Annotated in this window: 98 protein-coding genes and 2 tRNA genes (2 of these 100 cut by a window edge); 36 read left to right on the top strand and 64 right to left on the bottom strand. The window is 73.6% G+C overall.

The features are described 5' to 3' along the window. From QRT05_RS10160 to QRT05_RS10175, 4 genes are all read right to left on the bottom strand, one after another. Positions 1 to 854: the 5' portion of a DUF6297 family protein gene (locus QRT05_RS10160; RefSeq protein ID WP_289447106.1), read on the bottom strand. The gene continues 769 nt to the left of window position 1, outside the view; 854 of the gene's 1623 nt are visible here — the first part of the coding sequence; its start codon is at positions 852 to 854; its stop codon lies beyond the left edge, outside the window. A 38-nt stretch (positions 855 to 892) separates the two neighbouring features. Next, positions 893 to 1582, bottom strand: coding sequence for an ABC transporter ATP-binding protein (locus QRT05_RS10165; protein WP_289447108.1), 690 nt, complete (start codon positions 1580 to 1582; stop codon positions 893 to 895). A gap of 88 nt (positions 1583 to 1670) precedes the next feature. Beyond that, on the bottom strand, positions 1671 to 3842 hold the full coding sequence (locus QRT05_RS10170) for an ATP-dependent DNA helicase RecG (RefSeq protein WP_289447403.1): 2172 nt from the start codon (positions 3840 to 3842) through the stop codon (positions 1671 to 1673). Between the two features lie 91 nt (positions 3843 to 3933). Then, on the bottom strand, positions 3934 to 5478 hold the full coding sequence (locus QRT05_RS10175) for a DAK2 domain-containing protein (protein WP_289447110.1): 1545 nt from the start codon (positions 5476 to 5478) through the stop codon (positions 3934 to 3936). Positions 5479 to 5708: 230 nt separating this feature from the next. Here QRT05_RS10175 and rpmB point away from each other — a divergent pair, with 230 nt between their 5' ends. Further along, positions 5709 to 5900 (top strand): 50S ribosomal protein L28, encoded by a 192-nt coding sequence (rpmB, locus tag QRT05_RS10180; RefSeq protein WP_289447112.1) that lies wholly within the window; start codon positions 5709 to 5711, stop codon positions 5898 to 5900. 94 nt (positions 5901 to 5994) lie between these two features. Then, positions 5995 to 6519 (top strand): GNAT family N-acetyltransferase, encoded by a 525-nt coding sequence (locus QRT05_RS10185; RefSeq protein WP_289447113.1) that lies wholly within the window; start codon positions 5995 to 5997, stop codon positions 6517 to 6519. Positions 6520 to 6524: 5 nt separating this feature from the next. Here the strand turns inward: QRT05_RS10185 and QRT05_RS10190 are convergent, their stop codons facing one another. Then, positions 6525 to 7508: a thiamine-phosphate kinase gene (locus tag QRT05_RS10190; protein WP_289447115.1), complete on the bottom strand. Its 984-nt coding sequence runs from the start codon at positions 7506 to 7508 to the stop codon at positions 6525 to 6527. A gap of 82 nt (positions 7509 to 7590) precedes the next feature. Here QRT05_RS10190 and QRT05_RS10195 point away from each other — a divergent pair, with 82 nt between their 5' ends. Beyond that, the gene (locus tag QRT05_RS10195; RefSeq protein ID WP_289447117.1) at positions 7591 to 8070 is read left to right on the top strand and encodes a DUF3515 domain-containing protein; all 480 of its coding nucleotides are present in this window, start codon (positions 7591 to 7593) and stop codon (positions 8068 to 8070) included. On the opposite strand, the gene QRT05_RS10200 is transcribed toward QRT05_RS10195, so the two are convergent. Then, the gene (locus QRT05_RS10200; RefSeq protein ID WP_289447118.1) at positions 8071 to 9246 is read right to left on the bottom strand and encodes a D-alanine--D-alanine ligase family protein; all 1176 of its coding nucleotides are present in this window, start codon (positions 9244 to 9246) and stop codon (positions 8071 to 8073) included. A gap of 65 nt (positions 9247 to 9311) precedes the next feature. Here QRT05_RS10200 and QRT05_RS10205 point away from each other — a divergent pair, with 65 nt between their 5' ends. Continuing rightward, a complete protein-coding gene (locus QRT05_RS10205) occupies positions 9312 to 10460 on the top strand; it encodes a trans-sulfuration enzyme family protein (protein ID WP_289447119.1) in 1149 nt (382 codons plus the stop codon). On the opposite strand, the gene QRT05_RS10210 is transcribed toward QRT05_RS10205, so the two are convergent. From QRT05_RS10210 to leuC, 6 genes are all read right to left on the bottom strand, one after another. Then, the gene (locus tag QRT05_RS10210; protein WP_289447120.1) at positions 10457 to 11497 is read right to left on the bottom strand and encodes an NAD(P)H-dependent glycerol-3-phosphate dehydrogenase; all 1041 of its coding nucleotides are present in this window, start codon (positions 11495 to 11497) and stop codon (positions 10457 to 10459) included. The genes QRT05_RS10205 and QRT05_RS10210 overlap by 4 nt on opposite strands. After that, the gene (locus QRT05_RS10215) at positions 11494 to 12273 is read right to left on the bottom strand and encodes a lysophospholipid acyltransferase family protein (RefSeq protein WP_289447121.1); all 780 of its coding nucleotides are present in this window, start codon (positions 12271 to 12273) and stop codon (positions 11494 to 11496) included. Before QRT05_RS10215 ends, QRT05_RS10210 begins: the two co-directional genes overlap by 4 nt. Positions 12274 to 12335: 62 nt before the next feature. Further along, positions 12336 to 13652, bottom strand: coding sequence for a UDP-N-acetylglucosamine 1-carboxyvinyltransferase (murA, locus tag QRT05_RS10220; RefSeq protein ID WP_289447122.1), 1317 nt, complete (start codon positions 13650 to 13652; stop codon positions 12336 to 12338). Positions 13653 to 13764: 112 nt separating this feature from the next. Continuing rightward, the gene (locus QRT05_RS10225; protein ID WP_289447124.1) at positions 13765 to 13956 is read right to left on the bottom strand and encodes a hypothetical protein; all 192 of its coding nucleotides are present in this window, start codon (positions 13954 to 13956) and stop codon (positions 13765 to 13767) included. Positions 13957 to 14182: 226 nt separating this feature from the next. Continuing rightward, positions 14183 to 14848, bottom strand: a complete 666-nt coding sequence (gene leuD, locus QRT05_RS10230; RefSeq protein ID WP_289447125.1) for a 3-isopropylmalate dehydratase small subunit — start codon at positions 14846 to 14848, stop codon at positions 14183 to 14185. 21 nt (positions 14849 to 14869) lie between these two features. Beyond that, on the bottom strand, positions 14870 to 16324 hold the full coding sequence (leuC, locus tag QRT05_RS10235) for a 3-isopropylmalate dehydratase large subunit (protein WP_289447126.1): 1455 nt from the start codon (positions 16322 to 16324) through the stop codon (positions 14870 to 14872). Positions 16325 to 16397: 73 nt separating this feature from the next. Here leuC and QRT05_RS10240 point away from each other — a divergent pair, with 73 nt between their 5' ends. Both QRT05_RS10240 and QRT05_RS10245 read left to right on the top strand, forming a co-directional pair. Further along, positions 16398 to 17117: an IclR family transcriptional regulator gene (locus QRT05_RS10240; RefSeq protein ID WP_118767660.1), complete on the top strand. Its 720-nt coding sequence runs from the start codon at positions 16398 to 16400 to the stop codon at positions 17115 to 17117. Continuing rightward, complete coding sequence (locus QRT05_RS10245) at positions 17117 to 17347, top strand: hypothetical protein (RefSeq protein WP_289447128.1); 231 nt, start codon at positions 17117 to 17119, stop codon at positions 17345 to 17347. Before QRT05_RS10240 ends, QRT05_RS10245 begins: the two co-directional genes overlap by 1 nt. 91 nt (positions 17348 to 17438) lie before the next feature. Here QRT05_RS10245 and QRT05_RS10250 read toward each other — a convergent pair. From QRT05_RS10250 to QRT05_RS10270, 5 genes are all read right to left on the bottom strand, one after another. Next, positions 17439 to 17511 (bottom strand) — tRNA-Glu (locus QRT05_RS10250). A 94-nt stretch (positions 17512 to 17605) separates the two neighbouring features. Continuing rightward, positions 17606 to 17677 (bottom strand) — tRNA-Gln (locus tag QRT05_RS10255). 155 nt (positions 17678 to 17832) lie between these two features. Beyond that, positions 17833 to 18285 carry a DUF6912 family protein gene (locus QRT05_RS10260; protein WP_289447129.1) on the bottom strand — a complete coding sequence of 151 codons (453 nt, stop codon included), beginning with the start codon at positions 18283 to 18285 and terminating at the stop codon, positions 17833 to 17835. Between the two features lie 19 nt (positions 18286 to 18304). Beyond that, entirely contained in the window at positions 18305 to 19579 is a 1275-nt protein-coding gene (locus QRT05_RS10265) for an AAA family ATPase (RefSeq protein ID WP_289447130.1), read from the bottom strand. A 1-nt stretch (position 19580) separates the two neighbouring features. Continuing rightward, positions 19581 to 20243, bottom strand: a complete 663-nt coding sequence (locus tag QRT05_RS10270) for a hypothetical protein (RefSeq protein WP_289447132.1) — start codon at positions 20241 to 20243, stop codon at positions 19581 to 19583. Between the two features lie 136 nt (positions 20244 to 20379). Between QRT05_RS10270 and QRT05_RS10275 the strand changes: the two genes are divergently transcribed. Continuing rightward, complete coding sequence (locus tag QRT05_RS10275) at positions 20380 to 20610, top strand: helix-turn-helix domain-containing protein (protein ID WP_289447133.1); 231 nt, start codon at positions 20380 to 20382, stop codon at positions 20608 to 20610. Between the two features lie 11 nt (positions 20611 to 20621). On the opposite strand, the gene QRT05_RS10280 is transcribed toward QRT05_RS10275, so the two are convergent. Next, on the bottom strand, positions 20622 to 21146 hold the full coding sequence (locus QRT05_RS10280; protein WP_289447134.1) for a hypothetical protein: 525 nt from the start codon (positions 21144 to 21146) through the stop codon (positions 20622 to 20624). A 134-nt stretch (positions 21147 to 21280) separates the two neighbouring features. On the opposite strand from QRT05_RS10280, the gene QRT05_RS10285 reads away from it, so the two are divergent. Both QRT05_RS10285 and QRT05_RS10290 read left to right on the top strand, forming a co-directional pair. Beyond that, positions 21281 to 22291, top strand: coding sequence for a LysM peptidoglycan-binding domain-containing protein (locus QRT05_RS10285; RefSeq protein ID WP_289447136.1), 1011 nt, complete (start codon positions 21281 to 21283; stop codon positions 22289 to 22291). Continuing rightward, positions 22288 to 22920, top strand: a complete 633-nt coding sequence (locus QRT05_RS10290; protein ID WP_289447137.1) for an Rv3235 family protein — start codon at positions 22288 to 22290, stop codon at positions 22918 to 22920. Before QRT05_RS10285 ends, QRT05_RS10290 begins: the two co-directional genes overlap by 4 nt. 68 nt (positions 22921 to 22988) lie before the next feature. Here QRT05_RS10290 and secA read toward each other — a convergent pair whose 3' ends face one another. The 7 genes from secA to mtrA form a co-directional block, all read right to left on the bottom strand. Beyond that, positions 22989 to 25757: a preprotein translocase subunit SecA gene (gene secA, locus QRT05_RS10295; RefSeq protein ID WP_289447138.1), complete on the bottom strand. Its 2769-nt coding sequence runs from the start codon at positions 25755 to 25757 to the stop codon at positions 22989 to 22991. A 158-nt stretch (positions 25758 to 25915) separates the two neighbouring features. Beyond that, entirely contained in the window at positions 25916 to 27205 is a 1290-nt protein-coding gene (locus QRT05_RS10300; protein ID WP_289447141.1) for a winged helix-turn-helix domain-containing protein, read from the bottom strand. Between the two features lie 106 nt (positions 27206 to 27311). Continuing rightward, positions 27312 to 27950: a ribosome hibernation-promoting factor, HPF/YfiA family gene (hpf, locus tag QRT05_RS10305; protein WP_289447143.1), complete on the bottom strand. Its 639-nt coding sequence runs from the start codon at positions 27948 to 27950 to the stop codon at positions 27312 to 27314. Between the two features lie 222 nt (positions 27951 to 28172). Further along, entirely contained in the window at positions 28173 to 28886 is a 714-nt protein-coding gene (locus QRT05_RS10310) for a ComF family protein (protein WP_289447144.1), read from the bottom strand. 98 nt (positions 28887 to 28984) lie between these two features. Beyond that, positions 28985 to 30640: an LpqB family beta-propeller domain-containing protein gene (locus QRT05_RS10315; RefSeq protein ID WP_289447145.1), complete on the bottom strand. Its 1656-nt coding sequence runs from the start codon at positions 30638 to 30640 to the stop codon at positions 28985 to 28987. Continuing rightward, positions 30637 to 32322: an MtrAB system histidine kinase MtrB gene (gene mtrB, locus QRT05_RS10320; RefSeq protein WP_289447404.1), complete on the bottom strand. Its 1686-nt coding sequence runs from the start codon at positions 32320 to 32322 to the stop codon at positions 30637 to 30639. Before mtrB ends, QRT05_RS10315 begins: the two co-directional genes overlap by 4 nt. Continuing rightward, complete coding sequence (mtrA, locus tag QRT05_RS10325) at positions 32322 to 33005, bottom strand: MtrAB system response regulator MtrA (RefSeq protein ID WP_289447147.1); 684 nt, start codon at positions 33003 to 33005, stop codon at positions 32322 to 32324. The genes mtrB and mtrA overlap by 1 nt, the downstream gene beginning before the upstream one ends. A gap of 171 nt (positions 33006 to 33176) precedes the next feature. Here mtrA and QRT05_RS10330 point away from each other — a divergent pair, with 171 nt between their 5' ends. Genes QRT05_RS10330 through QRT05_RS10350 form a run of 5 tightly spaced genes read left to right on the top strand, consistent with a single transcriptional unit; the run spans position 33177 to position 38562 of the window. Next, complete coding sequence (locus tag QRT05_RS10330; RefSeq protein WP_289447149.1) at positions 33177 to 34379, top strand: glycerophosphoryl diester phosphodiesterase membrane domain-containing protein; 1203 nt, start codon at positions 33177 to 33179, stop codon at positions 34377 to 34379. Continuing rightward, the gene (locus QRT05_RS10335; RefSeq protein WP_289447150.1) at positions 34376 to 35050 is read left to right on the top strand and encodes a DUF4129 domain-containing protein; all 675 of its coding nucleotides are present in this window, start codon (positions 34376 to 34378) and stop codon (positions 35048 to 35050) included. The genes QRT05_RS10330 and QRT05_RS10335 overlap by 4 nt, the downstream gene beginning before the upstream one ends. Then, the gene (locus QRT05_RS10340; RefSeq protein ID WP_289447151.1) at positions 35047 to 36264 is read left to right on the top strand and encodes a DUF4350 domain-containing protein; all 1218 of its coding nucleotides are present in this window, start codon (positions 35047 to 35049) and stop codon (positions 36262 to 36264) included. Before QRT05_RS10335 ends, QRT05_RS10340 begins: the two co-directional genes overlap by 4 nt. Beyond that, the gene (locus QRT05_RS10345; RefSeq protein WP_289447152.1) at positions 36261 to 37262 is read left to right on the top strand and encodes an AAA family ATPase; all 1002 of its coding nucleotides are present in this window, start codon (positions 36261 to 36263) and stop codon (positions 37260 to 37262) included. The genes QRT05_RS10340 and QRT05_RS10345 overlap by 4 nt, the downstream gene beginning before the upstream one ends. Positions 37263 to 37269: 7 nt before the next feature. Continuing rightward, positions 37270 to 38562 carry a DUF58 domain-containing protein gene (locus QRT05_RS10350; protein WP_289447153.1) on the top strand — a complete coding sequence of 431 codons (1293 nt, stop codon included), beginning with the start codon at positions 37270 to 37272 and terminating at the stop codon, positions 38560 to 38562. Positions 38563 to 38579: 17 nt separating this feature from the next. Here QRT05_RS10350 and QRT05_RS10355 read toward each other — a convergent pair whose 3' ends face one another. Continuing rightward, a complete protein-coding gene (locus tag QRT05_RS10355) occupies positions 38580 to 39764 on the bottom strand; it encodes an MFS transporter (RefSeq protein WP_289447154.1) in 1185 nt (394 codons plus the stop codon). Between the two features lie 383 nt (positions 39765 to 40147). Between QRT05_RS10355 and QRT05_RS10360 the strand changes: the two genes are divergently transcribed. Next, the gene (locus QRT05_RS10360) at positions 40148 to 41320 is read left to right on the top strand and encodes a winged helix DNA-binding domain-containing protein (RefSeq protein WP_289447155.1); all 1173 of its coding nucleotides are present in this window, start codon (positions 40148 to 40150) and stop codon (positions 41318 to 41320) included. 10 nt (positions 41321 to 41330) lie between these two features. Here QRT05_RS10360 and QRT05_RS10365 read toward each other — a convergent pair whose 3' ends face one another. Beyond that, on the bottom strand, positions 41331 to 42320 hold the full coding sequence (locus QRT05_RS10365) for a stage II sporulation protein M (RefSeq protein WP_289447156.1): 990 nt from the start codon (positions 42318 to 42320) through the stop codon (positions 41331 to 41333). A gap of 79 nt (positions 42321 to 42399) precedes the next feature. Here QRT05_RS10365 and QRT05_RS10370 point away from each other — a divergent pair, with 79 nt between their 5' ends. Next, positions 42400 to 43218, top strand: coding sequence for an RDD family protein (locus QRT05_RS10370; RefSeq protein WP_289447157.1), 819 nt, complete (start codon positions 42400 to 42402; stop codon positions 43216 to 43218). A gap of 2 nt (positions 43219 to 43220) precedes the next feature. Here QRT05_RS10370 and QRT05_RS10375 read toward each other — a convergent pair whose 3' ends face one another. Genes QRT05_RS10375 through QRT05_RS10395 form a run of 5 tightly spaced genes read right to left on the bottom strand, consistent with a single transcriptional unit; the run spans position 43221 to position 46534 of the window. Beyond that, a complete protein-coding gene (locus QRT05_RS10375) occupies positions 43221 to 44132 on the bottom strand; it encodes a cation diffusion facilitator family transporter (RefSeq protein WP_289447158.1) in 912 nt (303 codons plus the stop codon). Between the two features lies 1 nt (position 44133). Next, on the bottom strand, positions 44134 to 44364 hold the full coding sequence (locus QRT05_RS10380) for a Trm112 family protein (RefSeq protein ID WP_289447159.1): 231 nt from the start codon (positions 44362 to 44364) through the stop codon (positions 44134 to 44136). Continuing rightward, a complete protein-coding gene (locus QRT05_RS10385; RefSeq protein WP_289447160.1) occupies positions 44361 to 45845 on the bottom strand; it encodes a phosphomannomutase/phosphoglucomutase in 1485 nt (494 codons plus the stop codon). Before QRT05_RS10385 ends, QRT05_RS10380 begins: the two co-directional genes overlap by 4 nt. A gap of 51 nt (positions 45846 to 45896) precedes the next feature. After that, a complete protein-coding gene (locus QRT05_RS10390; RefSeq protein WP_289447161.1) occupies positions 45897 to 46157 on the bottom strand; it encodes a hypothetical protein in 261 nt (86 codons plus the stop codon). Continuing rightward, a complete protein-coding gene (locus QRT05_RS10395; protein WP_289447162.1) occupies positions 46157 to 46534 on the bottom strand; it encodes a DUF3499 domain-containing protein in 378 nt (125 codons plus the stop codon). The genes QRT05_RS10390 and QRT05_RS10395 overlap by 1 nt, the downstream gene beginning before the upstream one ends. 88 nt (positions 46535 to 46622) lie before the next feature. Here QRT05_RS10395 and QRT05_RS10400 point away from each other — a divergent pair, with 88 nt between their 5' ends. Then, positions 46623 to 47105: a metallopeptidase family protein gene (locus QRT05_RS10400; protein ID WP_289447163.1), complete on the top strand. Its 483-nt coding sequence runs from the start codon at positions 46623 to 46625 to the stop codon at positions 47103 to 47105. 4 nt (positions 47106 to 47109) lie between these two features. Here QRT05_RS10400 and QRT05_RS10405 read toward each other — a convergent pair whose 3' ends face one another. The 3 genes from QRT05_RS10405 to QRT05_RS10415 form a co-directional block, all read right to left on the bottom strand. Beyond that, positions 47110 to 48675, bottom strand: a complete 1566-nt coding sequence (locus tag QRT05_RS10405; RefSeq protein ID WP_289447164.1) for a DUF5719 family protein — start codon at positions 48673 to 48675, stop codon at positions 47110 to 47112. Further along, the gene (locus QRT05_RS10410) at positions 48672 to 52142 is read right to left on the bottom strand and encodes a glycosyltransferase (protein WP_289447165.1); all 3471 of its coding nucleotides are present in this window, start codon (positions 52140 to 52142) and stop codon (positions 48672 to 48674) included. The genes QRT05_RS10405 and QRT05_RS10410 overlap by 4 nt, the downstream gene beginning before the upstream one ends. 72 nt (positions 52143 to 52214) lie before the next feature. Continuing rightward, on the bottom strand, positions 52215 to 52544 hold the full coding sequence (locus QRT05_RS10415; protein WP_289447166.1) for a WhiB family transcriptional regulator: 330 nt from the start codon (positions 52542 to 52544) through the stop codon (positions 52215 to 52217). A gap of 214 nt (positions 52545 to 52758) precedes the next feature. On the opposite strand from QRT05_RS10415, the gene QRT05_RS10420 reads away from it, so the two are divergent. Further along, positions 52759 to 53727 (top strand): TIGR03089 family protein, encoded by a 969-nt coding sequence (locus QRT05_RS10420; RefSeq protein WP_326522644.1) that lies wholly within the window; start codon positions 52759 to 52761, stop codon positions 53725 to 53727. A 946-nt stretch (positions 53728 to 54673) separates the two neighbouring features. Continuing rightward, positions 54674 to 55543: a glucose-1-phosphate thymidylyltransferase RfbA gene (rfbA, locus tag QRT05_RS10425; RefSeq protein WP_289447167.1), complete on the top strand. Its 870-nt coding sequence runs from the start codon at positions 54674 to 54676 to the stop codon at positions 55541 to 55543. A 16-nt stretch (positions 55544 to 55559) separates the two neighbouring features. Here the strand turns inward: rfbA and QRT05_RS10430 are convergent, their stop codons facing one another. From QRT05_RS10430 to rfbD, 3 genes are all read right to left on the bottom strand, one after another. Continuing rightward, entirely contained in the window at positions 55560 to 56351 is a 792-nt protein-coding gene (locus QRT05_RS10430) for a polysaccharide pyruvyl transferase family protein (protein ID WP_289447168.1), read from the bottom strand. After that, positions 56344 to 57252, bottom strand: a complete 909-nt coding sequence (locus QRT05_RS10435) for a hypothetical protein (protein ID WP_289447169.1) — start codon at positions 57250 to 57252, stop codon at positions 56344 to 56346. The genes QRT05_RS10430 and QRT05_RS10435 overlap by 8 nt, the downstream gene beginning before the upstream one ends. A gap of 146 nt (positions 57253 to 57398) precedes the next feature. Continuing rightward, positions 57399 to 58238 (bottom strand): dTDP-4-dehydrorhamnose reductase, encoded by an 840-nt coding sequence (gene rfbD / locus QRT05_RS10440; RefSeq protein WP_289447170.1) that lies wholly within the window; start codon positions 58236 to 58238, stop codon positions 57399 to 57401. A gap of 99 nt (positions 58239 to 58337) precedes the next feature. Between rfbD and QRT05_RS10445 the strand changes: the two genes are divergently transcribed. Then, positions 58338 to 58964 (top strand): dTDP-4-dehydrorhamnose 3,5-epimerase family protein, encoded by a 627-nt coding sequence (locus QRT05_RS10445; protein WP_289447171.1) that lies wholly within the window; start codon positions 58338 to 58340, stop codon positions 58962 to 58964. Here QRT05_RS10445 and QRT05_RS10450 read toward each other — a convergent pair. From QRT05_RS10450 to QRT05_RS10470, 5 genes are all read right to left on the bottom strand, one after another. After that, on the bottom strand, positions 58961 to 60265 hold the full coding sequence (locus QRT05_RS10450) for a glycosyltransferase family 2 protein (protein WP_289447172.1): 1305 nt from the start codon (positions 60263 to 60265) through the stop codon (positions 58961 to 58963). The two genes, QRT05_RS10445 and QRT05_RS10450, sit on opposite strands and share 4 nt — an antisense overlap. A gap of 138 nt (positions 60266 to 60403) precedes the next feature. Further along, positions 60404 to 63796, bottom strand: a complete 3393-nt coding sequence (locus tag QRT05_RS10455; RefSeq protein ID WP_289447173.1) for a CDP-glycerol glycerophosphotransferase family protein — start codon at positions 63794 to 63796, stop codon at positions 60404 to 60406. 57 nt (positions 63797 to 63853) lie between these two features. Then, positions 63854 to 64711, bottom strand: coding sequence for an ABC transporter ATP-binding protein (locus QRT05_RS10460; RefSeq protein ID WP_289447174.1), 858 nt, complete (start codon positions 64709 to 64711; stop codon positions 63854 to 63856). Then, positions 64711 to 65736, bottom strand: coding sequence for an ABC transporter permease (locus QRT05_RS10465; protein ID WP_289447175.1), 1026 nt, complete (start codon positions 65734 to 65736; stop codon positions 64711 to 64713). Before QRT05_RS10465 ends, QRT05_RS10460 begins: the two co-directional genes overlap by 1 nt. Positions 65737 to 65894: 158 nt before the next feature. Next, complete coding sequence (locus tag QRT05_RS10470) at positions 65895 to 68540, bottom strand: N-acetylmuramoyl-L-alanine amidase (protein WP_289447176.1); 2646 nt, start codon at positions 68538 to 68540, stop codon at positions 65895 to 65897. 137 nt (positions 68541 to 68677) lie between these two features. Between QRT05_RS10470 and rfbB the strand changes: the two genes are divergently transcribed. Continuing rightward, entirely contained in the window at positions 68678 to 69673 is a 996-nt protein-coding gene (rfbB, locus tag QRT05_RS10475) for a dTDP-glucose 4,6-dehydratase (protein WP_289447177.1), read from the top strand. Positions 69674 to 69754: 81 nt separating this feature from the next. On the opposite strand, the gene QRT05_RS10480 is transcribed toward rfbB, so the two are convergent. Beyond that, the gene (locus QRT05_RS10480) at positions 69755 to 71866 is read right to left on the bottom strand and encodes a SpoIID/LytB domain-containing protein (RefSeq protein ID WP_289447178.1); all 2112 of its coding nucleotides are present in this window, start codon (positions 71864 to 71866) and stop codon (positions 69755 to 69757) included. Positions 71867 to 72127: 261 nt separating this feature from the next. Between QRT05_RS10480 and QRT05_RS10485 the strand changes: the two genes are divergently transcribed. Then, on the top strand, positions 72128 to 73489 hold the full coding sequence (locus QRT05_RS10485) for an SGNH hydrolase domain-containing protein (protein ID WP_289447179.1): 1362 nt from the start codon (positions 72128 to 72130) through the stop codon (positions 73487 to 73489). Between the two features lie 15 nt (positions 73490 to 73504). Here QRT05_RS10485 and QRT05_RS10490 read toward each other — a convergent pair whose 3' ends face one another. The 9 genes from QRT05_RS10490 to QRT05_RS10530 form a co-directional block, all read right to left on the bottom strand. Then, on the bottom strand, positions 73505 to 74380 hold the full coding sequence (locus QRT05_RS10490; protein ID WP_289447180.1) for a glycosyltransferase family 2 protein: 876 nt from the start codon (positions 74378 to 74380) through the stop codon (positions 73505 to 73507). Further along, on the bottom strand, positions 74377 to 75183 hold the full coding sequence (locus QRT05_RS10495; protein WP_289447181.1) for a CDP-alcohol phosphatidyltransferase family protein: 807 nt from the start codon (positions 75181 to 75183) through the stop codon (positions 74377 to 74379). The genes QRT05_RS10490 and QRT05_RS10495 overlap by 4 nt, the downstream gene beginning before the upstream one ends. Further along, positions 75180 to 76424, bottom strand: coding sequence for a CDP-glycerol glycerophosphotransferase family protein (locus QRT05_RS10500; RefSeq protein WP_289447182.1), 1245 nt, complete (start codon positions 76422 to 76424; stop codon positions 75180 to 75182). Before QRT05_RS10500 ends, QRT05_RS10495 begins: the two co-directional genes overlap by 4 nt. Before the next feature lie 5 nt (positions 76425 to 76429). Next, entirely contained in the window at positions 76430 to 77119 is a 690-nt protein-coding gene (locus QRT05_RS10505) for a phosphocholine cytidylyltransferase family protein (protein WP_289447183.1), read from the bottom strand. 71 nt (positions 77120 to 77190) lie between these two features. Then, complete coding sequence (locus QRT05_RS10510; protein ID WP_289447184.1) at positions 77191 to 79320, bottom strand: acyltransferase family protein; 2130 nt, start codon at positions 79318 to 79320, stop codon at positions 77191 to 77193. Further along, a complete protein-coding gene (locus tag QRT05_RS10515; protein ID WP_289447185.1) occupies positions 79320 to 80531 on the bottom strand; it encodes a CDP-glycerol glycerophosphotransferase family protein in 1212 nt (403 codons plus the stop codon). Before QRT05_RS10515 ends, QRT05_RS10510 begins: the two co-directional genes overlap by 1 nt. A 53-nt stretch (positions 80532 to 80584) precedes the next feature. Next, positions 80585 to 81799: an LGFP repeat-containing protein gene (locus QRT05_RS10520; protein ID WP_289447186.1), complete on the bottom strand. Its 1215-nt coding sequence runs from the start codon at positions 81797 to 81799 to the stop codon at positions 80585 to 80587. After that, the gene (locus tag QRT05_RS10525) at positions 81799 to 82968 is read right to left on the bottom strand and encodes a CHAP domain-containing protein (protein ID WP_289447187.1); all 1170 of its coding nucleotides are present in this window, start codon (positions 82966 to 82968) and stop codon (positions 81799 to 81801) included. The genes QRT05_RS10520 and QRT05_RS10525 overlap by 1 nt, the downstream gene beginning before the upstream one ends. A 44-nt stretch (positions 82969 to 83012) precedes the next feature. Further along, positions 83013 to 86393 (bottom strand): CDP-glycerol glycerophosphotransferase family protein, encoded by a 3381-nt coding sequence (locus QRT05_RS10530; protein WP_289447188.1) that lies wholly within the window; start codon positions 86391 to 86393, stop codon positions 83013 to 83015. 113 nt (positions 86394 to 86506) lie between these two features. Between QRT05_RS10530 and QRT05_RS10535 the strand changes: the two genes are divergently transcribed. Further along, positions 86507 to 87544, top strand: a complete 1038-nt coding sequence (locus QRT05_RS10535) for an acyltransferase family protein (RefSeq protein WP_289447189.1) — start codon at positions 86507 to 86509, stop codon at positions 87542 to 87544. Positions 87545 to 87554: 10 nt separating this feature from the next. Here QRT05_RS10535 and QRT05_RS10540 read toward each other — a convergent pair whose 3' ends face one another. Beyond that, complete coding sequence (locus tag QRT05_RS10540) at positions 87555 to 88559, bottom strand: glycosyltransferase (protein WP_289447190.1); 1005 nt, start codon at positions 88557 to 88559, stop codon at positions 87555 to 87557. 56 nt (positions 88560 to 88615) lie between these two features. Further along, positions 88616 to 89617: a UDP-glucose 4-epimerase GalE gene (galE, locus tag QRT05_RS10545; protein WP_289447191.1), complete on the bottom strand. Its 1002-nt coding sequence runs from the start codon at positions 89615 to 89617 to the stop codon at positions 88616 to 88618. Positions 89618 to 89796: 179 nt separating this feature from the next. On the opposite strand from galE, the gene QRT05_RS10550 reads away from it, so the two are divergent. Next, on the top strand, positions 89797 to 91050 hold the full coding sequence (locus QRT05_RS10550; protein WP_289447192.1) for an LCP family protein: 1254 nt from the start codon (positions 89797 to 89799) through the stop codon (positions 91048 to 91050). Positions 91051 to 91588: 538 nt separating this feature from the next. Continuing rightward, positions 91589 to 92575: an LCP family protein gene (locus QRT05_RS10555; protein WP_289447193.1), complete on the top strand. Its 987-nt coding sequence runs from the start codon at positions 91589 to 91591 to the stop codon at positions 92573 to 92575. Between the two features lie 19 nt (positions 92576 to 92594). Here QRT05_RS10555 and purE read toward each other — a convergent pair whose 3' ends face one another. Further along, positions 92595 to 93134: a 5-(carboxyamino)imidazole ribonucleotide mutase gene (gene purE, locus QRT05_RS10560; RefSeq protein WP_289447194.1), complete on the bottom strand. Its 540-nt coding sequence runs from the start codon at positions 93132 to 93134 to the stop codon at positions 92595 to 92597. A 68-nt stretch (positions 93135 to 93202) separates the two neighbouring features. After that, positions 93203 to 94345, bottom strand: coding sequence for a 5-(carboxyamino)imidazole ribonucleotide synthase (locus QRT05_RS10565; RefSeq protein ID WP_289447195.1), 1143 nt, complete (start codon positions 94343 to 94345; stop codon positions 93203 to 93205). 95 nt (positions 94346 to 94440) lie between these two features. Between QRT05_RS10565 and QRT05_RS10570 the strand changes: the two genes are divergently transcribed. Continuing rightward, entirely contained in the window at positions 94441 to 94938 is a 498-nt protein-coding gene (locus QRT05_RS10570) for a GtrA family protein (protein WP_289447196.1), read from the top strand. Positions 94939 to 95587: 649 nt separating this feature from the next. On the opposite strand, the gene manA is transcribed toward QRT05_RS10570, so the two are convergent. The 3 genes from manA to QRT05_RS10585 all read right to left on the bottom strand — a co-directional run bounded on the left by manA (position 95588) and on the right by QRT05_RS10585 (position 99011). Further along, positions 95588 to 96775 carry a mannose-6-phosphate isomerase, class I gene (gene manA, locus QRT05_RS10575; protein WP_289447197.1) on the bottom strand — a complete coding sequence of 396 codons (1188 nt, stop codon included), beginning with the start codon at positions 96773 to 96775 and terminating at the stop codon, positions 95588 to 95590. Between the two features lie 193 nt (positions 96776 to 96968). Then, positions 96969 to 98300: an ATP-binding protein gene (locus tag QRT05_RS10580; protein ID WP_289447198.1), complete on the bottom strand. Its 1332-nt coding sequence runs from the start codon at positions 98298 to 98300 to the stop codon at positions 96969 to 96971. A gap of 3 nt (positions 98301 to 98303) precedes the next feature. Continuing rightward, complete coding sequence (locus QRT05_RS10585) at positions 98304 to 99011, bottom strand: response regulator transcription factor (protein WP_289447199.1); 708 nt, start codon at positions 99009 to 99011, stop codon at positions 98304 to 98306. Between the two features lie 130 nt (positions 99012 to 99141). On the opposite strand from QRT05_RS10585, the gene QRT05_RS10590 reads away from it, so the two are divergent. The 4 genes from QRT05_RS10590 (at position 99142) to QRT05_RS10605 (ending at position 104498) form a co-directional block, all read left to right on the top strand. Then, on the top strand, positions 99142 to 100458 hold the full coding sequence (locus QRT05_RS10590; protein WP_289447200.1) for a sensor histidine kinase: 1317 nt from the start codon (positions 99142 to 99144) through the stop codon (positions 100456 to 100458). Next, complete coding sequence (locus QRT05_RS10595; protein WP_289447201.1) at positions 100455 to 101165, top strand: response regulator; 711 nt, start codon at positions 100455 to 100457, stop codon at positions 101163 to 101165. The genes QRT05_RS10590 and QRT05_RS10595 overlap by 4 nt, the downstream gene beginning before the upstream one ends. Before the next feature lie 85 nt (positions 101166 to 101250). Beyond that, complete coding sequence (locus QRT05_RS10600; RefSeq protein WP_289447202.1) at positions 101251 to 102033, top strand: ABC transporter ATP-binding protein; 783 nt, start codon at positions 101251 to 101253, stop codon at positions 102031 to 102033. Beyond that, positions 102033 to 104498 carry an ABC transporter permease gene (locus tag QRT05_RS10605; protein WP_289447203.1) on the top strand — a complete coding sequence of 822 codons (2466 nt, stop codon included), beginning with the start codon at positions 102033 to 102035 and terminating at the stop codon, positions 104496 to 104498. Before QRT05_RS10600 ends, QRT05_RS10605 begins: the two co-directional genes overlap by 1 nt. Here QRT05_RS10605 and QRT05_RS10610 read toward each other — a convergent pair. Together QRT05_RS10610 and QRT05_RS10615 are read right to left on the bottom strand one after the other, a co-directional pair. Then, positions 104469 to 106955: an excinuclease ABC subunit UvrA gene (locus QRT05_RS10610; RefSeq protein ID WP_289447204.1), complete on the bottom strand. Its 2487-nt coding sequence runs from the start codon at positions 106953 to 106955 to the stop codon at positions 104469 to 104471. The two genes, QRT05_RS10605 and QRT05_RS10610, sit on opposite strands and share 30 nt — an antisense overlap. A gap of 109 nt (positions 106956 to 107064) precedes the next feature. Continuing rightward, a complete protein-coding gene (locus QRT05_RS10615; protein ID WP_289447205.1) occupies positions 107065 to 107541 on the bottom strand; it encodes a hypothetical protein in 477 nt (158 codons plus the stop codon). Between the two features lie 258 nt (positions 107542 to 107799). Here QRT05_RS10615 and QRT05_RS10620 point away from each other — a divergent pair, with 258 nt between their 5' ends. Then, positions 107800 to 108048 (top strand): WhiB family transcriptional regulator, encoded by a 249-nt coding sequence (locus QRT05_RS10620; RefSeq protein WP_055912771.1) that lies wholly within the window; start codon positions 107800 to 107802, stop codon positions 108046 to 108048. 199 nt (positions 108049 to 108247) lie between these two features. Here QRT05_RS10620 and QRT05_RS10625 read toward each other — a convergent pair whose 3' ends face one another. Continuing rightward, the gene (locus QRT05_RS10625) at positions 108248 to 109729 is read right to left on the bottom strand and encodes a sensor histidine kinase (RefSeq protein ID WP_289447206.1); all 1482 of its coding nucleotides are present in this window, start codon (positions 109727 to 109729) and stop codon (positions 108248 to 108250) included. A 111-nt stretch (positions 109730 to 109840) separates the two neighbouring features. Between QRT05_RS10625 and QRT05_RS10630 the strand changes: the two genes are divergently transcribed. The 5 genes from QRT05_RS10630 to QRT05_RS10650 all read left to right on the top strand — a co-directional run bounded on the left by QRT05_RS10630 (position 109841) and on the right by QRT05_RS10650 (position 115244). After that, entirely contained in the window at positions 109841 to 110359 is a 519-nt protein-coding gene (locus QRT05_RS10630; protein WP_289447207.1) for a DUF2505 domain-containing protein, read from the top strand. A gap of 317 nt (positions 110360 to 110676) precedes the next feature. After that, entirely contained in the window at positions 110677 to 111999 is a 1323-nt protein-coding gene (locus tag QRT05_RS10635) for an ABC transporter substrate-binding protein (RefSeq protein ID WP_289447208.1), read from the top strand. A 95-nt stretch (positions 112000 to 112094) separates the two neighbouring features. After that, positions 112095 to 113105 carry a carbohydrate ABC transporter permease gene (locus tag QRT05_RS10640; protein WP_289447209.1) on the top strand — a complete coding sequence of 337 codons (1011 nt, stop codon included), beginning with the start codon at positions 112095 to 112097 and terminating at the stop codon, positions 113103 to 113105. Continuing rightward, a complete protein-coding gene (locus tag QRT05_RS10645; RefSeq protein ID WP_289447210.1) occupies positions 113102 to 114025 on the top strand; it encodes a carbohydrate ABC transporter permease in 924 nt (307 codons plus the stop codon). Before QRT05_RS10640 ends, QRT05_RS10645 begins: the two co-directional genes overlap by 4 nt. Before the next feature lie 181 nt (positions 114026 to 114206). Then, complete coding sequence (locus QRT05_RS10650; protein WP_289447211.1) at positions 114207 to 115244, top strand: LacI family DNA-binding transcriptional regulator; 1038 nt, start codon at positions 114207 to 114209, stop codon at positions 115242 to 115244. 1 nt (position 115245) lies between these two features. Here QRT05_RS10650 and QRT05_RS10655 read toward each other — a convergent pair whose 3' ends face one another. Then, positions 115246 to 115343: the 3' portion of a bifunctional proline dehydrogenase/L-glutamate gamma-semialdehyde dehydrogenase gene (locus tag QRT05_RS10655; RefSeq protein ID WP_289447212.1), read on the bottom strand. It continues 3184 nt past the right edge of the window; 98 of the gene's 3282 nt are visible here — the last part of the coding sequence; the start codon falls outside the window, past its right edge — the gene reads right to left on this strand; it ends in the stop codon at positions 115246 to 115248.

A 115343-nucleotide genomic window follows, 5' to 3' on the forward strand; every position in this document is an offset into this window, starting at 1 on the left:
CCCAGCTCGCGCGAGTCGAGCGAGACGGCCGCCCCCACGGCCTGCGTGGCGACCGACCCGCTCTCGCGCAGGGAGCGCGTCGGGATGCGGTGCAGGCGCCGGTCGACGAGCACCGCGACCGCCGCGAGCAGCAGCGCCGCGAGCGCCGCGCCGAACCATGGCAGCGTGGGCACCTCGTCGACCGACCAGTCGGCCAGCGCGAGACCGACGGCCGCGACCGGCGCCGCCGCGAGGATCAGGTCACCCGCGAGGGCGGTGGCGGAGCGGCTCACGCCCGCCGACTGCGCGAGCGCTGCCAGCAGCACGATGCCGGCGCCGACGAGCGCCGACGTGATGATCACGTGCGCCACGCGCGGACCGACGTCGTCGAGCAACCCCGCGTCGAGCAGTCCCACGAGGATCGCCAGGACCAGGGCGGCCACGAGCGGGAGGCGGCGCGCCGCGGGCCGCAGCAGCCCGCGCCGGTCCACGGGCAGCGGCAGCCACCACGCCGCCTCGGCACCGCCGGCGCCGACGGGACCGAGCCGGCCGGCGAGCGAGACGAGCACGCCCACCAGCGCGACGACGATCACGACGACGAGCGTCGCCAGGCTCAGGTTGGCGGGTGCCTCGACGTCGGGCTCGGGCGGCAGCGCGACGCGCATCGCCTGCGTGAACCCGAGCGCCATGCCGATCGCGATGCCGAGCGAGATGACCGCGTAGTAGACGCTGGCCAGCAGCGAGCCGATGCTCGCCCCGCCGCGCGCGTTGGCGGCCTGCGCGGTGAACCGCCGGATGTCGCGAGCCGCCGGGATCTCGCCCGGCCGGCCCGGCAGGACCACCGGGTCGAGCGCCTCGCCCGCCGCCTCGCTCACGGGTTCTCCCGGCTGACTCACGGGTTCTCCCGGCTGACTCACGGGTTCTCCCGGCTGATGAGCGCGGCGGCCTCCGCGGGGGCGAGCACGCGCGTCACGTCGTCGGCGACGTGCACGGCCCGGTCGGCCACGGCCGTGACCAGGTCGGGGTCGTGCGTCGCGAGCAGCACCGAGCCACCCGCGCGCTTCTCCGCCACCAGCCGCGCGGCGAGCCGGTCGCGCATCGCCCGGTCCAGGCGCTGCTCGGGCTCGTCGAGCACCAGCAACGAGCGCGGTCGGACGAACCCCGCGGCGAGCAGCAGCCGGCGGCGCTGGCCGGAGGAGAGCGCGACGGGCAGCGAGCGCGCGTGCTCCGTGAGCCCGAACTCCTCCAGGAGCTCGCCCACCAGGGCGTCCGCGCCGAGCACGCCGTGGCCGCGCGCGGTCAGGTAGAGGTGCTCGTGGACCGTCAGGGCCGGGAAGTAGGCGTCGTCGTCGAGCACGCTCGCCACCTGGCGGCGGAACGAGACGTCGCGCTCGTCCACCTCGTCGCCCAGCACCTGCAGCTTGCCGCTGGTGGGCTCGAGCAGGCCGATGACCGCGCGCAGCACGGTCGACTTGCCCGACCCGTTGGCGCCGACGAGGGCGACCGCCTTGCCGGGCCCGAGGGTGAAGGTCACGGGCGCGCACACCGGTGCGCCGCCGTATCCGACGAGCAGGTCCTGGGCGCGCACGGCGGGCTTCGACACGAGCGTCAGGGTAGCCGTGCCAGCCGTGCGGCCGGCGCGGCGGGTCGCGGGCGGTGCGCCCGGGACGACGACGGCGTCCGCGGCCCGCTCAGGCGCGGTCGAGGAACTCGTCGCGGCGGTCGGCGAGGCGCGCGTCGATCGCCGCCTGCAGCGCGGGCCACGCGGACAGCTCGGCGTCCTGCTCGACGAGCGCCCGCGCGTCCGACCGGGCCTGGTCGATGAGCTCGCCGTCGCGCGTGACCCGCAGCAGCCGCAGCGACGTCGCGGCCCCCCACTGGGACGCGCCCAGGACGTCGCCCTCGCCGCGCTGCTCGAGGTCGAAGCCGGCGAGGGCGAAGCCGTCCCGCGTGCCGGCCACGGTCTGCACCCGCTCGCCCGCCGCCGAGTCGGCCGGCGCCGAGCTGACCAGCAGGCACACGCCGGGTGCCGAGCCGCGCCCGATGCGCCCGCGCAGCTGGTGCAGCTGCGACACGCCGAACCGGTCGGCGTCGAGGATCACCATAACGGTGGCCTCCGGCACGTCGACGCCCACCTCGACCACGGTCGTCGAGACCAGCACGGGCACCGCGCCCGACGCGAAGTCCGCGAGCGCACGCTCCTTGTCCTCCGGGGCCATCCGGCCGTGCAGGACGCCCACGCCGATGCCCGCGAGGTCGGGCAGCCGTCCGAGCTCCTCGGCCACCTCCGTCACCGCGCGCAGCGGCCGGCGGGGCGCGGCGGCAGCGTCGGCGAGCGTCACCGGCTCGTCGGCCACCAGCTCCGCCCCGTCGTCGTCGTCGCCGTCGATCCGGGCGCACACCACGTACGCGCGGCCGCCGGAGTCGACCTCCTCGCGCACGCGCTTCCACGTCCGCGCCACCCACGCGGCGTTGTCCGCCGGGACGACGTGCGTGCTCACCCCGCTGCGCCCAGCCGGGACCTCGGTCAGCACGGACGTCTCGAGGTCGCCGAACACCGTCATCGCGACCGTCCGCGGGATGGGCGTGGCGGTCATGACCAGCAGGTGCGGGCTGACCGCGGCCTTCGCGCGCAGGGTGTCACGCTGCTCGACGCCGAACTTGTGCTGCTCGTCCACCACCACGAGGCCCAGCTCGGCGAACTGCACGTTCTTGGACAGCAGCGCGTGCGTCCCCACCACGATGCCCGCGGCACCGCTGGCCGCGTCCAGCAGCGCGTCGCGCCGGGCCGCGGTCGACAGCGACCCCGTGAGCAGCGCCACGCGTGTCCCGACGTCGGCGCCGCCGAGCATCCCGCCCTCGGCGAGATCCCCCAGCAGCGCGCGCAGCGACCGTGCGTGCTGCGACGCCAGCACCTCGGTGGGGGCGAGCAGCGCCGCCTGGCCGCCCGCGTCGACCACCTGCAGCATCGCGCGCAGCGCCACGACCGTCTTGCCGGACCCGACCTCGCCCTGGAGGAGCCGCTGCATGGGCACCGACTGCGCGAGCTCGGCGGCCAGTTCGGCACCGACCGCCCGCTGGCCCTCCGTGAGGCTGAACGGCAGCCGCGCGTCGAACGCGTCCAGCAGTCCGCCCTCGACGCGCGGGCGGGCGGTCGCCGGCTCGGCCGCGGCGCGGGCCCGACGCCTCGCCAGCTCGGCCTGGAGCACGAACGCCTCCTCGTAGCGCAGCCGGTGCCGCGCGCGCTTCCAGTCCTGGTCGGTGCGCGGCACGTGGACGTCGTACAAGGCCTGGCGCAGAGGGCCCAGGGCCCGGGCCTCGCGCACCTGCGCGGGTACCGGGTCGCTGATCTCGTCGTCGCGCAGCGGCTCGACCACGAGACGGGCCACCGCGCGGATCTTGCCCGACTCGAGTTTGGCGCTCGCCGGGTAGATGGGGGTGGGCCAGCCCGCCTCCTCGCGGGCGCGCTGCTCCTGCTCGTCGTCGTCACCGTCGAACCAGTCGGCCTTGGGGTTGGTGAGCTGAGCCTGGTCCATGAACACCGAGACCTTGCCCGTGAACAGGCCGCGCCGCCCGCGACGCATCGACTCGACCATGTGCTGGGCCATGCCCGGCCGCTTGGTGAAGAACGTGGCCCGCAGCGAGCGGGTGCCGTCGGTGATCTCGAGCTCGACGCGCGGCGCGCCGTCCTTGCGGGCGTACTTGATGGTCGCGTGCTTGACCGCGGCGACGATCGAGACGGTTTCCCCGACCACCAGGCCCGAGATGTCGGTCAGCGTCGACGGGTCGGCGTACCGGCGCGGGTAGTAGCGCAGCACGTCGCCCGCCGTGCGCACGCCGAGCGCCTCGAACGCCTTGCCCATGCGCGGCGCGAGCGAGCCGATGGGCTTGTCCAGCACACCGGCCGATCCGACGCGATCCTCGTACCCGACGTCACGACGAGTCGCCACGGCGTCAGTCCAGCCCCGCCGCGAGCAGCGGACCGTGCCCCGTGGGGCCGACGAACGTCACCTCGAACGCCGGGCCCGCGCGTTCGATCCGCGCGCGGGCGTCGTCCTCGAGCGGCTCCCGGTGCAGCACCGTGAGGTTCTCGCCGGGCCCCTCGAGACCGCCGACGAGCGCCTCGAACGACGCGGCGTCGTCGGCGACGGCGACCTGCAGCCGCGCGAGCGCGGCGGTGGCCGACTCCTCGGCCGTCCCGTCGGCGGCGACGAACGCCAGGGCAGCGACCGCGGCGCGCAGCTCGTCGGCCGCGTCGAGCACCACGAGGCCGTCGCCGTGGCTCCGCGCGAGGGCGGAGACCTGGTCGGCCTCGAGCCCGCCGCCGGGGAGCAGCACCACGCGGCCCGCCCCCGTGTCGGTGACGGCGCGCGTGACGTGCTCGGCGGTGACCACGGCCTCGGGGCAGCGCACGACCGTGACCGCACCGGCGGCGGCGAACCAGGGCGCGAGCGCGGTGGAGGCGGTGCACACCACGAGCCCGGGCGCCCCCGCGGTGACCGTGTGGGAGGACTCGAGCTGCCGCACCACCACCTGCTCGCGGACGCCCACCTCGCACAGGGCGATCGCCGCGGCGGGGTCGTCCGTGTGCACGTGCACGTGCCACCACCCGTCCGCACCCACCACCGCGACCGAGTCGCCGACGGTGCCCAGCGACGTGCGCAGCTCGGCTCCGAGGTCGCGCGGTCCTCCGCGCACGAGAGCCATCACCTCGTACGCGCCTCCCGCGGGGCCGGCCTCGGCGGCATCGCCGCCCAGCGCGCGCGCGGCGGGCAGCCAGTCGAGGTCGGGCACCGGGTCGGGCGCACCGGCGGCCACCCTGGCGAGCGCGCCGAGCACCACGAGCAGCGCGCACGCGCCCGCGTCCAGCACGTGCGCGCGGCGCAGCACGGGGTGGGCGGCGCTGATGGTGGCCAGCGCCCGGTGCGCGTCGTCGACGACCTCGGCGAGCATCGTCGGCAGGTCCGCGCCCGCGTCGGCGGCGATGATCGCGCCCTGAGCCACCTCGTCGGCGACCGTGAGGACCGTGCCCTCCTGGGGGTCGGCGAGCGCCTGACGGGCCGAGCGTGCGGCACCAGCGAGGGCCGCGGACGCCTCGCGCGCGTCGGGGGCAGCGCCGAGCCCCCGCGCGAGGCCGGCCAGGTACTGGCTCAGGATCACGCCCGAGTTGCCGCGTGCCGCCACCATCGCGCCCCGGGCGAACGCCGCCGCCACCTGGTGCGCGTCGGCGTCGTCGGGTGCCAGCTCCACGGCGTCCGCTCCGCCCACCACGGTGAGCAGCACGTTGGTGCCCGTGTCGGAGTCGGCCACCGGGAACACGTTGACGGCGTCGATCCGCTCGCGTGCGCGCTCGAGACCGGTGCGGGCCGCGCGCGCCCAGGCGCGCACCGCCCCGCCGTCGAGCCTGTCCGTCGTCACGTCCGCCTGCGTCCCCTCGTCCACGCGCGTCGATCCCGCCGTGCCGCGCCCCTGCGCGACCCGCCCCACACCCTGCCCCATCCCGGCGACATTTGGGCGCCGCCCGGGCATGGGCTAGTCTTGACCGGTTGCCCGAAGGACTTCGGGCACCTGAGGCGCGCGGACTTCGTCTGCACGGCCCGCATCCGCATCCCGGAGACGGTCCACAGTCGTTGCGTGCGCCCGGCACAAGCTTCGCCGCTCTCGCGGCGTGACCGCACACCATCGGGTCCGATCGCTTCGGCCCGGAACCGAGAACACAGGAGAAGATCGTGGCTGCCAACTGCGACGTCTGCGCCAAGGGCCCGAGCTTCGGGCACAGCATCTCGCACTCGCACATCCGCAACAAGCGCCGCTGGAACCCGAACATCCAGCGCGTGCGCGCCGTGGTCGCGGGTACGCCCAAGCGCCTCAACGTGTGCACCTCGTGCCTCAAGGCCGGCAAGGTCCAGCGCGCCGTCTGACGTCTCGGCGTCGACCGGACGCCCGCGCGAAGGCCCGCACCGTTCATCGGTGCGGGCCTTCGCCATGCTCGCGGCTTGTGGCAGGGTGACACCCATGACGGAGCAGCTCGACGAGGTGACCATCCGCATCGCCCAGCCGGACGACGCGCTGGCCCTGGCCCAGGTGCACGTCCGCTCCTGGCAGGAGGCGTACGCCGACATCGTCCCCGCTGCCTACCTCGCGTCGCTGGACCCGGTGGCGCGCGCCGAGCAGTGGGCGACCGACCTGCGGCGCGGTCCGCAGGACGGCGTGACCACCTGGGTCGCGGTCGCGGGAGAGCGGCACGTGGGCTTCGTCTCCCTGGGTCCGGCCCGCGACGAGGATGCGAGCCGCGGGGACCGCGAGATCTACTCGATCTACCTCGATCCCGGCACCTGGGGCCACGGTGTCGCGCGCGAGCTCATGCGCACCGTGATCGGCGAGACCGGCGAGCGCACCCGCATCCTGCTGTGGGTGCTGGCCGCGAACGAGCGGGCGCGGCACTTCTACCGTCGGCACGGCTTCCACGCCGACGGGGTCGAGCGGTACGAGAACGTCGGCGGCGCCGACCTGCTCGAGGTCCGCTACCGCCGCAACTGAGCGGGTCAGCGCTCGAAGTGGTCCCAGCCGCCGGTGCCGGACCACGGCTCGCCCTGCACGAGCACGCCCGGCGCACCCGACACGACGCGCCCGACTGCGGCGAACCCGACCGGGAGCGTGGCGGACGCCGGGAACGTCGCCAGCAGGCCGTGGTCCTCTCCCCCGGTCATGACCCAGTCGCCCGCGTCGGCGGCCAGCTCGCGCGCGGCCGGCTCGAGCGCGGCGAGGTCGGCGGCAAAGGCGCTCGGTCCCTCGAGGTCGAGCGCGACCCCGCTGGCCCGGGCGATGCGGCCCGCATCACGCAGCAGCCCGTCCGAGACGTCGAGCATCGCGCTGGCCCCGGCCCGCGCCGCGGCGACCCCGGACGCGAGCGGCGAGGACGGCCGCAGATACGCGTCCACGAGGCCGGGGTGCGCGGCACCTCGGCCGGCTTCGAGCAGCGCCCAGCCGGCGGCCGAGCGTCCCCGCACACCGGCGTGCGCGACCACGTCGCCGGCGCGCGCGCCGCTGCGCAGCACGGGATCGCGCCCTTCGAGATCCCCGTGGGCCGTCACCGAGACGACGACGACGGGCCCCCCGGACAGGTCACCACCGACCACGCCCACGTCGAGCGGACCGCACACCGCCGCGAACCCCCGCGCGAGGTCCTCGACCCACTGCGCCGGGAGGTCGCCGGGGACGACGAGCGAGACCACCAGGCTGGTCGGGTGCGCACCCATCGCGGCGACGTCGGCGAGGTTCTGCACCGCGGCTCGCTGCCCCACGTCGGACCCGTCTGACCAGCGGCGCCGAAAGTGGTGGTCCTCGACCAGCACGTCCGTGGTGACCACGAACCGCCCGTCGGGTGCCGCGACGACGGCCGCGTCGTCGCCGGGAGGCACGAGGGTGGCCGCACCGCGCGGCAGCTGCGGGAGGATGCGCGCCAGCAGGGCGTCCTCGTCGAGCTCACCGACGAGGGGGCCGTCGGCGGGCGAGGAGGGGCTGTTCACGGGGGCCACGCTAGACGAGCGTGCGGCACGGATCACAGCCGCCCGTGCCGGTTGCGCTGCGCGGGGCGGCTAGCGTGGCGGGGTGCGTAGACGACCACCGGCCCTGCTGGCCTTCGCGGGCGTCGTCCTCGTGGCCGGCTGCTCGGCGACGATCCCCACCACGGTCGCCCCGCACGCCACCGACCCCGTCTGCGCGGACGTGGTGCTGTCCACGCCTGACGAGCTGTCCGGCCTGGAGCGGCGAGACACGAACGCGCAGGCGACGACCGCCTGGGGAGATCCCGAGGGGGCGATCGTCCTGCGCTGCGGCGTCGAGCCGCTGGGTCCGACCACGGACCGGTGCGTCACCGTGGAGTCCCCCGACGGCACGAGCGTCGACTGGGTCGTCACGCAGGGCGACTCCGAGGACGACGACGGCGCCGCGACGTTCGTCACCTACGGGCGGGTGCCGGCCGTCGAGGTCCGGGTTCCTGCGTCGGTCCGCGCGCAGCACTCGACGTCCCTGCTGATCGACCTCGGCGCCGCGGTGTCACGCACCGAGAAGCAGCGGGCCTGCCTGTAGCTAGCGCAGGCCCGTGGGACGGTGCAGCGCCAGCTGGACCAGCTCGTCGACCAGCTGGGGGTACTCGACGCCCGAGGCCTGCCACATCCGCGGGTACATGGAGAACGGCGTGAAGCCGGGCATGGTGTTGATCTCGTTCACCACCACCTCGCCGTCGGGCGTGACGAACACGTCGACGCGGGCCAGGCCCTCGCAGCCCACCGCCTCGAACGAGCGCACCGCGACGTCCTGGACCTTGGCGACGACGTCGTCCGGCAGGTCGGCGGGGCACGCGAGGGTGACTCCGCCCTCGTCGAGGTACTTCGCCTCGAAGTCGTAGAAGGCGTGGCGGTCGTCGGTCACGATGATCTCGCCGGGCAGGGACGCGCGGGCGCGCTCGCCGTCGTGACCACCGAGCACGCCGCACTCGATCTCGCGGCCGACGATGCCGGACTCGACGACGATCTTCGGGTCGTGCTGCGCGGCCGCCTCGATCGCGGCGGGCAGGTCGGCCAGGTCGTCGACGCGGGAGATGCCGAGGCTGGACCCGGCCCGCGCCGGCTTGACGAACAGCGGGAGCCCCAGCGGCTCCACTCGGGCCGTCGCCGCCGCGGGGTCGCGGTTGAACTCTCCGGGCGCGAGCACCACGAAGGGCCCCACGGGCAGGCCGTGCCCGGCGAGCACGACCTTCATCATGTGCTTGTCCATGCCGACGGCCGACGCCAGCACACCGGCGCCGACGTAGCGCACGTCGGCGAGCTCGAGCAGGCCCTGGAGCGTGCCGTCCTCCCCGAACGGGCCGTGCAGGAGCGGGAACACCACGTCGACGCCACCCAGCGCGCGGGGCAGCTCCCCCGGCTCGAGCACCTGCACGTCGCGGTCGTCGACCGCCTGGGGCAGCAGCACGTGCGACGCGGTGTCGTCGACCTGCGGCAGGCGACCGTCGGTGATGGCCCAGCGCTCCGGGTCGTCGTCCGCGAGCACCCAGCGGCCCGTGGGGGTGATGCCGACCGCGAGCACGTCGTACTGCTCGCGGTCCAGGGCGCGCAGGACGCCGCCCGCGGTGGCGCAGCTGATCGCGTGCTCGCCGGACCGGCCGCCGAACAGCACCATCACGCGGGGTCGGCGTTCGGCCAGCACCCACTGCGCGGACTCGTCGGTGGCGGGCAGGGCCTCGGGGTCGGGCGTCGCGTTCATCGGCCCCGACCCTACCCGTCCGCACGGACGGCGCTTGCGCGCCCGAGCGCCGTACCCTGCTCTGCGTGAACCACGACGCGTCCCTCGCACCCGCCACCGTCACGGTCGCCGCCGGCCGGCCCGACCGCGCCCAGGGTGCGGCCGTCAACCCGCCGGTGGTCCTGTCCTCGACGTTCGTGTCGCAGGGCGTCCCGGGGTCGGGCGAGCTGCTCTACGGCCGCATCGACGCCGACTCCTGGCACCCCTTCGAGCAGGTCCTCGGCGAGCTCGAGCAGTCGGCGCATCCCGCGCTCGTGTTCGGCTCGGGGATGGCGGCGATCGCCGCGGCGCTCTCCCTCGTGCCCCCGGGCGGCCGCCTCGTCCTTCCCCGGCACTGCTACCAGGTCACGCTCGGCTTCGCCGCCGACCTCGCCGCGCGCCAGGGCGTCGACGTCGTGCTCGTCGACATCGACGACACGGCCGCCGTGGTGGCAGCGGTGCAGGGTGCGTCGATGCTGTGGGTCGAGTCCCCCACCAACCCCATGCTCGAGGTCGCCGACCTGCCCGCTCTGGTCGAGGCCGCGCACGCCGCGGGCGCCCTGGTGGGGGTCGACAACACGTTCGCCACCCCCCTCGTGCAGCGCCCCCTGAGGCAGGGCGCGGACGTCGTGGTGCACTCGGTCACCAAGTACCTCGCGGGCCACAGCGACGTGGTGCTGGGCGCGGCGCTGGCCGACGACGACGACCTGCACGCCCGCCTGCACGCGTACCGCACCCTGCACGGCTCGATCGCCGGTCCGTTCGAGACCTGGCTCGCGCTGCGCGGCCTGCGCACCCTCGCGCTGCGGGTCGAGCGCGCCCAGGCCAACGCGGCCGAGCTGGCGCGCCGGCTCTCGACGCATCGCGCGGTGCTCTCCGTGCGGCACCCGAGCCTGCCCGGCGACCCGGGCCACGAGCGCGCGGCGCGGCTCATGGACGGCTTCGGCTCGATCATCGGGCTCCGCCCGCGAGGCGGGGTCGCGGCCGCCGACGCCGTGGTCGCCGCGCTGTCGCTGTGGGTCCCGGCCACGAGCCTGGGCGGGGTCGAGTCGAGCCTCGAGCGGCGGCGCCGCTTCGCCACCGAGTCGCCGACCGTGCCCGAGGACCTCCTGCGGCTCTCGGTGGGCATCGAGGACGTCGAGGACCTCTGGGCGGACCTGTCCGCCGCGCTGGACGGCCTGGAGGGCGAGGGCTAGACGCCCTCGGCCTTGTGCGGCCGGGCCAGGAGCAGCGCCGCCAGGTCGTCCACCGGCAGTCCCTCGTGCAGCACGCGCACCACGGCGTGCGTGATGGGCATCTCCACGCCCAGCGAGTCTGCGAGCTCGAGCACCGACCGGCTCGACTTCACGCCCTCGGCGGTTCCGCCGGTGGCGGCGATGGCCTCCTCGAGCGTCATGCCGCGCCCGATGTGGTTGCCCAGCGTGTGGTTGCGCGAGTCGGGGGACGCGCACGTCGCCATCAGGTCGCCCATGCCGGCCAGGCCCGGGAAGGTCTCCGCGTCGGCGCCCAGCGCGAGCCCGAGGCGGGTGATCTCGACGAGCCCGCGCGTGATGACCGTCGCCATCGTGTTGTAGCCGAGCCCGCGGCCCTGCGAGATGCCGACGGCGAGCGCGATGACGTTCTTGACCGCGCCGCACAGCTCCACGCCCACCACGTCGGGGTTGGTGTACGGGCGGAAGTACGACGACGCGCACGCCTTCGCGACGAGCTGCGCGGTCTCCTCGCTCGTCGAGGCCACGACCGTGGCGGTGGGCTGGCGGTGCGCGATCTCCTTGGCCAGGTTGGGCCCCGAGACCACGGCGATCCGCTCGGGCCCGATGCCGAGCGACTCGGCGACGACCTGGCTCATCCGGCGGTCGGTGCCGAGCTCGACGCCCTTCATGAGCGAGACGGCGACCGCGTCGGGCTCGATCACGTCGCGCAGGGTCTCCAGCGTGGCGCGCGCGCTCTGCGAGGGGATCGCGATGACGACCAGGTCGGCGCCGCGCACGGCCGCGCGGGCGTCGGTGGTCGCCGTGATGCCCGCGGGCAGGTCGACACCGGGCACGTACCGCTCGTTGCGGTGCTCCTCGGTGATCGTGCGGCAGACCTTCTCGTCGCGGCCCCAGATGGTCACCTCGCACCCCGCGTCGGCCATCACCGCCGCGAAGGTGGTGCCCCAGCTCCCGGCGCCCAGCACGGCCGCGCGCAACGCGTGGGGCTGGGCCAGGGGCACGTCACGATCGGCGGTCACGGCAGCTCCTGCGTCGTCGCGTCGTCCCCGCCGGGCCGCTCCTGCCCGGGTCGCTCCTTGTCGGAGGACGGGCTCTTGCGCATGTCGTAGCGGACGGCGGGCGCCTTCGCGCCGCGCACACCCTCGAGCAGCTCCGTGATGGCGTCCATGACGCGCTCGGTCGCCTCCCGCAGCGTGGCCGCGTCGAGCGGCCGCCCGTAGAGGTCGGTGAGGTCGACGGGCGGGCCCGCGACGACGGTGACCTTCTTGGGCGGCACGGGCTTGAGCCACTTCGAGTAGCGGCCCATGAGGTCCTGCGCGCCCCACTGGGCGACGGGAACGACCGGGGCCTGCGTCATCAGGGCCAGCCGCGCGACGCCCGTCTTGCCGGCCATCGGCCACAGGTCCGGCTCACGCGTGAGCGTGCCCTCGGGGAACACCGCCACGCACTCGCCCGCGCCGATCGCCGCCACGCCGGCCGCGAGCGAGTCCGCCGCGGCGACGGTGTTCCGGTACACCGGGATCTGGCCGGTGGCACGCAGGACGCCGCCCACCACGGGCACCTTGAACAGCGAGGACTTGGCCAGGATCTTGGGCGCGAAGCCGTTGTCCCACAGGAAGTGCGCGAACGTCAGCGGGTCGACGTTGGTCATGTGGTTCGAGGCCACGATGAAGCCCGTGTCCTGGGGCAGGTGCTCGACGCCGTGCCAGTCGCGCCGGGTCACCGCCATGAGGACGGGACGCAGGATGCGCGCGACGTTGCGGTAGGCGCGGTTGGATCGGGACGGCGAATGCACGGGAGCCGATGCTACCCGGTGGTCATCGACGGCCGAGCCCTCGGCGCTTGCCGCCGCGACGCTCAATCCCGGCCGAACTCGGCGCCCAGGGCGTCGAGCTTGTCCATGAAGTGCTCGTAGCCGCGGTCGATGAGGCTGATGCCCCGCACGGCCGACGTCCCCTTGGCCGTGAGCGCCGCGATGAGGTGGCTGAACCCGCCGCGCAGGTCGGGGACCTCGATGTCGGCGGCGGCCAGGGGCGTCGGACCGCTGATGACGGCCGAGTGGTAGAAGTTGCGCTGGCCGAAGCGGCAGGGGCGCCCGCCCAGGCACTCCTTGTAGACCTGGATGGTCGCGCCCATGCCGACGAGCGCGTCGGTGAACCCGAAGCGGTTCTCGTACACCGTCTCGTGGACGATCGACAGGCCCTTGGCCTGCGTGAGCGCGACGACGAGCGGCTGCTGCCAGTCGGTCATGAAGCCGGGGTGCACGTCGGTCTCCAGCTGGATGGAGCGCAGGTCGCCGCCGGGGTGCCAGAACCGGATGCCCTCGTCGTCGACCTTGAACTCCCCGCCCACCTTGCGGAAGGTGTTGAGGAACGTCGTCATCTCGGGCTGGGTGGCCCCGCGCACGTAGATGTCGCCGCCCGTGGCCAGCGCGGCCGACGCCCAGGACGCCGCCTCGATGCGGTCCGCGAGCGACGTGTGCTGGAAGCCCTCGAGGCGGTCGACGCCCTCGATGCGGATGACGCGGTCGGTGTCGACCGAGATGATCGCGCCCATCTTCTGCAGCACGTTGATGAGATCCATGATCTCGGGCTCGATCGCCGCGCCCGCCAGCTCGGTGATGCCCTCGGCGCGCACGGCCGTCAGCAGCAGCTGCTCGGTGGCGCCCACGCTCGGGTACGGCAGCGCGATCTTGGTGCCCTGGAGCCGCCGCGGCGCGCGGATGTGGATGCCGTTGTGGGTCTTGTCCACCACCGCACCGAACTGGCGCAGGATGTCGAGGTGGTAGTTGATCGGCCGGTCGCCGATGCGGCAGCCACCCAGGTCGGGGATGAACGCCTCGCCCAGCCGGTGCAGCAGCGGGCCGCAGAACAGGATCGGGATGCGGCTCGAGCCCGCGTGCGCGTCGATGTCGGCGACGTGCGCCGACTCCACGTTGGTGGGGTCCAGGTGCAGCGTGCCGGCCTTGGCGTCGGCGACGACGCTCACGCCGTGCAGCTCGAGCAGGCCGGTCACCACGGCGACGTCGCGGATCTGCGGCACGTTGCGCAGCACGCTCGGGGTCTCTCCGAGCAGTGCGGCCACCATCGCCTTCGAGACGAAGTTCTTGGCGCCCCGAACGGTGATCTCACCGGACAGGGGCGTGCCACCGTTGACGTAGAGAAGATCGTTCACGGGCCCCATACTCGCCTACCTGTCGTCGTGGCTCCTACCGCACGGCCCCGCGAGTCGCCGTCCCCGCGAAACCTTCACAGGGAGGACCCGCCGGCACCATGTCGGCTGCGTCTCAGGACGCCTTGTTCCCGTTCTCCGCGGATCCCGCGGCAGCCTCGGCCGTCGCCTTCTCCCCCGGCCCTTCGCCGCCGGACGGCGTCGTCGCGCCCGCGGCGGCGTCCGCGTCGCGCGGCCTCACCCGGACCTCGTCGGCACCCTTGGCCCGGTGGATCGTGTCGGTGGTGCTGGTGGGCTCCTCGCTCACAGCGGCCCCCTCGCCGGCACGCAGCTGATCGGGTCGCGCACCGCGTCCACCGCGGCGGCAGCTGCCGCCCGGCACCAGCCGAGAGCGGCAGTCTGCGTCATGTCCGCCATGCTCGTCCCCTCCGCCGGCGCATGCTGCGCGCGGCCGCGGATCACGGTAGCAACCCCACCGGCGGCGCGCCGGTGGGACGTCCCGGTCGGTACGTCCCACCGGCCCCACGGGTGGGTCAGGGGCGGCGGCCGATCTCGACCGGCACCCCGGCCGGCCGGGCGGCCTTGATCTCGACCGGCGGCAGGTGCTTGGCCGGCAGGGTGGCGGGGCGCCAGGCCTCGCGCGACGCCTCGAACGTGGCGATCTCGTCGGCGTGCTCGAGCGTGAGCCCGATGTCGTCCAGACCCTCCATGAGCCGCCAGCGGGTGTAGTCGTCCACCTGGAACGGCACCACCACGTCGTCGCACGTGATGGTGCGCGCCTCGAGGTCGACCGTGATCTCCGTGCCGGGACGGGTCTCGAGGATCTTCCAGATCAGCTCGATGTCCTCGGCCGACGCCACGGCCGCGAGCAGGCCCTGCTTGCCGGAGTTGCCGCGGAAGATGTCCGCGAACCGGGTCGAGATGACGACGCGGAAGCCGTAGTCCTTGAGCGCCCACACGGCGTGCTCGCGCGAGGAGCCGGTGCCGAAGTCGGGACCGGCGACCAGCACCGAGCCGCTCGCATAGGCCTCCTGGTTGAGCACGAACGTCGGGTCACCACGCCAGGCCGCGAACAGCGCGTCCTCGAAGCCCGTGCGCGTCACGCGCTTGAGGTAGACGGCGGGGATGATCTGGTCGGTGTCGACGTTGCTGCGGCGCAGCGGCACGCCCACGCCCGTGTGCTGGGTGAACTTCTCCATGGTGATCGTCCTTGTCTTCCGTCAGACCGTGCGGAGGTCGCTGAGCGGCGTGCCGTCGGGGGCGGGGGTGCCGGTGCCGAGGTCGGAGTACGACGAGAGCGTGCCGCGGATCGCGGTCGCGGCAGCCACCAGCGGCGAGACCAGGTGCGTGCGACCGCCCTTGCCCTGCCGGCCCTCGAAGTTGCGGTTCGAGGTGGACGCCGAGCGCTCGCCGGGGGCCAGCTGGTCGGGGTTCATCCCGAGGCACATCGAGCAGCCCGCGTTGCGCCACTCGGCACCGAAGTCGAGGAAGATCTTGTCCAGGCCCTCGGCCTCGGCCTGCAGGCGGACGCGCGCCGAGGCCGGGACCACGAGGACGCGGACGTCGTCGGCCTTGTGCTTGCCCTGGACGACCTTGGCCACCGAGCGCAGGTCCTCGATGCGGCCGTTGGTGCACGAGCCGATGAACACCGTGTCGACCTTGATGTCGCGCAGCGGCTGGCCGGGGACCAGGCCCATGTACTCGATCGCGCGCTCGGCGGTGACCCGCTCGTTCTCGTCGGCGATCTCGGCCGGGACCGGCACCGAGCCGCTCAGCGGCAGACCCTGGCCGGGGTTGGTGCCCCACGTGACGAAGGGCTCCAGGTCCTCGGCCTCCAGCACGACCTCGACGTCGAACGTGGCGTCCTCGTCGGACCGCAGGGTCTTCCAGTACTCGACCGCCGCGTCCCAGTCCGCGCCCTCGGGCGCGTGCGGCCGGCCCTGCAGGTAGTCGAACGTGGTCTGGTCGGGCGCGATCATGCCGGCGCGCGCGCCGGCCTCGATCGACATGTTGCAGATGGTCATGCGCGCTTCCATCGACAGCGCGGTGATCGCCTCGCCGCGGTACTCCAGGACGTAGCCCTGGCCGCCGCCAGTGCCGATCTTGGCGATGATCGCCAGGATGATGTCCTTGCTGGTCGCGCCCTCGGGCAGGCGCCCGTTGACCGTGATCGCCATCGTCTTGAACGGCGCGAGCGGCAGCGTCTGGGTGGCCAGCACGTGCTCGACCTCGCTGGTGCCGATGCCGAACGCGAGCGCGCCGAACGCGCCGTGGGTCGAGGTGTGCGAGTCGCCGCAGACGACTGTCAGGCCCGGCTGCGTGAGCCCGAGCTGCGGGCCCACCTGGTGGACGATGCCCTGGTCGGCGTCCCCGAGCGAGTGGATGCGCACGCCGAACTCGGCCGCGTTGTTGCGCAGGGTCTGGATCTGCGTGCGGCTCGTCTCGTCGGCGATGGGCCGGTCGATGTCGAGCGTCGGGGTGTTGTGGTCCTCCGTCGCGAGGGTCAGGTCCGGGCGTCGCACCGGGCGCCCGGCGAGCCGCAGACCCTCGAAGGCCTGCGGGCTGGTGACCTCGTGCACGAGGTGCAGGTCGATGTAGAGGAGGTCGGGCGCCCCGTCCGCGCCACGGCGCACGACGTGTGCGTCCCAGACCTTCTCTGCCAACGTGCCGGCCATCTTCTCGGTCCTGTCTCTAGTCCACTTGGGGGTGTCGCTTGCATCTCAGCCTGCGAGACGCCAATATCGACCTATGGACAACTCTAGCGGAGTCGGCGTGCTGGACAAGGCCGCGTCCGTTCTCAGCGCTCTCGAGGCGGGGCCGGCCACCCTCGCCCAGCTCGTCACCGCCACCCATCTTGCCCGTCCCACAGCCCATCGGCTTGCGGTCGCCCTCGAGCACCACCGCCTCGTCGCGCGCGACATGCAGGGCCGGTTCGTGCTCGGACCGCGGCTCTCCGAGCTCGCCACCGCGGCGGGCGAGGACCGGCTGCTCGCCGCCGCCGGGCCCGTGCTCGCCGCCGTGCGCGACCACACCGGCGAGAGCGCACAGCTCTACCGCCGCCAGGGCGACCAGCGCATCTGCGTCGCGGCCGCCGAGCGACCCATCGGGCTGCGTGACTCGATCCCCGTGGGCGCGACGCTGACCATGCAGGCCGGCTCGGCCGCGCAGGTGCTGCTCGCGTGGGAGGAGCCCGACCGCCTGCACCGCGGGCTGCAGGGCTCGAAGTTCACCGCGACGATCCTGTCCGGCGTCCGTCGCCGCGGCTGGGCCCAGTCGGTGTCCGAGCGCGAGGTGGGCGTCGCGTCCGTCTCGGCACCCGTGCGCGGCCCGTCGGGGCGCGTCGTGGCGGCCGTGTCGGTCTCCGGCCCGCTGGAGCGCCTCTCCCGGCAGCCGGGTCGGCTGCACGCCGCGGCGGTCGTGTCGGCGGCCAACCGGCTGACCGAGGTGCTGCGCCGCACGGCCGACTGATGGCCGTGCGAGGCCCCGCGGCGGCGCGGCGACGCCTGCGCCGCCGGGTGGCGCTCGTGTGCTTCGCGGTGGGGCTCGTCGCCGGCGTGGCGCTCGTGCTCGCCAGTGGTGGGGGCGCGGGCGGCGCGGTCGTCTCCGGCGTCGTCGTCGGCGCGCTCGGAGCGGGCGTCGGCGCGCTCGTCGTCGCCTTCCTCCCGACGAGCCACCACGGGCCCCCGGGGCAGCACTGAGCCCGCGCGCACCGCTGAGGCCGCGGTGCGCTCAGTCCCCCGCCAACGCAGAAGGGCCCGGTCACCGTGGTGACCGGGACCTTCTCGTACGTACCCCCGACCGGATTCGAACCGGCGCTACCGCCGTGAGAGGGCGGCGTGCTAGGCCGCTACACAACGGGGGCCTATAGCCGCTCGACCCGAAGGTCTCGCGTGCCGAGTGAACACTTTACCCGATGAACCGAGGGACTCGGACCATCCAGATCAGCGGTGCTCGCGCTGGGGTACCAGGACTCGAACCTAGACTAACTGAACCAGAATCAGTCGTGCTGCCAATTACACCATACCCCATGGGGGTATAACCCCCGGCGGCTCAACGGTTCCCGAGGGGCCGATGAGATCGTCCACCGGACGTCCTACCGGCGGTGAACACTACCCGAGCGTGGGCGCCGCGGTCCAACTGGCACCCCGCCGGCGCCGGCTTCGTGACGAAGGCCACGCCGCGCTCAGCGCGGGATCTGCGCCAGCTCCGTCGCGTCGTACCAGAGCAGGTCGGCATCGTCGAGGCGCTCCCCCGCGGCCTCGTCCCCGGCGAGCGCCGCCGCGACCACTGCGGCCGCACCGTGCTCGTCGACGTGCGCGCAGACCACCTCGGCGACGGGGACGTCGCCGCTCACCTCGACCAGCGACGGCGCGCCGTCGTCGGCGTCGTCGACGGCGGACACCCGACCGTCCGCGACGTCCAGGGAGAGCACCACGCGCAACCGCGGCGCGTCCGGGGCGTCCCGCAGCAGGTCGAGGCTGTCGTCGGCCGCCATGAGCTGCGCCGCGAACTCCAGCCCCTCCTCGTCCTCGTCGGGCAGCGCGAGCCGCAGCGCCGGGGTCACCGCGTGCCCGCGCCGGGCGGGCAGGAGGGTCGCGTCGAGCTCGTCGAGGGTCGCAGGCAGGTAGATGCGCACGGGGCCAGTCTGCCCCTGGTCAGCCGCGCACCCCGGCAGGTGCGGGCTCGGGCGCGTGCCGGGCATCGGTCACGAGCGCCTCCACGAGGGCCTCCAGGCGTGCCGCCGCCGCGGCGATCGCGCGCCGCTCGGGCGAGCCCGGCGCGACCTCGCGCAGGGTGCGGGCCTCGAGGAGGGCAGTGTCCGTCGCCGCCCGGTCCTCGGGCACCAGGATCGCATCGCGCACGCCGGCGTACCGCGCCAGGGCCTGCGCGACGGCCTCGGCCGGGCGGGGCCCGGCCACCGAAGCGCGCACCCGGTTGACCACGACGAGCCGGGTCCCGGCGAGGCCGAGCTCGCTGAGCTCGCTCAGGCCACGGACCAGCCGCTGGATGCCCACCGGGTCGCCCGCGCCGACGACGACCACCACGTCGGCGGCCTCGAGCGTGCGCAGCGTCGCCGCGTTGCGCTGCGGTGCGCGCGTGTCGTAGCTCAGCAGCTCGTCCTGCTCCAGGCAGAAGCCTGTGTCGACGACGGTCCACCGGGCGACGTCGCGGGCCACGCTCCAGACGGACTCGAGCGCCGAGGAGGACAGCTCCGGCCATCGATCGGCGCGCGAGGTGCCCGACAGCACGCGCAGGTCCGTCGCGACGAACGGCGACAGCCGCGCCAACGTCGTCGGATCGAGCAACCCCTGGCCCGCCTGCCGCACGGCGGCGGCCAGGCCGGGAGCCTCGTCGAGCAGGCCGACCACCTGGGCGACGCTGCCGCCGTAGGTGTCTGCGTCCGCGAGCAGCACGGGTGCACCGCGGGACGCGAGCTCGGCAGCCAGGTTGACCGCGACGGTGGTGCGTCCCGGAGCGCCGGCCGGGCCCCACACGGCGACGACCCGGCCGCGCTCCGCCGGCGCGGCGGGATGCGTAGGCACCGGCGCGGGCCGGGGGGCCGGCGTCGCGTCAAGCACGCGCAGCACCGCGTCGACCACGTCCGCCGCGGTCGCGTCGTCGTGCGGCTCGGTCAGGACCTCGTCGGCGCCCGCGCCGCGAAGCCGCTCCACCGCCCAGGGCCCCGTGGGGTCGGCCAGGCCGATCGCCAGCACGCCGGCGGCGTGCAGCGCGTCGACCGCCTCGCGGTCCAGGTGCTCGAGGTGGCCGGAGACGACGGCCACCCGGCCCAGCCCGGCCTCGGCTGCGGCCAGCAGCTCGGTCGCGTCGGCGCACCTGCGGGTGACCTGCAGCTGTCCGTGCGCCTCGAGCGCCTGCACCACAAGCGACTCGGCGGCGCCACGGATCGCCGTCAGCACGCCGTGCGGCACGTCAGCCCCCCGTTCCCGGCACGGCGACGACGTCGAGGACACCGTCCGAGGCCAGGGCCGCCAGCACCTGCGGCATCTGCTCCTCGGGGACGACGACGTGCACCGCGGTCCCGTCGACGCCGCCGAGCCCGCGCTCCGGGCGGACGACCTCGGAGACCGGGAGCGCCTGCGCGAGCTGGCGCGGCGGCGCGGCCGGCTCGTCGGCGGAGCCGGCCGCGGGCGTGAACCACACGTCGACGAGCGCGCCCACGGTCACGTCTCTGGACGGGGCACGCTCGAGCGGGATGGCGACGGCCCGCACGTCGAGGTCGCCCGCGCCGCCGACGGCGTCCGCGGGCACCAGCTCGTCGTCGCCCACCACGCGCACCACGACGGCGTCGGTGGGCAGCGGCTCCTGCGCGCTGAGGTAGTGCTCCAGCTCGCCCGCGCCCAGCTGGACGTCGGCGACCACCACGTCGTCCGGGCCCAGCCGCTGGCCCGGGACCAGCGCGTCGCGCGCCACGTAGACCGGCACGGTGTGCTGCGCCTGCTGGACCGCCCAGGCGCCGAGAGCCACCGAACCCGCGACCATCGCGACGCCGACGAGCAGCCGTGGGTCGCGCCACCCCGGCCTCCGCAGGCGCTGGGCGACGGGGGCCGGCAGGTCGAGCACAGCGCTGTCCATCGGCTCTCCATCACGTCGGCGGGTGCGGGTGTTCGCGCACGGAGCGCCATCCTGCCGGAAGGAGCGGCCGAAAGGGGGCGAAACGGGGGATTGTGGACGAGCGAGATCTGGTCGTTGCTCGTGCCAGACTGCGGTCATGCCACCGCGGTTCCTCACGCTCGCCGACGTCAGCGAGGTCCTCAACATCTCCGCGCAGCAGACGTACCAGCTGCTCCACTCCGGCGAGCTGCGCGGCATCCAGATCGGCCCCAAGCGGGTCTGGCGCATCGAGGCGACCGAGCTCGAGAGCTACATCCAGCGCATGTACGAGCAGACCTCGCCACGCAAGGCGGGTTCGGACGCCTCCACGGAGGCCGCGCCGCGCTGACGTGACCGCGCTCAGCCCGTCCGGACCGACCGGAGGGCCGCGAACGGGATGGCCCATGTCGCACCAGGCGCCCCGTCGCCGGTGACCACGTCGACGTAGTCGCGCCCGACCGACCCGAGGCGCCCGCCGACGTCGCCCTCGCCCGCCCGCAGCACCACGGCGGCGCGATCCCGTGCCAGCACGCGCAGCGCGTGCCCCAGCCCGAGGCGACGCTCGACCCGACCGGGCTCAGGGGCCACGTGCGGCCCGACGCCCGCGACCGCCGCGACCGCGCGCAGCGGCACGAGCACACGCCGATCGCCGCCCTGGGACAGGAGGAGCCACTCGTCGGTCGCGTCGACGAGCTCCCCCTCGAGCGGCTCGTCACCCGCCACGCGCACGCGGAGCGCGCGACCGACCGAGCCCCGTAGCCGGTCGGACAGGTGCACGGTGGCCCGCTCCCCGCGCACCAGCTCCGCGACGTCGGCGCGCAGCCCGGCGCGGTCCGCCGCCGCGAGCTGCGCCTCCATGTCCTCGAACAGGCTCTCCCATCGCACGTGGACACCGTAGGGCCGCGCGCCTGATGGGGGGCTCGCCCCAGGCGCACAGTGGACACGAATCGGACATTCGGGTACATCTATGCGCAGCAAGCGAGGTAAAAACACATCAAACCAGACCATCGGGGCTCAACATGAACAGATCGGGCAGAGCGTTCGCACCGTCAAGCACGGCGCTCGTCGCGGGCGGGCTCGCGGCGGCGGGTCTCACGGCTCGGCTCACCGCTGGGCTGCTGGATGCGCCGAACCACCCGGTCCGCATCGAGGACGTCGTCGAGCGCGGCGTGGCCGTGCTGGGCGTCGTGGTCGGGGCCTGGCTCGCCGGGTGGTGCCTCGTGGGTGCGCTCTGCCTCGTCCTGCGGGCGCTGGGCGGCCGGTGGCGCCGCGGCGAGCGCGCGGTGCACCGGTGCGCGCCGCTCGTCGTGCGCCGGCTGCTCGCGGCCGGCGTCGCGACGACGCTGGCCGTCGGCGTCGCGTCGGGCGCGGGCGCCGCGGGGGTGTCTGCGACGAGTGGAGGAGACGCGCCCGGGCCGACGCACGCGCGGGCGGCGACCACCCCCGTGGGCCTGGACCTGGGCTGGGGTGCGGCCGCGGGGTCGGACGAGCCGCGGAGGCCTCCGTCCGCCGACACCGACGACCTCGGGTGGGTGGTGACCACGCCGGCGCGCCGGACTTCCGCAGACGCGGCGTCAGCCGAGCCGACTCCGGCTGCGCCCCGGCCGCCGATCCCCGAGGTCCGCGTGTCACCGGTTCGCGCATCGCCGCCGGCGCCGACGCCCACCCGGTCGGCCGCGAGCGCCGCGAGCGCCGCGAGCGCCGCGAGGACCCTCGAACCCGGCGCGTCGGCCCGCGTGCTCACCCAGCGGCACGCGCCCGACGAACGGACCGCCGACCCTGGTCCGTCGGTGCCGACGAGCACCCCGCCCGGCGCACCCTCGGCCCTACCCGCGAGCGTGGTCGTGCGACCCGGCGACACCCTGTGGGCCATCGCCGCCGCGCACCTGCACGCGGGCGCCTCCGACCGGGCGGTCGCGGAAGCGTGGCCCCGCTGGTACGCAGCGAACGAGGACGTCATCGGCGACGATCCGGATCGCATCGAACCGGGTCAGCACCTGCGCCTGCCGGTCGAGGGAGGCGAGCGATGAGCGCGCTCACCGCCTCGCTGATCGAGGAGCTGCTGGTCGTGCAGGCTCCCGAGCCTGAGCGACCGCTCGCCGATCAACCGCTCGCCGTGGTCGAGCACCCGCGGCAGGACCGCCCCTCGACGCGCTCCGGTCCCCGCGTCCGGCTCCTGCCCGCGCCGCCGCCGCCGGCCACCCCGGTGGCGGTCGGCCCGGCGCTCGCGATCCCACCCACGGTGACCCGTCGGATCGCGGTGCTGCGGTCGACGGACCGCTCCCCCGTGCTCGAGGCGGCGGACGAGGCACGAGGGCCCACCCCGGCCGCGGACCCCGCCCAGGTGGGCCGGACGGTCGCGCACGCCGTGGTCGAGGTGCTGCTCGGACGCCGGCCCGTGGCGCAGCTGGCCCGCTGGGTCACGCCCGGCGTCTACGCGACCGTCCAGGGACGCGCCGCGCTCACCGCCCGGGTGCTGGGTCCGCGCCACGTCGCCGGCCGCGGCGCGACCGTGCGACGGACACGCGTGTGCGTGGTCGACGAGCACGCGTGCGAGGTGAGCGTGGTCGTCGACGACGGCTCACGGGTGCGCGCCGTCGCGCTGCGTCTCGAGACCCATCGCGGCACATGGCGGACGACGTCGTTGGAGGTGGGCTGAGGGCGGGAAACGACGGGAGGGTCGCACCGACAGCGGTGCGACCCTCCCGTGCGACTGCGTGGGCAGCGTCAGCGGCGCGTGGCCTGCGTGGCGGCCGTGCGACGCGCCTCGCGGTTGTCGCCCTCGGCTCCGGCCGCGGCGGCGGGCTTCGCCGTGGCGCCGGGACCGTCGCCGCGGGTCACCACCGCACCGTCGCCGTCCGCGGACGGCGCCGTGTACTGCAGCGGGACGCGCTTGGCCGGTCCGTCGATGCCCTTGGCGACGAGCTTGGAGGCGGCGGCGCCCTGCGCGGCGGCAGCGGCCGACTCGACGGTGATCGCCGCCGGCTGCTCCTCCTCCTCGACCTGGACCTCCAGGTTGTACAGGAACCCGATCGTCTCTTCCTTGATCGCGTCGGTCATCGCGTTGAACAGCTGGTAGCCCTCGCGCTGGTACTCCACGAGCGGGTCGCGCTGCGCCATGGCGCGCAGGCCGATGCCCTCCTTGAGGTAGTCCATCTCGTAGAGGTGCTCGCGCCACTTGCGGTCCAGCACCGAGAGCGTCACGCGCCGCTCGAGCTGACGCATGTTCTCCGAGCCGATCTGCGCCTCGCGCTCCGCGTACGCGTGCTCGGCGTCCGAGAGCACCTCGCGCTCGAGGAGCTCGGCGGTGACGCGCGTCGCGCCCCCGGCCTGCTCCACGACCTCCTCGGACGTGATGCTCACGGGGTAGACGGCCCGCAGCGCGGTCCAGAGCGCCTCGAGGTCCCAGTCCTCGGGGCGTCCCTCGGCCGTCGCGGCACTCACGTAGGCGGACAGCACGTCGGAGCGGAAGTGGCCGATCTGCTCGTGCAGGTCCTCGCCCTCCAGGACACGACGACGCTGCTCGTAGATGACGACACGCTGGCGGGACATCACGTCGTCGTACTTGAGGACGTTCTTGCGGATCTCGAAGTTGCGGGCCTCGACCTGCGACTGCGCGGACTGGATGCCGCGCGTGACGATCTTCGACTCGAGCGGCATGTCCTCGGGGAAGCCGGCCCGGGTCATCATGGTCTCGGCCAGGTTCGAGTTGAACAGGCGCATGAGGTCGTCCTGCATCGACAGGTAGAACCGGGACTCGCCCGGGTCGCCCTGACGGCCGGAACGACCACGCAGCTGGTTGTCGATGCGGCGAGACTCGTGCCGCTCGGTGCCCAGGACGTACAGGCCCCCGAGCTCGACGACCTCGTCGTGCTCCGCCTGCACGGCCTCCTTGGCCTTCTCGAGCGCGTCGGGCCACGCGGCCTCGTACTCCTCCGGGTTCTCCGAGGGATCGAGACCACGCGCGGCGAGATCGGCGACGGCCATGAACTCGGCGTTGCCGCCGAGCATGATGTCCGTCCCGCGACCGGCCATGTTGGTGGCGACGGTGACGGCGCCCTTGCGTCCGGCCTGCGCGACCACCGCGGCCTCGCGCTGGTGCTGCTTGGCGTTGAGCACCTCGTGCGGCACGCCCTGCTTCTTCAGCTTCGACGACAGCAGCTCGCTCTTCTCGACGCTCGTCGTGCCGACCAGGACCGGTTGGCCCTTGGCGTGGCGCTCGACGATGTCCGCGACGACGGCGTCGAACTTGCCGTCCTCGCTCTTGTAGACGAAGTCGCGCTGGTCGATGCGCTGCATCTCGCGGTTCGTCGGGATGGGCACAACGCCCAGCTCGTACGTGCCCTGGAACTCGGCGGCCTCGGTCTCGGCCGTACCGGTCATGCCCGAGAGCTTGGAGTACAGGCGGAAGTAGTTCTGCAGCGTGATCGTGGCGAGCGTCTGGTTCTCGGCCTTGATCGCCACGCCCTCCTTCGCCTCGATCGCCTGGTGCATGCCCTCGTTGTACCGACGGCCGGGCAGGATGCGGCCCGTGTGCTCGTCGACGATGAGCACCTCGCCGTTCATCACCACGTAGTCCTTGTCGCGCTTGAACAGCTCCTGCGCCTTGATGGCGTTGTTGAGGAAGCCGATGAGCGGCGTGTTGAGGGACTCGTAGAGGTTGTCGATGCCCAGGTAGTCCTCGACGCGCTCGATGCCGGGCTCGAGGACGCCGACGGTGCGCTTCTTCTCGTCGACCTCGTAGTCGCGCTCCGCCTGCAGGCGGCGGACCACCTTGGCGAACTCGGCGTACCAGCGGTTCGCGTCGCCCGAGGCGGGTCCGGAGATGATCAGCGGCGTGCGGGCCTCGTCGATGAGGATCGAGTCGACCTCGTCGACGATCGCGAAGTTGTGGCCGCGCTGCACCAGCTCGTCCGTGCTCCACGCCATGTTGTCGCGCAGGTAGTCGAAGCCGAACTCGTTGTTGGTGCCGTACGTGATGTCGGCCGCGTACTGCTCGCGGCGCTCGGCCGGCGTCTGGTTGGAGAGGATGACGCCGCTGGTCAGGCCCAGGAAGCGGTAGACGCGCCCCATGAGCTCGGCCTGGTAGCTGGCGAGGTAGTCGTTGACGGTGACGACGTGCACACCCTTGCCCGTGAGCGCGTTGAGGTACGCGGGAGCCGTGGCGACGAGGGTCTTGCCCTCACCGGTCTTCATCTCGGCGATGTTGCCGAGGTGAAGCGCCGCACCGCCCATGAGCTGCACGTCGAAGTGACGCTGGCCGAGCGTGCGCCGCGACGCCTCGCGTACGGCGGCGAAAGCCTCGGCCAGCACGTCGTCGAGCGTCTCGCCGTCGGCCAGGCGCGCCTTGAAGCGGTCCGTCTCCTCGCGCAGCTCCGCGTCGGAGAGCGACGTGAAGCTGTCCTCGAGGTGGTTGACCTGCTGAGCGATCCCGGCCAGCTTCTTGACTATCCGGCCCTCGCCGAGGCGCAGAACCTTCTCGAAGATCGCAGACACGCAAGACTCCCGACGTCAATCTCACCCCGTTCGCCAACGACGTCGGGGCAGCGTGGATGACCGACCGCACGGCCGGGCCCGACCATCGTAGGCGAGGCGAGCGCTCGTCGGCGCGTATCGACCACACGCGACGGTTCGGCGCTCGGCGAACGCCCACGTCAGCCGACCGGCACCGCACGCACCGCCGTGTGCAGGTGCGTGGCCAGGTCGCCAACGGCGGTGCCCTCCGCGTCGCCCACGGCCACCGCCTCGAGCCCGAGCCAGCGCGCCATGAGGGCGAGCTCGGTCGCGAGCTGCTCGACGACCTCGGCGTCGGAGGCTCCCGACCGCGCCGGGGCGGGCGCGCGGTGCGCGCCGTGCACACGCAGCACCTTGTCCTTGCGGTCGGCCTTGAGGTCGACGAGGGCCTCGAGCGACTCGCCCACCAGGAACGGCAGCACGTAGTAGCCCCACACGCGCAGCGGAGCGGGCACGTAGATCTCGATGCGGTAGCGCAGCCCGAACAGCTCCTCGAGCCGTCGCCGCTCGAACACGAGGGGGTCGAACGGGCTGAGCAGCGCGGCACCGGTCGCCCGCCGGGGAAGGGTCGCGTCGCGGTGCCGCAGCACGGGCCGCTCCCAGCCCGCGACGATGCCCGGCACCAGGACTCCCTCGTCGACCAGGTCGGCGACCGCCGGGGCCAGGCGGGCCTGCTTGAGCCGAAAGTAGTCGCCCAGGCACCGCTGCGTGCCGATGCCGTGCGCGCGGGCGGCGATCGCGACGAGCTCGCGCACCGCGTCCGCGTCGTCGGGGAGCGCGCGGGCCAGCACACCGGGAGGCAGGACCCGCTCGGTGAGGTCGTAGCGCCGCTCGAACTGGGCGTTTCGGCCGGCGGAGGTCACCTCGCCCACGAAGAACAGGTACTCCAGCGCGCGCTTGGCCTCGGTCCAGTTCCAGCCCCACTGCTTCGCGCCCTGGGGCCGCTCGGCGTCCAGCAGCTCGTGCACGCGCGCCGCGGTCACCGGCCCGTGCTCGCCGACGAGCGCGCGCACGTCGTCGAGCAGCGTGCCGGCTCCGGAGCTCCCGGGGACCGCCGCGATGCCACCCCACGCCTCCGAGCGGTAGGCGCGGCGGCGCCACTCCAGCAGCCGGAACGTCTCGGGCGGCACGAAGGACGCCTCGTGGGCCCAGGCCTCGACGAGGCGGCGCGGGGGCGAGCCCGCCGCGCGGTCCAGCAGGGCCGGATCGTACGGACCCAACCGGGAGTACGCGGGCATGAGGTGCGCGCGGGCCAGCACGTTGACCGAGTCGATCTGCAGCAGCCCCAGCCGGTCGACCACCTGCTGGAAGTGGCGCATGGTGACGGGCCCGGCGAAGGCCGGTCGGGGGGTGGCCAGGCCCTGGGCGCGCAGCGCGATCCGGCGTGCCTGCGACAACGAGTAGCGCTCGGTGGGCGGGGCGGCTGCCATGCCGACATCCTGCCCGCTGCCACCCACACGGCGGGCAGCGCGACGCCCGGCCGGGGTCGAGCCGCCAGCCGGGCGTCGGGTCAGGGTGCCCCTGTCGGGGTGTGTGTCAGCGGGCGGCCGCGGCCGCGTCGCCGAACGGCGCCGCCACCGGGGTGTCGAGCTTGATCACGCCATAGCTCCACCCGCGGCGCCGGTAGGCGACCGCCGGCTGCGCGGTCTCGGCGTCCACGAACAGGAAGAAGTCGTGGCCGACGAGCTCCATCTCGTAGAGGGCGTCGTCGATCGTCATGGGGAGCGCCTCGTGCAGCTTCTCCCGGATGAGGACGGGAGAGTCCCCCAGCGTGTGCTCGATCGTGCCGTCGCTGGGCGCGGGCTCGGCCGACGGCGCCGGCACGGGCTCGGGCGGACGGACGTCCACGGGCGTGAGCGGAGTGTGGTTGCGGTGGTCCTTGCGCCGGTCGCGGGAGCGACGCAGGCGCTCGAGCAGCTTGCCCAGCGCCAGGTCGAGTGCCGCGTACCGGTCGTCTGCGACCGCTTCCGCGCGGATCACGGGCCCCTTGTCGATCACGGTGAGCTCGACGCGCTCACAGCTGCCTGACTGTCGGGGGTTGGCCTCGTGCGAGACGAGGACGTCGATCCGCTGCGCGCGGGGGGCCAGCTGCTCCACCTTGGCGAGCTTCTGCTCGAGGTGGGCGCGGTACTTGGGCAGTACCTCGGTGTGCCGGCCGGCAACCACAATCTCCATGTGAGCCTCCAGGGAGGTGAGGGCGGGCCCCAGCCCGCCACGGGTGTCGTACGTTCGTCGCCCCGGTGGGGCGTCGTGGCGGCATCACCTCCTCCCGCACCCGCGCACTGCACCTCGAGAGGTGCGGCGCCGTGGTGCCGTCGGCTCTGGCCTCCCACGCTATCCCCGTTCTGCGTGCATCGACCAGCCGCGGCCCCCGTCGCACGGGAAGTCGGCGGCCATTCACCCGCTGACCCCGCCCGGCGGAGGCGTCGACGCGAGCGTGAGCGCACCCAGCACGGTCGCGCCGTGCGCCTCCAGCGCCGCGCGGCACGCCGCGAGGGTCGCGCCGGTGGTGAGCACGTCGTCGAGCAGGAGGACGCGGCTCCCCCGCAGTCGTCCCCGGTCGCGCCGTCGCACCCGCACGTGGCCCGCGAGGTTGAGCCAGCGGTCCCGTGCACCCAGGCCGACCTGGTCGCCGCCGCGCCGCACCAGCACGGCTCTCGCCGTGGCTGGCGATCCCGCGGCGGTGCACCCGGCGGCGGCCGCCACGGCGAGCTCGCCCACGAGGCTTCCCCCGCGCCGCCGCTCGGCGCCCGGCGAGGACGGCGCGGGCACCACGAGCAGCGAGCGCGACCCCAGGCACGCCCCCACCTGGTGGCCGGCGGACACCATCGCCTCCGCCAGGGGCCGGGTCAGGTCCAACCGCCCGTGGTCCTTCCACGCGACCACCGCCGCACGCAGCGGGCCGAGGAAGTCCGCCAGCGTCCACACGGGCAGGGCCGGCTCCGCACCGAGCAGGTCGAGGCGGCCGGCCCGCTCCTCGCACCGCCACACCGGCCCGGACAGCGGCGCACGGCACGCGGCACACCAGGCGACGTCGTCCCGCCCGCAGCCCGCGCACTGCACGGGCAGCACCAGCCGCCCCAGCTCGCCCCACCATCCGCCCGCGGTCACAGCGAGAGCCTCGCCCGCCGGAGACCAGCGCGGGGGCGCGCGGCGGTGATCTGTGGACGGGGTGGCGCCGATCGGGGCCACCCGGCAGCGCCGCGTGCTCAGCCCGGGTAGCTCGGATCCAGCACGTCGGTCACGCCCGGCACCTCGGCCCAGCTCGCCGGGCCCTCGCGGCGCAGCGCCCCCTCGGTGGTCGAGACGTACAGCAGCCGGCCACCGGCGAGCCCGTCGACGTCGGCGACCTCCGGAAGGCGGACGGTGGGACCGGACACGGGCACGCGGTGCACCGTGAGCGTCCCGGCGCTGCGGCCCAGCACCGCGAGCGTCGACTCGTCGGCCCACACCACCGCGGTGGCGTCCGTGAGCGTCGCACCGGCCTGGATGACCTCGCCGATCTGCTGCGGGGCACCCTTGGCGTCGCGCGTCACCGCGCCGACGTTGAGCGTGACGCCGTCGGTCCCCGCCGAGATCACGGCGACGCGCGTCCCGTCGCGCGCCACGCGCACGGAGCGCACCTCGCGCCCGTCCAGGAAGTCCGCCTTGACCGCGACCTGCTCCCCGCCGACGTGCCCCACGACGAGGCCGCCGCCGGACGAGGCCGTCCACACCCAGCCGAACCGGTCGACCGACGGCGCGACCAGCCGCTGCCCGCTCACGAGCGTGACCGACGGCTTGTCGGCCTCCGGCAGCGTCACGACGGCGGACCCGTTCGCGACCGCCACGCGCAGGGAGCCGTCCTCGTTGCGCGCCGGGTGCCGCAGGCCGAGCCCGTCGAGCGAGGCGACGCCCGCGACGGGAGTCGTGGTCCGGCCGTCGAGGCCCACGAGCTGCCCGGCCTGGAGGAACTCGAGCGTGCCGTCCGGCTGGGTGCCGGACTCGAGGTCGTCGGGGTCCTCGAGGATCACCTCGCCCGTCTTGACCTGGACCGACCCCACGCCGCTGAGCGGCAGCAGGCTCGCGTAGATCTGCGCGAGCATCGGGCCGCGGTCGGCGGCGAGCACGGACGCCATGGGCGCCAGCCGCACCAGGGCCGTGCCGGCGGCGTCGATCTCGACGGCGTCCGGCTTGAGCTGGGTGCCGTCCGGCACCGCGGTGCGCACGGCGTCACGCAGCCACGGCGAGGGCCCCGCGATGAGCGCCTTCATCACGTGGGTGGGCAGGTGCTCGACGGGGAACCAGCGCGTCTCCGGCACCAGGTTCTTCTCGTCGGCGGCCAGGAAGTACACCGAGGCGCTGCGGAACTGGGTCTCGAAGACGACGCTCGAGATCACCAGGCCGTCGGGAGCGCTCGCGATGCGCCACTCGCCGTCGGCGTTGCGCACCAGGTCGTACGTGACCGACTCGCGCGCGTCCGGCGGGGCCTCGGTGTAGCGGCCCTCGCCGTCGATGCGGGCCAGCACGGGGACGTCCAGCGTGACCTGCGTCTTCGAGGTCTGCGCGGTGGTGAACGGTCCCGCGACGACGACGCCGGCGAGCGGCTTCCACGCCTCGCGCGCCTCCCCGGAGAAGTACTCGCGCGCGGTCACGAAGTCGTCGCCGAAGCCGGTCGCGCCGGCCAGCAGGAAGCTTTCGACGAGGTCCGACGGTCCCGCGCCGGCGTGCGGGCCCTCCGGCACGTTCTCGGCGTCGCCCGGGTCGCTCACGACGACGTCGCTGCGCACCACGGGCCCTTCGGTGGGCATCGCGGTGCACCCCGTGAGCGCGACCGCGGCCATCGCGGCGACGGCTGCGGCCCAGCAGCGCAGGCGCCTGGTCATCGGACCTCCTGGCGGGAGTCGGCGTGGCGCTCGTCATCCAGCTCGGGCAGGGACGCGGGGTCCGTCCGCGGGCGGACCACGGGAGCGGGCGGCGGCTCGGCGTCGTCGGGCACGAGCGGCAGCGGCGAGTCGGTCAGCCGGATGCCCGCACGGCGCGGGAGCGTGAGCCGGAAGCAGGCGCCGCGGCCCGGACGCCCCCAGGCCTCGAGCCAGCCGCCGTGCAGGTGCGCGTCCTCGAGCGAGATCGCCAGGCCCAGCCCGGTGCCCCCCGTGGTGCGTGCCCGCGCCGGGTCCGCACGCCAGAAACGGTCGAACACGTGGTCGGCCTCGGTGGCCGACATCCCGACGCCGTGGTCGCGGACCGTGACGGCCACGGCGTACTCGTCGGCGCCCACCGTGACCTCGACGGCCGTGCCCTCGGCGTGCTCGATCGCGTTGACGAGCAGGTTCCGCAGGATGCGCTCGACGCGGCGGGGGTCGATGTCGGCGACAGCGCGCTTGTCCGGCAGCGTGACCCGCAACCAGGAGCCGCGCCGCTCGGCCAGGGGGAACGCGTGGTCGGCTGCGGCGACGACCACGTCGCGCACGTCGCGCCCGTCGGCGTCCAGCACGGCGGCGCCCGCATCGAAGCGGCTGATCTCCAGGAGGTCGGCGAGCAGGTCCTCGAACCGGTCCAGCTGGGTCTGCAGCAGCTCGGCCGACCGCTTGACCGCCGGGTCGAAGTCCGTGCGCGAGGCGTGGATGACCTCGCCGGCCATGCGGATGGTGGTCAGCGGGGTGCGCAGCTCGTGGGACACGTCGGACACGAACCGGCGCTGCATGAGCGACAGGCTCTCCATGCGGCTGATCTGGTCCTGCAGCCCCGCGGCCATCTCGTTGAACGCGCGCGCCAGCGTCGCCATCTCGTCCTCGCCCTTGACCGGCATGCGCTCGGACAGGTGCCCGTCCGCGAGCCGCTCGGCCACCTCCGCCGCACGCCGCACCGGGCGCACGGCCTGCCGCGTGACGAGCCAGGTCATGGACCCGAGCAGGGCCACGAGCGCGACGCCCGCGAGCGCGAGCGTGCGCTGGAGGAAGTCCAGCCGCTCCTGCTCGGCCTGGAGGCTGTAGAGGAAGAACAGCTGGAACCGGCCGACGACGGGGACGTCGACGTTCTGGCCGATCATCACGGCCGGCTCGTCCCCGAGCGCCGTCGGCCACGTGACGGACTGCCAGTGCTGGCCGCCGACTCCCGTCGCGATCCGCAGCTCGGTGCTGACCAGCCCGTCGAGCGACCGGTCCGAGGCCGCGGCACCCACCGAGACCGGCGAGCTCTGCCCGGGCGCGCTGAGCAGGAACACCTCGCGCTCGCCCGAGCCGCCCGAGCTCTGGGCGATCACCACGTCGTGGAGCAGGCGCGAGACCTCGGAGCCCGTGGTCGCGGCCGAGAAGTCGAACGTCGCCTGCGCCTGCTGCGTGCTGCGGGCGCTCTCCTCGAGCACCTGCTCCACGCGCCCCTCGAAGAGGCTGTCGCGCATGCGCTCGCTGACGTAGGCGCCCACCAGGCCCAGCGTGACCAGGCCGATGGCCGTCGTCGTCGAGATCACCCGGACCTGCAGGGACGACCGCCAGGCATGCCCCCAGGACCGCACGCGCCGGCCGGTCCGGGCACGGAGCAGGCGCCAGGTCCCGGCCACGCGCATCACGTCGGGGTCACACCCGCCTTGTAGCCCACGCCGCGGACGGTCACGACGATCTCCGGCTGCTCCGGGTCGTTCTCGATCTTGGAGCGCAGGCGCTGGACGTGGACGTTGACGAGGCGCGTGTCGGCGGCGTGCCGGTAGCCCCACACCTTCTCGAGCAGGATCTCGCGGGTGAACACCTGCCACGGCTTGCGGGCGAGCGCCACCAGCAGGTCGAACTCGAGCGGGGTGAGCGAGATGAGGCGGCCGCCCCGCTCGACGCGGTGCCCCGGGACGTCGATGCTCACGTCACCGATGGACAGGTGCTCGGGTGCGGGCTCGTCGCTGCGACGCAGCCGGGCACGCACGCGCGCCACGAGCTCCTTGGGCTTGAACGGCTTCGAGATGTAGTCGTCCGCGCCGGACTCCAGGCCCAGCACGACGTCGACGGTGTCGCTCTTGGCGGTCAGCATGACGATGGGGACGCCCGACTCGGCGCGGATCTGCCGGCACACCTCGTTGCCGTCCTTGCCGGGCAGCATGAGGTCGAGCAGCACGAGGTCCGGCTGCGAGGCCCGGAACACCCCGAGCGCCTCGTCGCCGTCCTCGCAGAACACCGGGTCGAAGCCCTCCGAGCGCAGCACGATCCCGATCATCTCTGCCAGCGCGGTGTCGTCGTCGACCACCAGCACGCGTCCTCTCATGGCGCACATTCTCGCATCGACCCGGCGGCGAACCCGCGCGCGTGCGCAGGGATCACCCGAGTGCGTCCCCCGCGGGCCGCCTCCGTGGCACGATGGGCCGACGCCTGGGGGCGGCGTGGCCCCTCCCGGCACCGTCTCCGCCCGACGAGAGCCGAGGGAGCCACGCCCCGCATGACGAGCCCGCACGACGACGACCCGCAGCCCACCTGGACCGCGCCCGGCTCGACCACGCCACCTCCGCCGCCGACGCCGCCGGTCCCGCCGGCTCCTCTCCCCCAGGCGCCGGTCCCGCCCTCGGCTCCCGACCTCACCAAGCCGGCCGCGCCCCCGGCGTGGGGCAACCAGCCCGCGTGGGGCAACCAGCCCGGCTGGGGCAACCAGCCCGCGTGGCAGGGCCAGCCCGGGTGGGGCGCGCCGCCGCCGGCCTCGTGGCGGCCGCCGGCGCTGCAGCCGGGCATCATCCCGCTGCGGCCGCTCAGCCTGGGCGAGATCCTCGACGGCGCCTTCCGCGCGATCCGGGCCAACCCGCGCGTGATGTTCGGGCTCTCCGCGCTCGTCGTGACCATCGCCGTCGTCATCCAGTCGGTGCTGACCTGGTACGCCTACGGGCTGATCTCCGACGCGCTGACGGACGTCCTCGTCGACGAGGGCGACATCTTCGTCACGGGTGAGGGCACCGGCTCGCTCGCGGCCCCCCTCAGCCAGCTGGCGTCTGCCCCGATCACCTCGCTCGTCACCACGATCCTGACCGGGTGGCTCATCGTCTCGGTGAGCCGCTCCGTGCTCGGCCAGAAGGTCAGCCCCGGCGAGGTGCTCCGCAACAAGCGGATCTGGCTCGTGCTGGGCTTCACCATCCTGCTCGCCGTCGTCGTGGGGGTCGTCTCCGCACTCGTCGTGGGCGCCGTGTGGCTGCTCGCGTCGATGGACGCGGCCGGCCTCGCGGTGCTGGTCGCGCTCGTCGGCGGGATCGCGCTCGTGGTCGTGGGCATCCTCGTCGCGGTCCGCACGCTGCTGGTCGCGCCCGCGCTGATGCTCGAGGGCAAGGGATTCCGGCCGACGATCGCCCGCGCCTGGCGGCTGACCCGGGGCAGCTTCTGGCGCCTGCTGGGCATCTACGTGCTGGTCACGATCCTCATCGGCATCGTGTCGCAGATCATCGTCACGCCCGCCGCCATCCTCTCGGCCCTCGTGTTCTCCGACCCGGACGGTCAGTCGTTCGCCTCGATCGTGGTGCTGGGGGTCGCCAACATCGTCGCGCTCACCCTGACCACCACCTACCTCTCGTCGGTCGTCGCCCTGCTGTACGTGGACGTGCGGATGCGGCGCGAGGGGCTCGACGTGGAGCTCGCCCGCGCGGCGCAGCAGGCCGGGTGATCGCAGGCGTGCACCTCGACGTCCCCGTGGCGCCCGACGGCCCCACCGCGCGCCGGTGGGCCGTCCAGGAGCTGAGCCACCCGGAGTACCACCAGCACGAGTCGTTGCTGGCCCGCTTCATGCGCTGGGTGCTCGAGCGCTTCGAGTCGCTCGGTGGCTACGGGTTCTCGGGGTCGACGGCCGCGCTGGTCGCGGTCGGAGTCCTGGTGGCGCTCGTGCTCGTCGCGTTCCTGGTGGCCGGGCCGGTGCGACGCACGCGGCGGGTCGCACGGGCGGGCGCGGTGCACGTACAGGACGACGCCCGCACGGCCGACCAGATGCGCGCGGCGGCCGACGCCGCGGGCCGGGCGGGCGACTACTCGCTCGCGGTCGTCGAGCGGTTCCGGGCCCTGGTGCGGGGGCTCGAGGAGCGCCTGGTCATCGACGAGCGGCCGGGCCGCACGGCGCACGAGGCGAGCGCCGACGCGGGGGCTCGGCTCCCCGCGCTTGCGCCCGAGCTGCACGGCGCGGCGGCGGCGTTCGACGCCGTCGCGTACGGCGGGCGGACCGCCTCGGCCGACGACGCCGCCCGGCTGCAGGCGCTCGAGGAGCGCGTCCAAAACGAGCGGGTTGCGCACGCCCGCCCTGCCGGCGACCCTGCCGCCCGACCTGCCGAGAGCGTCGCGCCATGACCGGCTACGCGCTCGCCCCTGCGCCCGTGGTGGGTGACGGCACCACGGCTCGTTCGCGCGCCCGCTCCCGCTGGCGGCGGTGGCGCGGCCCGGTCGTCGGGCTCGTCGTCGTCGTCTTCGTCGCGCTCCTGGCCGCCCTCCCCGCGCCGCGCACGTCGAACCTGCCTCTCGCGCCCGACAGCACCGCCGCCACGGGGGCCCGCGCCGCGGCCCAGATCCTCGAGGGCCAGGGCGTCGACATCACGTTCGTGCGCCACCTCGCCGACGTGCAGGCGGCCGACGGCCCGGACACCACGCTGCTGCTCGCGGGCGACGCCAACCTCTGGGACGAGGACCAGATCGCCGCGCTGGGCGAGCTCGAGGCCGACCTCGCGCTGGTCGACGCGGGCTCCGCGGCCGCCCAGCTCGCCGCGATCTCCTACGCGCCGTCGCAGGACCCGGCCGGCGGCGCGTCGACGGACGGCAGCGCGGTGGCGGGCGTCGCGGCGCGATGCGACGACCCGGACGCCGTCGCCGCGGGCTCCGTCACGGCGAGCGGCCGCCTGCAGGCGGTCCCTCCGGCGGTCGTCTGCTTCCGCGGACCCGACGAGGACCCCACGCAGGGCGCGTACGCCGTGACCACCGTCGCCGGCCAGCGCATCGCCGTGCTGGCGAGCGCGGGCCCGCTGACGAACGCGCAGATCGACGAGGCGGGCAACGCGGCGCTCGTGCTGCGCATGCTGGGTCGCCACCCGCACCTCGTCTGGTACCTGCCCGCGCCGTTCGACACCGCGGGCGCGCCCACGGGTCCCGGCGTGGGCGACCTCGTCCCGCCGGTGGTCGGCGTGCTCGCGCTGCAGCTGCTGCTCGTGGTGCTCGTCGCGGCCGTCTGGCGCGGCCGGCGGCTCGGCCGGCTCGTCACCGAGCCCATGCCCGTCGTCGTCCCGTCCGCCGAGGCGACACGAGGACGCGGCCGGCTGTACCGCCGGTCGCGCTCGTACGGCCACGCGGCCGCAGCGCTGCGGGCGGGGACGGCGACGCGGTGCGCCCGACGGCTCGGGCTCGCGGGCTCGGCACCCGCGCCCCAGCTGATCGACGCGGTGGCGCTCGCCACCGGGCGCAGCACGCACGACGTCGCGGCCCTGCTCTACGGGCCGCCCCCCACCGACGACTCCGCGCTGGCCAGGCTGGCGCGGGACCTGGACGACATCGAGAGCGAGGTCCACCGATCGTGAGCGATCCCATCGCCGAGCCCGTGGCAGCACCCCGACCGCCCGACCCCTCGCCGCACCTGCGGTCCGCGCTCGCCGCCGTGCGCGCCGAGGTCGCCAAGGCCGTGGTGGGCCAGGACGCCGCCGTGACGGGCCTGATCATCGCGCTGCTGTGCCGCGGCCACGTGCTGCTCGAGGGCGTGCCCGGCGTCGCGAAGACGCTGCTGGTGCGGACGCTCAGCGCGTCGCTGGAGCTGGACACCAAGCGTGTGCAGTTCACGCCCGACCTCATGCCCGGAGACGTCACCGGCTCGCTCGTGTACGACGCGCGCAGCGCCGAGTTCTCCTTCCGCGCCGGTCCCGTGTTCACCAACCTGCTGCTGGCCGACGAGATCAACCGGACGCCCCCCAAGACCCAGGCGTCGCTGCTCGAGGCCATGGAGGAGCGGCAGGTCTCGGTGGACGGCACCCCGCGCGCCCTGCCGGACCCCTTCCTGGTGATCGCCACGCAGAACCCGGTCGAGTACGAGGGCACCTACACGCTCCCCGAGGCTCAGCTGGACCGGTTCCTGCTCAAGCTGACGCTGCCGCTGCCCGAGCGCGACGACGAGGTCGAGGTGCTCGCGCGGCACGCGGCCGGCTTCGACCCCCGGGACCTGGCGGCGGCGGGCGTGCGGGCCGTCGCCGACGCCGGAGTGCTGGCGCGGGCGCGCGCCGAGGTGGCCCAGGTGCAGGTCTCGCGCGAGGTGCTCGCGTACGCCGTCGACGTGTGCCGCGCGACGCGCACCTCGCCGTCCCTCTCGCTCGGCGTCTCGCCGCGAGGCGCGACGGCGCTGCTGGCCACCTCGCGCGCGTGGGCCTGGTTGTCGGGGCGCGGGTTCGTCACGCCCGACGATGTCAAGGCGCTCGCGCACCCGACGCTGCGGCACCGCGTGCAGCTCCGGGCCGAGGCCGAGCTCGAGGGCGTCACCACCGAGTCCGTGCTCGACACCGTGCTGGCCTCCGTGCCCGTTCCCCGCTGAGCACGTCGTGGCCCTGACCTGGCGCGCGGTGGTCCTCGCCGCGCTCGGCATCCCCGCGGTGCTCGTCGTGCCCGTGACCGGCACGGTGCTGCTGTGGGCCGTGGTGGTGGTCGCCGTCTGCGTGCTCGACGCAGCGCTCGCCGCATCGCCCCGCCAGGTGGCGGTGGCGCGCACGGTCCCGTCGTCGGTGCGGCTGGGCGAGCCGGCGACGTCCGAGGTCACGGTCACCAACGTGTCCTCGCGGCGACTGCGCGCCGTGCTGCGTGACGCCTGGCCGCCCTCGTCGGGCGCGGTCGCGCCCCGGCACCGCGTCGACCTGCCCCCCGGGGACGGCCGTCGGCTGCGCACCACGCTGGTGCCGACGCGGCGCGGCGACGCGCACGCCGACCGGGTGACGATCCGCAGCCTCGGCCCGCTCGGCATCGCCGCACGCCAAGCCTCGCTCGAGGTTCCGGCGCGCCTGCGCGTGCTGCCGGAGTTCGCCTCCCGTCGGCACCTCCCGAGCCGGCTGGCCCGCCTGCGCGAGCTGGACGGGCGCGCGGCGGTGCAGGTGCGCGGCGCCGGGACCGAGTTCGACTCGCTGCGCGAGTACGTGATCGGCGACGACGTGCGCTCGATCGACTGGCGCGCCTCGGCGCGGCGAGCCGACGTGGTGGTACGCACCTGGCGCCCCGAGCGTGACCGGCGCTTGCTCGTGGTCCTCGACACCGGCCGCACGTCGGCGGTGCGGGTGCTCGACGCGCCCCGCATCGACGCCTCCATCGAGGCGGCCCTGCTGCTGGCCGCGCTCGCCACCCGCGCGGGAGACCGCGTCGAGCTGCTCGCGTACGACCGACGCGTGCGGGCACGCGTCGCCGGGACCGGCGGCCCCCGGCTCATGCCCGCGCTGGCCGACGCGCTCTCGACCGCCCAGCCCGAGCTCATCGAGACCGACTGGGCGGGCGTCGTGGCGCAGGTGCGGCAGCGCCTGAGCCAGCGTGCGCTCGTGGTGCTGCTCACGGCGCTCGATCCCGCGGCGGTGGAGCAAGGGCTGCTGCCCGTGGTCGGCCAGCTCACCGACCGTCACCAGGTGGTGCTCGCGTCGGTGGCGGACCCCGAGCTCGCGGCCCTGTCGCGGCAGCGCTCGACCGCGGCCGAGGTGTTCGACGCCGCCGCGGCCGAGCGGGTGGGCCTGGAGCGCGCCGCCGTGGCCGTCCGCCTGCGCCAACGTGGGGTGGAGGTCGTCGAGGCCCTGCCCGCCGAGCTCGCCCCGCGGCTGGCCGACACCTACCTCGCGCTCAAGGCCGCCGGGCGGCTGTAGCCCGCTCGGCGGCGGTGCTACGGGTGGGCGGGGAAGGCGCGCCGGGAGGCGAGCACCAGGGCCAGCGCAAGGCCGACGAGCGCGGCACCCAGGTACGGCAGCACGTCGAGCCCGGGACCGGCCAGGACCCACGCGCCCAGCGCGGCGCCGCCACCGATGCCGATGTTCGCGGTCGAGTTGACCAGTGCGCCCACCACGTCCGGCGACGCGCCGTCGGTGCGGATCGCGGCGGTCTGGAACACCGAGGCCGCCCCGCCGAAGCCCGCCGACCAGACGGCGGCCGCGACCAGCACGCCCGCCATCGAGGGGAACACGAGGCCGAGGGCGAGGAGGCCGGCGGCCACGGCCGCCAGGAGGCTCACCGTGGCGCGGCGCGGGTGCCGGTCGAGCGACGACGCGGCGTACGCAGTCCCGAGCAGGCCGAGCGCGCCGAGCGCCAGCAGCGCGGGCCCCACAGCACCGCGTGAGAGCCCCGCGGCGAGCAGGAGCACCGAGATGTAGGTGTAGACCGTGTACTGGCCGAGGTAGGTCAGGGCGTTGGTGGTGGAGACGACCGCGAGGCGTGCCCGGTTGGTGCGCCGAGCCTCGTCCGCGGCGGGCGGCGGCGACGTCGCGATCGCAGGCAGGTACGCGGCCGCCAGCACCATGGCCGACGCGCAGGCCACGGCCAGGACGAGGAACGACGCGCGCCACCCGACGGCCGCCCCCAGCGCGGTCGTCAGCGGCACGCCGAGCACGAAACCTGCGGACGCCCCGGCCGTGACCAGCGCCAGCGCCCGCCCGACGAACAGGGGCTGCACCAGGCGCGCCGCGTAGCCGATGGCCACCGAGAAGAAGACGGCGTGCGCGATCCCACCGACGGCCCGTGCGGCGGCGACGACCGCGAACGTCGACGCCCCCGCGACCAGCGCGTTGCTGAGCGTGTACGCCGCCAACGTGCCGAGCAGCAGCCCCTTGCGCGGGAGCCGGCGGGTCACCAGCACCAAGGGGACCGCGAGCGCCGCCACCATGAGCGCGTACACCGTGACGAGCAGGCCGGCGACCGAGCGGGTGACCTCCAGGTCGTCGCTGATCTGCGGAAGCAGCCCGACCGGCACGAGCTCGGTGGTGATCGCGGCGAACGTGGCCAGCGCGAGCGCCGTGATGCCGCCCGCCGCGCCGCGCAGGGAGGCGGCCGTGTACGTCGCGCGCGCTCGAGCCACGTGCGCATGCTCGCACGTGCCGCGGCGCCCGCCCGCTCCTCCGCGCCGCACCGGAGTGTCGGCGCCCGAGCGTCATGCCTCCCGCGGGCGTGTCAGGCCCCCGCACCACCCCCGTGTTCGCGCCAGCTCGCCGATTCGTCATCGGTTCGCCGATTCGAATCGGCGTATCGATGACGAATCGGCGTACTGACCGCGGACCCCTGGATCGGGCGTAGCGGGTCGGGCGGAGTGGGCCGGCGGAGGGGTCCGGCGTAGCGGGTCGGGCGGAGTGGGCCGGCGGAGGGGTCGGGCGGAGCGGCGTCAGGAAGAGCAGGGCATGCAGAGCGGGGCGTGCGGAGCAGGGCGGCCGGAGCGCTGTGGGTCCGAGCGGATAGGTTCGGCGCGTGACGTCGGCCCCCGTGCTCAGCGCTGCCGAGCTCTCGCGCGCGCTGCTGGCCCGGCAGCACCTGCTCACGCGCACGTCGGCGTCCGCGGTCGACGTCGTCGACCACCTGGTGGGCCTGCAGGCGCAGAACGCGTGGTCGCCCTACCTGGGGCTGCACGCGCGCATCGCGGGCTTCCGGCACGACGAGCTGGCCGACGCCCTCGTCGGGCGGTCACTGACCCGCATCGCGGTCATGCGCGGCACCATCCACCTCGTGACCGCCTCGGACACGCTGCTGCTGCCGGTGCTCACCGCCCCCATCTACCAGCGCGACCTGCTCGCCAACGCGCAGCACGGCCCTCCGTTGCGCACCGTGGACGTCGCGCGGGTCACGGCCACCGCACGGGCGCTGGTCGAGGAGCAGCCGCGCGTGACCACGGCGCTCGGGGCGCTGCTGGCGGCCGACTGGCCCGGCGTTCCGCCGGGTGCCCTGGCGCACGCGGCACGCGCGACGCTGCCCATGGTGCAGGTGCCTCCGCGGGGCGTGTGGGGACGGTCCGGCGCGACGACGTGGACCACGGCCTGGTCGTGGCTGGGCGCCGACTCCCCCGACCTGAGCGACCCCGACGCGCTCGACGCGGCCATGGAGGACCTGCTGCTGCGCTACCTGGCGGCGTTCGGCCCCGCGAGCGTCGCCGACGCGCAGTCGTGGTCGGGCCTCAGCGGCCTGCGAGCGGTAGCAAGCCGGCTCGGCGACCGGGTGGTGCGGCTCGTGGCCGACCCCTCGCCGGGCAGGTCGCGCCCCCGCGAGCTGCTCGACGTGCCGGACGGTCCGCGTCCCGACGGCGCGACGCCGGCCCCGGTGCGCTTCCTGCCGGACTACGACAACGTCCTGCTCGGCCACGCCGACCGGACGCGCCTGATCAGCGACGAGCGGCGACGGTCGCTGCAGTCGGCGAACGGCGTCATCCCCGGGACCTTCCTGCTGGACGGTCGCGTGGGTGGCACCTGGCGGATCACGCGCGCGCGCCTCGGCGCCCGCGGCGCGGGCGAGCTCGCGACGCTCGTCGTGCGACCGTTCGAGCCGCTGAGCCGCTCGGCGACGCGCGACGTGCGCAGCGAGGCCGAGGACGTCGTGCGCTTCATGGCCGACGACGCCGCCGAGCACGAGGTGCAGGTCGAGGAGCCCTGACGCGCCGGGGTCAGCCGACCGTCGCGAGCGTGTAGCCCGCCCGGTCGTCCTCCAGGTCGCCCGTCTCGCCGGCGCGCTGGCCGCGGTGGCCGAGCACCAGCACGTACGCCCAGAACGCGGCGAGCGCGACGAGCCCGATGACGATCTTGAGCCACCACGCCATGCCGGAGCCCGTGACGAAGCCCTCGATCGCGCCGGAGACGGCGAGCACCCCGACGAGGCCGATCGCCACCGTGAAGAGTGCGCGCGCCTCCTGTGCGAGTGCCTGCGAGCGGGTGCGCGCGCCGGGGTCGACCCAGGTCCAGAAGATGCGGAGCCCGGCCGCACCGGCCGTGAACACCGCGGTGAGCTCGAGCAGCCCGTGCGGGGCGATGAGCTGCAAGAAGATGTCCAGCTTGCCCGCCTCGGCCATCACCCCGCCCGCCGCGCCCACCATGATCGCGTTGTTGAACAGGAAGTAGACCGGCCCGATGCCGGAGATCCCGGTGGCGATGCAGACCGCCGTCAGGAAGGCGTTGTGGCTCCAGACCGTGGCGGCGAACCCGGCGCCCGGGTCGTAGTACTGGGCGAACGCGCGTTCCACGTAGTCCTGCCGCTCCGCGGGCGATCCCATGGCCGCGAGCGCGTCCGGGTCGGACACCACCCACACGCCGGCCACGACGGCCAGCAGCACGCTGGCGAGCGTGACGCCGAGCGTCCACCACCGGATCCGGTACATCGCGACGGGGAGCGTCACCGCGACGAACCGCGTCACGTCGCGCATCGACGGCTCGTGCGTGCCAGCGATCGCGCTGCGCGCCCGGGCGAGCGCCTGCGACAGGCGCGTCACGAGCTCGGGGTCGGGCGCCGACGAGCGGATCACCGACAGGTCGGTCGCGGTCGCCTGGTACAGCCGGACGAGCTCGTCGGCCTCGGCCCCCGTGCGCCGCCGCCGACGTGCCAGCGCGTCCATGCGCGCCCACGCCGGGCCGTGCACCAGCTGGTAGGCGTCAAGGTCCATGCCGCACAGGATGCCATCCGCACGTCGCCGGCAGCGGCTACTCTGCCCAGGTCAGCGGCGCGAACCCTGCGGAGGTGGGATGGACGGCATCGTCACGGGCGAGGGCGTCCTGCTCGACTCGCAGGCGGCGTCCGTCGCGTCTCGGCTGCTCGGCGCCCTCATCGACGTGGCCGTGCTCGCCGTCGTCGTGATCGTCGCGGCGCTGACGACCGTCGGGATCGTCTCGTCCTCCGGCTCCAGCGCCGCCGCGGACGTCGGCACCATCGTCTTCCTCGTCGTGATCATGCTGGTGCTCCCCGTCACGGTCGACACCCTCACGCGCGGCCGGTCGCTCGGCAAGGTCGTCGTCGGCATCCGGATCGTGCGCGACGACGGCGGACCTATCGTGTTCCGCCAGGCCTTCGTGCGTGCGCTCACCGGCGTCGTCGAGCTCTGGCTCACCTTCGGCATCGTGGCCACCATCTGCTCGATGGTGCACCCGCAGGGCAAGCGCGTGGGCGACATCTTGGCCGGCACGTACGCGGTGCGGGTGCGCGGGGCCACCAAGGCCCGGGCGCCGATCGTCGCGCCGCCGCACCTCACGGCCTGGGCCCAGCGTGCCGAGGTCGCGCGACTGCCCGACGGGCTCGCGCTCACGGTGCGCCAGTTCCTCCACCGCGCCGGGCAGCTGCACCCCGCCTCGCGCGTCGAGATCGGCTCGGGGCTCACGGCCGAGGTGGGTCGCTACGTGCAGCCTCTGCCTCCGGTCGGCACGCACCCGGAGGACTTCCTGGCTGCCGTCCTCGCGGAGCGCCGCCGCCGCGAGGTCGACGCCATGTCACGCGCGGCCGCTCGGTCAGCGGACGACGCGAGGTCGTTGCACCGCCTCCCGCACGGCGTGCCGGACCCGGTCGACTGACCTCAGGCGCGGCGCAGGTCCGGCTCGAGATAGATGACGCGGGCGATCGGCACGGCCGCGCGCACGCGCACCTCGGCGGCGTCGATCGCCTCCGCGACCTCCGCAGCGGTGGTGGCGCCCGGCACCTCGATCTTCGCCGCGACCAGCACCTCCTCGGGGCCCAGGTGCATGGTGCGCAGGTGGATGACCGACGTGACGCCGGGGCCGACGAGCGCGCCCTTGATGGCCGCGACGTCCGACTTGGTGGCGGACTCCCCGAGCAGGAGCGACTTGGTCTCCAGCGCGAGCACCACCGCGATGAGCACCAGCAGGACGCCGATGCCCGCCGTCCCGGCGGCGTCCCAGCGACCGTCGTCCGTGAGGAGCGTGAGGCTGACGCCCCCGAGCGCGAGCACGAGGCCGATGAGCGCGCCGAAGTCCTCCAGGAGCACGACGGGCAGCTCGGGCGCCTTGGCGGTGCGGATGAACGAGACCCACGACAGGTTGCCGCGTACCTGGTTCGACTCGTGGATCGCGGTGCGGAACGAGAAGCCCTCGAGCGCGATCGCCGCGAGCAGCACCGCGACCGGCACCCACTTCCACGACTCGATGGGGTGCGGCTCCTGCCACTTGTGCCACGCCTCGTACAGCGCGAAGAGGCCGCCGAGCGAGAACAGCACGATCGAGACGATGAACGCGTACACGTAGCGCTCGCGCCCGTACCCGAACGGGTGGGAGTCGTCCGCCTCGCGCTGGGCACGCTTGCCGCCGATCAGCAGCAGCAGCTGGTTGCCGGAGTCCGCCAGGGAGTGCACGGCCTCGGCGAGCATCGAGCTCGAGCTGGTGAGGACGTAGGCGATGAACTTGGTGAGGGCGATGCCGAGGTTCGCGCCGAGCGCCGCGACGATGGCCTTGTTGCCGCCCTTGTGCGCCACGTCAGCCCGCCGCCGGTCGAGCCGCCGACGCGTCGGCCAGCAGGATCGGGATGCCGTCGCGCACGGGGTAGGTCCGCGGGTCGGTGGGGTGCGTCGAGATCAGCACGGGGTTGCCGTCCGCGTCCACGCCGTCGACCAGCGTCGCGCCGGTCACCGGGCAGCGCAGCAGGTCCCGTGCCCACGGCTCGAGCCGGGCGCCGGGCTGGGGGTGGCTCGCGCCGGTCTCGCTCATGCCTGCTCCTGTCGGACGAGCGCGAGCACGTCGTCGCGCACCTTCTCCATGATGTCCTCGTCGGCCGCCTCCACGTTGAGCCGCAGCAGCGGCTCGGTGTTCGACGCGCGGAGGTTGAACCACCACTGCGGGTGACCGTCCCAGTGCGAGACCGTCAGGCCGTCGAGCTCGTCGACCGTGACCGGACCGGCACCCTGCCGCGTGACGTACGCGTCGACGACGCGGGCGCGCGCCTCGGGCACCGACGCGACCACCGAGTTGATCTCGCCCGACGCGACGTACGGCTGGTACTGCTCGGCGAGTGCCGACAGCGGGTGCGGCTGGCCCCCCAGCGCGGCCAGGACGTGCAGGGCGGCGAGCATGCCGGTGTCGGCGAAGTAGAAGTCGCGGAAGTAGTAGTGCGCGCTGTGCTCGCCGCCGAAGATCGCGTCGTTCTGCGCCATCTCCGCCTTGATGAACGAGTGCCCGACGCGCGTGCGCACCGTGCGGGCGCCGGCTGCCGTGAGCAGGTCGGGGACCACCTGCGAGGTGATGAGGTTGTGGATCACGGTGGGTGTGCGCCCCGCGGCGCGCTCGCGCGCCACCTCGCGGAGCCCGACGAGCGCGGTGATGGCCGACGGTGAGACGGGGTCGCCGTGCTCGTCGATCACGAAGCAGCGGTCGGCGTCGCCGTCGAACGCGAGGCCTAGGTCCGCGTCGTGCTCCACCACGGCCGCCTGCAGGTCGCGCAGGTTCTCCGGTTCGAGCGGGTTGGCCTCGTGGTTGGGGAACGTGCCGTCCAGCTCGAAGTACAGCGGCACCACGTCGAGCGGGAGCGCGGGCAGGCCGGCCTCGGTCCCCAGCACGGCGGGCGCCGTGAAGCCGCCCATGCCGTTGCCCGCGTCGACCACCACCTTGAGCGGGCGGATGCCGCTCAGGTCGACGAGCCCGCGCAGGAAGCCCGCGTAGTCGGCCAGCATGTCCCGCGTCGAGACCGTGCCCACCGCCTCGACCGTGGGGACACCGCGCGTGAGGTACGCGCCGGCCAGGTCGCGCACCGCGGCGAGCCCCGAGTCCTGCCCGACCGGTCGCGCGCCGGCGCGGCACAGCTTGATCCCGTTGTACTGCGCGGGGTTGTGGCTCGCGGTGAACATGGCGCCCGGGATCCCGAGCGAGCCGGAGGCGAAGTACAGGCCGTCGGTCGACGCGAGGCCGATGCTGACCACGTCCACGCCGCGCGCGTTCAGGCCGTCGGCGAAGGCCGCGACGAGCGAGGGTCCGGACGGCCGCATGTCGTGGCCGATCACCACCTGCGGGCGCGCACCCGCGGACGTCTCGGGCAGGACGACGACGTCGGCGAACGCCGCCCCGATCGCGCGCACGACCGGCTCGTTGAGCTCGCTCGGCACGACGCCGCGCACGTCGTAGGCCTTGATGAACGCGGACAGGTCCGCGGGCTGGTCAGTAGGCAGGTCCGTAGGCAGATCCACAGGCTCGGTCAAGATGACCCCTCGATGAGTCGGCAGGAACGGCGTCACTCTAGTTGGCGCGGCTCAGCTGCCGAGCACCTCGGACCGGTCGAGCGGGCTGCCGCCCCCCTCGAGCGCGAACCAGTTGGTCTGCTCGCACGAGGGGCACGAGACGAAGACAGCCGGGCGACCGTCGGTCAGCGTCATGCGGATGCGGGTCAGGTCCGTGGCTCCGCACTTGAGGCAGGCCTCCGTCCCGGCGACGAGCGGGCCCGCGGGCTGGCTGAGCGAGCCGAGCGGCTCGACCGGCTGCCCCGGGCGGCCGGCCCCCCGCTTGCGTGCCATCAGCCTTCGCCACGCAGGACGCGCAGGTGCCCGCGGCGCGGCGCCTCGGCGAGCTCGGCCGGCTCGGCGAGCGCGGCCGCGGCGACGGCCGGGCCGGGGATCCGCGGCCGACCGGCCTCGCGCACGGCGTCGGCGAGCGCTAGCAGGTCGTCGTGGCTGGGCGGTGCGGGCTCGAAGTCGGGGGTGAGCCGGACGACCTCCCAGCCGCGCGGTGCCGTGAGCCGGGACGCGTGCTCCGCACACAGGTCGTACGAGTGCGGCTCGGCGTTCTGGGCCAACGGGCCGAGCACGGCCGTGGAGTCCGAGTACACGTAGGTCAACGTGGCGACGGCGGCGCGGTCGCACGCCGAGCGGGAGCACTGCCGGACGGATCTCACCCGCAGAAGGTACCCCCGCGCGCCGACACCCCGCTCCCCCCACGCCGTGACGCGCGAACGACGATCACGCCCGAACTACGATGCAGGCGTGACCTCCGACTCCCCCTCGCGCCCCGGACAGGTGTCGTCCCGCCCGGGCGCCGCCGCGAGCCCGGGCGTCGAGCCGGTCCGGCGGCGCGACCGCCGCGGCCGCGGACCGCGTGGCCTGCTCATGCCCACCTCGATGCCCGCCTACCGCACGCGCGCCGAGCGGTTCGACGACCTCGTCCTGGACGCCGTCGAGCGCATCGAGCGGCGCTGGTCCCGCCAGCTCGAGGGCGCGGAGTTCGCGGTGGAGGACGTCCCGCCGTCCAACCCGGCGCCGTGGGAGCGCGGTGGCGTGCCGATGGGCCGCTACTTCCCCGCGGACGCGGGCCTGCCCGCGCGCATCGTGATCTACCGCCGGCCCATCGAGTCGCGGGCGGCCGACCCGCTGGACCTCGCCGACCTGGTCCGCGAGGTGCTCGTCGAGCAGGTGGCGCACATGATCGGCCGTGCGCCCGAGGAGATCGACCCCGAGCTGCGCGACTGACGCCTCACGGGGTCCCGACGCGCGGGTCCTGCCGGACGGTGACCTGAGCGTCGCCGTCGTCGGCGGGCACGGGTGCGAGCACCGAGATGAGCGTCCCGTCGGGGCGCGCCACGTCGGCGACCAGGGCCCACGCGAGCTGCGCCGCACCCTCGTCCGGGACCAGCTGGACGGCCGCCACCGCGGACCCGGGCACGGCCTTGCCCTGCGTGCCCGGCACCACGGGCCCGGTACCCACCAGGGTGTCGGTCAGCCACGTGCCGGTGCTGCCGGCGGGCACCGTGAGCGGCCGCTCGGCGAGCAGGCGTCCGTCCGTGCCGATCAGCCGCAGCGTCCCGCTGGCGGAGCCGGAGGTCCCGACGGCGCCGACGACCAAAGTTCCGCGCGTCCCGCCGGGCACCGTGACGATGCCGTCCAGACCGCGTGGCGACGAGGCCACCCAGGCGCGCTCGAGGCTCGGGGCCGGGTCGAGCGTGGTCGGGGCGCCGGCGCGAGCCACCTGGCCGGCCGCGACCACGGGACGCGGGGAGTCGACCACCGCGGTGTAGGAACCCGCCGGCAGGCCGCCGAGCGGGATGTCGGTGACCTCGCCGGGAGCAAGCTCCACCTGCTCGCCACCGGGGAGCTCCTGCGGGCCGTCCGGGCCGAGCAGCCGCACGTGCGCGGTGGTGCCGGTCCTGCCGGGGACCATGAGGCGCAGCGCGCCGGCGAGCGGGCTGTCGACAGCGGCCGCGACCACCGAGAGGCCGGGCACCACCTGGTGCTTGCCTGGCGCGGAACCGGGCGCTACGAGGTCGGACCCGCGCGGGGTGAACCCGTCGAGCTTCGTGTCCTGCACGTACGTGGTCACCGCGCCGCCCGTCGCGCGCACCCGCACGACCACGCGGCGCTGCTCGGGGGCGATGGCCGCGAGGTTCACCACGCGCTGCGCGCCGGGGGCGACGAGGTAGTGGTCCGCCGACAGGTCCACCTTGCCCGCAGGGCCGTACACGGAGACGGTCACCTCGGCGGGGGTGGCCCCGGCGGCAGCGATCACCAGCTGCGCGGTGCTCGACAGGTCGGTGGCCCCGCCCACCAGCCAGGCGTCGGTGGTCGGGCGCTGGCACGAGGCGGCCGACAGCCCGCGCAGGTCACCGGCGGTGACCACGGAGCCCACCGCGGCCGAGAGCTGGGCCGCGGTGTCCGTGGGTCGGGCGCTCACGACGAGCGCGCCGCCCGGACCGTTCACGCGCGCGGCGGACGTCCCGGGAGACAGGGTCGCGACGGCTGCTCCGCCGGCTGCGGGTGTCACCGCCCCGCCGGCGGAAGAGGCCGCGGCGGCGACGAGCGTCATGACCGGCGCGACCGGGGTCGGGTCGAACGCCTTGTCACCGCCGCCCTCCGGCAGGATGAGCGGTGCGGGGCACGTCAGCGCGACCGCCGAGGGCGGCACGGTCACCACGGTGCCCTCGTGCACCGGAGGGGCCTGCGGCGCGGGCGTCCGGATGCCTCCCGCGACGACCGCGGCCACGAGTGCCACGACACCGATCCCCGAGACCGCGCGCACGCTCCTGCCCAGCCACACACCGCTCATGCGCGGCCTCCCCGTCGACGGCGCACCGGGACGGCGAGCAGCACGCTGACCAGCAGCACCAGACCTTGCGCGACGAGCCACGGAGCGCGCTGCGGCGCGTCGTAGTGCACGGTGAGGTGACCGCCCGCGGCGCCCACCTGGAACGCCTGCCGCCACCCGTCGTCGACCGCACGCAGGGAGTGGCCGTCCAGCCGCGCCTGCCAGTGCGAGTCGGCGCGCTCGGCGAGCACCAGGAGGCGGTCGCCGCTGCCCGCGGGGATGGTGGTGCTGATGCTGCGCTGGTGGGAGTCGACCTGGGTCACCGGTGTCGACGCGTCCGTGACGTCAGCACCCGACGCGGCGAGGCGCGCCCACGAGGTCGCGGCATCGACGCCGTCCTGCTCGAGCGGCTGCACGCGCCAGAGGGTGCCGGACCGGCCCTGCGTCACCCGCTCGAGGCCGGCCGTGGAGTCGAGGGTCGCCACGAGGCCGTCGCGGGCCGTGCGGGCGGACGAGCCACCGACGGCCGGAGGCACCAGGACGTCCGCGACCGCGAGCGCACCGAGCGGCCCGGCCACGTCACCCGACGCCCCGCCCATGAGCTGGGCGACGACGTTCTCGACCTCCGTCGTGGCGGCGTCCGGCCGGCCGAGGGTGGCCTCGGTGAGGCCGCCGGTCAGGGTGCGGGTGCTGACGGCCGCCGCCTGGTCCACGAGCAGGGGACCGTCACCGCGCAGCAGCTGCCACGTGACGTCCGGGCCCTGGGCCTGGCCCGCGGGGGCTGCCGTGAGCGCGAGGACGCGGGAGGCAGCCGGCGAGGTCTGGGACTGCTGGCCGACGGCGGGGACCACCTCGTGGTCGATCGCGCTGAGGCCGACCGCGTCCCCGGCCCGCGCCTGCCACGTCCATCCCGTGAGCCAGACGACGGGCACCACCACGGCGACGGCGGTGACGAGCGCGACGAGCGGCTGCCGCCAGCCGAACGTGTGGAGCGCGAGCCGGTCACGCAGCCGCTCGGAGCCGAGCACCGCGGCGGCGAGCAGACCCAGCCCGGCCAGGGAGACCAGCGGCCCGGTCCAGCCGTACGCGACGGCGCCGTCCTGCGTGCCGACGGGCACCTGCACGACGACGACCGAGCTCGCGAGCGCCAGCGCCGCGACGATCCAACCCACGCGCACCGCGCGCGCGGCGGGCGCGCCGCGCAGCAGCGCCAGGAGGGCCAGCAGGACCACGACGCCGCCGAGCAGCAGCGGCCACACGTCGGCGAGCGGCTGCGCCCACGACGGCACGAGCGTCGACGCGTCGGACGGCACGCCGAGCAGCCGCTCGACCGAGCCCGAGGCCTGGTCCGCGACGGGGAGGCCGGGCCCGGCGATCAGCAGCCGCCATCCGGGCACGCCGCGCCGCACCACCTCGACGAGCGTGGGGCCGAGCAGGACCACCGCCGGAGCGAGCGCGAGCAGCAGCCGACCGCGGTTGCGGGGGGCGGCGAGGGCGAGCACGAGCAGCGCGAGGGCACCGGGCACGAGCAGCACGGGCGCTCCGGCGACGACGACCGCGAACGCGAGCCCCGCGCCGGCGGCCGCTGCCACCGAGCCCGTCGGGTCCGGCACCCCGACCAGGTCGACCGTCGTCTCGCCGGCGCGCTGCGTCGGCACGGTGGGCGTGCCGCGCACGGGCGTCTCGATCGAGGCCTCGTCGGCGGCGTGCGCAGCCGGCTCCACCGGGGCGTCCGCCGAGCCCTGCGCCGCCTGCCCGGTCTCGTCGCGCGCCGCGGTCGCGAGCCCGGACAGCACCTGGTCCACGCGCTGGATCCCGACGGCACGCGCGGCGCCGAGCGCCACCCAGGGCAGCGCCACGTGCGCGAGCACGGCACCGAGCCGCCCGTCGCCGAGGCCCAGCAGCAGCGTCGGCGCTGCGGCCCACACCACGGCGGCCCAGGCGCGCACGCCGACCGACCGCGTCGCCGCACCGGCAGCGGCCCAGGCACCGAGCCCCGCGAGCAGCACGGAGCCCAGCAGCAGCACCGCGACCACGGTGGACAGCTGCCCACCGGCCACGAACGTGGGGCCCACGAGGACGTCGAGCAGCGCGTCGGCGGGCCCGGGCGCGCCGAGGCCACCGGCCACCCAGCCCGAGGTCGCCGCCGCCCAGAGCTGGCCCAGGTCGGAGGCCGCGGGGGACAGTGCCTCGCCCACCAGCCGAGCGCCGCCCGCGGCGGCACCGATGAGCGGGCCCAGCGCGACCGCGACGACGAGCACGAGCATGCCCGTGAGCACGCCCAGCGTCACGCGTCGCCGCGTGGTGAGGGCGGCGAGCTCACGCAGCTCCAGCTCGCTCGGGGCCTGCACCACGCGGCGCGCCTCGGCACGGGCCAGGCGGCGATCCTGCGCCTGGCGCCAGACGTCCTGCCACGTGGCCTGCAGGGGTCGCAGCGTGCGGCGGGAGACCGCGCGCGAGCGGCGTGCGGTGCGGCGCGCGCGGGCGATCGCGAGCGGCCGGGCGAACGCCTCGAGGGGCGCGCGGAGCTCGTCGACCGCGAGGCCGGGCTGCTTGGCGGCAAGCTGCACGAGGCAGCGGACGACGCCGAGCACGACCGCGAGCACGGCCACCACCGGGACGAGCAGCAGGGGCGCCGACGTCAGCCGCTGGTGCACCAGCGCGCGCCGGCGCGCCGCGTGCGAGCGACGCGAGTCGGGTGCGGTGTGGTGCTCGTCGCGCAGGCCGAGGTAGGACGCCTGGGCGTGGCGGACCACGGCCTCGGGCACCACGATGACGCGGTGCCCGGCGAGCCGGGCCCGGCGCGACAGGTCCAGGCCGTCGCCGAACGGGCCGAGCACGGGGTCGGTGCCCCCCAGCGCGTCCCACACGTCGCGCCGGACCAGCGCGCCGGCGATGCCCACGCCCAGCACGTCGTCGCGCGCGTCGTGCTGCCCCTGGTCGAGCTCCCCCGGCTCCACGTCGGTCATGCGCCGACCGGACCGCGAGGTGCGCAGGCCCGCCTCCAGGAGCCGCTCGGGCTCGTCCCACGTGCGCTGCTTGGCGCCCGCGACGCCGACCGAGCGGGCGCGCGTCACGGCGCGGGCCAGCTCCGCGAGCGCCGTCGGCGCCGGGGCGCTGTCGTCGTGCAGCAGCCAGAGCCACGTGGCCGGAAGGCCGTCGCCCTCCCCGCCGCCCAGCAGGGCTCGGCGCACGGCGTCGCCGAAGGTGCGGGCGCCCGGGACGGACACGGTCGTCAGTGCAGGCTGCGGCGCTCCGCCCGCGCTCGTGACGATCCGCTCGAGCAGCGGCGCGAGCGTGGGGTCCGGCGTCTCGCCCGCGTCGACGAGGACGATGCGCAGCGGGCGACGGGTCTGCGCGGCCAGGGCCGCGAGCGTCGTCGGGAGGAAGTCGGTCCGGCCCCGGCTGACGACGACGGCCGTCACCGGCGCCGTCGCCGGTGTCGAGGAGGTCGTCGTGGGGACCACGGGAAGGAGCGTCTCAGTCATGCTGCGGCCCATGATGCCCGCGCGATCCGCTGCATCCGGCAGCGACACTCGCGACCGTCACACAGGTTGCGTTCAGACTACGCGGCGCTTGAGCTTGCGACGCTCGCGCTCGGACAGCCCGCCCCAGATGCCGAAGCGCTCGTCGTTCGCCAGCGCGTACTCCAGGCACTCGGCCTTGACGTCGCAGCCCGTGCAGACCTTCTTCGCCTCCCGCGTCGATCCGCCCTTCTCGGGGAAGAAGGCCTCGGGGTCGGTCTGAGCGCACAGCGCGCGCTCCTGCCAGCCCATGAGCCCGTCGTCCTCGGGCGTGCCGAACAGGGGCAGCACGTTGTCCGGCGGCGTCGGTGCAGCCGTGCGCGCGTCGGTGGGAAAGCTCCCGTCGCTGTCGAGCAGATTCCACATGCGTGCCTCCGTGCGGCTGGTTGCTCGTTCTTGCTTCGGTGAAGCTCGGGCGATGCGGTGCGAGGTGTCCGGTCGAGGATCGACGGGACCTGTTGGGATGAATTACACGCGTGTCGTTCGCGCCCGTCAAGCGGGGGCGTGATAGTTGTCCGGGTTTGCCGGGTGAACTTGCGCCCCGCGCGACGTTCGGCGTGTCGCGCCTAGGCTGACGCCCGTGCCCTCGAAGACCCCCCCGACGACCATCGCCGCCCTGCTCAGCCAGCTCACGCGGGAGCCGGGGCGTCCCCGGATCACCTGGTACGGCGCCGACTTCGAGCGCGTGGAGCTGTCCGGCGCGGTGCTGGACAACTGGGTGAGCAAGACCACCAACCTGCTCGTGGAGGAGTTCGACGCCGCGCCGGGCGTGCGCGTGCTCGTCGACCTCCCGCCCCACTGGCGCACGCTCGTGTGGGCCCTGGCGGTGTGGCGAACGGGCGCGCACCTGGTTCTCGACGGAGCGGCCGACGTCGTCGTCACGGACAGGCCCGCGGACCACCCCGGCCCCGCCGTCGTCGCCGTCTCCCTGCCCGCGCTCGCGCGGCGCTTCGACGGCGAGCTCCCGCGGGGCGCCGTCGACGCCGCGGCCGCGGTCATGACGTACGGCGACGCGATCGGCTGGCTCCCGCCCACCGACCCTGCGGCACTCGCGCTCGACGGCGTGGCGTACGTCGAGCTCGGCACGTGGTGGCGGGCGGCCGACGACGCGCGCGTGGCGGTCGACGCCGGCACGGACACCGGGGCCTTCCTGGCGACCGTCGTCGGCGCGCTCGCGGCCGACGGTTCCGTGGTCGCGATCTCCCCCGCGCGCCGTCGAGCGCTGAGGGGCTGTCCGCGTCAGCTCGACGCGACGACCTTCCAGTACTCGGTCGACCTGGGCAGGTACGTCCCGGCGGGTCCAGTCGCCATCCAGCGCGCGCCGGGGATGACCGCGTCGGGCACGAGCGCGCCCACGGTGTACACCGAGCAACCCGCGTCGATCCAGTCGGCGACCTCGGCCTTCGTCCGGTCGGAGACCTTCGGGAGCACCGCGTCGGAAGCCGAGTACTGCACGCCGTCCGAGCCGCGCAGGCGGACGGTGAGGTCCGCCGTCGATGCCGCGGGGTCCCGCGGAAGGTTGCACGCGACGACCGTCGTCGTCACGTAGCTGCTGCCCTCGGGCGCGGCGGGGTTCGACGGCTCGGCAGCCGCGACGGCCGCGTCGGCGTCGAGGTCGGAGTAGTCGAGCATCATCAGCCACTCGCCCACGATCCCGGGCGCCTGCGGCGCGGCGGGGTCCGCGATCGTGGAGCCGACGATGATGTCGGCCGAGTGGCTCGCCACCTTCCCGGCCCTGTTGCTGACGACGACGCGCAGGGAGCTGCCGTTCTGCGCGGTGCGCGCCGTGAACGTCAGGGTGCGGGTGTGCGAGCGCAGCGTCGTCCACGTGGTGGAGTCGGGGCGCTGGATCTGCCACGTGTAGGACAGGCCATGACCAGCCGCCTTGACAGAGAACGAGGCCGCGTGCCCGCTGACCACCTGGAGGCCTTGCGGCTGCGAGGTGATCCGGGGCCGGGAGACCACGACGAGCCGGGCCGACGCCGACGTCGCCCTGCCCTTGCTCCCCTTGACCGTGACGCGGTAGCGCGCACCGTCGAGCCTGCTCGACGCCGTGACCGAGTAGGACGAGCGCTTCGCGCCCGAGACCTTGACGTACGAGGAGGCGCCGGGCTTGCGGACGTACCACTGGTACGTCCGCTTGGTGCCCTTGGTGCGCACCGTGAAGGTGGCCTGGTGGCCGGCGACGACCGTCGCGGGGCGCGGCGACGCGGTGATCTTCGTGGTGACGACGGTCGCGGCCGCGGCGTGCGAGACGGCGCCCCCGCTGACGGCGCCCGGGCTGACGGGTGCGGCGCTCGCCGGGGCGACGAGGCCGAGGGCGAGGGCGCTGCCGACGACGGCGACGATCCCTGCGCGGCGAGCGGACGGACGGACGGGCATGGCACTCCTCGAGCTCCGGCGGGAGATGGGGGGATCCCGCTCATCGCCCTATCGGTTGCGCGAGGCACCGTCTTGACGTGACCCTCGTCTCGCCATCCGTCAGGATGTCCCCCATGCGAGGCATCATCCTGGCCGGTGGATCCGGAACCCGACTGCACCCCATCACCCTCGGCGTGAGCAAGCAGCTCGTCCCCGTCTACGACAAGCCGATGGTCTACTACCCGCTGTCGACGCTGATCCTGGCGGGCATCCGCGACGTCCTCGTCATCACGACGCCGCACGACGCCGAGCAGTTCCGGCGCCTGCTGGGCGACGGCTCGCAGTTCGGCATCTCGATCGAGTACACCGTGCAGGCCGAGCCGAACGGCCTGGCCCAGGCGTTCGTCCTCGGCGCCTCGTTCCTGGGCTCGGAGCCCGCCGCGCTCGTGCTCGGGGACAACATCTTCTACGGCCCCGGGCTCGGCTCCCAGCTGCAGCGCTTCGCGACGGTCGACGGCGGCGCCGTGTTCGCCTACCGCGTCGCCGATCCCACCGCGTACGGCGTCGTCGAGTTCGACCAGACCGGCCGGGCGCTGTCGATCGAGGAGAAGCCCACGGCCCCCAAGAGCAACTACGCCGTGCCGGGGCTCTACTTCTACGACAACGACGTGGTCGCGATCGCGCGGAACCTGCGCCCGTCGGCGCGCGGCGAGTACGAGATCACCGACGTCAACCGCACCTACCTCGAGCAGGGCCGGCTGCAGGTGGGCGTGCTCCCGCGCGGCACCGCCTGGCTCGACACCGGCACGTTCGACTCGCTCATCGAGGCCGCGGACTACGTCCGGACGGTCGAGCACCGCCAGGGACTGAAGATCGGCGCACCCGAGGAGGTCGCGTGGCGCCGCGGGTTCCTGTCGGACGACGACCTGCGTGCCCGCGCCGAGCTGCTGGTCAAGTCCGGCTACGGGACGTACCTGCTGGGGCTGCTCGAGGAGGGGCGCTAGGCGCCGGCGGCCCGGCTCACGGGAGCACCGACGTCAGCCCGGCCAGCACCCGTTCCAGGCCACGGGGCTCCTGGTACCGCGCACCCACCAGCTCGACGAGCGCCGAGGGCTCGAGCCCGGCCAGCGCGTCGGACGTGAGCACCGTCTGCGAGCGGTCGCCGTCGAACACCGACGTGTAGTCGTCGAACTTGAAGTCGCCGCCCGCCAGCTTCCCGTGCAGCACGAGCCGGGCGTTCGGCACCCCGAGCGCGTCAGCGAAGATCAGCCCGTGGAGCGAGGAGGAGACCACCGCGTCGCACGCCGAGATCTCCCGCGCCACCTCCTCGGGGGTCCAGGCGACGTCGATGACCCGCACGCCGCTGTGCTTCGCGATCTGGCCGACCCACGGGTGGCTGGCGTCGGTGTAGTGCGGGATCACGCCGAGCGAGTACCGCTTGCGCACCGGGCCGTCGACCAGCGTCGCGGCGAGCAGGCCGGGGTCGCCGAGCTGCAGGTTCGCGCGGACCGCCTCCGAGAAGTACGCGGCGGTGCTCGTCCCACGCACGGCGCGCGGCGCGAGGTCGTCGAGCGAGTCGTAGGTCTGCGGCTCGATGAACCCCGAGCCCCAGATCACGGGCAGGGACGCGCGGCGCCGGGCGATCGCGATCTGGAGCACGGAGCCCGCGGCGACCACGTCGGCCCGCTCGAGCGGGGTCCAGACCACGCGCCGACCGGTCAGGCGCTCGAGCAGCGGCGCCGAGACCTCGTCGCCGAAGTTCAGGTCGTACGGGTGGCGCCACCGCCACCACCACAGACGGATGTCACTCACCGGTTGCTCCTTCGACCGCGCCGACCACGACGGCGCCCTCGTCCACGTGCACTGCGAGCCCCGGGAAGTCGGCCACCGGGGTCGAGCGCGGCACCGAGACGGGCCACAACACGCCGTCGACCACGACCGACAGGCGCAGCGTGAGCGGCTCGGTGGCACCGGGGGCCGGTGCGGGCAGCCGCAGCGCGGTCCGGCCGTCGTCCAGCAGGCTGAACGGCAGCCGGTGCCGCGCGTCCCGGCTTCCGGCCGGCTGCACCTCGGCGTAGGCACGGAGCGCCTCGTCGACCGCTCCCGTGACGACCGCCTCGGGGCGACCGTCCTCGTCGGGGCGGAGCTCGACGAGCCGCACGTCGCGCACGGAGGAACGGCGCTCGACGACGAGCCCGCCGCTCGACCCCTCGTACGTCACGACTGCCCGGCCACCGGCCAGCGGGACGCCGTCGCGCGGCACCGCACGCCGCAGCCGCGTGCCGATCTGCGACCAGTCCCCCACGCTCGTGCCCCAGACGGGCGCGACGAGGAGGGCCCACGGCCCGTCGCCGGTGAGCGACGCGGCGTCGATCCGGATGTTGCCCGCGACGCCCTTGGCCCCGTCCTCGACGTGCTGCCCCGTCACCTTGACGCGCAGCGCGACGCGGCGTCCGGTACCCCGGTCGGCCGCGACGGCACGAAAGGCGTCCGGGAACACGGAGTAGTCCGCGGTGCCCACCCATGCCCGCAGGTCGGCACGGGCGTCCTGCGCGGACAGGGATACCACCTTGTCGAGCGTCGCGGGCATGACGCGGCTGGTCATGGGCTGCAGCCGCTCGCCGGCGCCCACCAGGGCGTCACCGACGCGGCGCCGCGTGCCGGCGGCGAGGCGCCGGAGCGTGCGGGAGAGGCGGGCGGGCTTCTGGCTCATCGGGTCGCGCACTTTCTAGACGGGCCCCGGGCTGCTGGGGAGAGCGTCGGCGGCTCGTGCCGGGCACGGCTCACGGGCGGAACTGCGGGGGGAGCTCGGCACCACATCGTGCCACACGGCGAGATCGGTGCCGGACGGCGCCAGGGCTAGGCGAGCACCTCGGCGGCCGCCAGCGACCACCGCTCGTCCCATGCGCCGATGGGCTCGATCCCCGCGGCGCCGAGCGTGCGGTGGCCCAGCACGGAGTACGCGGGGCGGGGTGCCGGGCGGGAGTAGGCGGCGCTCGTCGTGGGCCGCACGATCGCCGGGTCGAGACCGGCCGCGGCGACGACCGCTTGCGCGAAGCCGTGCCACGACGTCCGGCCCGAGGCCGTGCCGTGATACGTCCCCGCGGGTGCTCGCCCCTCGACCAGCCGCACGACGAGGGCCGCGAGGTCGCGCGTCCACGTCGGCTGCCCCAGCTGGTCGTCGACCACGTCCAGGCCGCCTCGCTCCGCCGCGACGCGCGCGATCGTCTTGGGGAAGCAGGGGCCACCTGCGCCGTACAGCCACGCCGTCCGCACGACGAGCGCGTCGGGGTGCTCGGCGCGCACAGCCCACTCCCCCGCGGCCTTGGTGCGGCCGTACGCGGAGCGGGGGGCGACGGGCGCGTCCTCGTCGTACGGGCTCGTGGCGCCGCCGTCGAAGACATAGTCGGTGCTGATCTGCACCAGGCGCGCTCCCACGGCGGCCCGGGCGAGCACCGCCGGGCCGACCCCGTTGGCGAGGAACGCCGCGCCCTCGTCGGTCTCCGCGGCGTCCACCGCCGTGTACGCGGCGGCGTTCACCACCACGTCCGCCCCCGCGAGCGCGCGCCGGGCCGCGACGAGGTCGGTGATGTCGAGGTCGGCACGCGTGAGGGGGACGACCGTGGCGCCGGCCTGCTCCGCGGCCTCGACCACGTCCCGTCCCAGCATCCCGCTCGCTCCGGTGACCACCCAGCGCACGACGACCTCCTCTGGTCGGCCCCCGTGGCCGTCCGATCGCCCACCCTAACGAGCCGACTACTGTGGCCCCGACGCCCGGCGCCGAGAGACGAGGAACCCATGGAGTACCGCGAGCTGTCCGTCCCCGGCGCCTGGGAGATCACCCCGCGCCAGTTCGGTGACCCCCGCGGGGTGTTCCTCGAGTGGTTCAAGTCCGCGCCGTTCGCCGAGCACGCGGGACATGCGTTGAGCCTCGCGCAGGCGAATCTCTCCGTCTCGGCCGCGGGTGTGGTGCGCGGCATCCACTTCGCGGACGTCCCTCCGGGGCAGGCCAAGTACGTGACCTGCGCGCGGGGCGCCGTGCTCGACGTCGCGGTGGACCTGCGCGTCGGCTCGCCGACCTACGGTCGGTGGGACTCGGTGCTGCTCGACGACGTCGACCGGCGCGCGATCTACCTCTCCGAGGGCCTGGGGCACGCCTTCATGTCGCTCGAGGACGACTCCACCGTGCTGTATTTGTGCTCGACCCCGTACAACCCGACCGGCGAGCACGGCATCCACCCGCTCGACCCGGAGGTGGGCATCGCGTGGCCCACCGCGGCGCGCGACGGCTCCCCCCTGCACCCCACGCTGTCCGAGAAGGACCGCGAGGCGCCGGGGCTCGCCGAGGCCGCGCAGGCCGGGCTGCTCCCGCGCTGGGAGGACGTCCGCGCGTACATCGCGCGCGCGTCGCAGCCGCAGGACTAGCGCTCGGGCTGCTCGACCACCGGGTCGGCGGCGGGCTCGTCCACGGGCTCGGCCGCGGGGTCGACCGCCGAGTCGGCCGCGAACAGCTGCGGCAGCACCTGGCGGAACGCCTCGACGAGCGCGTCGGCACCGGGCGCGGACCCCGGCTCGGCCGCCAGCTCCTGGACGAGGTAGCGGCGGCGGCTGCCCCCCTCGAGCCCGATGGCGCGCAGGCGGTCGTCGGCCTCGTCGGTGCGCGCGACCACGAACGCGGCCCACTGCTCGCTCGGGCCCGGGATGAGGTCGAGCCCGTAGCGCGCCTCGTCGTCCCCCTGCACCTCGACGACGCCCACGCTGTCCCGCCATACCCACACGCGCGTGACGCGCCCGGGCCAGGCGTCCTCGACGGCGGCGCCGACCCGCTCCATGACCGACTGGATCGCCTCGCTCGGCACGGCGGACAGCGGCGCGACGGATCGGGTCTCGACCACGAGGTCGCCGTCCGCGCCCGGCTCGACGGCGCGGTAGCTGACCTGCTCGAGCGGCACGAAGCGGTTCACGCGCTCGCGCGCCGGGTTGGACCAGTTGCTGATCGTCGACCCGTCGGCGCTGCGGCGGTAGGCGACCTGGTGCTCGTCCGGGTACCAGTCGAGGTGCCGCGCGTCGTACGGGTGGTACAGGCGCACCCCCTGGGCCAGCCGGCGGTAGGGCTCACCCGCCCGGTAGACCGCGAGTGTCGTGTCGATCGGCGCCTCCTGGTACGCCACCCGCCGCCCGGCGATCGTCGTGAGCTTCGGCTCCCGGGACCAGAACCGCCCGATGTGCCGGTTCATCATCGCGCTGTACAGCGGGTAGGTGGTCGGGACGTCGTCGATGCGCAGCATCGGTCCGACGCACTCCATGGTGGGCATCGCGTCGAGCACCGCGAGGTACACCTCGAGCGTGTCCGTCGCGCTCTCGCCGATCGAGACGTCGCAGTCGGAGACCGCGTACGGCGAGGCCGGCCGGTCGCGGAAGATCGCCTGGACCGACTCGTCGACCAGGTTGAGCTCGGCGGCGGAGGAGATCTTCTCGCGGCGGAACACCGTGACGCCGCTGCGCTCGAGCTCGTCGAGCACCTCGACCGTCTCGGGGTCGTCGCTGCCGTTGTCGTGCACGAAGATCTCGACGGGCACCGTCTGCCGGCGGTAGCCCTCGACGACCTTGCGCATCATCGGGCCGCGGTTGAACGAGATGAGCACGACGGGCAGCACCAGGTCGGGCTCGCCCTGGCCGCCCGCGCGCGTGAGTGCTGCCGCGAGTCGCTTCAGTCGCTGGATCACAGGCAGTCGCCTCCTTCGGCCACGAGGTCATCGTCGGCCCACGGGTCCCGCGCGCCAGGCGCGCGGGAAGCTGTCACTTCCGAACCACTCCCCACTCCGAACGGCTGCGCACCGCGAGCCGCAGGGCGTGCGGAACCGCTACGTCGTGCGTTCACCCGGCGGCTTCCCCACACCGTGGGCCTCCGCGAGGTCGCGGATCTTCTCGACGACGCGCGCCGAGCTGTGGTCGTCCACACGGTCGAAGAAGATCCGCCTCTTGAAGTCGTACGCCGGGTCCGTCTCCCCCGTGAGCACCGAGCCCAGCGCCGCCTTCACGTCCTCGAAAGTCTGGCAGACCGGACCCGGGAACACGTGGTCCAGGTCGTAGAACGTGCCGCGCTCCATGAGGTAGGCCTGGTAGTCGTACGCGAAGCTGATCGCCGGCTTGCCCGTCAGCATGTAGTCGATGAACGCGCTCGAGTAGTCGGTGACGAGCGCCGACGAGACCCGGTAGAGCACCTCCACGTTGGGGAACGCCGCGTCGGAGAGGTCGACCATGGGCACCCCGGCCAGCTGCTGGCTGTACAGGTGGGCCTTGTCGGCCATGTGCTCGCGGACCCCCAGGACGGCGTTGTTCGTCTCGAGCCACTCGCCCAGCCAGCTGATCTCCTCCGGGCTGAAGTGGTAGTACCCGCCGGTCTGCGCGTTGCGGAACGTCGGCATGAAGAGCACGAGCATGCGGCCGTCCACGATCGTGCGCAGGCGCTCGAGCTCTGCCTGGAAGTCGGCGGGCAGCTCGTCCTCCGCGCGCAGGATGAAGTCGTTGCGGGGCAGGCCCGTGTTCCACACCTGGTGGATGGTCAGCGGGTAGAAGGCCGCGGCCATCGCGAGCGAGTCGACCTTCGAGGAGCTGATCACCGCGCGGTAGCTCGCGGTGTCCGCGGCGACCTTGTCCAGGGCCCCCAGGAAGTCGGCCGAGGCGTAGCTGATCCGCTTCAACGGGATGCCGTGCCACACCTGGATCAGGTTGTGCAGCTCTGCCGAGACGGGGTAGACGAGGTTTCGGCTCCTGCTGTGCTTGATCAGGATGTTCCCCGAGCGCATCAGGCGGTGCTGCCCCTCGGGGCTCTGCAGCGGCATGACCTCGACGTTCACGCCGTCGACCGTGACGTCGAGGCCGCGCGTGAGCACGATCTTCTTGATCGTCGGGTCGTCCTTGACCGCCTCGAAGATGGCGCGCTCGTTGCCCGAGAAGCGCTTGGTGAAGGCGCACACGGGGAACGCCCACCAGCTGGCGTGCTTGGGACTTCTCACGTCGGCCTCGGCGAACTCCGCCGGCGTCAGGAGCACGTCCGGGACGGGCTCGTCGGCCACGCCGTCCTCGCCCCCGATCCCGAGGGTGCGCCGCAGCTTCTCGGGATCGGTGACCCGGCGCAGGTTCCGGTCGAACATCTCGACGTCGGCGTCGGGCGCCTTGGCGAGCACCCGCTCCTTCCACGAGTCCAGCCGCGGCACGTTGTAGTGGTTCTCCGCGAGGAGGTACCGCTTGAGCACCGGGAAGCCCTCGTCGAGCAGGCGGAAGTACCACTCGCTGTAGACGGGATGGAACGGGTAGACCTTCGAGACGAACGTGTCGAACTGGTGACCGTGGTGGATCAGCCACCGGGTGAGGCCGATCTCGTACGCCTTGACGATCGTGCGCTTGTTGGTCTGGCGCGTCACCGAGCCGATGTAGCGACGGAACTCGGGGTCCGTGATCACCGGCTGGCGGTAGGCCACGAAGTAGGAGCCGAGGTGGAAGTCGTAGGTGTAGTCCCGCTCGAACGCGTCGACCAGCGACGTGCGCACGGAGGTCACCGGGATCGGCTCGAGGAACTGGTTGACCGGCATGTGCCGGGTCTGCGCCATGCCCTTGGTGGCCTGCAGCGCCCACCAGTCCGCGCGGCGCGCGCCCATCTCCGCGAAGACCTGGTCGAGCGGACGCAGCAGGTAGCAGCTGTCGTTGACCAGCAGCAGCTCGTCGTACTGCTCGATGACGTCCCACCCGACGGCCTCGACCAGTCGTGCGTAGGAGCCGAAGTCGTACTCGCCGTGCCGGACGGCCCACGCCGCCCGGGTCACGCCCTCGAGCTTGGCCAGCTCCGAGTCCGGCATGTCGGAGTCGGCCCAGTAGTACACGTCGGCGTACTTCGAGAGCTCGGTCAGGTAGGCGACAACGTAGTCGTCGACGATCCCCTGCGCGTCGTAGGCCGCGAAGAGGCACACGCGCCGGACCGAGGCCGGGTCGGGCAGCTCGAAGCCGGTGCCCAGCTCGCGCGACGGCGTGAGCGACGGGCGCGTGCTGAGGCCCTCGCGCTTGCCCTGCGCCTCGTAGTGGGCGAGCGGGGCGACACCCTCGTCGATCAGGCCCATGTGCTTGGCCCAGTACCACCACGTGTCGAACGCGGGCGACGGGTTGCGGAACTCGCGCCACCCGAACTCGCTGTAGTGCGCCAGGCCGTTGCCCCGGATGCCCGGGTTCATCTGGCGGTAGTACTCGGTGTCGAACATCGTCGACGGGTTGAGCCCCGCGGCCGCGCCGGTCGTGACGTAGTGCTCGACGGGGTCCACGCCGGCAGGCAGGTCCGGCACCTGCGAGCGGTAGTACTCCACGTCGAACGTGCCCGCCTCGACGATGGCTTCGACCGGCGTGCGGCGACGCAGGCTGACGTGCCCCTCGGCGGTGGTGAACCAGCGCCGCGACCAGCCGGGGGCGATCGCCGACGAGAGCTCGACACCTGCCGCGAGCCGGCGGCGGACGCGCGTCATGCCGGCGGCGTCGTCGTTGCCGACGAACACGTCGACCACCTCGGACCCGAACGAGGCCAGGTGCTCGATCGCGACGACGGCCTCGTACTCGACGCTGTCGCCCTGGAGCTCGACGACGACCTCGCGCCTGGTGCTGCTGCCCATGAGCACCAGGGACGAGCCCGGCGCGGCGGGACCGGCGTCGCGGACGACGAGCCGGGCCGCCGCTCCGACCTGCTCGAGCCGCGCGAGCCGCGCGCGCGTGTCACGCGGCTGGTCGTGACGGTCGTGCGGCACCTCGATGCTGACGTTCCCCTTGCGCGTCACGTACCAGCGGGCGGCACCCGAGCTCGGCGACCTGCCCGCCGTCTGCAGCTGCCCGTTGGCCGCGGAGAGCCGCCGCCACCCGCTCGGCTCCTGCGCGAAGAGCGGCTCCAGCCACAGGTCGACCACCTCGCCCGCGAACCAGGACAGCCATTCGTCGCCGAGCTCCACGGTCGCGGTGCCCTCGCCGAGCGTCGTCTGCAGGGCGCGCACGTCACCGTTGGTGCGCCCGGCCAGGACCAGGGAGATGCCGCGGAACGCCTCGCCCGGCACCGCCAGCGTGAGCTGCCAACCGCCGGACACCCGCGTGAGGCTCTCGACCGACCAGTCCGGCGCCGGGTTGGACCCGTCGACGGCGCCGCCACCGATGCCGTCGCGCAGCCGCGACTTGATCGGTGCAGGTGCGATCCGGGCCGCGAGTCCGCGCACGGTCTTCTTCATACTGGGTGATCTCCCGAGGGGTGTGTCGATGTGTCTCTCGGCGGTGCCCGCAGCGAGCTAGCGCGACGCGCCGTCCTGCGCCCGGACGAACGCCTTGTAGGCGGCGCAGACCTCGGCCGACGGGCCGTCCATGACCAGCTTGCCCTGATGTACCCAGAGCGTGCGCGAGCAGATGCTCTCGATCGTCGCCAGCGAGTGGCTCACGAGGAAGACGGTGCCCGCCTGGTCGCGGATCGCGTCGATGCGGGCCTTGCTCTTCTTGCGGAACGCGGCGTCGCCCGTGGCCAGCGCCTCGTCGATCATGAGGACGTCCGGCACGGCCGCCGAGCTGATCGCGAACCGCAGGCGCGCGCCCATGCCGGACGAGTAGGCCTTCATGGGCAGGTAGATGGCGTCGCCGATGCCGGAGAAGTCGACGATCTCGTCGAACCGCTCGCGGACCTCGTCAGGGGTCAGGCCGAGCGCCAGGCCGCCGATCATGACGTTGCGCTCACCCGTGAGGGAGCCCATGAGCACGGCGTTGACGCCGAGCAGCGACGGGTCGCCCGAGACGTAGACCGCGCCGTGGGTGGGCGGGATGAGGCCGGCGATCGCGCGCATGAGCGTGCTCTTGCCCGAGCCGTTGATGCCGACCACACCGATGGACTCGCCGTGGCGCGCGACGAACGACACGCCCTTGATGGCCTCGACCGACGTGACGCCGCCGACGTGGGTGCGCCCGCCGCTCAGGAAGCGCTTGAGCACCCCGGGCTTCTGGCCGGTCGCGTTGCCCACACGCTTGCCGCCGAACACGCGATAGGTGACGTACAGGTCGTCGACCACCAGCGACGGCGAGCCCAGCGCCTTGCCGTCCTCGGCGAGCGGGGTCAGGTCGTCGGCGTCGACCTCGAAGTCGATCTCCTCGGGGATGCTCATCAGTCGCGACCGTAGCGCTCTTCGCCGCGCCAGAAGACGAGGAAGCCGAAGACCACCGCGACGAGCGCCCACCCCGCGCCCACGATCCACATGACGGGGTCGAGGGGGATCGTGGGCTCGTTGAGGACCGTGGACCGGGCCATGTTGAGGAACACCGCCACGGGCTGGTAGGTGAGCACGCCCGCCAGCGCCTCGTTCTTGATGTAGTGGTCGACGCTGAACAGCACGCCGGAGGCGTAGAAGACGAAGCGCAGCACGAACGGGATCACGTTGCCGAGGTCCGGCGTGATCGCGACCCAGCGCGCGACGAAGAACGCGCAGCCGGTGTTGAACACCCACATGAGCCCGACCGCCACGGGGAGCAGCAGCAGCCGCCAGGTGATCGGCACGTCGCCCTGCTTGGGCAGGAGCCCGGAGAGCCAGGACACGACGCACATCACCACGAGCGCGGGGCCGAGGGTCGCGAGCTCGGTGATCGTGGTGGAGATGGGCAGCGCCGCCCGCGGGAAGTGCACGGACCGCACGAGACTCATGTTGTTCTTGAGGGAGTTCGCGCCGGAGGTCACGGACGAGTCGAAGAACCGGTAGATGAACACGCCGGTGACGATGAACGCGATGCCGTTCTCCGTCCCCCGGGTGGTCTTGATGAGGATCCCGAAGATGAAGACGTAGACCAGCGAGTTCAGCAGGGGGTTGAGCACCGACCACAGCTGGCCCAGGTACGAGCCCTGGTTGCGCGCGTACGCCTTGGCGGAGCCGAGCGTGCGGATGAACGCGCGTCGGGCCCACAGGGCGCGCACGTACTCCGTCAGCGGCGGCCGCACACCCATCTGCCGCAGACCGCTGGCCTGGGCGATCGCGCGCATCTCGTCGGCGTCGGCCAGGGGTCCGAGCGGGTCCGGGAGCGCACCGCCGACCGGGGCCGGAAGCGGCGGCCGCGCGGGGACGACGACGACCCCCTCGGCATCAGCCGGCCCCGAGACGGCCGGTGTCTCGCGTCCAGCGGACTGCGTACGAGCAGGCACGTGGGGTGGGGCCAATCTGTCGGGGACCGGGCGCCGGTCCGGCCGCACGAAGCGCCCGGACCGATAGCCACATAGTAGACGCCGCCCGCCGCCCGGCCGGTGCGAGGCGGTGTGACCCTCGCCCGGAGCGAGCGGCCCGGCGCGTGCGCAGTCCCGCCTCAGCGCCCGAGGACGATCCCCGAGACGCGGACGAGCTTGCGATCCACGGTGATCAGCACGACGGTGCCGCTCCGCGCGGACGGCAGCGTGATGTCGACGTGACGGTGCGCCGAGCTGGTGGTCCCGGCGGTCGAGACGGTGGCCACCGTCGTGGAGCCCACGCGCACCTTGAGGCGCCCGCGCCCCGGGGCCGAGTCGACGATGAGCCTGATGGCCCGCACGTTCCTGGCCGACTTCACGCTCAGCGTGCGCCCGGGCGTCGCGGCCTGCCACACCTGGTCGCGGAACCACGCGTCGCCGTGCTTGGTGCTCCACCCGGCCGAGCGCACGACGAGCGAGCTCGCCACCGGTCGGGTCGCCGGCGCGTAGGCCGCGATGCCGCTGCGGCCGCCCGCGCCGACCGCGCGAACCCCGACCACCCACGTGCGACCGGTGGGCCCCATGGACTGGGTGTACGAGGTGCCCGTGGTGGTCGCCACCTTGGTCCACGCGGACAGCGACGCGCCGTGCGCGGCGCCGCGCACGAAGACCTCGTACCGGGTCGCCGTCGCCACCGGGCGCCAGCGGTAGGTGGAGCTGGTCGCCTCCCGGAAGGGGGCCTGCGACGCGGTCAGCGCGACCCGCACCGGGGAGGCGGGCGGGAGGTTCCCGAGACCGATGGGCCGGGTCCCCACCGCCGTGCGGGGCAGCGCCACGGCGAAGACGCGCACCGGGCCTGTGCCCTTCACGACCCGCAAGGAGATCGTCCCGGACACGGACCTGCCGAAGTCCAGGCGCACGACCGCCCGCGCGTGCGAGGTGGCCGACCGCGTGTCGAGGTAGCCGAGCCGCGTCGAGCCCACGCGCACCTCGAGCCGTCCCTGGGCGGGTCCCGTCGGCGCCTGGAGCACCACGGCACGCGCTTGCTTGACCGACCGCACCGTGAGCGCCGCGCCCGCGGTCGTGGCGCGGTAGGACTGGAGGCCCGCGGTCTTGAACACCGTCCAGGTGCCCGACCGGGAGATCGCCGACCAGTCGACCATCCGGGTGACCTGTCCGACGACGGTCACGGCGCCGCGGCGGCCCTTCGCGTCGATCCCCCGCACGGCGATGACCCGGGTGCGCCCGGCGTCCGTGGAGATGGACGCCGACGTCGTCCCCACGGTGGCCAGCACGGTCCAGGCGCGGCCGTCGTCCATGCCGTAGGTGAGCCCCGACGAGCGGGTGAGCACCTGGTAGGAGGTCGCGCCGGCCACCGCGTGCCACCGGTACCTCGAGGTCTGCGACCACTGCACGGGCGCCTGCGTCGAGCTCGGCGCCACCACGACGGGCGCCGCGAGCGCGACGACCGGCTCGCCGTACCGCGTGACGGCCGCGTCCACCTTCTTCTTGACCGCCGTCCGGATGGCGGGGAGCTTCTCCCAGAGCCGCCACCCCGGGCACGCCGTGTAGTTGGTGTCGCGGTGCCCCAGGATCACCGGCACGGTCACCGTCGTGCCGCCCTTGGCGCGGGTGCCGCTGCCCGTGCTGTCCCCCGTGATGAGGGTGGTCCTGCCGGTCGCGTTGAGGCCGTGCGCGTACGCCTGCCAGGCGAACACCTTGACGATGGAGGAGACCATCGCGGCCGGCGGGTTGCCGTCCTGGAAGTTGCCCATCGCCGACACCCCGATGGTGCCGGTGTTGTACCCGCCGGCCTGCGCCCCGATCGGCAGGTCGTGGATCGCGTCGCGCCGGCCCTGATAGATGGTGCCGAAGCGGTCGACGAGGAACTGGTAGCCGATGTCCGGCCAGTCCCTGCTGCCGGTGTGGAACGCGTAGATGCCGCGCACGATCGAGGCCGACTGCGCGCGCGTGTAGCTGTTGGTCCCCGCGGTGTGGTGCAGGTACATCGCGGAGAGCTTCGCGGAGACCTCGGGCCACGGGCGACCGCGCTTCTCGTTCGCGCCCCACTGCGCGCGCGTGACGATCGTGGGCCGCATCACGTCGCCCGTGTGCCGCGTGGTGGTGGCCGCGGCGGGGTCCTCGGCGGTGGGCTCGGCTGCGGGCTCGGCTGCGGGCTCGGCGGCCGCGGGTGCGGGTTCGGCAGGGTCGCTCACCGCGGCGGCCGGGGCGCCCATCTCGACGACGTCCAGGCGCAGGCCCGCGGGCTCGACCGACCCGTCCGCCGTCGCGACGCGCACCTGGGCCGCGTCCGCACCCGCCGTGACCAGCGGCTCGGTGCCGGGCCGTTCGCCGGGGACGCCGGCCTCGACCGTGTCGAGCTCCTGCCAGGGCGTCCAGGTCCCGTTCTCCCGGACGCGGACCGCCACCTGGGTGACGTCGACGTCCTGGCCCGGGTCCCACGTCACGCCGGCGACCAGGAACCGCGCCGTGAACGTGCGGGCGCCGAGCGCCACGACGTCGTCCGGGTCGACGGGCTCCGTGCCGGGGTCGGACGCGCTGGCCGACTCCCCCTCGGCGTCCGCGAACGCGGAGGCGTCGCGGGCCGCCCGGTCGTCGATGCCGTCGACGCCGATGCTCGTGACGTGCGGCTCGGTGACCGGCGCCGGGACCGGGGCCGCCGTGCTCGAGGGCGCGGGTGCCGCGTCCTGGGCCCCGGCCGGCGTCGCCACCACCGTGAGGGCCACCGCCGGTGCGACCATCGCCGCGAGAAGTCGTCGGACCATGGGTGTGCCTCCCTCGCACGCGCCCCCGCCGGTTGCCGCGGGCGCCGTCCAGGGTACGTCGCTCGATAGGGTGACCCTGTTCCTGCGCCCCGCGTGTCCATGACTCGCGAGGCGGACCGCGATCCTCGGGAGTCCCAGTGCGTGTCCTCGTCACCGGCGGTGCCGGCTTCATCGGCGCCAACTTCGTCCACCAGACCGTGCGGGAGCGCCCCGACGTGCACGTCACCGTGCTCGACGCGCTCACGTACGCGGGCGACGAGGCCAGCCTGTCCGACGTGGCATCGGCGATCACGTTCGTGCGCGGTGACATCACCGACTCCCCGCTCGTGGACCGGCTGGTCGGCGAGGCCGACGTGGTGATCCACTTCGCCGCCGAGTCGCACAACGACAACTCGCTCTCCGACCCCTGGCCCTTCGTGCACACCAACGTCGTCGGGACGTTCACGCTGCTCGAGGCGGTGCGCCGCCACGGCGTGCGCTACCACCACATCTCCACCGACGAGGTCTACGGAGACCTCGAGCTAGACGACCCCGCCAAGTTCACCGACCAGACGCCCTACAACCCGTCGAGCCCCTACTCGTCGACCAAGGCGTCGTCCGACCTGCTGGTGCGCGCGTGGGTCCGCTCGTTCGGCGTGCAGGGCACCATCTCCAACTGCTCGAACAACTACGGGCCGTACCAGCACGTCGAGAAGTTCATCCCGCGCCAGATCACCAACCTCATCGACGGCGTCCGCCCCAAGCTCTACGGCACGGGGCAGAACGTGCGCGACTGGATCCACGTCGAGGACCACAACACCGCGGTGTGGGCGATCGTCGAGCGGGGTCAGATCGGCCGGACCTACCTCATCGGAGCCGACGGCGAGGTCGACAACAAGAGCGTCGTCGAGACGCTGCTGGAGCTCATGGGTCAGCCGGCGGACGCCTACGACCTGGTCAGCGACCGTCCCGGCCACGACATGCGGTACGCCATCGACGCCTCCACGCTGCGCAGCGAGCTGGGCTGGACCCCGCAGTACGGCTCGTTCCGCGACGGGCTCGCGGCGACGATCGACTGGTACCGCGCGAACGAGGGCTGGTGGCGGCCCCGCAAAGATGCCACCGAGGCGAAGTACGCGACGATGGGGCGCTGACCGGCGCCTCGCGCGGCGCCCTCGTCAAGCCCTTCGTCGGCGCCCTCCGTCAAACCCTTCGTCACCGCCGCCCGCGGGCGGTCAGCCCGGCAGCACCGGCTTGAAGGAGCGGATCCACGGCGCCTTGACGTAGCCGTCGGCGATCGCGTTCAGCTTGCTGCGCAGCGCGTCCGACTTGCCGGTGATGGTCTTCGTGTCGCCCCAGGACGACGTGGCCTTCATGGCCCGGATCCCGCCACCCTCATAGGTCGCCACCGAGATCGACATGACGTCGGGCAGCCCGAAGTACGACCTCGCGGCGGCCTGGCTGAGGGTCGCCGTCCAGGTGACGTTCGGGTTGCCGGAGGTGGACTTCAGGCTCCACGGGTCGTCGACCGACCGCTCGTAGGGCACGACCGCCGACCACACGTCCTCGCTGTTCAGCGTGCCGCCGCCCGAGGCCGAGTAGTAGTGCGCGATCACGGGCTCGCCGCCGTAGGTAAGCAGGAGGCCCTGGGTACCCGAGACGGTGGCGTCGACGGCCTTCTTCCAGATCTTGCCGTAGTACCCGTCGGTGCCCTCGTTCTCCTTCTTCCAGCCGGTGAAGTTCTGGTCCCGCACGTCGTCGACGATGTGGCAGGCGCACGAGCTCTTGATGCCGCCCTGGTACTTCAGCAGCGCGTAGGAGCGTGCCGCCGTCACCTGCGCCTGGAGGGCCGCGGCGCCCTTGGTCCCCCACGACGAGGGCATCTCGGCGATCCCGTAGAGGTACTCGGTGTTGAGCTGCAGGTCGTTGACGACGTTGATGAGGCCGCCGATGTTCCGCACCGTGAGCCGCCCGTGACGGTACGAGCCCTGCGCGCCCGCGACGGTGGCGTAGATGTCGGTCGTGGTGCTCGGCGAGTAGTACGAGGTGCTCTTCCAGTGCAGGCGCAGCACGGTGTCCGTCGAGACCACCGTGCCGTCGATCGTGGCGCTCACCTTGCCGCCCGCCGCGACCTTGAACCCGACCGTCTGCGTCGACGTGCCGTAGGCGACCGTGCTCCCGGCCTTGCCGGTCTCGGGGTCGACCTGGTTGTCGCGCAGCCGCCAGCCGCCGCCGTGGACCGTCGCGCTGGTCGAGGTGGTGCGGTCGTCGTACGAGGAGTTGCTCGCGTCCGGCCCGTAGACCTGGACGGACAGGGCGGCCGTCGGCATCGCGGCCTGCGCCACGCCGACGCCGGTGTAGTAGTGCTTGAGGATGCCCGAGGCCGTGTAGCCGGCCTGCGCCATGGCGTACGCGCCGTACTGCGACATCCCGATCCCGTGCCCGAAGCCCGAGCCGTTGATGGTGAACGACGTCGGGATGACGACGGCGACCGTGACGGTCACCGACGGGCTGGACGTCGAGCCGGCCAGCAGGCGGTAGGCGCGCGTGCTTGCGGGCTTCACCGTCACCGAGCCGGTGCCGTCGGTCACCGCGATGCGCGCGGCGGTGGTCCACGACCCGGAGCCGATCCGCTGCTGCAGCGTGATGGTGCCGTTCGCCTTCTTGCCGGCCGCGTACCAGGTGGCGGTGGCCGTCGTCGGGCTGCCCGAGCTGGGCAGCGACCTCGACGAGAACGTGAGCGCGGCCCAGTCGCGGTCGACGGTCACGGTGCGTGTCAGGCTCACCACACCGGAGCGGGCGAGCCGGTAGGACGTCGTGACCGTCGGGCGCACCACGGTGGTCGAGCCGGTGGCCGCGACGGGGAGTCGGGAGACCGTGACCCACGTCGAGCCGGACTTGCGCTGCAGCAGCACGTTGCCGGCCGCGGGCTTGCCGTTGAGCGTGAGGCGCATCGAGAGCGTCACCGCCGAGCCGGCCTTGATCGAGGCGGACGTCGGCCCGAGGGACAGCCAGTTCCTGACCACCTGGACGGTCTTCGCGGCGCTGGTGTGCTTCGAGCTGTGCAGCCGGTAGCGCGCCGTCGCCGTCGGGGTGATGGACACCGATCCCCGGCCGGCGACCAGCTTGACCGACGCCACCTTCACCCAGGTGGAGCCGGCGTACTTCTGGAGGGCGACCGTGCCGGTGGCGCCGGTGCCCCGCGTGAACCACGTCGCCTTCATCGTGGCGCTCGACCCGAGGCGGACCGAGGTGGGCGCGGACAGGCTGTACGTCGTGGTCGTCGCGGCCTGGGCGACAGTCGGCGCGGCCACGGACAGCCCGACGAGGACGAGCGCCGCGGCCACGACCGACGCGAGCAGCCGGGCCGGGCGCGCAGCCGTGACAGGTCCCGTGACAGCTCTCGTGACACGAGTGAACGACTGACGACTCCGGTGGCGCATGAAGTCCACTGTGACACGCTCCCGCGTTGTGCTTCCAGTCCCGTTCGGACGAACCGGACCTCCGCCTGGTCGATCGGCACGACGGGGCCGCGAGTCAAGGAACCGTGGACATTCGTCGACCGGCTTGCGCATGATGGCTGTCCCTCGGATGCGCAAGGAGGCGTGATGCGGGCATCGGGACACCGGATCGTCGTGGTCGTCGCGACCCTCGTGGTCGTCGTCCTGCTCGGTGCGGCGTGCCTGCCGACGAGCCCGCCGGCGCAGGCGGAGCCCACGTCGGCGGCCCTCAGGGCTCCGGTGCCGGCGCTCGGTGGTTCCTCGTCGTCGCCCACCGCCGGCGAGTCCTCGTCGTCCCGCGCCGCTGTCGCCGTCGCGAAGCCCCGCATCACGGCCCAGCCGCGCTCCAGCCTCGCGGTCGCCGGACGGCACGCCGCCATCGAGGTCAGCGCGAGCGGGACGGGCAAGCACTACCAGTGGCAGCGCCGCGCGCCCGGCGGTGCCTGGAAGGCGATCGCCGGAGCGACGACGAGCCGGTACTCGGCCGTGGCGCGCACCACGCCCAAGCAGCTGGAGTACCGGGTGGTGGTGTCGAACGCCGGCGGTTCCGTCCGCAGCCGGGTGGCCACGGTGTTCACCGTCTCCTGCTTCGGCGCCCCCTCGATGAAGCCGGCCCTGGCCGGGTGCCCCACCAGCGACCTCGCGAAGATGATCCGCCCGTCACCGCAGAAGGTGGGTCACGACTGGGGCGGCCGCAGCCGTTGCTGGGCCGACAGCGACACCACGGTGCTCAAGCGGTGCACGTTCCCCGCGAGCGGGCCTCGTGCCGGTGTCCCGCACGTCGCCCTCGTCGGGGACTCGCACGCCCGCATGTACCTCCCGTCGCTCATCTGGCTCGCCAACCGCGGCACGATCACGCTCGACACCTACCTCAAGGGATCCTGCGGGTGGTCGACCGCGCCGCCCGTGCGCGGCACGATCGGCACGACGTACCAGAAGACGTTCACGCAGAGCTGCGCGACGTGGCGCACGAAGCTCAACGCGCGGCTGGTCAAGAACCCGGGCGAGTACGACGCCGTGGTGACCACCGCGTCACGCGGCACCCGCGTGCTCTACCCCCGGGGCGTCAGCACCGCGCACGAGAAGCGGGTGTTCCGGCGCGATGCGGCCGTCAAGGCGTGGAAGCCCGTGCTGGCGAAGGGCATCCGTGTCTTCGCCATCCGTGACAACCCCACGCCGGGCACCCCCACCAAGACGTGCCTGCTCACGACCGGCAAGACGAACCCGGCCCGGTGCGCGTTCTCGCGCGCCTCCGGAACCGCGGTCTACGACCCGATCCCGGGCGCGGTCGCCCGCTCGGGCAGCCGGGCGCACCTGGTGGACCTGACGTGGCGCTTCTGCACCTCGACGAGGTGCCCGGTGGTGATCGGCGGGGCGAACGTCTACCGCGACGACCACCACGTGAGCGTCACGTACACCACCACACTCGCGCCCTACATCTGGCGCAAGATCAGCCGGTACCTGGCCTGACACCCGCGAGAAGGGCTAGATCACGGGCGGCCGACCCCGCACCGTCATGCGGGCCACCGTGCGCCACGACATCACGCGGACGTCGCCGGGGTCGTTGGCGAAGCCCTCGCGCACCCCGGCGAACCACACGCGCAGCGCGGGCCGGTCGGAGCGATCGCGCAGCACCTGCACCGCGGTCCACGTCCCCAGGTACAACGGGCGCAGCACCACGGGCAGGTTGCGGCGGGCGAGCCACACCCGGTTGCGGCCGTTGAGCCGCTGGCTGACGGCGTGCCTCGACGGGTCCGTCGCGGGGTGGTGCATCTCGACGTCGCCCATGTGCCACACCTCGAAGCCCTGGTCCCACACGCGCCAGGCGAGCTCGATGCCCTCGTGCGCGTAGAAGAACCCGCCGGCCCAGCCGCCCGCGCCCTCGAACGCGTCCCGCCGGACGGCGGTCACGCCCTCCGTCACCGAGAAGATGGGGCTCGAGCGGCGCGGGTCGCCCTTGCGCAGCCTGCGCACCCATCGCCCGGGCGGCTCGGAGCCGTCGGTGGTGGTGAGCAACGCCTGCGCCATCCCGAGCCGGGGTCGTCGGGCGAACCGCTCGGCCATGGTGCGCAGCGCGGTCGTCGACGGGATCACGGCGTCGTCGTCGAGGAAGAACAGCAGGTCCCCCACGACGTGGGCGGCTCCCACGTTGCGACCCTCGGGGATGCCGAGGTTCTCGGGCAGACCCAGGCCCCGCGCGCCGGTCGGCAGGCCGGTGGGCTCCCAGCCGTTGCCGACCACGAGGACGTCGAGGTCCACGCCCTCCTGGGCGAGGGCGGACCCGACGGCCTGCGCCAGCTCCACGGGGCGGTTCCCCATCGACAGCACCACGACGCCGATGGACGGCAGGTCGCGGCTCACGGGCGCAGCCTCGACGAGGTGAGGATCGCGGTCACGTGGCCCAGCCCGGTCACGGCCACCGCCACCACGAGCCCGACGAGCGTCCAGCGCGTCACCGCGTCGCCTGCCACGAACGCGTCGACGACGGCCGCGACGGCGATCACCGTGGCGAGCTCCACCGCGTGGAACAGGCGGTGGAACGGCACGAACCGCGCGGCGCGGCGCAGACGGGCCACTCCCCCCACGCGCGGCGCCGCCACCTCGGCCGCGTCCTTCGCGGGCGGCAGCCCACCCTGCGCGCGGGAGGAGACGACGAGGTCGTTGACCACCTTGTTGAGCAGCAGCAGGGTGGCGAACAGGCCCCCGAGCGTCGTCCACGCGAGGTTGTCGCCCACGGCGTCGAAGCCGCCCGCCGCCCGCACGCCGAGCGCGAGCGCCATGAGCGCCTCGGTGGTGTAGTGCGCGAGCTTGTCGATGAAGATGCCCACGGGCCCCGTGGTGCGGCGCCAGCGCGCGACCTCGCCGTCGGAGGAGTCGACCACCATCTGCAGGTGCGCGAGCACCACGGCAAGCACCGCGAAGGGCCAGCCGGGCGCGGCCACCGCCAGGGCGGCCAGCCAGCCGACGGCCAGCATCACCCAGGTGACGGCGTTCGCGCTCATGCCCAGCCGCAGCGCCAGGAGGGTCAGGTACGGCGAGATGCGACGCCCGTAGACGTCCGCCGACCAGTGCTCGGCGTTGCGTCGCTGGCGGATCGCGTCGGGCTGGCCGACCCGCCGGATGTCGGCGACCGTCGGCCGGCCGGAGGTGCTGTGGTCGTTCATCCCTGTCCTCGATCGGCGCGCGGCGCAACGCTCGCACGCAGGGCGTCTCGCTCCCGCACGACGCGGTCGCACTCGGCGACGAACCGCGCGGTGGCGGCACCGACGGTGCCGAAGTAGTAGTCCACCAGGGCGGCCCGTTCGGCTCCGGTGGGGTCCAGGTCGACCTCGCGCGCGACCAGGTCGCCCAGCGCGGGCAGGTCGCTCGCGCGCAGTCGCGGGACGGTGTCGAGCAGCCGCGTGGAGGCGACGTCCGCAGTGCCCGGGGGGACCGTGACGACCAGGGGCCTGCCGGTGGCGAGCCAGTCGAACGCGATCGCGGACACGTCCGTGATGAGCACGTCGGCGCCCTCGAAGGTGCGGTACGGGTCGGTCCCGGTGTCCACCCGGTGCCCCGGCCCGGCGGCGGCGAGCGTCGCCCGGATGCGCGCGTCCGCCGCGGCGTAGGCCGCGTCCGAGGCGCCCGTGCGGGGGTGCGGGCGGTAGACGACGCGGAACCGCGGGTCGGCGACGAGCGCGGCGACGATGCGCTCGCCCTGGCTGACCACCGACGAGTACGCGCTCGACCCCTGGCCGCCCTCCCACGTGGGCCCGTACAGCACGACGACGGGACCGTCCCCGCGACCGGCCCGCGGCCCCGTCGCGATCCCGTCGAGCTGCGGTCGGCCGATCGGCACCACGTGCGCGGACGCGTCGAACCACATGAGCTGGCCCGCGAACCGGTCGACCGCACCCTGGCCGGCCACGAATGCGTAGTCGTACGCCTTCACCAGGTTCGACGCGGCGACGCGCTTGTCGCTCTCGCCGTGCGAGAGGAACACGTGCGCCGCGCTCGGGATCCGCAGCGCGGAGAAGTTGCCCACGTCGTGGCCGACGTAGCAGAACAGCGCCGTGTCGGAGCGCTCTGCCATGGCGTCGAGCGTCGCGCTGCGCCCGACGGTCACCACTGGCAGCGCCTGCTCGCGCGCGACCACCCGGGCGACACGCGAGTCCGCGCACACGATCAGCACGCCGTGCCGCGCGTCCAGCACGGCGAGCGGGGCGTACCACTGGCGCAGCTGGTAGATGTTCTGCGACGTGCCCGCGAAGTACACGACGACGCGCTGGTCGAAGGTGCGGTCCGCCAGCGAGGCGTCCTCACCGAGCCCGTCGGGCATGCCGGCCGGGAGCCAGCCGAGACGGCGCAGGGCCAGACCACCCCCGGCGCGCACCCGCCGGCGCAGCCGGGCCAGGTCCAGGTCCACGCGGCTCAGACGTGCTCGTTGGCGCGCTCGAGGTCCTCGTCGAAGTCCACCTCGACGGCCCACAGGTCCGAGATGTCGACGGGCACGAACTTCAGCCCGTCCTGCTGGATGGCGACCTCGATGCCACGCTCGAAGTAGTCCTGGTCGCCCACCTCGTCGAGGCGCGCGATGAGGGCGGCCTTGTCCTGCGCGGCGACGTAGTTGATGCCCACGGCCTCACCGAGCGCGTCGACGACCTGCTTGGAGAGCTGGTCGATGTTGCCGTCGGCGTCGACGGTGTACTTGACCTCCTCCTCGGCCACCGCGGCGGTGTTGACGGAGATGAGGGACTGCTCGCGCTCGAGGTACGGCTTGAGGCGCTCGAGGATCGCGGGGTCGAAGACGACGTCGCCGTTCATCCACAGCAGGCCGCCGTCGCCGGAGGCGCGCAGCACGCGCAGCAGGCTCTTGGAGGTGTTCGTGCGGTCGAACTCCTCGTTGTAGACGAAGAGCGAGCGCGGGTGCGCCTCGAGGATCATCTCGAGCTTGAACCCGACGACGGTGTAGAGCTGCACGTCGGCGAATGCGCCGCGGATCTTGGCGACCTGCTGGTCCATGATCGTGTGCCCGTCGCGCAACGGCGTCAGAGGCTTGGGGAACGGCCGGCCCAGTCGGGTGCCCATGCCGGCCGCGAGGATCGCCACCTGTGTCGTCATCGAGTCGTCACTCCTTCGTCAGCTCACGGGGCGGCTGATTCACAGCGCCTCCGCGATGGTAGTCGCCTGGCTCACCCCAGGAGCTCGTCCAGCTGTCGCCACAGGTACGGGGTGAGCGTCTTGAGGTACGTCGTGGTCACGTGGTGCTTGTCGCGGTACACGTTCGCGCCGCCGATCACCACCGGGCACGTCGTCGCGTCGCAGTACATGTCGGTGAGGTCGACCAGCTGGGCGCGGCCCTGGCTGCGCGCGACGGCGCCCACCTGCGGATCGGGGTGCTCGAGCGCCTTCGTCCGCGACAGGTCGCACGCGGAGTGGTCGCTCCGTCCGGTGGTCCGCAGGCACTCGTTGGGGTCCTTGCCCGGGATGGGGTTGTCGCGCAGGGCGATCACGGGGATGCCCGCGTCCATGACCGGGGTCCACGCCTCGAGCGAGCCGTCCTCGCGGTACGCGTCCTCGTCGACCCCCTTCGGCGTGCGCAGCGGCTGCACCGAGTAGCCGGCCGTCACGACGGCGTCGTACTCGCCGGGCTTCTCGAGCAGCCGCGCCTCGAGGTCCTTGCGCCACGACCGGCACGTGGCGAGCACGCTGTCGTCGCCCTTGTCGGGCAGCGCGGTGGACCACGCGCAGCTGCCCTTGATGTACGTGTCGATCGTGATCTTGCCCTCCCGGGCCAGGTCCACGAACGCCGGGAGCCAGGCGTAGGCGTGGGAGTCACCGACGAAGGCGATGTGCGGCAGCGCCGGGTCGGCACCCGTGGTGGGGAACGTGCACGAGCGGAGCTCGGACTCGGTCTGGTCCACCCAGCACCGGCCCATCGCGGCGGTGTCCTTGCTCACGCGCGAGGGGTCCGGGACCACCATGTTCGCGAGCTCGGGCGTGGGGCACTGCGGCTTGTCGGGGTCCATCGAGGGTGCGCCGAAGCAGTCCACCTGCTCCTCGGCCACCACCTTCTCCTCGGCGACCGCCGCGCGCGCGTCCGCCTGCGCCGCGCGCGTGGTCACGACGCAGCCGCCCGCCAGGACGAGCATCCCGACGAGCATGAGGACGAACGTGGTCCGCGGCCGCCGGATCCCCCACCGCGCCGTGGTGCGCACCGGGTCCTCGACCCAGCGCTTGGTCGCCCACGCGAGCACGAGCACGGCAGCGAGCAGCACCAGCTTGGTGCTGGCCCCCAGCGCATGACCGAGCACGAAGGGCAGGATGACGATGGGCGGCCAGTGCCACAGGTACGTCGAGTAGGAGATGTCGCCGAGCACCTGGGCCGGCCGCAGCGCGAGCAACCGGCTGGGCGACCAGGCGACGGGAGGCGAGCCGGCCGCCATGACGGCGACGGCGCCTACCACGGGGACAAGAGCCGCGGTGCCCGGGAACGGGGTCGACGCCGTGAAGGTGTATGCCCCCCACGCGATCACCAGGACGCCCGCCCACGAGAGCGCGGCGCGCGCGGCCGTCATCCGCTCCCACCGGCGCGCCAGGGCGGGGGACGCGACCACGAGCGCCAGGAGCGCACCCGCGCCGAACTGCCACGCGCGCACGGGGGTCACGAAGTACGCCCGGGCCGGGCTCTGCTCGGTCAGGTGCAGCGAGTAGACGAAGCTGGCGACGGTCACCACCGCGAGCACCGCGCCGACGACGACCGCGGGCCGGCGGCGCGCGCGGAGCGCCAGGGCGAGGCCGATCGCCACGAGGACCGGCCAGACCAGGTAGAACTGCTCCTCGACCGACAGCGACCAGTAGTGCAGGGCCGGCGACGCGGAGTTGTCGGCCGCGAGGTAGTCCACGGAGTCGGCGGCCAGCACCCAGTTCAGGACGTAGAAGCCGGCGGCGCCGATCTCGCGCGCGTACTGCTCCCACAGCGCGGTGGGCACCCACACCACGGTCGCGACGAGGCTCACGACGAGAACGAGCAGGGACGCGGGCAGCAGGCGGCGCGCTCGTCGGGCCCAGAACTGCGCGAACTGCACGCGTCCGGACCGCTCCGACTCGCGCAGCAGGTGCCCGGTGATCAGGAAGCCCGAGATCACGAAGAACACGTCGACGCCGATGTACCCGCCCGTCAGGCGCTTCGGCCACAGGTGGTACAGCACCACCAGCATCACGGCTATGGCGCGCAGGCCCTGGATCTCCGGCAGGACCGCGGTACGGGAGCGCTCGCCGCTCGGGGCGACGCTCGTCATGGTGGGAGGCGGCGAGACCATCAGGCCACCTCCTCACTCGCGCGCTCGGCGATCAGCGCGTCGGCGGCCGCGAGGAACCGGGCCGTCGAGGCGCCGGGGGCGGTGTCGCCGAAGAAGTCGCGCACCAGCGCCGCGTAGCCGTCGTCCTGGCCGGCCATCAGGTCGGCGATGCGGCTCGTCACCTGCCCCGCGTGCGCGGCGTCGAGCAGCGGCACGGCCGCGGCGAGCTCGGAGCCCTCCACGGTCGCCTGCGCCGCGGCGGGCCGCGTGAGCACGAGCGGCTTGCCCGTGGCCATCCAGTCGTACGCGACCGCGGACAGGTCCGCGATGCAGACGTCCGCGGCGGCCAGGTGCCACCCGAAGGGCGAGTCGGTGTCGACGACGTGCGCCGCGGCGGGGTCGGCGGCGTTCGCCGCGGCCAGGACGCCCACGACGGCGCGGTGCGCGGCCGAGTAGGCCGAGTCCTGGACGCCGGTCCGGGGGTGCGGCCGGTAGACGACGCGGTAGCGCGGGTCGCCGACCAGCGCGGCGACCATCGCCGCGCCGTGCGACGCGAGCGAGGAGTACTCCATGCTCGGCCGGTCGCCCTCCCAGGTGGGCGCGTACAGCACCACCACCCGGTCGTCGGCCGGGAGGTCGGGCCCGGCGTGCCGGACGTCCACCTGCGGGCGGCCGATCTCCACGAGGCGCTCGGGCGCCAGCCCGCGGATGGACCGCGCGATGCGTCGCACCGCGGCGGGACCCGCCACGAACACCTGGTCGTAGGCCTTCAGCTGGTTGGAGACCATGTAGGCCTTCTCCGACTCGCCGTGCGAGACGAAGACGTGCGCGGGCCCGGCGAACCGGAGCGCCGCGAAGTTGGCCTGGTTCTGGTTGACGTAGAAGATCACGCCCACGCGCTGCGTGCCGAGCCACGTCTCGATCTCGCCCATGGTGGACAGGAGCACCACCGGCAGCGGGCACTCGGCGAGCAGCAGGCGTGCCGCGTCCGCACGGCGGGCGATCACGGCCACGGGGTGCGTCTCGGCGAGCCGGCGCAGCGGCTCGTACCACTGGCGCACCTGGTAGGCGTTCACCGCGCCGTCCGGGAAGTACACGACGGCCTCGATGGAGCCGGGTGCGACCGGCGCCTGCTGACGCAGCTCTCCGACGACGGCACGGCCGTCGCGCACAAGGGCGAGCGATGCGCGGGCCTTGAGCAGGAGAGTGCTCAGCTCGCGGAGCAGGGGCACTGGCGAGACTCCTCGAGACGGGGGAACGACCGCCCTAGGCTACCTTCGCGCGGTCACCACTTCGGCTCGGCGTAGAAGACCACCGACGACGTGGACCGCGTGTGGATGTAGACCCCGCGATCCATGGTGAAGCCCAGCCCGGCCGACGAGTTCCCCTCCAGCACGCGCAGGGTGCTCCCGCTCCTGCTCAGCACGAGGCCCACGTGGCTCGGCGTGTTCGGCTCCCCCCGGCGGAAGGCGAAGAACGCCAGCGTCCCCATGCGCGGCTTGTGCGTGGACGAGCCGGGCTTGTACGTGGGCATCTCCTTCTTGACCGCCTTCACCAGGGCGTCGTACGACGTGCGCCGCGGCACCAGGTCGGGATTGCCCGACGCGGCGGCCACCCACGACTGGAACACGCCGCACCAGGCGTTGTACGCGCCGACCCAGTCGTTGTACTTCGAGTGGCGCCACGAGGGCTCCTTGTAGCCCACCTGGGCACGCGCCGTGGCGATGTACTGCGCGCGACGCGTGCGGCCGGCCTGGTAGTGCGCGTACTTGGTCTTGGCGCTGGCGTACGCGGCAACCTTGCTGAACTGCTGCGTGCAGCCGCGGTCGAGGAGCGTGCAGACGGCGTCGGCGCGCGGGACACCGAACGTCCCGCGGACCCCGCCCTTGTCGACCAGGCGGTCGCGGATCTGCCCCGGCACGAACCAGGTGCGCATCGCGCCCGACCGGACCGTCTCGACGAGCATGCCCTTGGTGTAGTTGCGGTACCGCACCGCGGTGACCTTGGAGTCGCCGACCTTGCCGATCGAGGTGCGCAGCCGCGTGGTGCCGCTCGTGGGCGACCCCAGCCGCTTCCCCAGCAGCTTCGCGCGTGCCTCGAGCGTGCGGGCGCCGACCGTGCGCTCCGAGGTCACGATGGGGCCGCGCGTGGCCACCGTGGACGACGTCGCCGAGGCCCGCACGTAGTACCGCGCCGTGGCCGTCGGCTTGAGCGGGAAGGAGAAGGTGCCCGTCGAGGACGTGCGCGTCGTCGCGATCGTCGAGTACGTCTTGTCTCCCGCCTTCTTGATCCGCAGGCCGACGGTGGCGCCCGCGGCGACTTTGCTCCCCCGGTGCACGCTGCCCGTGAACCAGATCGACTCGCCCCACCGGAACGCGGACGCGCTCACCTTGGTGGTGACGCTGACCGTCGCGGCGGAGGCCGGAGGGCCGACGAGCACTCCGGAGACGAGCACCGCGAGACTGACCAGGGTGACCGCGAGGGGCCGACGCGCCCCCATCAGTAGACCGGGTAGGCGTAGTAGAGCGCCCACGAGCGGGGCCTTTCCTTCTGGTACACGCCGCGTCCCTCTCCGTGCCCGCCCGGGGTGCTGGTGTTCGCCTCGATCGTCACGATCGAGCTCTTCTTGACCTTGACGACCAGGCCGACGTGCGTGGCTGCCGTGCTGCTGTCGGTGATGGTGTCGAAGAAGACCAGCGCACCCACCTTGGGCGTGCTCCCGAGCCGCTCGTGCGCGCGCACGTCGGCGAGGAAGGCCCGCCAGCTGCTCTGCTTGGGGATCACCCCCGGGTTGCCGGACGCGACGGCTGCCCAGGACTGGAAGATCGAGCACCACGCCCCGTTGCGGCCCACCCACGCGTTGTACTTCGAGCTGTTGAAGACCTTCTGCTTGTAGCCGACCTGCGAGCGGGCGGCCGCGATGACCTCCGTGGCACGGCTCGAGCCCGCCGCGACGACGCCCTTCGTGTGCCGGTTGTCGTAGATCGACCCGTGCTGGAAGCGCTGGACGCAGCCGCCCTCGAGCAGACCGCACCGCGGGTCCGCCAGCGGGAGGCCGAGCCAGCCCTTCGGGCCGCCGCGCGCGCGGTAGGTCGCGAGGATGTCGCCGTACACGAGCCACGTCCGGTCGGCGCGCACCGTGCTGCTCACCTTGACGAGCAGGCCCTTGCGGTACGAGCGGTACGCGACCGCGTGGCCGTCGACCCTCGCCTTGACGATCGAGCCGGTGGGTGCGCCGATCCTGGAGGCCAGGATGGCGGCGCGCGCCCCGAGCGTGCGGTCGCCCACCGTGTGCCGGACGGTCCGCGTGGGGCTCGTGTCCGCGGCCCGGGTCGCGGTGGCTGCCGCACGGGCGCGGTAGGTGTACTCCTTGGCCGGGCGCTGGCGCACCGTGAAGGTGCCCGAGCTCGACGTCGTCGACGTCCCGACCGTGTGCCACGCCCCGCCGCCGAGGCGCCGCTCGATCCGCACCGACCGGCCGGGACTGGCCTTGCCGGCCGCGGTCACCTTCCCGGTGAGCCAGATCATCTCGCCGTTGCGGATGCCCGAGCTGCTGAGCTTGAGGGTCGTGGTGGACGGTGTCGCTGCGCTCGCCGGCAGTGCGGGGAGCGCGGCCGCCACGGTGGCGACTGTCGCGACGGCCAGGAGTCGGCGGAGGCTGCGCTGCATCGCCCTACGGTGCACAGCGAAATCGAGGATCGCAACCCGCGAGGCTAGAGAGCCGCCGCGACAGGGACGGCGAGCGAGCTCCGGGCGGGCCCGATCACGTCGCCGAAGAAGGCGTCGAGCACGCGATCGCTCGCGCCGCCGTCGTCGAGCGGACCGTACGTCTGCCGGAAGTCCGCCAGGCGCTGGCCGTAGGCGGACCAGCGCGCCTCGAGGTCGTCGAGGGTGGCGACGAGCTCGGCGTTCGTGCGCGCGATGGGGCCCGGCACCTCGGTCTCGTAGTCCAGGTAGAAGCCCCGCAGCTCGTTGCGGTACTTGGGCAGGTCGTAGGCGAAGAACACCATCGGGCGCCCCAGCGCCGCGTAGTCGAAGAACAGCGAGGAGTAGTCAGTGACCAGGACGTCGCTCGCGAGCATCAGCTCCTGGACGTCGGGGTAGTCGGAGGCGTCGACCACGAACGTCGAGCTGCGGAACTGCGCGGGCAGCGCGTCGCGCACCAGCTGGTGGAAGCGCACCACGAGCACGTAGCGGTCCGACAGCGCGGCCTCGAGCCCCGCGATGTCGATCTCGAGCCGCTGCTTCCAGTGCACGCCGCTGCGCTCGTCGTCCCGGAACGTCGGCGCGTACAGGATCACCTGGCGGTGGTCGTCGGCCAGTCCCAGGCGCGCGCGGACCCGCGCCGCCCGCTCCGCGGTGCCGGGCCAGGAGAAGACGTCGTTGCGGGGGTAGCCCACCTCGAGCACGCGGCCCGTGAACTGGAACGCCGACCGGAAGGCCCGCGTCGCGTACGCGCTCGCCGAGAGCAGGATGGTCCAGTAGCTCGTGAGCCGTGCCGCGCGCTTGTGGTAGTCGTCGTCGCGACCGGCCATCTGCTCCACGTCGTGCTGCATGCGCTTGAGCGGCGTGCCGTGCCACGTCATGAGGAACTCGGTCTTCCGGCCCGGCCGCAGCTCGGTGGGGAAGTTCTGGTTGTTGACCCAGTACCGGGCGCGCGAGGCCACCCACCAGTACGTGGGGCTGTGCCGCCGGATCTTGCGGGTGCGAGGGTCGGTGAACCGGGTCGTCGTGTTGTCGGCCCAGACCATCCGCAGACCGTGCTCGCGTGCCGCGAGGCGCTCGTAGAGGTAGCGGGGAGCGTCGCCGTAGTGGACGCCGCGGTCGCACTCGAACAGCACCACGTCAGTGCGCGGAAGCAGCCGCGCGACCCGGTTGAGCACGCGCATCGCCCGGAAGTAGGCCGGACGGCGGCGGAACCAGCGCCAGCCCAGCTGCGCCAGCTCGTGGTTGCGCACGCGCTCGAACGCGACGCGGGCGTTCCACGCGTGCGCCACGACGCCCTCGATGCGCTCGCAGTTGTGGCGGTCGCGGTACGTCAGGAACGCGTCGGCGCGCGCCTGGTGCTCCGGAGTCATGACCAGACCGCGGCCGATCACGGCCTGGAGGTCGGCCAGGAGCGTCGCCGGGGTGGTCGACACCGGGCCCGGGAGCATCGTGTCGAAGTCGATGTGCGGGGCGCGCCGCTTGACGAGCATCGAGCGGTCGAACTGGAAGAACAGCACCGGCTTGTGCAGGTAGCTGAAGTCCCAGCACACGCTCGAGAAGTCCGTGATGAGCACCGCGCACGCCTTGAGCAGGCGCTGCACGTCGACGTCGTCCTGCCGGATCACCGAGACCCGGTCGGACTCGAAGTGGTCGGCGTACTTGCGCATGTTGGGGTGCAGCAAGAGCTTGACCTCGAGGCCCGAGGCCGCGAGCGCCTCGTGCAGCGCGTGGTCGTGCACGAAGCCGTGCCAGTTCGCGTAGTAGTCGCTCGCCAGGAAGATCTCCTCGTCCATGAGCGAGTCGCGCCACGTGGGCATGACCAGGACGGTGCGCTCGTGCTCGACGTCGTCCTCGAACAGGGCGTCGAACCGCGCGAACCCCGCGACGCTGACCTGGTGCGGCCGGTACCCGTAGTCCTCGACGACGATGCGCTTCTCGAGCTCCGACGTCACGATGAACCGCTCCGTGGGCCGCTCGGACGTGCCCTGCCGGCCGTAGTTGAGCGTCACGTTCTTGTTGGCGGTCGGGCCGTGCTGCAGGAAGACCCGCACGCCGCGGGCCCACCGCGTCACCCGGCGGTCCCGGGACGCGAGCAGGTACTCCGCGTGGTGGGAGCCGATCAGTCGCGAGGCCGCCATGGTGTAGCGGATGTGCTGCCGCGAGCGCAGGTCCACGACGTTCCCGTACGGAGCCAGCTTGGCCCGGTCCGGCGAGGCCGCGTCGATGACGTAGTACGCGCGGCGCGCGGGATGCGTCGTGCGCAGGTACCGGAACAGCTGGTAGCCGTTGTCCTGCGCCTTGTAGGGCACCTCGCCGATGAGCCAGATGCGCGTGAACGGCCGCGTCAGGACGAACACCCACCCGACCCGCGAGAGGCGGCGCATGTAGCGGTAGTCCTCGGGGCGGTACCGCTCGAGCCGGTAGGACAGGTTGTGCGCCCGGAACGTGGAGTACGGGACGAACAGGGTCGTGCGCTCCCCCACCTCCGCGGTGGCCGAGCGCATGCGCCGGCCGTGCCGCCCGGCGGGGACGTGCACCCGCACCTTGCGCTCCAGCGCGGTCCCCGGGTTGGTCACGAGGTGGACGTCCACCGTCTCCTCGGTGTCGGGCATCGCCGTCGCGAGCGCGCTCGTCTCGAGCTCGCCGCTGGCCGCGTACACGAGGTGACCGCCCTGGAGCAGGCCGGCGCGGGGGTCGGGGACCAGCGCGAGCGGAGCGGCCACGCTGACGCCGCTCTGCCGGCCGGTCGCCACCAGCTGGGCCTCCAGCACCTGCGTGTTGCGCGTGGACAACTCGAGCTCCACCCGCACGCCCGAGTCCGTCCGCGTGAGCGCCCGCGTGCGGTGCGCGGGCGGTGCGGCGAGGCGGTCGCCGAAGTGCAGCGCGAGGAAGCCGCGGGCCGTGTTCTCCACGACGACGTCGACCCCGTCGACGACGGTCGCCACGGCCTCCTGCGGCCGTTCGGTGCGGTCGAACAGGCCGAGCCTTTCGCGGACCTCCCGGCCACCCTCGCCCGCCACGAGCAGCGTGAGGTCCACGACGTCGACGGCGACGGCGAGCTCGCGCCGAGCCTCGTCCAGGTCGATGCGGAACGCGAAGCCCGAGCCCTTCGCCGTGTTGGGCACCGTGAGCCCGACCGAGCGGCCGACGGCCCAGAGCTCGAGGCCGCGTACGGCGCCCGCGCTCGCCTCGTAGGTGCCCGAGATGACGAGGACCGTGCCGTCGAGGCGGTAGCGCAGCAGGATGCGCGGCGACACCTCGACGAACCGTCGCAGACGCCGCTCGACGGGGGCCGGAAGCCTGCGCAGCATCTTCAGCCCCGGGCGGGAGATGGCCCGACGAACCCGTCTGATGCCGTCACCCATGCCGCTGCCCTCGGTCTCCACGCACCGCCGAAGAATAAGCCACGGCTCCCGACCGCCAGAATCGCGCGGCACCCGGCGCATGCTCCGGCGTCGCCGACGTGCCTCACCTGACGTGCCTCACCTACAGTGCGGCGGTGCCGTACACGCCGCAGACCGCCGCTCCGTCCGTGCGTCGCGACCCGTTCTGGGACAACGCCAAGGCCGTGCTCGTGACGCTCGTCGTCGTGGGTCACACGCTGGCCCCGTTGGCGCCGCACAGCGCGGCCGCCGACGTCGTCTACCGCTGGATCTACCAGTTCCACATGCCGGCGTTCGTGTTCGTGACGGGGATTCTGACCGCCGAGCTCACGCGCGCCCGCGCGGGCCGGCTGGTCACCGGGCTCGTGGTGCCGTACGTGATCTTCCAGTCCGTGCAGTGGCTCGAGGTCTCGCTCGTGCAGGGCAGCTGGGCGCACTGGCAGCTGCTCACGCCGCGGTGGACGCTCTGGTACCTCGTCGCCGTGCTCCTGTGGCGCCTCGCCGCGCCCTTGTTCGAGGCGATGCGTCCCGCTGCCGCCCTCGCGCTCGCACTCGTGGTCGCCGTGGCCGCCGGTCTGGGAGCCGGTGTCGGTGGCGTCCTCGCGCTCGACTACACCCTCGGGTTGCTGCCGTTCTTCGTCGCCGGCGTCCTTCTGCGGGGTGCCAACGTCCCACGGCTGCTGGCCGGGCCGCGCGCTCGTGCCGCCGGGATCGTCGTGCTCGTCGCCGCGGCCGGCGTGGCCGTGGTGCTGCACGGTCATCTCCCCCGACTCGCGTTGCGGCAGGGATCGGCCGAGGAGCTCGACACCAGCGACCTGCGTGCCGCGATCATCCGGGTCGCCGTGCTCGGGCTCGCGGCGGCGTGCGTCGCCGCGGTGCTCGCGGTGCTGCCGCGGCAGCGGCACTGGTGGACCTCGATCGGCGAGGCATCCCTGTTCGTCTACCTGCTGCACCCGCTGGTGCTCGTGCCGTGGCGGCTGGGCGACCTGCCCGACCGGGTGGACACCGCGTGGCAGGTCGCGCTCGTGATCCTCGCTGCCGCGACGCTCGCGTACCTGCTGTCGCGGCGTGTCACGCGGGCGGCGACCGCGTTCGCGGTCGAGCCGCGCTGGGCGGGGCGCCTCCTGCGCCGCCCGGGCGTGCCGGTCGGGTAGCCGCGTCGCGTCACCGTCCGCGCAGGAACCCGGTCCCCCACGCCATGTGCATGACGGTCAGCACGGCGGGCAGCCGCAGCAGGGCCGGGGCCCGCAGGCCGCGGCCGAACACGAGCGCGGCGACCACCACGCCGACGAGGTACGTCGCGGGCACCGCGAGCGCGAGCGCCAGCGCCGGCGCACCGAGCAGCGGCCCCAGCAGGGCCACGAGGAGGCTCACGGCGATCGCGACGACGACCACGGGCGGCGCCAGGTAGCGCGGCGAGGCGGTCGCCGGGTAGCGCCGCACCACCTCGCGCCGCCACTGGCCCGTCTTGTAGAACTGCGACGCCAGCGCCCGGAACGACGCGCGCGGCCGGTACTCCACGCGCATCGCGGGCGTGAACCACACGACGGCGCCACTCGTGCGCAGGCGCAGGTTCAGCTCCCAGTCCTGGGCGCGCGACCAGTGCTCGTCATAGCCACCCAGGCGCTCGAACGTGGACCGACGGAACGCACCGAGGTACACCGTGTCCGCCTCGCCCTCGGCGCCCCCCGTGTGGAAGCGGCCGCCGCCGAGCCCCACGGGGTGCGACATCGCGAACGCGACCGCCTCCTGCATCGCACCGGCGCCGGTCGGGACCATCATGCCGCCGACGTTGTCCGCGCCCGTGCGCTCGAGCGCCTCGACCGCCGTGCTCACGTAGTCGAGGGGCAGGGTGGCGTGACCGTCCGTGCGGACGAGGTAGACGGTCCCCGGCTGGGCCCGCACGCCCGCCCGGGTGGCGATGTTCAGGCCCTGCGGCGTGAGCCCCGTGGGGTTCTCGACGACCACCACGCGCGCATCCTGCGCCGCGAGCTCGTCGGCGATGGCCGCCGTCGCGTCCAGCGACGGTCCGACCGCGAGCGCGAAAACGAGCGGACCGCGGTAGTCCTGCGCGAGGACGGCGGCGACCGCCGCGCGCAGGTCTCGCTCCTCGTTCCTGACCGTGGCGAACACGACGACCGGAGGCAGGGCGGAGGGGACATCGGGCACGCGCGAAGGATAGGTCATGCGAGCCCGCCGGCTCGGCGGGCACCGCGGGTGCGGGCCTAGCGAGCGGGCCGGACCGGCTCGATGCCCGCGTCCCGCTGGCTGCGCCACGCCTCCCAGGCGGAGGCCACGATCTCGTCGAGCCCGAAGCGGGGTGCCCAGCCGAGCTCCTCGCGCAGCCGCGCGCCCGTGGTGACCAGGCTCGCCGGGTCGCCCGGGCGGCGCGGCAGCACGGTAGGGGTCGTGTCGCGACCCGACACGGCGCCGATCGCCGCGAGCATCTGGGCCACGGAGACGCCACGCCCGGTGCCGACGTCGAACGTGTCGAAGGCCCGGTCCTCACGCTCCAGGTAGGACAGCGACGTCACGTGCGCGTCCGCGAGGTCGGCGACGTGGATGTAGTCCCGTATGCAGGTGCCGTCGGGGGTCGGGTAGTCGTCGCCGAACACCACGGGCGGTTCGCCGCTCTCCAGCCGGTCGAAGACGATCGTCATGAGGTTGAGCACCGCGAGGTCACCCAGCCCGGGGCGCCCGGCGCCCGCGACGTTGAAGTACCGCAGCGAGAGCTGGCGCAGGCCCCACGCGCGGGAGGCGGCGCGGACCATCCACTCCCCGACCGCCTTCGTCTCGCCGTACGGGTTGATCGGCCGGGGCGCGGTGCGCTCGTCGACGACGCCACCGTCGGGCTCGCCGTAGACGGCCGCCGACGAGGACAGCACGAGCCGGTCGACGCCGGTCGCGCGGGCCGCCTCCAGCACCGCACCGAGCCCGCCCACGTTCTGGCGGTAGTACCACTCGGGCTGCGCGACGGACTCGCCGACCTGCTTCTTGGCCGCGAGGTGCACGATGCCGGTCGCGCGGTGGTCACCCATCACCTCGGTCAGCCTCGCGGTCGCGTCGGGGGCGGCGAGGTCGATGCGGTGCAGCGGGTGACCCTCGACGCGGTCCGCGGCCGACGTCGACAGGTCGTCCACGACGACCACCTCCTGGCCGGACCGGGACAGGGCGTCGACGACGTGGGCTCCGATGTAGCCGGCCCCGCCGGTCACGATGATGGTCACGCACGAGACCCTATCGACGGCTGCGACCGACGGCTGCGGCACCGGCTGCGGTGCCGAGGCGGCGCCGGCGCCCGATTCGTCTCCCTCGACCGCGCACGTGCGCTCATCTGCACAGATCCTCCACCGCGTGCATGCGACGAGTCCGCCGGTCGGGCCGAGGCAAAATCTAGGATTCCGCTGTGACCGTCCGCCACGCCACCCCAGCACGCCCGCGCAACGCGCGGCACTCGCGCCACGCCACGCACACCACGCGCAGGGTGGTCCGCGGCACCGCGATCGCCGCGACGGCCCTGCTCGCGTTCGGCGTCGGCAGCGCCGCCGCCACCTACATGCGCATCGACGGCAACCTCAACCACGCGGACATCGGGTCCCTGGTCGCCGACGAGTCGCGACCGACCAAGGCCACCAACCCCGACGACCCGAACGCCGGCAAGGACGTCAACATCCTGCTGCTCGGGTCGGACCAGCGCGACGGTGAGAACGCGGAGATCGGCGGCAGCTTCGGCGGCATGCGCTCGGACACGACGATCGTGCTGCACATCTCGGCGGACCGGTCCCGGGTCGACGCCATCTCGATCCCGCGCGACTCGATGGTCCACATCCCGTCCTGCAAGCTGTCGAACGGCAAGCACACGGGCGAGACGTTCGGGATGTTCAACTCCGCCTTCGCGTTCGGCTGGGACCAGGGCGGGGACATCGCCTCCGCCGTCGGGTGCACCTGGAGGACCGTCGAGAAGAACACCGGGGTCCACATCGACCACTCGGTGGTCGTCGACTTCGCCGGCTTCGAGAACATGGTGGACGCCCTGGGCGGCGTGCCCATCTGCATCCCCAACGAGATGATCTCGAAGAAGGCCCGGCTGCACCTGCTGCCCGGGAACCAGACGCTCAACGGCAAGCAGGCGCTCGGCTTCGCCCGCGCGCGCACCGGCACGGGCGTCGGCGACGGCTCGGACACCAACCGCATCGGGCGCCAGCAGCAGCTCATCGCGGCCATGGTCAAGGCCATCCTGAGCAAGAACGTGCTCACCGACGTGGGCGACCTGCTGGGTCTCCTCGGCGCGGCCACCAGCTCGGTCACCACGGACAAGGGCCTGAGCGTGACCGACATGGCGGGCCTCGCCTACACGATGCGGGACATCCGCGGTGGCAACATCACCTTCATGACGATTCCGTGGGGGCCCTACCCGGCCGACCACAACCGCGTGCAGTGGACCGACGAGGCCGCCACCATCTGGGCGCGGATGGCCGCCGACGAGCCCCTCGACGGCGAGCCGGCCAAGACGCCGGCCGCCACGAAGGGCGCCACGCCCACGGGCGGCGCGACCACCTCCACCTCGACCCCGAAGGCGACGCCAACGCCCACGGAGTCCAAGCAGGCCGGTCACGAGGCGTTCAACCTCGACGACAGCACGGCCAGCTGCTCGAAGTGACGGGACTCGACGTGACGGGACTCGACGTGGTGGGAGTGGCATGAGCCCGGAGAACAAGCGCCCCGCGGCGCCGCCGAGCTTCGCTCCCGGTGCGAAGGTGTCGCGGCCCGGCGCCGAGGGGTCGGACCCGGTCGTCGTCGGCCAGCAGCCCGACCAGACCCGCGTGCTGCCGGCCACCCCGTCCGGCCGGCCGCAGGCCACGCCGTCAGCCCACGCGCAGGGCACCCCAGCGAGCTCCTCAGCACCGACCCCGCCGCGCACGTCGGCCTCCCGGCCCGGCGCCCCCCGCCCGGCGTCGGCCCGCCCCGCGGGCTCGTCCGGAGCCGCGCCCGGTGCGAGTGCGGCCGCCGCCGCGGGCACCGCACGGCCGGCCAGCGCGCCGGCCCGGCAGGCGAGCGGTCACCCGACGGGCCACGCGCCCGGACGGCCTGCTGCCACCGCGCGCCCCGCTGCCACCGCACGCCCCGGCGGCGGTGCCCGGCCGGTCGGTCCGTCGACCGGCGGACGCCCCGGCGCCCCCTCGGGCCCCGGTGGTCCCGTGCCGACGCCTGGCGACGGCCAGCAGCCGGGCCGGCGTCGGCGCGGGCGCCGCGCGCTCGTCATCTCGGTGGTCGCGATCGTGCTGATCGCGCTCCTCGCGTGGCCCATCGGGCTCGTGATGTGGGCCGACGGCAAGATCCAGCACACCGACGCGCTCTCGGGCGCGAAGGGCACCGACGGCACCACGTACCTGCTCACGGGCTCGGACTCGCGGGCTGACGGGGGCGTCAAGGACGACGGCACCAAGGGCGCCCGCACCGACACGATCCTGCTGCTGCACGTCCCCGACCACGGGCCGACCGCGCTCATCTCGCTCCCCCGGGACACGTACGTCGAGATCCCCGGGCACGACGCCAACAAGATCAACGCGGCGTTCGCCTGGGGCGGCGCTCCCCTGCTCGTGAAGACGGTCGAGGGCATGTCCGGCCTGACGATCGACCACTACGCCGAGATCGGCATGGCCGGCGTGAAGGACGTCGTGGACTCGGTGGGCGGGGTGCGGCTCTGCTACGACAAGTCGGTCAAGGACCCGGACTCCCGCCTCAAGTGGAAGAAGGGCTGCCACGAGGTGCACGGCAAGACCGCCCTCGCGTTCGCGCGCATGCGCAAGGCCGACGCAGAGGGCGACATCGGTCGCGCCGAGCGTCAGCGCCAGCTCGTGTCGGCCATCATGGGCAAGGTCGAGCCGAAGTCGCTCGTGCTGCACCCGTCGCGCCAGGTCGCGCTCATCGACGCCGCCACCGGCGCGCTCACGGTGGACGAGAGCATGGGCATGATCGACATGGGCAAGATGGCCCTCGCGTTCAAGGCCGCGAACGGCAAGGGCGGGATCACGGGCACACCGCCGCTGAGCAGCATCGATTACCGTCCGGGCGGCGTCGGCTCGACCGTCCAGATCGACCCGGACAAGGCGGCCGCGTTCTGGGTCGCGATCCGGGACGGCGAGCTGGAACCCGGCAAGGTCGGCGGGATGCCGAACGCCTGAGGCGCGCCCGGCGCCTGGCTCAGGCCTGGAAGCCGATCCCGGAGCGTCCGCCGGACTGCGCGCGCAGGCGCTCCCCCTTCGCGTCGGCCTGCTCCCGCAGACCCACCTGGAAGGCGGCCATCGCCGTCCGCAGCCGGGCGGCCGCTTCGTCGGTCCCCGACGCGAGGATCCGGACCGCGAGCAGTCCCGCGTTCCGCGCACCCCCCACCGACACGGTCGCGACGGGCACGCCGGCAGGCATCTGCACGATGGACAGCAGCGAGTCCATGCCGTCCAGGTAGGCCAGCGGCACCGGGACGCCGATCACGGGCAAGGTGGTGACGGAGGCGAGCATGCCCGGCAGGTGCGCGGCGCCCCCGGCCCCCGCGACGATCGCGCGCAGCCCGCGGTCTGCCGCCGTGCGGCCGTAGTCGATCATCTTCTCGGGCTGGCGGTGCGCCGAGACGACGTCCACCTCCACGGGCACGTCGAACTCCGCCAGCGCGTCGGCGGCCGCCTGCATGACGGGCCAGTCCGAGTCCGAGCCCATGACGATCCCGACCAGGGCACCTGCAGCCATCACGCTCTCCGTCCGTGCGTCCTGCGCGGCTCGTGCCGCGCGCCCATCATGCCCGCCCCGGGCTGTCGTCAGGCCGGCGTCTCTCCCCGCAGGAGGGCGGCAGCGGCCGTCGCGCGTCGCCGGACGTCGTCCAGGTCGTCGCCGGTGACGTTGACGTGGCCGAGCTTGCGGCCGGGGCGCACGTCCTTGCCGTACAGCTGCACCTTCGCTGCGGGGTCGGCCTCCGCCACGGCCGCCAGGGCGTCCGTGAGGTCGGTCAGCGCGCTGCCCAGCACGTTCGCCATCACGGTCCACCGGGCGCGCGCGCTCGTGTCTCCGAGCGGAAGGTCGAGCACCGCGCGCAGGTGCTGCTCGAACTGGCTGGTCACGGCCCCGTCGATCGTCCAGTGCCCCGAGTTGTGCGGGCGCATGGCGAGCTCGTTCACCAGGATGTCGCCGTCCACCTCGAACAACTCCACGGCCAGGACGCCCGTGACCCCCAGGCCCTCGGCCACCCGGACGGCGACATCGACCGCGCGGGCCGCGAGCGCCGGATCGAGGTCGGGCGCGGGGGCGACCACCTCGGAGCAGACCCCGTCGCGCTGCACCGACTCGACCACCGGCCACGTGCGGACCTCGCCGGACGGGCGTCGGGCGACGAGCACCGCGAGCTCGCGCGTGAAGGGCACCTTCTCCTCCGCGAGCAGCGGCACGCCGCCGTCGGCCGCGGCGGCGAACCAGTCGGCCACCTCGTCGGCCGACGAGACCACCCGCACGCCCTTGCCGTCGTAGCCCCCGCGCGCGGTCTTGACCACGGCCTCGCCGTGCTCGGCCAGGAACGCCACCAGCGCGTCGATGTCGGGCAGCTCGGCCCATCGCGGGCACGGCGCGCCCAGCTCGGTGAGTCGGCGGCGCATGACGATCTTGTCCTGCGCGTGCACCAGCGCGTGCGTGTCGGGGCGTACCGCGACGCCCTGAGCGGCGAGGCGGTCGAGCAGCTCGAACGGCACGTGCTCGTGCTCGAAGGTCAGCACGTCGGCGCCGACGCTGAGCGCGGAGACGGCCTCGGCATCGGCCGCCGCTCCCACGGGCGCGTCCACGACCACCTGGGCGGCGGACGACGTCGTGCTCTCGACGAGCACGCGCAGGTGCACGCCGAGCGCGGTCGCCGCCGGCGCCATCATGCGGGCCAGCTGCCCACCACCGACCACGGCCACCACGGGTGCACTCACGGGCGCCGAGCGTAGTCCAGCCGACGACGAGTGCGGCTCGACGCCCAGGAACCGGCGCTATCCTCGCGGGGATCCACCGACCGAGGAGCGCCCGCGTGAACGAGACCGACGAGGCCGCCGTGGGCGCGCCCGTCCCGGGTCCCCCGGCACCCGCCGCGCTGCGATGGGTCATGCTGCGCGCCCGCGCGCTGGAGATCACCCGGTTCCTGTCGGTGGGCGCGGTGGCCTTCGTCGTCGACCTCGGCCTGTTCAACCTGCTGCGCTTCGGGCCCGGTCACGTGCTCGAGGCCAAGCCGCTGACCGCCAAGCTGATCTCGGTGGCGGTCGCCACGCTCGTGTCGTGGCTCGGCAACCGGCACTGGACGTTCGCGGAGCACGCCACGCCGCAGCGCGGGCGCGAGCTGCTGGTCTTCGCCGTCATCAACGTGCTCTGCGCGCTCATCCCGGTGCTCACGCTCGCGTTCTCGCACTACACGCTCGACCTGGTGTCGCCGGCCGCCGACAACGTGTCGACCGTGATCGGCATCGCCATCGGGACCGTGCTGCGCTACCTGGGCTACAAGCGCTGGGTCTTCACGGGCCACCGCCCCTAGCGCTCCCCATGGCCGGCTCTCGCGAGCCCCCACCGCCCCCGCACGCCACCGGACGGACCCCGCACCGCTTCGCCGACCCCACCACGTCGCCGATCCGCACCGCTCCGCCGATCCGCACCGCTTCGCGATCCCCACCGCTTCGCCGATCCGCACCGCTTCGCCGATCCGCACCGCTTCGCCGATTTCACATCGAAACGCCGATTTGAATCGGCGAAGTGATGCCCAATCGGCGAAGTGATGGCCCCGCAAGCGAGTCGGCGACGCGACGGGGACGCCGAGAGCGCGAGCCGCCGAGGCGAGGCGGAAGCCGCCACGCCGCATGAGTTCGCCGATTCCACATCACTTCGCCGATTCAGATCGGCGTACTGATGCCGAATCGGCGAAGTGATGGCGGCGCAGGCGAGTCAGCGGCGCCCGGCACGCGAGCCGGCGACGTTGCGGGCGCGACGGCGAGGGCGCGGGCCGACGCGGGGTGGCGAGGGCGCGGGCCGACGCGGGGTGGCGAGGACGCGGGCCGACGCGGGGCGGCGAGGGCGCGGGCCGACATCGCGGGGGCGACGACCAGGGCGCGGGCCGACATCGCTGGGAGCGACGGCGAGAGCGCGGGCCGGCGCGGCGAGGCGGAAGCCGGCGCGGGCGGCTCAGTGGCTCAGGGGACGTCCGCCTGGACCAGAACGCCGTCGCCGCGCGCCGAGAGCGGCCCGTCCGCGGCCGGCACGAATGCGGCCTGTCCACGCTCGAGCACCAGCGTGCCGTCGTGCTCGCCGTGCACCTCGACCTCGCCCTCGATGCACACCAGCACGCGCGGGCCGCGGCCGGGGATGCGCGTGGTCCCCTCGTCGGTGAGCCGTGTGACCGAGAGCTCGAAGTCGTCGACCGGCGCGTAGAAGATCTCGGTGGACGTGAACACGCGCTCGGGGGCGATGCGGATGGGCGGCGCGGCCACGGTGTCGAGCGTGGCGAGCAGCTCCAGGGTGTCCACGTGCTTGCTGGTCAGGCCGGCGCGGAGCACGTTGTCGGAGTTCGCCATGATCTCCACCGCGAGGCCGCCCAGGTAGGCGTGCACGGTGCCGGCCGGGACGAAGAGCGCCTCCCCTGGTCGCAGCGTCACGGGGTTGAGCAGCACGGACGTGACCGCACCCGGGTCGCCGGGGTAGGCGGCCGCGAGCCGCATCACCGTGCGGTCGGTGCGCGGCGACGGGGAGCCGTCCTCGAGCCGGCGGGCGCACGCGGCGGCGAACGCGGCGACCTCCACCGCGCCCGGACGGCTCTCGGGGTTCAGCAGCCACGTGAAGGCCGCCCGCACGCCCGCCGACGTCGGGTCCGCCACGAGGATGTCGCGCAGCTGGCCGGCGAGCGGGTCGTCGAGCCCGGCCAGCAGCTCGGCGGCCCGACGGGGCGCGCGGAAGCCCACCATCGCGTCGAACCGGGTGAGCGCGTAGACGAGCTCGGGCTTGTGGTTGGCGTCCTTGTAGCTGCGCTCGGGCGCGAGGAGCGGCACGCCGGCGGCGTCCTCGGCGGCGAAGCCCGCGCGCGCCCGGGCGATGTCCGGGTGGACCTGCAAGGACAAGGGCGCGTCGGCCGCGATGAGCTTGAGCAGGTAAGGCAGGTGCGCGCCGAACCGCGTCGCGACGCCCTCGCCGAGCGCGACCTGCGGGTCCGCCGCGATGAGCTCGTCGAGCGTGGGTCCGTCCACCACCTGCGCCGGAGCGCTCGGGTGGGCGCCGAACCAGGCCTCCGCGAGCGGCAGCCCGTCCGGGACCGTGCGCAGCACGTCCTGGATGGCGGTCGTCGAACCCCAGTCGTAGTGCTGGGTGGCGGGCGTCAGCCGGTACAACGGGACTCCTCGGGTGGCCGGACGGCCGTGGGTTCGGGTGCAGGCATGCTGGGTGGAGCAGGTGCGAGCACGCTAGCCGACCCGACCGTCCGATCCGCCGGAGTTGGACGGGAGTTCGGCCGCCGTTGGGTGAGCCTTCCCGCCGTGCTCACCCCGCTCGCGCGTCGCACCCCGCTCACCCGGCACGCCCCGCTCACCGCGGCCGGCCGCGGCCACGCCGGCCCGTGACGACCGCGCCCAGCGGGAGCACCACGTCCGGGCGCAGCGACGCGGGCACGCCGGACAGGAAGAGCGCGAACACCGCGGGACGACGCTGGGCCAGCTCCAACCGGCCCCCGTCGGCGGCCGCGAGGTCGCGCGCGAGCGCCAGACCCAGCCCGGTGCCGGCCCCCGACGTCACCTCGCGTTCGAAGATCCGGCCGGCGATGTCGTCGGGCACGCCCGCGCCCTCGTCGGCGACCTCGACCACCACCATCCCCGAGGGGCCGCCCAGGCGGGAGCGCAGGGTGGTGGTGCCCGCCCCGTGCTTGAGCGAGTTCTCGATGAGCGTGGCGAGCACCTGCGCGAGCGCGCCGGGCGTGGCCAGCACCTGGGTCGCAGGGTCGATCTCGACCCGCAGCCGGCGCCCCGCCTGCTCGAAGGTGGGCGCCCACTCCTCCTCCTGCTGGTGCACCACCTCGATGAGGTCCACCGCCTCCGTAGTGCCCCCCGTGCTGCGCCGCGAGGCCAGCAGGAGGTCGTCGACCACGCGGACGAGCCGCTCGACCTGCTCGAGCGAGATGCGCCCCTCCTCGCGGATCTCCTCGGAGTCCGTGGCGAGCATGATCTCCTCGAGCCGCATCGACAGCGCGGTGAGCGGCGTGCGGAGCTGGTGGGAGGCGTCCGCGGCGAACTGCCGCTCGGCCGCGAGCCGGCCGGCCATCCGGTCGGCGCTGCGGGCCAGCTCGGCGGCCACGAGGTCGATCTCCTCGACGCCGGAGGGTTCGAGCTGGGGGCGCACCTGTCCCGACCCCAGCTGCTCGGCCGACGCCGCGAGGTAGACCAGCGGCGCCGCGAGCCTGTTCGCCTGCCAGATCGCCATCGCGATGCCCGCCGCGAAGGCGACCACGGCGGCAGCCACGACGAGGGCGATCACGCGCGCACTCAGCCAGAAGACGTCCCACCAGGAGACGTAGAGCAGGACGGTCGCGCCCACGTCGGAGGTGGCCTGGACCGACAGGCTCCGACCGCGGATCCGGTCGCCCGCCTGGTAGACCTCGCCGGTCGGCAGGCGCACGACGACGGACGCGTCGATCTCGTCGTCGTCCTGGGTGCCGGTGTACGGCTCGAACATGCGGTCGGTGAAGTCCACGGCGTTGTCCACGCGGAAGTCCACCGTGCGGGCCAGCGAGTCGGCCCGCGCCTGGAGCGACTGCATCTCGTTCTCCCGCACCAGCTGCGCCCCGAGGAACGCGAGCGGGAAGCCGAGCAGCACCACGGCGACCGTGACGGCCGCGATGGTCGCCTGCAGGACGCGACGACGCAAAGGTCAGCCCCGCTCGGCACCGGCAGAGCCGGGGCTGCCGGTCTCGAACCGGAAGCCCATGCCCCGCACCGTGGTGACGTACCGCGGCGCGTTCGCGTCGTCGCCGAGCTTGCGCCGCAGCCAGGACACGTGCATGTCGAGCGTCTTCGTCGAGCCGGTGGGGTCCGAGTCCCACACCTCGCGCATGAGGGTCTCGCGCGCGACGACGGCACCCGCCGCGCCCACGAGCACGCGCAGCAGCTCGAACTCCTTGGCGGTCAGGTGCAGCTCGCGCTCCCCCTGGAACGCGCGGTGCGCCGCGACGTCCACCCGGACGTTCTGCGCATGGAGCTCGTCCTCGTCGGCGGGCTCGCCCACCGTGCGGCGCAGCAGGGCCCGCACGCGAGCAAGCAGCTCGGCGAGCCGGAACGGCTTGGTGACGTAGTCGTCGGCGCCCGCGTCGAGGCCGACCACCAGGTCCACCTCGTCGGCGCGCGCCGTCAGCACGAGCACGGGGGTGGTGAGCCCGAGGTTTCGGATGGCGCGGGCCACGTCCAGGCCGTCCATGTCCGGCAGGCCCAGGTCGAGCACGACGAGGTCCGCGGCCGCGGCGCCGTCGATGGCGCCTTGACCCGTTCCTTGCACGCGCACGTCATAACCTTCACGTCCGAGCGCGCGGGCCAAAGGCTCGGCAATCGCGGGATCGTCCTCGGCCAGCAGCACCAGGGTCATTCGCCCATGTTAGGTCACGGGTGCGTCTCGGACGCCACCCCGGCACGCCCACCTCTGGGCTGATCCGTGGCGAGCGCGGCTCCGCCCTCGGTCCGACGTGCCGGCGCCCCGCCACGCCTACCCTCGGGGGGTGAACACCTGGGACCGGCTGCTGGCGTGGGAGGAGCGCCACCGCTTCATCGTCGACCTCGCCGGGACGGCGGCCCTCATCCTCGTCATCGCCCCCGCGACCGCGCTGTTCGGCTTCACCGGTCTCAGTCCGATCGGCACGGGGCACAGCGCCTGGCTCGGCGTCGCGCTGGTGGCCCCGCTCGCCTGGCGGCGCGTCGCCCCCGTGGCGTCCTGCGCCGCCGTCTACACCGTCGCGCTGCTGCACGTGCTGCTGGGCACGCCGGTGGCGTTCCCGGCGGACCTGGCCGTGCTCGCGGCGCTGTACTCCGTCACGGTGCACGGGCCGCGGTGGGCGCACCGGGTGGCCATGGCGACCGCGCTGCTCGGCTCGCTCGTGCTCACCGCGTCGGTCCGGTCCACGCTGCTCGACCCGACCGCCATCGCGCTCGGCATGTTCGCCGCGGTGCTCGCCCTCACGGTGTGGGCGTTCGGGCTGGTCCGGCGCTCGCGCCGCGAGACGCTCGAGGCGCTCGTCGACCGCGCGGAGCGCCTCGAGGTGGAGCGCGCGCAGCAGGGCCGGCTCGCGACCGCCGCCGAGCGCGCGCGCATCGCCCGGGAGATGCACGACATCGTGGCTCACTCGCTGACGGTGATGATCGCCCAGGCCGACGGGGGACGGTACGCGGCCGACGCCGACCCCGCCGCGGCGACCCGGGCGCTCGGCACCATCGCCGAGACCGGCAGGGCCGCCCTCACCGACATGCGCCGCCTCCTCGGGGTGCTGCGCGACGAACCGTCCCAGCCGGGCGGGGCGACCACGGGCGGGGCCGAGGGACTCCGCGGCACCCCCGCCATCGGCACGACCTCGCCGCAGCCGGCGGCCGACGACCTCGACACGCTCGTCGAGCAGGTGCGGGCCAGCGGCGTGCGCATCTCCATGGTGCGGATGGGCACGCCCCGGCCGCTGCCTCCCGGCGTGGGGCTCACGGTCTACCGGATCGCCCAGGAGGCGCTCACCAACGTGCTCAAGCACGCGGGCCCGGAACCGACGACCACGGTGATGGTGCAGTGGCGGCCCGACGGCATCGCCCTCGAGATCACGGACGACGGCCGTGGTGCCGCGGCCGGCAGCGACGGGCTCGGGCAGGGCCTGCGCGGCATGGCCGAGCGCGCGACGATGTTCGGCGGCACGGTCAGCGCCGGTCCGCGCCCGGGGGGCGGGTTCCGCGTGCGGGCGACGATCCCCACGCCCGGCCACGCGGGCCAGCCCACGCACGACGACGACCCGACGGGCCCGGTATCCGGCGTCCACCCCATCGAGCAGGAGACCACGTGAACGACCCGGTACGCGTCGCCCTCGTCGACGACCAGCAGCTGGTGCGCGCCGGCTTCCGCATGGTCATCGACTCCCAGCCTGACCTCACCGTCGTGGCCGAGGCCGGTGACGGCGCCCAGGCGGTCGCCGCTCTGACCCCGCCCGCGAGCACGGCGGTGGACGTCGTCCTCATGGACGTGCGGATGCCGACCATGGACGGGCTCACGGCGACCGCGCAGATCACCGCCGCCGGGACGCCCGAGCGGCCCGCGCCGCGGGTCATCGTGCTCACCACCTTCGACCTCGACGAGTACGTCCTCGCCGCCATCCGCGCCGGCGCGAGCGGCTTCCTGCTCAAGGACGCGCCGCCCGAGGAGATGCTCGCCGCGATCCGGACCGTGCACCACGGGGACGCCGTCATCGCGCCGTCCAGCACGCGACGCCTGCTGGAGCACCTCGTCACCGCGCTGCCGCCCGACGAGCCGGGTACGCCCACCGATCCCGCGCGCCTGGCCGTCGCCGAGCTGACCGAGCGCGAGCGCGAGGTCTTCGTGCTCATGGCGCGCGGCCGCTCGAACACCGAGATCGGCCGCGACCTGTTCGTCGCCGAGGCGACCGTCAAGACGCACGTCGGCCGCATCCTGGCCAAGCTGGGCGCGCGCGACCGCGTCCAGGCCGTGGTGACGGCCTACGAGACGGGCCTGGTCCGACCCGGGGATCCCTCCTGAGTCGTCCCACGGGATGACGCCGGTCCACCCAGGACCACCCCGCAGCCCGATGCCCGGCCGCACAGCGGGCACCTAGCGTCGAGGCATGCCGACCACGAACGAGAACCACCCCGTCACCACAGCCCGCACGGCCAGCAGCGCCCGCGGCCTCAGCAAGGTCTACGGCTCCGGCGCTGCCTCGGTGCGCGCCCTGGACACCGTCGACGTCGACTTCGCCGCCGGTGCCTTCACCGCCATCATGGGCCCTTCGGGCTCGGGCAAGTCGACGCTCATGCATCTGCTGGCCGGGCTCGACTCGGCCACCGGCGGCCGCGTGCTGCTGGGCGACACCGAGCTCACGTCCCTGGGCGACGACGCCCTGACCGACCTGCGGCGCGACCGCATCGGCTTCGTGTTCCAGTCCTTCAACCTGCTGCCCATGTTCACCGCCGAGCAGAACGTGCTCCTCCCGCTGGAACTGGCCGGCGCCCCCGTGGACCGGGAGTGGTTCGGCACGCTCGTCGACACCCTGGGGCTGGAGGCACGTCTCGCGCACCGGCCCAGCGAGCTCTCGGGCGGCCAGCAGCAGCGCGTCGCCATCGCACGGGCCCTGATCGCCAAGCCCGAGGTCGTCTTCGCGGACGAGCCCACGGGCAACCTCGACTCGCGCTCGGGCGCCGAGGTGCTCAGCTTCCTGCGCCGCTCCGTGCGCGAGCTGGGCCGCACGGTCATCATGGTCACGCACGACCCGGCAGCCGCCGCCTACGCCGACCGCGTGGTGCTGCTGGCCGACGGCCAGATCGCGGGCGAGATCCACGACCCGACCCCCGAGTCGGTGCTCGCCGGTCTCGACGCGCTGCGCTCGCTCGACTCGGTGGTGGGTGCCTGATGCTCCGCCTCACCCTCGCCCAGATGCGGCGCAGCCTCGGACGCCTGGTGGCGGCGGGGATCGCGATCGCCATCGGCACCGCGTTCGTCACCGCGACCCTGCTGGCCGGCGACGTCTTCTCGCGCGCGACCGACGACGCGCTGACCGCCCGGTACGGCGCCGCCGACCTGGTGGTCGCCGGGCCGGTCACCCCCGAGTCCCTCGCCGCCGTGCAGCACACCCCCGGCGTCCAGGCGGCGTCCCCGCTGCTGCTGGGCTCGGCCCAGGTGAGCGTCGGCACCAGGAGCGAGTACCTCGCCCTCCTCGCCCAGTCCCCCGTGCCGGCGTTCGACACGCTGCGCGTCACCGACGGCTCGCTCGCTGGTGCCGGCGAGATCGCCCTGCCGGAGTCGACGGCCAAGCGGCTCGGCGTCGCGGTCGGCGACCAGGTGGACGTGACGACCTACAGCGACACGGACCCCGACGCCGCGCCCGTGGTCGAGAAGGTCACGGTCTCGGGGCTGGTCGACGACCCCAAGGGCGCCTGGACCGAGTACGGCGGGGCGGGCTCCGCGGCCGGCGCCGACCTGCAGCGCTGGAACGGCGGACCCGTCGACTCGACGAGCATCCTCGTTCGGACCGACGACGTGCAGGCCACCCAGGCGGCCCTCGTCGCGACCGTCGACGGCGGCGCGGAGGTGTGGACGAAGCAGCAGGCGGCGTCGCACGCGGTGAGCGAGCTGTCGGACGACGGCACGGACTTCGTCCTGCTCCTCGTGCTCGGGTTCGGCGGCGTGGCCCTGGTGGTGGCCGGCCTGGTCATCTCCAACACCTTCCAGGTGCTGGTCGCGCAGCGCACCCGCACCCTCGCGCTGCTGCGCTGCGTCGGAGCCCGCCGCTCCCAGCTGCGCACGTCCGTCCTCGTCGAGGCCGGCATCGTCGGCCTGGGCGCCTCCGCGGTGGGCGTGCTCAGCGGCGCGGCGCTCGGCCAGATCACGCTCTGGGCCCTGGACGGCACCAGCGCGGGGCCCAAGCTGCCGTCGACGATCGCCCTGTCCGCGGTGACCGTGCTGCTGCCCCTGGTCGTCGGGACGCTGGTGACCCTGGCGTCCTGCCTGGTGCCGGCCCGCGCCGCCACCCGCGTGTCGCCGGTCGCCGCCCTCCGCCCGGTCGAGGCGCCGAGCGTGCGCTCGAGGGCCGGCACCGTCCGCCTGACGCTCTCCCTGGTGATGGCCATCGGTGGCTTCCTCGGCCTCGCCCTGTCCATCGGTGCCGCTCACCTGAGCCCGCTCCTCGGGCTGGGGCTGGGACTGCTCTCGGGGGCCGTGTCCTTCGTGGGCGTCCTGCTGGGCGCCGTGTACTGGGTCCCGCGCGTCGTGGGCGTCGTCGGCGGCGCGTTCCGCCGGACCGGCGCGACGGCGCGGCTCGCGGCGGCCAACTCGGTGCGCAACCCGCGCCGCACGGCCGCGACCAGCACCGCGCTGCTCATCGGCGTCACGCTCGTGGCGCTCATGAGCACGGGGGCCGCGAGCGCGCGGGCCTCGCTGTCCGGTGCGCTCGACGAGCAGTACCCGGTCGACATGATGCTGAGCCGGACCACCGCACCGGGCGAGGACGACCAGGGCTTCCAGGACGGGCTCGCGGCAGTCCGCGCGGTTCCCGGCGTGGCCGACGTGGTCGAGCTGACGACCGTGACCGCGCAGAGCGACGACGGCTCCACGACCTGGGAGCTCCTGGGCGTCGACCCGGAGCAGGCGCACGGCGTGCTGCGCAACGACGACATCGCCGACCAGCTGCGCGACGGGGTCGTGCTCACGTCCTCGAGCGCGCTCGGCGACGCCGTGAAGGCCGGCGGCACCAACCTCACCGTGGTGAAGACCGGCGGGCTCGGCGGCACGTCGCTCGTGACGGCCGACGTGGCCTCGTCCATCGACCCGAGCGCACCGACGACGACCGCCTGGGTCCGCCTGGCCTCCGGGACCGACGCCGGCGACGTGCTCGACGAGGTCCGCCAGGTGGTGGGCTCGGACATCTTCGTGGAGAGCGCCGGTGCCGAGCGGGAGCAGTACGAGCGGCTCATCGACACGCTGCTCGCGATCGTCGTCGGCCTGCTCGGTGTCGCGGTGCTCATCGCGCTCATCGGTGTGGCGAACACGCTGTCGCTGTCCGTGATCGAACGGCGGCGGGAGTCGGCCACGCTGCGGGCCATCGGGCTCTCCCGGCGCAGGCTGCGGCTGTCGCTGGGCATCGAAGGGATGCTCATCGCCGGGGTCGGTGCCCTGCTGGGGGTGGCACTGGGCCTGGTCTACGGGTGGGCCGGCTCGGCGATCGTGTTCGGCAGCTTCGGGGAGCTCCACCTCGCCGTGCCGTGGCTCGACCTGGGGCTGGTCCTCGCGGTCGCGGTCGCGGCCGGGCTGGTCGCCTCGGTGCTGCCGGCTCGCCGGGCGGCGCGCACGTCACCCGTCGCGGCCCTGGCCGTGGACTGAGCCCGACGGCGCCGCCGCCCGCGCGACGGGCGGCGGCGCGGTCGATCGAGCCGAGCCGCGTGCGTCGGCGCCTGAGGAGGGTCCGGCGCCGACGTACGCGGCGAGGTGCTGCCCGGTGAGGGTCGACCGAGCCGCGACCAGGTCGGCCGGCGTCCCCTCGAAGACGACCTGCCCGCCGTCGTGACCCGCCCCGGGGCCGAGGTCGATGATCCAGTCGGCGTGCGCCATGACGGCCTGGTGGTGCTCGATGACGATCACGGACTTCCCCGAGTCCACCAGCCGGTCCAGGAGGGCGAGCAGGCGCTCCACGTCCGCGAGGTGCAGACCGGTCGTCGGCTCGTCGAGCACGTAGGTGCCGCCCTTCTCGCCCATGTGGGTGGCGAGCTTGAGCCGCTGCCGCTCGCCCCCGGACAGCGTGGGCAGCGGCTGGCCCAGCCGGACGTAGCCCAGCCCCACGTCGGCCAGCCGCGCCAGGATCGCGTGCGCGGCCGGTGTGCGGGCCTCCCCCGAGCCGAAGAACTCCTCGGCCTCGGTCACGGACATCGCGAGCACCTCGGAGATGTCCTTGCCCCCCAGGTGGTAGTCGAGCACCGAGGCGTCGAACCGCTTGCCCTCGCACACCTCGCACGTGGTGGCGACGCCGGCCATCATCGCCAGGTCGGTGAAGATCACGCCCGCGCCGTTGCAGTGCGGGCACGCGCCCTCGGAGTTGGCGCTGAACAGTGCGGGCTTGACGCCGTTGGCCTTCGCGAACGCCTTGCGGATGGGCTCGAGCAGGCCCGTGTAGGTGGCGGGGTTGCTGCGCCGCGAGCCCCTGATCGCGCTCTGGTCGATCGCCACGACGTCGTCGCGCCCCGACACCGACCCGTGGATGAGCGAGCTCTTGCCCGACCCCGCGACGCCCGTGACCACCACGAGCACGCCCAGCGGGATGTCGACGTCCACGTCGCGCAGGTTGTGCGACGTGGCGCCGCGCACCTCGAGCACCCCGGACGACGAGCGCACCGCCGGCTTGAGGGCGGCACGGTCGTCGAGGTGCCGGCCCGTGAGGGTGCCGGCCGAGCGCAGGCCGTCCACCGAGCCCTCGTACATCACCTCGCCGCCCTCGGTCCCCGCGCCCGGACCCAGGTCGACCACGTGGTCGGCGATCGCGATCATCTCGGGCTTGTGCTCGACGACGAGCACCGTGTTGCCCTTGTCGCGCAGCTGCAGCAGCAGCTCGTTCATGCGCTGGATGTCGTGCGGGTGCAGCCCGACGGTCGGCTCGTCGAACACGTAGGTGACGTCGGTGAGCGACGAGCCGAGGTGACGGATCATCTTGATGCGCTGCGACTCACCGCCGGACAGCGTCCCCGAGGCGCGGTCGAGCGAGAGATACCCGAGCCCGATCGTGACGAAGGAGTCGAGCGTGCCGCGGAGCACCTCGAGCAGCGGCGCGACGGACGGGTCGTCCAGGCCCTGCACCCACGTCGCGAGGTCGCTGATCTGCATGGCGCACGCGTCCGCGATGCTCACCCCGTCGATGGTCGAGGACCGCGCACCCTCGTTGAGCCGTGTGCCGTCGCAGTCCGGGCAGGTGCCGAACACGACGGTCCGCTCGACGAAGGCGCGGATGTGCGGCTGCAGCGACTCGACGTCCTTGGAGAGCATCGACTTCTGGATCTTCGGGACAATGCCCTCGTACGTGACGTTGATGCCCTCGACCTTGACCTTGGTCGGCTCCTTGTAGAGCAGGTCGCGCAGCTCGCGCTTGGTGAAGTCCTTGACGGGCTTGTCCGGGTCGAAGAAGCCGCAGCCGCGGAAGATGCGCCCGTACCAGCCGTCCATGCTGTACCCGGGCAGGATGAGCGCGCCCTCGTTGAGCGACCTGGTCTCGTCGTACAGCTGCGTCAGGTCGATGTCGCTGACCTTGCCCGTGCCCTCGCAGCGAGCGCACATCCCGCCGGTCACCGTGAAGCTGCGTCGTTCCTTGATCGTCTCCCCGCCGCGCTCCATGGTGACGGCGCCCGCCCCCGAGATGGAGGCGACGTTGAACGAGAACGCCTGCGGCGGCCCGAGGTGCGGCTGCCCGAGCCGGCTGAACAGGATGCGCAGCATGGCGTTCGCATCGGTCGCGGTGCCGACGGTGGAGCGGATGTTGGCCCCCATCCGCTCCTGGTCCACCACGATGGCCGTGGTCAGGCCGTCGAGGACGTCGACGTCGGGGCGCGCGAGCGTGGGCATGAACCCCTGCACGAACGCGCTGTAGGTCTCGTTGATGAGCCGCTGGGAGTCGGCCGCGATGGTGCCGAACACCAGCGAGCTCTTCCCGGACCCGGAGACGCCCGTGAAGACGGACAGCCTCCGCTTGGGGATCTCGACGCTGACGTCCTTGAGGTTGTTGACGCGCGCGCCGTGCACGCGGATCAGGTCGTGCGTGTCGGCCACGTGCCTCGCCGGCGACGTGTCGGTGCTCATCGGGTCTCCCTGGGGCAGCGCTGCGGGGTGGGCGGGCTCGGGCACGGCGGGATCCACGGTACGCGGCGGCGCTGCCCGCGGGGCCGGGATCGGCGGGCCCGATGGCGTGCTAGCGCGTGCCGCCCGGGCGCTTGCGCTGGCCCGCGGGGCGCGTCGGGCGACCGGCGGGGCGCACGACGGGCTCCTCCGCCTGGGTCGGCGGCGCGGCCGAGCTCGTGGTGGCCGCGACGACCGGCGGGAGCAGCAGGCCGACACCCACCGCGAGCGCGACGACGAGCACCGCGACCGCCCACACGCTGATCTCGACGCCGAGCCACCCGATCGCCATCACCACGAGCAGCACCTGCCAGGTGATGACCGGAGAGCGCGCCCAGCGTCGCCCGTTCCACAGGCCGCGCGCGGCCGCCGCGAGCAGCGCCGCGATGCCGAGCGCGAAGACCACGAGGAAGACGACCGCGCCCGGGATCTCGACGTCGCCACGCAGCAGGTCGACGAGCCAGGCGATCGCGAGGCCGACGAACGCCAGAGCCTCGACGAGCACCAGCAGGCACACGGCCACGAGCAGCGGGGGGCGGCGGTCTTCCACCCCCCGAGCGTAGGTCGTCCACGCCCGCCTGCGGCGACCGGGCCGTACATGGACAAACGACCAAGTGCGCTGCTCAGCCCGCGCACAGGTGTGACGAAAGCCTCACCCGTTATCCACTCGAAACCTATTCGTAACCCCTTGTGCAGGTGGGTGCGGGATGTGACTCTAGTGAGAGCACTTCCCCCACCCCCTATTACCACGACTTGCCGCGCGCCCTGACCACGGGGCAGCCCGGTCGTGCGGCCAAGGAGAGCAACCATGGATTGGCGCCACCGCGCAGCGTGTCTGGACGAGGACCCGGAGCTGTTCTTCCCCATCGGCAACACCGGCCCGGCCCTCCTCCAGATCGACGAGGCCAAGGCCGTCTGCCGCCGCTGCCCCGTCGTCGACACGTGCCTCAAGTGGGCCATCGAGACCGGCCAGGACGCCGGCGTCTGGGGTGGCCTCTCCGAGGACGAGCGCCGCGCCCTCAAGCGCCGTACCGCGCGCCAGCGCCGGGCGGGCTGACCGCTCCACCCTGCACACCGAGGCCGGGCTCGTCCCCAGGCCTCCACGACGGACCGGATCGCAGCAGCGACCGGTCCGTCGCTGTGTCTGCGCGCGTCCATCCGGTCCATTGGGCCGGGGCAGCGCGCGCGTCACGCCCGTCCACAGCCGGGGCAGCGCGCCCGTCAGCCCCGCCGACGGGGCCCGTGGAGCGCGCTCGTCAGGAGACGGCCGCGTCGCGCGCCGTCCGCAGCACTGCCTCGATGACCACGGCAGTCCCACCACCCTCGCGCGGGCCCCACTCGATGCTGCCGCGCAGCTCGTTGGTGACCAGCGTGGACACGATCTGCGTCCCCAGCCCGGACCCCGCCCCGCGGTCGACGGGCAGCCCGGCGCCGTCGTCGGCCACGACCACGCGGAGCTCGTCGCCGTCACGGTCCACCGTGATGTCGACCGTGCCGTGCTGGCGGCCGTCCAGGCCGTGCTCGACCGCGTTCGTGACCAGCTCGGTGAGCACCAGGGCGAGCGCGGTCGCGTCGTCGGCCGGGATCGAGCCGAAGGTGCCGTGCACGGTGGTCTTGACCTGCGTGCTCGCCGTCGCCACATCGGCCGCGAGCCGCAGGCTGCGACCCACCAGGTCGTCGAACGGGACGGTCTCGTCGATGGTCTGCGAGAGCGTGTCGTGCACCAGCGCGATGGTCGCCACGCGCCGCATGGCCTCCGCGAGCGCGTCGCGCGCCTCGGGCGAGGACATCCGCCGCGACTGCAGCCGCAGCAGCGCCGCCACGGTCTGCAGGTTGTTCTTCACGCGGTGGTGGATCTCGCGGATCGTCGCGTCCTTGGTGATGAGCTCGCGCTCGCGCCGCCGCAGCTCGGACACGTCACGGCACAGCAGCACGGCACCCATGCGCTGGCCGTGCTCGGTGAGCGGCACCGCGCGCAGCGACAGCGCGACGCCGCGCGCCTCGACGTCCGTGCGCCACGGCGCGCGTCCCATGAGCACCAGCGGCATCGACTCGTCGACGGTGGCCTGCTGCTCGATGAGGTCCGCGGTCACCTCGACGAGCGACCGGCCCACCAGGTCCCCGAGCGCGCCCAGCCGGTGGAAGCACGACAGCGCGTTGGGGCTGGCGTAGAGCACCTCCCCCTCGGAGTTCAGGCGCACCAGCCCGTCCCCGACGCGGGGCGCACCACGCCGCGGTCCGGTGGGGGCGTCGGGCGCGGGGAACTCCCCGCGCGCGATCATCCCGAAGATGTCGTCGGCCGCCTCGACGTAGTTGAGCTCGAGCCGGCTCGGGGTCCGGGTGCCGCCCAGGTTCGTCTGCCGCGCGATCACGGCCACCGAGCGTCCCTGGCGCACCACGGGCACGGCCTCCTCGCGGACCGCGTAGGCGCCGAACCAGCGCGGCTCGCGCGAGCGCTGCGGCGCCTGCTCCTCGAGGGCACGCTGCAGCTGCGGGCGCTGGCCCTCGGGAGCGTGGGATCCGACGACGTCGTCGTAGTGCACCGTCGCACCCGTGGACGGCCGCGCCTGCGCGATCGCGACGAAGTCCCCGGCATCGGTGGGCAGCCACAGCACCAGGTCGGCGAAGGCGAGGTCGGAGACCGCCTGCCAGTCGCCGACGAGCAGGTGCAGCCACTCGACGTCGGCGGCGTCCACGGTGGTGGCGTGGCGGGAGACCAGATCGCTGAGCGTAGGCACGGTCACAGGTTAGGCGGGCGCACCGGGCCGCACGAACGTCGTCGCGCGGCGCTAGCCTCGGGATCGGGCGCGCACAGGCGCCCGCCTCGCCGCCACGACCAGGGGGAACCCGTGCGCCTGACCTTGAGCCTCGAGCTGGCCACGGACGCGCACGGCGCCGCGCGCCTCCTGGCCGACCCCGACTTCGTGCGCGAGACCGTGCGAGCCGCGGGGGCCACCGACGAGCAGGTCGACGTCACGGGCGAGCCCCCGCAGGGTCCGTTCACGGTGACGAGCCGCCGGGCCCTGCCTGCCGACCAGATCCCCGCCCACGTGCGCGGCTTCGTGGGCAACCGCATCGACGTGCGGCAGGTGGACGCCTGGGAGGCGCCGACGCCGGACGGGTCGCGGGCGGGCACCGTGGTGGTCGAGATCGCCGGTGCGCCCGTCCGCCTCACCGGCGACGCGACGATCGCCCCGGCCGGCCCGGCGGCGTCGACGGTCACCTACGACGGCGAGCTGAAGGCCGCGATCCCCCTGTTCGGCTCCGCCGTGGAGCAGGCCGCGGCCGGGGCCATCCGGTCGGCGCTGGAGGTCATCGCGGACGTGGCCCGGCGACGCCTCGCCGCGGCCCCCGCCGACGAGGCCTGACCACCCCCTGACACCGTCTCAGGCAGGTCACGAGCCGTAACGATTCGGTAACGCGGGCCGAGGCTTGCAACGCTCTGACCTGCACAAACGCAGGTGTGGGATCGCTACCACACCCGTTCATGGCCGCGTCATCCTTGACACGTCCACGCCCCGGGACAACAGTTCACCCCAGCGCGTGGGAACGCTCCCGCAACTGCGGAGGGGAGCGCTCCCAGGCCGGGTCCATCAGGCCCACGTCGGGGGTCCGTCATCGCAGACGGACGGCCCTCGGCGTTCAGGTACGGCGACGCAGCCGTCCGACCGACAAGGGAGTCATAGTGCGCAAGACCACCCGCAAGTTCCTGGCCGTCACGGCCGGGGTCGCGAGCATCGCCCTGCTCGCTTCTGCGTGTTCCTCCGACAGCAACTCCAGCGACGACCCGTCGTCCTCGGCGTCGTCCTCGGAGTCGGCCGCCTCGACCGAGAAGATCACGCTCAAGGTCGCCACGTTCAACGAGTTCGGCTACAAGGACCTGTACAAGGAGTACATGTCGCTGCACCCGAACATCACGATCGTCGACGACAAGGCTGCCAAGTCGGACGACGCCCGCGCGGCGGTCCAGACCGCGATCGGTGCCGACACCGTCAAGGACGACATCATCGCTGCTGACAGCGACTGGATGCCGGAGCTGCTCGAGACCCCCGACTACTTCCTCGACCTCGCGTCGGACACGGTCAAGGACCGCTGGCCCGCCTGGAAGTCCGCCCTGAGCACCACGGCCGACGGCAAGCTCATCGGCTACGGCACGGACGCCGGCCCCGAGGCCATCTGCTACCGCAAGGACCTGTTCGAGAAGGCCGGGCTCGCGTCCGACCGCGAGTCCGTCGCCAAGGCGATCGGCACGTCGTGGGACGACTACTTCGCCCTGGGCGAGAAGTTCATGTCCAAGAAGACCGGCGCCGCGTGGTTCGACTCGATCGGCGCGCTGTCGCAGGGCATGGTCAACCAGCTCGACGCCCCGTTCGAGAACCCGGAGACCGACGAGATCACGGCGCTCGACGCCGACTCGCAGATCAAGCCGGTCTACGACCTGCTCACGAGCGACAAGGTCCTGGCCCAGTCCGCGCACCTGCAGCAGTGGACCCCGGACTGGAACGCGGCCTTCGCCAAGGACGCCTTCGCGACCCAGCTGTGCCCGCCGTGGATGACGCAGATCATCACCGGCAACGCGCCTGACCAGAAGAACTGGGACGTCGCCGACGTCATGCCCGGTGGCGCCAGCAACTGGGGCGGCTCGTTCCTCCTCGTTCCTGCCAAGGGCAAGAACGCCGACGCCGCCAAGGCGCTCGCCGACTGGCTGACCGACCCGGTGCAGACCGCGAAGATCTTCGTCCAGTACGGCAACTTCCCGAGCCAGACGGCCGCCACCACCGACCCGTCGGTGACCGGCAAGACGGACGCCTACTTCGGTGGCGCCCCGACCGGCCAGATCTTCTCCAACCGGTTCGCCCCGATCGAGAAGCAGCCGTACCGCGGCTCGCACTACTTCGCGATCAACCAGGCGCTCGGCGACGCGTACACCCGCGTCGACGTGACCAAGTCGGACTCCGCCGCGGACTCGTGGAAGAAGTTCGAGACGGCCGTCAAGGACCTCGGCTGACGATGTCCTGAGCACTCGGGGGGCGGGGCCTCACGGTCCCGCCCCCCGAGCCCGGACACGCACAGCACAGCCCGCCTCGGCCCCGAAGGACTTCCATGACCAGCACCCAGACCCCGCAGTTCGCGGGGCCCACGTCCGGCGAGGACGGGGACCGGCAGCAACGGCGCGTCGGGTTCTCGCAGAAGCTCGGACGCTGGGACGTCAAGCTCTCCCCCTACCTCTACATCTCCCCGTTCTTCATCCTGTTCCTCGTCGTGGGGCTCTTCCCGCTGCTCTACACGGCGTTCGTGTCCATCCACGACTGGGACCTGATCAAGGGCCAGGGCGACAGCGTCGGCCTCAAGAACTACGACTGGGTGCTCCACTCGGAGACGTTCTGGAAGTCCGTCCGCAACACCTTCAGCATCTTCCTGCTGAGCTCCGTGCCGCAGATCATCATCGCGCTCGTGCTCGCCGCGATCCTCGACGCGAACCTGCGCGCCAAGACGTTCTGGCGGATGGGCGTGCTCGTCCCCTACGTGGTCGCGCCGGTGGCCGTCAGCCTCATCTTCGGCCAGCTGTTCGCCGACCAGTCGGGCACGATCAACCAGATCCTGACCAACCTGGGTCTGCCGACCATCGGCTGGCACGCCGACGTGCTGCCGAGCCACATCGCCATCGCCTCGATGGTCAACTTCCGGTGGACCGGGTACAACACGCTGATCCTGCTCGCCGCGATGCAGGCCATCCCGCGCGACCTGTACGAGGCCGCCATCATCGACGGCGCCACGCGCGTGCGGCAGTTCTTCTCGATCACCATCCCGATGCTGCGGCCGACCATGATCTTCGTGATCATCACGTCGACCATCGGCGGCCTGCAGATCTTCGACGAGCCGCGCCTGTTCGACCAGGACGGCCGTGGCGGCGCCGACGGGCAGTACCTGACGGTGACCAACTACATCTACCAGCTGGGCTGGACGAACCGGAACTTCGGCCGCGCGTCGGCAGTCGCGTGGATCTTGTTCCTCATCATCCTGGTGATCGCTCTGATCAACCTGATGATCACGCGGCGGATCGCGTCCGATCAGTCCGCCGGTGAGAAGAAGCGAAAGAAGGTCCGAGCATGAGCGCCCCGTCCGTCGCCGCGATCGAGCAGTTTGCCGGCAAGGGCGCCGCGCGCAGCGCCGCCCGCAAGCGCAACCGTGCGACGAGCGGGAGCGGGTCCGAGCGTCGGCCCCGGTGGGTCACGTACGCGCTGCTGACCCTCGCGCTCGCGATCTCGTTCTACCCGCTGTACTACGCGTTCCTGCTGGCCTCGTCCACGGCGAACGACATCGCGCGGCACCCCATCCCGTCGCTCATCCCCGGCGGGCACCTGATCGAGAACATCAAGCGCGTGCTGGAGTCCGACATCGGGTTCTGGAAGGCCGTGGAGAACTCGGTCATCATCGCGGTCGTCACGTCGCTGTCCGTGGTGCTGTTCTCGACGCTCGCCGGCTTCGCCTTCGCCAAGCTGCGGTTCCGCGGTCGTGGCCCGCTGCTGGTCTTCGTCATCGCGACCACCGCGGTCCCGACCCAGCTCGGCGTGGTGCCGCTGTTCCTCATCATGAAGCAGCTGGACTGGATCGGTCAGATCCAGGCGGTGATCGTGCCGGGCCTCGTGACGGCGTTCGGCGTGTTCTGGATGACGCAGTACCTGGAGAGCGCGCTCCCCTACGAGCTCATCGAGGCCGCCCGCGTGGACGGCGCGTCGATGATCCGCACGTTCTGGAGCATCGCGCTCCCGGCTGCCCGACCGGCTGCCACGATGCTCGGCCTGTTCACGTTCGTCACGTCGTGGACCAACTACTTCTGGCCGTTCATCATCCTGGGCTCGTCGAACCCGACGCTCCCGGTCGCCCTGCAGCTTCTCCAGGGGACCTTCTTCAAGGACATGTCGCTGGTCATGGCCGGCGTCGTCCTGTCGGTGATCCCGCTGCTCATGCTGTTCATCGTCGCGGGCCGCCAGCTCGTCGCAGGCATCATGCAGGGCGCGGTCAAGGGGTGATCTCCCCCGCCGGTGCCCCGGTGCGCGGTCGTAAGGTGGACCGCGCACCGGGCGCCGCCGCCGTCGGTCCCGACGGCACCGCACCCAGGTCCGCCATCCACCCAGCGCGTACCGGGAAGCGCATCGCCGCGCGGACCGTCCGGACGCTGCTGCCCACACTTCGCACGGAAGGGAGCCCGGCGTGAACCCCACGCTCCGGCAGGACGAGGCGCCCCCCGTCACCCCCACCCTCGAGCAGGTCGCCGAGCGCGCAGGAGTCTCGCGCTCGACCGCCTCGCGAGCCATCAACGGCGGCCTGCGGGTCTCCCCCGAGGCGCAGGCCTCGGTCGACGCGGCCGTGGCCGAGCTGGGGTACACCCCCAACCGCGCGGCTCGCTCGCTGGTCACCAAGCGCACCGACTCGATCGCGCTCGTGGTCCCCGAGCCCGACGAGAGGGTGCTGTCCGACCCGTTCTTCGCGGGCACCCTCAACGGACTGAGCTCCTCGCTCGCCGACTCCGACATCCAGGTGGTGCTCGTCATCGCCCGCCCCGGTGAGTCCGACCGCACGCTGCGCTACCTGCGCAACGGGCACGTCGACGGCGCGGTCGTCGTGTCGCACCACCGCTCCGACGACCTCGACAGCGCGCTGCTCACCTCGCGCGTCCCGAACGTCTTCGTCGGTCGGCCCCTGTCCACCGAGGTGGTGGGCGTCAACTACGTCGACACCGACAACGTCGCGGGCGGCACGCTCGCCACACAGGCGCTGATCGAGCGCGGCTGCCGCCGCATCGCGACGATCGCCGGGCCCGAGGACATGTCGGCCGGCATCGACCGCCTGATCGGCTGGCGCGCGGCGCTGGCCTCGGCGGGCATGCCCGACGACGCGGTCGTGTACGGCGACTTCACGATCGCGTCGGGCGCGGCCGCGGCGCGCGACCTGCTGGCGCGGCACCCGGACATCGACGGCATCTTCATCGCGTCCGACCTCATGGCCGCCGGCGCGATGGGCGTGCTGGCGGAGGCCGGCAAGGACATCCCCGGGGACATCGCGGTGGTCGGCTACGACAACATCGGCGTCGCGGCGTCGACCACTCCCCCGCTGACCACCGTGGTGCAGCCCGTCGCGGCGATGGCGCGTGCCGCCGGTGCGCGCCTGCTGGCTCAGCTGCAGGGCATGCCGACACCCGTCGAGCCGCTGATCTTCGAGCCGGAGCTGGTGCGCCGGGCCTCGGCCTGACTCACGCCGCGGGCAGGTGCCCGAAGCGGTGACGGGTGCGGCTCACGGCCTGCTCACGCAGCACGGACAGCAGCTCCCGGTCGGCCGACGCCAGCACCG

This window comes from Cellulomonas edaphi, from assembly GCF_030362815.1.
GTDB classification, from domain to species: domain Bacteria; phylum Actinomycetota; class Actinomycetes; order Actinomycetales; family Cellulomonadaceae; genus Cellulomonas; species Cellulomonas edaphi.

Bases quoted from the DNA above. Each gene is read 5' to 3' on its own strand.
- QRT05_RS10600 (WP_289447202.1), top strand. From the start codon at position 101,251: ATGCCGACCACGAACGAGAACCACCCCGTCACCACAGCCCGCACGGCC.
- QRT05_RS10495 (WP_289447181.1), bottom strand. From the start codon at position 75,183: ATGAACGACCACAGCACCTCCGGCCGGCCGACGGTCGCCGACATCCGG.
- QRT05_RS10640 (WP_289447209.1), top strand. From the start codon at position 112,095: ATGACCAGCACCCAGACCCCGCAGTTCGCGGGGCCCACGTCCGGCGAG.
- QRT05_RS10605 (WP_289447203.1), top strand. From the start codon at position 102,033: ATGCTCCGCCTCACCCTCGCCCAGATGCGGCGCAGCCTCGGACGCCTG.
- QRT05_RS10340 (WP_289447151.1), top strand. From the start codon at position 35,047: ATGACCGGCTACGCGCTCGCCCCTGCGCCCGTGGTGGGTGACGGCACC.
- mtrB (WP_289447404.1), bottom strand. From the start codon at position 32,322: ATGCGCGTGGCCGGGACCTGGCGCCTGCTCCGTGCCCGGACCGGCCGG.
- QRT05_RS10175 (WP_289447110.1), bottom strand. From the start codon at position 5,478: ATGGGGCAGGGTGTGGGGCGGGTCGCGCAGGGGCGCGGCACGGCGGGA.
- QRT05_RS10510 (WP_289447184.1), bottom strand. From the start codon at position 79,320: ATGGTCTCGCCGCCTCCCACCATGACGAGCGTCGCCCCGAGCGGCGAG.
- QRT05_RS10275 (WP_289447133.1), top strand. From the start codon at position 20,380: ATGCCACCGCGGTTCCTCACGCTCGCCGACGTCAGCGAGGTCCTCAAC.
- QRT05_RS10645 (WP_289447210.1), top strand. From the start codon at position 113,102: ATGAGCGCCCCGTCCGTCGCCGCGATCGAGCAGTTTGCCGGCAAGGGC.
- hpf (WP_289447143.1), bottom strand. From the start codon at position 27,950: ATGGAGATTGTGGTTGCCGGCCGGCACACCGAGGTACTGCCCAAGTAC.
- QRT05_RS10315 (WP_289447145.1), bottom strand. From the start codon at position 30,640: ATGACCAGGCGCCTGCGCTGCTGGGCCGCAGCCGTCGCCGCGATGGCC.
- QRT05_RS10200 (WP_289447118.1), bottom strand. From the start codon at position 9,246: ATGAACGCGACGCCCGACCCCGAGGCCCTGCCCGCCACCGACGAGTCC.
- QRT05_RS10460 (WP_289447174.1), bottom strand. From the start codon at position 64,711: ATGAGCATCCCCGAGGAGATCGACTTCGAGGTCGACGCCGACGACCTG.
- rfbA (WP_289447167.1), top strand. From the start codon at position 54,674: ATGCGAGGCATCATCCTGGCCGGTGGATCCGGAACCCGACTGCACCCC.
- QRT05_RS10365 (WP_289447156.1), bottom strand. From the start codon at position 42,320: ATGGACCTTGACGCCTACCAGCTGGTGCACGGCCCGGCGTGGGCGCGC.
- QRT05_RS10405 (WP_289447164.1), bottom strand. From the start codon at position 48,675: ATGAGCGGTGTGTGGCTGGGCAGGAGCGTGCGCGCGGTCTCGGGGATC.
- QRT05_RS10330 (WP_289447149.1), top strand. From the start codon at position 33,177: ATGACGAGCCCGCACGACGACGACCCGCAGCCCACCTGGACCGCGCCC.
- QRT05_RS10290 (WP_289447137.1), top strand. From the start codon at position 22,288: ATGAGCGCGCTCACCGCCTCGCTGATCGAGGAGCTGCTGGTCGTGCAG.
- QRT05_RS10610 (WP_289447204.1), bottom strand. From the start codon at position 106,955: ATGAGCACCGACACGTCGCCGGCGAGGCACGTGGCCGACACGCACGAC.
- QRT05_RS10185 (WP_289447113.1), top strand. From the start codon at position 5,995: ATGACGGAGCAGCTCGACGAGGTGACCATCCGCATCGCCCAGCCGGAC.
- QRT05_RS10410 (WP_289447165.1), bottom strand. From the start codon at position 52,142: ATGACTGAGACGCTCCTTCCCGTGGTCCCCACGACGACCTCCTCGACA.
- QRT05_RS10270 (WP_289447132.1), bottom strand. From the start codon at position 20,243: ATGGACAGCGCTGTGCTCGACCTGCCGGCCCCCGTCGCCCAGCGCCTG.
- leuC (WP_289447126.1), bottom strand. From the start codon at position 16,324: ATGGCCGGCACGTTGGCAGAGAAGGTCTGGGACGCACACGTCGTGCGC.
- QRT05_RS10445 (WP_289447171.1), top strand. From the start codon at position 58,338: ATGGAGTACCGCGAGCTGTCCGTCCCCGGCGCCTGGGAGATCACCCCG.
- QRT05_RS10415 (WP_289447166.1), bottom strand. From the start codon at position 52,544: ATGTGGAATCTGCTCGACAGCGACGGGAGCTTTCCCACCGACGCGCGC.
- QRT05_RS10435 (WP_289447169.1), bottom strand. From the start codon at position 57,252: ATGAGCCAGAAGCCCGCCCGCCTCTCCCGCACGCTCCGGCGCCTCGCC.
- QRT05_RS10245 (WP_289447128.1), top strand. From the start codon at position 17,117: ATGGCCGTGCGAGGCCCCGCGGCGGCGCGGCGACGCCTGCGCCGCCGG.
- QRT05_RS10525 (WP_289447187.1), bottom strand. From the start codon at position 82,968: ATGCAGCGCAGCCTCCGCCGACTCCTGGCCGTCGCGACAGTCGCCACC.
- QRT05_RS10620 (WP_055912771.1), top strand. From the start codon at position 107,800: ATGGATTGGCGCCACCGCGCAGCGTGTCTGGACGAGGACCCGGAGCTG.
- QRT05_RS10380 (WP_289447159.1), bottom strand. From the start codon at position 44,364: ATGAGCGAGACCGGCGCGAGCCACCCCCAGCCCGGCGCCCGGCTCGAG.
- QRT05_RS10470 (WP_289447176.1), bottom strand. From the start codon at position 68,540: ATGGTCCGACGACTTCTCGCGGCGATGGTCGCACCGGCGGTGGCCCTC.
- QRT05_RS10370 (WP_289447157.1), top strand. From the start codon at position 42,400: ATGGACGGCATCGTCACGGGCGAGGGCGTCCTGCTCGACTCGCAGGCG.
- QRT05_RS10390 (WP_289447161.1), bottom strand. From the start codon at position 46,157: ATGGCACGCAAGCGGGGGGCCGGCCGCCCGGGGCAGCCGGTCGAGCCG.
- QRT05_RS10585 (WP_289447199.1), bottom strand. From the start codon at position 99,011: ATGACCCTGGTGCTGCTGGCCGAGGACGATCCCGCGATTGCCGAGCCT.
- QRT05_RS10520 (WP_289447186.1), bottom strand. From the start codon at position 81,799: ATGGGGGCGCGTCGGCCCCTCGCGGTCACCCTGGTCAGTCTCGCGGTG.
- purE (WP_289447194.1), bottom strand. From the start codon at position 93,134: ATGGCTGCAGGTGCCCTGGTCGGGATCGTCATGGGCTCGGACTCGGAC.
- mtrA (WP_289447147.1), bottom strand. From the start codon at position 33,005: ATGAGAGGACGCGTGCTGGTGGTCGACGACGACACCGCGCTGGCAGAG.
- QRT05_RS10300 (WP_289447141.1), bottom strand. From the start codon at position 27,205: ATGGCAGCCGCCCCGCCCACCGAGCGCTACTCGTTGTCGCAGGCACGC.
- QRT05_RS10485 (WP_289447179.1), top strand. From the start codon at position 72,128: ATGCGGGCATCGGGACACCGGATCGTCGTGGTCGTCGCGACCCTCGTG.
- leuD (WP_289447125.1), bottom strand. From the start codon at position 14,848: ATGGAGAAGTTCACCCAGCACACGGGCGTGGGCGTGCCGCTGCGCCGC.
- QRT05_RS10285 (WP_289447136.1), top strand. From the start codon at position 21,281: ATGAACAGATCGGGCAGAGCGTTCGCACCGTCAAGCACGGCGCTCGTC.
- QRT05_RS10240 (WP_118767660.1), top strand. From the start codon at position 16,398: ATGGACAACTCTAGCGGAGTCGGCGTGCTGGACAAGGCCGCGTCCGTT.
- QRT05_RS10170 (WP_289447403.1), bottom strand. From the start codon at position 3,842: ATGGGCAAGGCGTTCGAGGCGCTCGGCGTGCGCACGGCGGGCGACGTG.
- QRT05_RS10505 (WP_289447183.1), bottom strand. From the start codon at position 77,119: ATGACGACACAGGTGGCGATCCTCGCGGCCGGCATGGGCACCCGACTG.
- QRT05_RS10455 (WP_289447173.1), bottom strand. From the start codon at position 63,796: ATGAAGAAGACCGTGCGCGGACTCGCGGCCCGGATCGCACCTGCACCG.